The organism is Glycomyces arizonensis DSM 44726, assembly GCF_000482705.1.
Lineage (GTDB): Bacteria > Actinomycetota > Actinomycetes > Mycobacteriales > Micromonosporaceae > Glycomyces > Glycomyces arizonensis.
In genome coordinates this window covers 57,672-172,440 of the sequence record NZ_AXWO01000007.1, presented here as the reverse complement: position 1 = coordinate 172,440, position 114,769 = coordinate 57,672, and the positions used below count along the sequence as shown (strand labels likewise).

102 protein-coding genes, 1 tRNA gene and 1 pseudogene are annotated in these 114,769 nt (G+C 69.5%); 51 read left to right on the top strand and 53 right to left on the bottom strand.

Annotated features, from left to right (window positions below):
* Positions 1 to 328 precede the first annotated feature (328 nt).
* On the top strand, positions 329 to 1,279 hold the full coding sequence (mshD, locus tag H613_RS25435) for a mycothiol synthase (protein WP_084546473.1): 951 nt from the start codon (positions 329 to 331) through the stop codon (positions 1,277 to 1,279).
* Positions 1,280 to 1,382: 103 nt separating this feature from the next.
* Here the strand turns inward: mshD and H613_RS29105 are convergent, their stop codons facing one another.
* The 5 genes from H613_RS29105 to H613_RS25425 all read right to left on the bottom strand — a co-directional run bounded on the left by H613_RS29105 (position 1,383) and on the right by H613_RS25425 (position 7,418).
* Positions 1,383 to 2,120 carry an NUDIX hydrolase gene (locus H613_RS29105; protein WP_026923498.1) on the bottom strand — a complete coding sequence of 246 codons (738 nt, stop codon included), beginning with the start codon at positions 2,118 to 2,120 and terminating at the stop codon, positions 1,383 to 1,385.
* A 73-nt stretch (positions 2,121 to 2,193) separates the two neighbouring features.
* Positions 2,194 to 3,219, bottom strand: a complete 1,026-nt coding sequence (locus tag H613_RS0108750) for an inorganic phosphate transporter (RefSeq protein WP_026923497.1) — start codon at positions 3,217 to 3,219, stop codon at positions 2,194 to 2,196.
* A 1-nt stretch (position 3,220) separates the two neighbouring features.
* Entirely contained in the window at positions 3,221 to 3,850 is a 630-nt protein-coding gene (locus H613_RS0108745) for a DUF47 domain-containing protein (protein WP_026923496.1), read from the bottom strand.
* Positions 3,851 to 4,125: 275 nt separating this feature from the next.
* Positions 4,126 to 6,084: an ATP-dependent DNA helicase gene (locus H613_RS0108740; RefSeq protein WP_051393127.1), complete on the bottom strand. Its 1,959-nt coding sequence runs from the start codon at positions 6,082 to 6,084 to the stop codon at positions 4,126 to 4,128.
* Positions 6,081 to 7,418: an AI-2E family transporter gene (locus H613_RS25425; RefSeq protein WP_051393126.1), complete on the bottom strand. Its 1,338-nt coding sequence runs from the start codon at positions 7,416 to 7,418 to the stop codon at positions 6,081 to 6,083. Before H613_RS25425 ends, H613_RS0108740 begins: the two co-directional genes overlap by 4 nt.
* A gap of 221 nt (positions 7,419 to 7,639) precedes the next feature.
* On the opposite strand from H613_RS25425, the gene H613_RS0108730 reads away from it, so the two are divergent.
* The 4 genes from H613_RS0108730 to H613_RS29100 all read left to right on the top strand — a co-directional run bounded on the left by H613_RS0108730 (position 7,640) and on the right by H613_RS29100 (position 14,387).
* Positions 7,640 to 7,978 carry a GroES family chaperonin gene (locus H613_RS0108730; protein WP_026923494.1) on the top strand — a complete coding sequence of 113 codons (339 nt, stop codon included), beginning with the start codon at positions 7,640 to 7,642 and terminating at the stop codon, positions 7,976 to 7,978.
* Positions 7,978 to 8,922, top strand: a complete 945-nt coding sequence (locus H613_RS0108725; protein ID WP_026923493.1) for a prephenate dehydrogenase — start codon at positions 7,978 to 7,980, stop codon at positions 8,920 to 8,922. The genes H613_RS0108730 and H613_RS0108725 overlap by 1 nt, the downstream gene beginning before the upstream one ends.
* Positions 8,919 to 10,607 (top strand): DUF885 domain-containing protein, encoded by a 1,689-nt coding sequence (locus H613_RS0108720; RefSeq protein WP_026923492.1) that lies wholly within the window; start codon positions 8,919 to 8,921, stop codon positions 10,605 to 10,607. The genes H613_RS0108725 and H613_RS0108720 overlap by 4 nt, the downstream gene beginning before the upstream one ends.
* A gap of 165 nt (positions 10,608 to 10,772) precedes the next feature.
* Entirely contained in the window at positions 10,773 to 14,387 is a 3,615-nt protein-coding gene (locus H613_RS29100; RefSeq protein WP_051393125.1) for an FG-GAP repeat domain-containing protein, read from the top strand.
* Positions 14,388 to 14,448: 61 nt separating this feature from the next.
* Here the strand turns inward: H613_RS29100 and H613_RS0108710 are convergent, their stop codons facing one another.
* Positions 14,449 to 15,576 carry a winged helix DNA-binding domain-containing protein gene (locus tag H613_RS0108710; RefSeq protein ID WP_026923491.1) on the bottom strand — a complete coding sequence of 376 codons (1,128 nt, stop codon included), beginning with the start codon at positions 15,574 to 15,576 and terminating at the stop codon, positions 14,449 to 14,451.
* 94 nt (positions 15,577 to 15,670) lie between these two features.
* On the opposite strand from H613_RS0108710, the gene H613_RS0108705 reads away from it, so the two are divergent.
* Entirely contained in the window at positions 15,671 to 16,360 is a 690-nt protein-coding gene (locus H613_RS0108705; protein WP_026923490.1) for a hypothetical protein, read from the top strand.
* A gap of 10 nt (positions 16,361 to 16,370) precedes the next feature.
* Here the strand turns inward: H613_RS0108705 and H613_RS0108700 are convergent, their stop codons facing one another.
* On the bottom strand, positions 16,371 to 17,177 hold the full coding sequence (locus tag H613_RS0108700; RefSeq protein WP_026923489.1) for a TrmH family RNA methyltransferase: 807 nt from the start codon (positions 17,175 to 17,177) through the stop codon (positions 16,371 to 16,373).
* A gap of 162 nt (positions 17,178 to 17,339) precedes the next feature.
* Here H613_RS0108700 and H613_RS0108695 point away from each other — a divergent pair.
* The 6 genes from H613_RS0108695 (at position 17,340) to H613_RS0108665 (ending at position 25,320) form a co-directional block, all read left to right on the top strand.
* A tRNA-Arg gene (locus tag H613_RS0108695) sits at positions 17,340 to 17,415 on the top strand.
* Between the two features lie 142 nt (positions 17,416 to 17,557).
* Positions 17,558 to 17,899: a DUF952 domain-containing protein gene (locus H613_RS0108690; protein ID WP_026923488.1), complete on the top strand. Its 342-nt coding sequence runs from the start codon at positions 17,558 to 17,560 to the stop codon at positions 17,897 to 17,899.
* Between the two features lie 293 nt (positions 17,900 to 18,192).
* Positions 18,193 to 22,188 carry a PDDEXK-like endonuclease domain-containing protein gene (locus tag H613_RS25415; protein ID WP_169731971.1) on the top strand — a complete coding sequence of 1,332 codons (3,996 nt, stop codon included), beginning with the start codon at positions 18,193 to 18,195 and terminating at the stop codon, positions 22,186 to 22,188.
* A 333-nt stretch (positions 22,189 to 22,521) separates the two neighbouring features.
* On the top strand, positions 22,522 to 22,887 hold the full coding sequence (locus tag H613_RS0108675) for a hypothetical protein (RefSeq protein ID WP_026923486.1): 366 nt from the start codon (positions 22,522 to 22,524) through the stop codon (positions 22,885 to 22,887).
* 108 nt (positions 22,888 to 22,995) lie between these two features.
* Positions 22,996 to 24,597, top strand: a complete 1,602-nt coding sequence (locus H613_RS0108670) for an SWIM zinc finger family protein (RefSeq protein WP_026923485.1) — start codon at positions 22,996 to 22,998, stop codon at positions 24,595 to 24,597.
* A gap of 132 nt (positions 24,598 to 24,729) precedes the next feature.
* Entirely contained in the window at positions 24,730 to 25,320 is a 591-nt protein-coding gene (locus H613_RS0108665; protein ID WP_156925914.1) for a hypothetical protein, read from the top strand.
* A 31-nt stretch (positions 25,321 to 25,351) separates the two neighbouring features.
* Here the strand turns inward: H613_RS0108665 and H613_RS0108660 are convergent, their stop codons facing one another.
* The 7 genes from H613_RS0108660 to H613_RS0108630 form a co-directional block, all read right to left on the bottom strand.
* Positions 25,352 to 26,533, bottom strand: a complete 1,182-nt coding sequence (locus H613_RS0108660; RefSeq protein ID WP_035737098.1) for a TIGR02679 family protein — start codon at positions 26,531 to 26,533, stop codon at positions 25,352 to 25,354.
* Positions 26,530 to 30,510, bottom strand: coding sequence for a TIGR02680 family protein (locus tag H613_RS25410; RefSeq protein ID WP_051393123.1), 3,981 nt, complete (start codon positions 30,508 to 30,510; stop codon positions 26,530 to 26,532). Before H613_RS25410 ends, H613_RS0108660 begins: the two co-directional genes overlap by 4 nt.
* A complete protein-coding gene (locus H613_RS0108650) occupies positions 30,507 to 31,706 on the bottom strand; it encodes a TIGR02678 family protein (protein ID WP_026923482.1) in 1,200 nt (399 codons plus the stop codon). Before H613_RS0108650 ends, H613_RS25410 begins: the two co-directional genes overlap by 4 nt.
* Positions 31,699 to 33,204: a TIGR02677 family protein gene (locus tag H613_RS0108645; protein WP_051393122.1), complete on the bottom strand. Its 1,506-nt coding sequence runs from the start codon at positions 33,202 to 33,204 to the stop codon at positions 31,699 to 31,701. The genes H613_RS0108650 and H613_RS0108645 overlap by 8 nt, the downstream gene beginning before the upstream one ends.
* Positions 33,205 to 33,307: 103 nt before the next feature.
* Entirely contained in the window at positions 33,308 to 35,314 is a 2,007-nt protein-coding gene (locus H613_RS25405; RefSeq protein WP_156925913.1) for a hypothetical protein, read from the bottom strand.
* On the bottom strand, positions 35,311 to 36,465 hold the full coding sequence (locus H613_RS0108635) for a 5'-methylthioadenosine/S-adenosylhomocysteine nucleosidase family protein (RefSeq protein WP_026923480.1): 1,155 nt from the start codon (positions 36,463 to 36,465) through the stop codon (positions 35,311 to 35,313). The genes H613_RS25405 and H613_RS0108635 overlap by 4 nt, the downstream gene beginning before the upstream one ends.
* Positions 36,462 to 37,202: an NUDIX hydrolase gene (locus tag H613_RS0108630; protein WP_211234756.1), complete on the bottom strand. Its 741-nt coding sequence runs from the start codon at positions 37,200 to 37,202 to the stop codon at positions 36,462 to 36,464. The genes H613_RS0108635 and H613_RS0108630 overlap by 4 nt, the downstream gene beginning before the upstream one ends.
* Positions 37,203 to 37,430: 228 nt before the next feature.
* Between H613_RS0108630 and H613_RS29955 the strand changes: the two genes are divergently transcribed.
* Positions 37,431 to 38,027, top strand: coding sequence for a 3'-5' exonuclease (locus H613_RS29955; RefSeq protein WP_169731970.1), 597 nt, complete (start codon positions 37,431 to 37,433; stop codon positions 38,025 to 38,027).
* A 33-nt stretch (positions 38,028 to 38,060) separates the two neighbouring features.
* Here the strand turns inward: H613_RS29955 and H613_RS0108620 are convergent, their stop codons facing one another.
* From H613_RS0108620 to H613_RS0108600, 6 genes are all read right to left on the bottom strand, one after another.
* Entirely contained in the window at positions 38,061 to 38,939 is an 879-nt protein-coding gene (locus tag H613_RS0108620; protein ID WP_084546471.1) for a nuclease-related domain-containing protein, read from the bottom strand.
* Positions 38,940 to 39,408: 469 nt separating this feature from the next.
* On the bottom strand, positions 39,409 to 39,534 hold the full coding sequence (locus H613_RS32350) for a hypothetical protein (RefSeq protein WP_281171181.1): 126 nt from the start codon (positions 39,532 to 39,534) through the stop codon (positions 39,409 to 39,411).
* Positions 39,521 to 39,892 carry a hypothetical protein gene (locus tag H613_RS31345; RefSeq protein ID WP_169731966.1) on the bottom strand — a complete coding sequence of 124 codons (372 nt, stop codon included), beginning with the start codon at positions 39,890 to 39,892 and terminating at the stop codon, positions 39,521 to 39,523. Before H613_RS31345 ends, H613_RS32350 begins: the two co-directional genes overlap by 14 nt.
* Positions 39,885 to 40,202: a hypothetical protein gene (locus H613_RS0108610; protein ID WP_169731969.1), complete on the bottom strand. Its 318-nt coding sequence runs from the start codon at positions 40,200 to 40,202 to the stop codon at positions 39,885 to 39,887. The genes H613_RS31345 and H613_RS0108610 overlap by 8 nt, the downstream gene beginning before the upstream one ends.
* Positions 40,203 to 40,332: 130 nt before the next feature.
* Positions 40,333 to 41,229 carry a LysR family transcriptional regulator gene (locus H613_RS0108605; protein WP_026923476.1) on the bottom strand — a complete coding sequence of 299 codons (897 nt, stop codon included), beginning with the start codon at positions 41,227 to 41,229 and terminating at the stop codon, positions 40,333 to 40,335.
* 117 nt (positions 41,230 to 41,346) lie between these two features.
* Positions 41,347 to 42,012: a type 1 glutamine amidotransferase domain-containing protein gene (locus H613_RS0108600; RefSeq protein ID WP_026923475.1), complete on the bottom strand. Its 666-nt coding sequence runs from the start codon at positions 42,010 to 42,012 to the stop codon at positions 41,347 to 41,349.
* Between the two features lie 266 nt (positions 42,013 to 42,278).
* Here H613_RS0108600 and ybiA point away from each other — a divergent pair.
* Positions 42,279 to 42,836, top strand: a pseudogene (gene ybiA / locus H613_RS32575) (riboflavin biosynthesis intermediates N-glycosidase); the annotation flags it as partial.
* On the top strand, positions 42,813 to 43,277 hold the full coding sequence (locus tag H613_RS32570; RefSeq protein ID WP_342673011.1) for a GNAT family N-acetyltransferase: 465 nt from the start codon (positions 42,813 to 42,815) through the stop codon (positions 43,275 to 43,277). The pseudogene ybiA and the gene H613_RS32570, both read left to right, overlap by 24 nt.
* A gap of 18 nt (positions 43,278 to 43,295) precedes the next feature.
* On the opposite strand, the gene H613_RS25385 is transcribed toward H613_RS32570, so the two are convergent.
* Entirely contained in the window at positions 43,296 to 44,639 is a 1,344-nt protein-coding gene (locus H613_RS25385) for an MFS transporter (RefSeq protein ID WP_051393120.1), read from the bottom strand.
* 84 nt (positions 44,640 to 44,723) lie between these two features.
* Between H613_RS25385 and H613_RS0108585 the strand changes: the two genes are divergently transcribed.
* Both H613_RS0108585 and H613_RS29095 read left to right on the top strand, forming a co-directional pair.
* Entirely contained in the window at positions 44,724 to 45,239 is a 516-nt protein-coding gene (locus H613_RS0108585) for a winged helix-turn-helix transcriptional regulator (RefSeq protein ID WP_026923474.1), read from the top strand.
* A 359-nt stretch (positions 45,240 to 45,598) separates the two neighbouring features.
* On the top strand, positions 45,599 to 46,534 hold the full coding sequence (locus H613_RS29095) for a DUF6528 family protein (protein ID WP_026923473.1): 936 nt from the start codon (positions 45,599 to 45,601) through the stop codon (positions 46,532 to 46,534).
* 198 nt (positions 46,535 to 46,732) lie between these two features.
* Here the strand turns inward: H613_RS29095 and H613_RS0108575 are convergent, their stop codons facing one another.
* The 9 genes from H613_RS0108575 to H613_RS25370 all read right to left on the bottom strand — a co-directional run bounded on the left by H613_RS0108575 (position 46,733) and on the right by H613_RS25370 (position 64,457).
* Positions 46,733 to 48,517, bottom strand: a complete 1,785-nt coding sequence (locus tag H613_RS0108575) for a WD40 repeat domain-containing protein (RefSeq protein WP_026923472.1) — start codon at positions 48,515 to 48,517, stop codon at positions 46,733 to 46,735.
* Positions 48,518 to 48,529: 12 nt separating this feature from the next.
* Positions 48,530 to 49,561, bottom strand: coding sequence for a hypothetical protein (locus H613_RS0108570; protein WP_026923471.1), 1,032 nt, complete (start codon positions 49,559 to 49,561; stop codon positions 48,530 to 48,532).
* Between the two features lie 301 nt (positions 49,562 to 49,862).
* Positions 49,863 to 52,466, bottom strand: coding sequence for an ATP-dependent chaperone ClpB (gene clpB / locus H613_RS0108565; protein ID WP_026923470.1), 2,604 nt, complete (start codon positions 52,464 to 52,466; stop codon positions 49,863 to 49,865).
* A 288-nt stretch (positions 52,467 to 52,754) separates the two neighbouring features.
* Positions 52,755 to 53,993 carry a hypothetical protein gene (locus tag H613_RS0108560; RefSeq protein ID WP_026923469.1) on the bottom strand — a complete coding sequence of 413 codons (1,239 nt, stop codon included), beginning with the start codon at positions 53,991 to 53,993 and terminating at the stop codon, positions 52,755 to 52,757.
* The gene (locus H613_RS0108555; RefSeq protein ID WP_026923468.1) at positions 53,993 to 55,219 is read right to left on the bottom strand and encodes a hypothetical protein; all 1,227 of its coding nucleotides are present in this window, start codon (positions 55,217 to 55,219) and stop codon (positions 53,993 to 53,995) included. The genes H613_RS0108560 and H613_RS0108555 overlap by 1 nt, the downstream gene beginning before the upstream one ends.
* 261 nt (positions 55,220 to 55,480) lie before the next feature.
* Positions 55,481 to 56,146, bottom strand: a complete 666-nt coding sequence (locus tag H613_RS29090) for a hypothetical protein (protein ID WP_051393119.1) — start codon at positions 56,144 to 56,146, stop codon at positions 55,481 to 55,483.
* 125 nt (positions 56,147 to 56,271) lie between these two features.
* Positions 56,272 to 61,215 (bottom strand): DNA repair ATPase, encoded by a 4,944-nt coding sequence (locus tag H613_RS0108545; protein WP_026923467.1) that lies wholly within the window; start codon positions 61,213 to 61,215, stop codon positions 56,272 to 56,274.
* 187 nt (positions 61,216 to 61,402) lie between these two features.
* Positions 61,403 to 63,469 (bottom strand): SPFH domain-containing protein, encoded by a 2,067-nt coding sequence (locus H613_RS0108540; RefSeq protein ID WP_026923466.1) that lies wholly within the window; start codon positions 63,467 to 63,469, stop codon positions 61,403 to 61,405.
* A 349-nt stretch (positions 63,470 to 63,818) separates the two neighbouring features.
* Positions 63,819 to 64,457 carry an OB-fold-containig protein gene (locus tag H613_RS25370; protein ID WP_051393118.1) on the bottom strand — a complete coding sequence of 213 codons (639 nt, stop codon included), beginning with the start codon at positions 64,455 to 64,457 and terminating at the stop codon, positions 63,819 to 63,821.
* A 205-nt stretch (positions 64,458 to 64,662) separates the two neighbouring features.
* On the opposite strand from H613_RS25370, the gene H613_RS25365 reads away from it, so the two are divergent.
* The 4 genes from H613_RS25365 (at position 64,663) to H613_RS29085 (ending at position 69,347) form a co-directional block, all read left to right on the top strand.
* Positions 64,663 to 67,086, top strand: coding sequence for an FtsK/SpoIIIE domain-containing protein (locus tag H613_RS25365; protein ID WP_051393117.1), 2,424 nt, complete (start codon positions 64,663 to 64,665; stop codon positions 67,084 to 67,086).
* A complete protein-coding gene (locus H613_RS0108525) occupies positions 67,083 to 67,709 on the top strand; it encodes a hypothetical protein (RefSeq protein WP_026923465.1) in 627 nt (208 codons plus the stop codon). The genes H613_RS25365 and H613_RS0108525 overlap by 4 nt, the downstream gene beginning before the upstream one ends.
* 90 nt (positions 67,710 to 67,799) lie before the next feature.
* On the top strand, positions 67,800 to 68,699 hold the full coding sequence (locus H613_RS0108520) for a hypothetical protein (protein ID WP_156925912.1): 900 nt from the start codon (positions 67,800 to 67,802) through the stop codon (positions 68,697 to 68,699).
* A 3-nt stretch (positions 68,700 to 68,702) separates the two neighbouring features.
* Complete coding sequence (locus tag H613_RS29085) at positions 68,703 to 69,347, top strand: hypothetical protein (protein ID WP_026923463.1); 645 nt, start codon at positions 68,703 to 68,705, stop codon at positions 69,345 to 69,347.
* On the opposite strand, the gene H613_RS0108510 is transcribed toward H613_RS29085, so the two are convergent.
* Positions 69,344 to 69,766, bottom strand: a complete 423-nt coding sequence (locus tag H613_RS0108510; RefSeq protein ID WP_026923462.1) for a hypothetical protein — start codon at positions 69,764 to 69,766, stop codon at positions 69,344 to 69,346. The genes H613_RS29085 and H613_RS0108510 overlap by 4 nt on opposite strands.
* Entirely contained in the window at positions 69,753 to 70,124 is a 372-nt protein-coding gene (locus tag H613_RS25360) for a hypothetical protein (RefSeq protein WP_035737087.1), read from the bottom strand. Before H613_RS25360 ends, H613_RS0108510 begins: the two co-directional genes overlap by 14 nt.
* Before the next feature lie 139 nt (positions 70,125 to 70,263).
* Here H613_RS25360 and moaC point away from each other — a divergent pair, with 139 nt between their 5' ends.
* Genes moaC through H613_RS0108485 form a run of 4 tightly spaced genes read left to right on the top strand, consistent with a single transcriptional unit; the run spans position 70,264 to position 72,783 of the window.
* A complete protein-coding gene (gene moaC, locus H613_RS0108500) occupies positions 70,264 to 70,731 on the top strand; it encodes a cyclic pyranopterin monophosphate synthase MoaC (RefSeq protein WP_026923461.1) in 468 nt (155 codons plus the stop codon).
* Positions 70,719 to 71,210: a MogA/MoaB family molybdenum cofactor biosynthesis protein gene (locus H613_RS0108495; protein WP_026923460.1), complete on the top strand. Its 492-nt coding sequence runs from the start codon at positions 70,719 to 70,721 to the stop codon at positions 71,208 to 71,210. The genes moaC and H613_RS0108495 overlap by 13 nt, the downstream gene beginning before the upstream one ends.
* Positions 71,210 to 72,373: a molybdopterin molybdotransferase MoeA gene (locus tag H613_RS25355; protein ID WP_035737084.1), complete on the top strand. Its 1,164-nt coding sequence runs from the start codon at positions 71,210 to 71,212 to the stop codon at positions 72,371 to 72,373. The genes H613_RS0108495 and H613_RS25355 overlap by 1 nt, the downstream gene beginning before the upstream one ends.
* Positions 72,370 to 72,783 (top strand): molybdenum cofactor biosynthesis protein MoaE, encoded by a 414-nt coding sequence (locus H613_RS0108485; RefSeq protein WP_026923459.1) that lies wholly within the window; start codon positions 72,370 to 72,372, stop codon positions 72,781 to 72,783. Before H613_RS25355 ends, H613_RS0108485 begins: the two co-directional genes overlap by 4 nt.
* On the opposite strand, the gene H613_RS25350 is transcribed toward H613_RS0108485, so the two are convergent.
* Entirely contained in the window at positions 72,770 to 73,399 is a 630-nt protein-coding gene (locus tag H613_RS25350) for a copper resistance CopC family protein (RefSeq protein ID WP_051393115.1), read from the bottom strand. The two genes, H613_RS0108485 and H613_RS25350, sit on opposite strands and share 14 nt — an antisense overlap.
* A 180-nt stretch (positions 73,400 to 73,579) precedes the next feature.
* Between H613_RS25350 and H613_RS0108475 the strand changes: the two genes are divergently transcribed.
* Positions 73,580 to 74,572: a Gfo/Idh/MocA family protein gene (locus H613_RS0108475; protein WP_026923458.1), complete on the top strand. Its 993-nt coding sequence runs from the start codon at positions 73,580 to 73,582 to the stop codon at positions 74,570 to 74,572.
* A 19-nt stretch (positions 74,573 to 74,591) separates the two neighbouring features.
* Here the strand turns inward: H613_RS0108475 and H613_RS0108470 are convergent, their stop codons facing one another.
* The 9 genes from H613_RS0108470 to H613_RS0108430 form a co-directional block, all read right to left on the bottom strand.
* A complete protein-coding gene (locus tag H613_RS0108470; protein WP_156925911.1) occupies positions 74,592 to 75,242 on the bottom strand; it encodes a hypothetical protein in 651 nt (216 codons plus the stop codon).
* Positions 75,243 to 75,301: 59 nt separating this feature from the next.
* Positions 75,302 to 76,183 carry a hypothetical protein gene (locus H613_RS0108465; protein ID WP_156925910.1) on the bottom strand — a complete coding sequence of 294 codons (882 nt, stop codon included), beginning with the start codon at positions 76,181 to 76,183 and terminating at the stop codon, positions 75,302 to 75,304.
* A 55-nt stretch (positions 76,184 to 76,238) separates the two neighbouring features.
* The gene (locus H613_RS0108460; RefSeq protein ID WP_026923455.1) at positions 76,239 to 76,640 is read right to left on the bottom strand and encodes a YbaB/EbfC family nucleoid-associated protein; all 402 of its coding nucleotides are present in this window, start codon (positions 76,638 to 76,640) and stop codon (positions 76,239 to 76,241) included.
* Positions 76,640 to 76,963 carry a YbaB/EbfC family nucleoid-associated protein gene (locus H613_RS0108455; RefSeq protein ID WP_084546469.1) on the bottom strand — a complete coding sequence of 108 codons (324 nt, stop codon included), beginning with the start codon at positions 76,961 to 76,963 and terminating at the stop codon, positions 76,640 to 76,642. Before H613_RS0108455 ends, H613_RS0108460 begins: the two co-directional genes overlap by 1 nt.
* 43 nt (positions 76,964 to 77,006) lie before the next feature.
* The gene (locus tag H613_RS0108450) at positions 77,007 to 77,642 is read right to left on the bottom strand and encodes a hypothetical protein (protein ID WP_026923453.1); all 636 of its coding nucleotides are present in this window, start codon (positions 77,640 to 77,642) and stop codon (positions 77,007 to 77,009) included.
* A 1-nt stretch (position 77,643) separates the two neighbouring features.
* Positions 77,644 to 78,942: a WXG100 family type VII secretion target gene (locus H613_RS0108445; RefSeq protein ID WP_026923452.1), complete on the bottom strand. Its 1,299-nt coding sequence runs from the start codon at positions 78,940 to 78,942 to the stop codon at positions 77,644 to 77,646.
* Between the two features lie 117 nt (positions 78,943 to 79,059).
* Complete coding sequence (locus H613_RS29945; RefSeq protein ID WP_084546468.1) at positions 79,060 to 80,742, bottom strand: hypothetical protein; 1,683 nt, start codon at positions 80,740 to 80,742, stop codon at positions 79,060 to 79,062.
* A gap of 5 nt (positions 80,743 to 80,747) precedes the next feature.
* Positions 80,748 to 81,464, bottom strand: coding sequence for a hypothetical protein (locus H613_RS0108435; RefSeq protein WP_026923451.1), 717 nt, complete (start codon positions 81,462 to 81,464; stop codon positions 80,748 to 80,750).
* Positions 81,465 to 81,543: 79 nt separating this feature from the next.
* Positions 81,544 to 81,876, bottom strand: a complete 333-nt coding sequence (locus tag H613_RS0108430) for a hypothetical protein (RefSeq protein ID WP_026923450.1) — start codon at positions 81,874 to 81,876, stop codon at positions 81,544 to 81,546.
* Positions 81,877 to 82,155: 279 nt separating this feature from the next.
* Between H613_RS0108430 and H613_RS0108425 the strand changes: the two genes are divergently transcribed.
* Positions 82,156 to 83,418 (top strand): hypothetical protein, encoded by a 1,263-nt coding sequence (locus H613_RS0108425; RefSeq protein ID WP_026923449.1) that lies wholly within the window; start codon positions 82,156 to 82,158, stop codon positions 83,416 to 83,418.
* A gap of 17 nt (positions 83,419 to 83,435) precedes the next feature.
* Here H613_RS0108425 and H613_RS0108420 read toward each other — a convergent pair whose 3' ends face one another.
* The 7 genes from H613_RS0108420 to H613_RS0108390 all read right to left on the bottom strand — a co-directional run bounded on the left by H613_RS0108420 (position 83,436) and on the right by H613_RS0108390 (position 89,692).
* Entirely contained in the window at positions 83,436 to 83,780 is a 345-nt protein-coding gene (locus H613_RS0108420) for a hypothetical protein (RefSeq protein WP_026923448.1), read from the bottom strand.
* Positions 83,781 to 83,795: 15 nt separating this feature from the next.
* Entirely contained in the window at positions 83,796 to 85,346 is a 1,551-nt protein-coding gene (locus H613_RS0108415) for a hypothetical protein (RefSeq protein WP_026923447.1), read from the bottom strand.
* Positions 85,347 to 85,436: 90 nt separating this feature from the next.
* Positions 85,437 to 86,795, bottom strand: a complete 1,359-nt coding sequence (locus H613_RS0108410) for a YML083C domain-containing protein (RefSeq protein ID WP_156925909.1) — start codon at positions 86,793 to 86,795, stop codon at positions 85,437 to 85,439.
* 7 nt (positions 86,796 to 86,802) lie between these two features.
* A complete protein-coding gene (locus tag H613_RS0108405) occupies positions 86,803 to 87,750 on the bottom strand; it encodes a hypothetical protein (protein WP_026923445.1) in 948 nt (315 codons plus the stop codon).
* A gap of 13 nt (positions 87,751 to 87,763) precedes the next feature.
* Positions 87,764 to 88,066, bottom strand: a complete 303-nt coding sequence (locus H613_RS0108400; RefSeq protein ID WP_026923444.1) for a hypothetical protein — start codon at positions 88,064 to 88,066, stop codon at positions 87,764 to 87,766.
* A complete protein-coding gene (locus H613_RS0108395) occupies positions 88,063 to 88,758 on the bottom strand; it encodes a hypothetical protein (protein WP_026923443.1) in 696 nt (231 codons plus the stop codon). Before H613_RS0108395 ends, H613_RS0108400 begins: the two co-directional genes overlap by 4 nt.
* A gap of 127 nt (positions 88,759 to 88,885) precedes the next feature.
* A complete protein-coding gene (locus tag H613_RS0108390; protein WP_026923442.1) occupies positions 88,886 to 89,692 on the bottom strand; it encodes a hypothetical protein in 807 nt (268 codons plus the stop codon).
* Positions 89,693 to 90,122: 430 nt separating this feature from the next.
* On the opposite strand from H613_RS0108390, the gene H613_RS0108385 reads away from it, so the two are divergent.
* Genes H613_RS0108385 through H613_RS32345 form a run of 6 tightly spaced genes read left to right on the top strand, consistent with a single transcriptional unit; the run spans position 90,123 to position 97,519 of the window.
* The gene (locus tag H613_RS0108385) at positions 90,123 to 90,407 is read left to right on the top strand and encodes a hypothetical protein (protein ID WP_156925908.1); all 285 of its coding nucleotides are present in this window, start codon (positions 90,123 to 90,125) and stop codon (positions 90,405 to 90,407) included.
* Positions 90,408 to 90,455: 48 nt separating this feature from the next.
* Positions 90,456 to 90,845 (top strand): hypothetical protein, encoded by a 390-nt coding sequence (locus H613_RS0108380; protein WP_026923576.1) that lies wholly within the window; start codon positions 90,456 to 90,458, stop codon positions 90,843 to 90,845.
* Positions 90,842 to 93,964: an ATP-binding protein gene (locus H613_RS25340; protein ID WP_084546467.1), complete on the top strand. Its 3,123-nt coding sequence runs from the start codon at positions 90,842 to 90,844 to the stop codon at positions 93,962 to 93,964. Before H613_RS0108380 ends, H613_RS25340 begins: the two co-directional genes overlap by 4 nt.
* A complete protein-coding gene (locus tag H613_RS25335; protein WP_051393114.1) occupies positions 93,964 to 95,823 on the top strand; it encodes a hypothetical protein in 1,860 nt (619 codons plus the stop codon). The genes H613_RS25340 and H613_RS25335 overlap by 1 nt, the downstream gene beginning before the upstream one ends.
* A gap of 2 nt (positions 95,824 to 95,825) precedes the next feature.
* Complete coding sequence (locus tag H613_RS0108365; protein ID WP_026923440.1) at positions 95,826 to 96,392, top strand: hypothetical protein; 567 nt, start codon at positions 95,826 to 95,828, stop codon at positions 96,390 to 96,392.
* Positions 96,389 to 97,519, top strand: coding sequence for a M23 family metallopeptidase (locus H613_RS32345; RefSeq protein WP_035737078.1), 1,131 nt, complete (start codon positions 96,389 to 96,391; stop codon positions 97,517 to 97,519). The genes H613_RS0108365 and H613_RS32345 overlap by 4 nt, the downstream gene beginning before the upstream one ends.
* Positions 97,520 to 97,524: 5 nt before the next feature.
* On the opposite strand, the gene H613_RS0108355 is transcribed toward H613_RS32345, so the two are convergent.
* Positions 97,525 to 98,454: a hypothetical protein gene (locus tag H613_RS0108355; RefSeq protein ID WP_026923438.1), complete on the bottom strand. Its 930-nt coding sequence runs from the start codon at positions 98,452 to 98,454 to the stop codon at positions 97,525 to 97,527.
* Between the two features lie 178 nt (positions 98,455 to 98,632).
* On the opposite strand from H613_RS0108355, the gene H613_RS0108350 reads away from it, so the two are divergent.
* From H613_RS0108350 to H613_RS0108285, 15 genes are all read left to right on the top strand, one after another.
* Entirely contained in the window at positions 98,633 to 99,031 is a 399-nt protein-coding gene (locus H613_RS0108350; RefSeq protein ID WP_026923437.1) for a YbaB/EbfC family nucleoid-associated protein, read from the top strand.
* Between the two features lies 1 nt (position 99,032).
* Entirely contained in the window at positions 99,033 to 99,347 is a 315-nt protein-coding gene (locus H613_RS25330; RefSeq protein WP_051393113.1) for a type VII secretion target, read from the top strand.
* Positions 99,348 to 99,364: 17 nt separating this feature from the next.
* Entirely contained in the window at positions 99,365 to 100,075 is a 711-nt protein-coding gene (locus tag H613_RS0108340; RefSeq protein ID WP_026923436.1) for a hypothetical protein, read from the top strand.
* Between the two features lie 11 nt (positions 100,076 to 100,086).
* A complete protein-coding gene (locus tag H613_RS30760; protein ID WP_156925907.1) occupies positions 100,087 to 100,764 on the top strand; it encodes a hypothetical protein in 678 nt (225 codons plus the stop codon).
* Between the two features lie 14 nt (positions 100,765 to 100,778).
* Entirely contained in the window at positions 100,779 to 101,264 is a 486-nt protein-coding gene (locus tag H613_RS0108335) for a hypothetical protein (RefSeq protein ID WP_026923435.1), read from the top strand.
* A gap of 153 nt (positions 101,265 to 101,417) precedes the next feature.
* Entirely contained in the window at positions 101,418 to 102,092 is a 675-nt protein-coding gene (locus H613_RS0108330; protein ID WP_156925906.1) for a hypothetical protein, read from the top strand.
* 153 nt (positions 102,093 to 102,245) lie between these two features.
* Positions 102,246 to 102,398, top strand: a complete 153-nt coding sequence (locus tag H613_RS31340; protein WP_169731968.1) for a hypothetical protein — start codon at positions 102,246 to 102,248, stop codon at positions 102,396 to 102,398.
* Positions 102,379 to 102,696: a hypothetical protein gene (locus H613_RS0108325; RefSeq protein WP_026923433.1), complete on the top strand. Its 318-nt coding sequence runs from the start codon at positions 102,379 to 102,381 to the stop codon at positions 102,694 to 102,696. The genes H613_RS31340 and H613_RS0108325 overlap by 20 nt, the downstream gene beginning before the upstream one ends.
* Positions 102,693 to 103,022: a YbbN family protein gene (locus tag H613_RS0108320; protein WP_026923432.1), complete on the top strand. Its 330-nt coding sequence runs from the start codon at positions 102,693 to 102,695 to the stop codon at positions 103,020 to 103,022. The genes H613_RS0108325 and H613_RS0108320 overlap by 4 nt, the downstream gene beginning before the upstream one ends.
* A 135-nt stretch (positions 103,023 to 103,157) precedes the next feature.
* Complete coding sequence (locus H613_RS0108315) at positions 103,158 to 103,655, top strand: hypothetical protein (RefSeq protein WP_026923431.1); 498 nt, start codon at positions 103,158 to 103,160, stop codon at positions 103,653 to 103,655.
* A gap of 319 nt (positions 103,656 to 103,974) precedes the next feature.
* Positions 103,975 to 104,517, top strand: a complete 543-nt coding sequence (locus tag H613_RS0108305; protein WP_026923429.1) for a hypothetical protein — start codon at positions 103,975 to 103,977, stop codon at positions 104,515 to 104,517.
* Between the two features lie 528 nt (positions 104,518 to 105,045).
* Positions 105,046 to 105,909 carry a chromosomal replication initiator protein DnaA gene (locus H613_RS0108300; RefSeq protein WP_026923428.1) on the top strand — a complete coding sequence of 288 codons (864 nt, stop codon included), beginning with the start codon at positions 105,046 to 105,048 and terminating at the stop codon, positions 105,907 to 105,909.
* On the top strand, positions 105,906 to 106,277 hold the full coding sequence (locus H613_RS0108295) for a hypothetical protein (RefSeq protein ID WP_026923427.1): 372 nt from the start codon (positions 105,906 to 105,908) through the stop codon (positions 106,275 to 106,277). The genes H613_RS0108300 and H613_RS0108295 overlap by 4 nt, the downstream gene beginning before the upstream one ends.
* 438 nt (positions 106,278 to 106,715) lie before the next feature.
* Entirely contained in the window at positions 106,716 to 107,309 is a 594-nt protein-coding gene (locus tag H613_RS0108290; RefSeq protein WP_026923426.1) for a hypothetical protein, read from the top strand.
* A 334-nt stretch (positions 107,310 to 107,643) separates the two neighbouring features.
* Positions 107,644 to 108,165, top strand: coding sequence for a hypothetical protein (locus tag H613_RS0108285; RefSeq protein ID WP_026923425.1), 522 nt, complete (start codon positions 107,644 to 107,646; stop codon positions 108,163 to 108,165).
* A gap of 10 nt (positions 108,166 to 108,175) precedes the next feature.
* On the opposite strand, the gene H613_RS0108280 is transcribed toward H613_RS0108285, so the two are convergent.
* Positions 108,176 to 109,108: a UbiA family prenyltransferase gene (locus H613_RS0108280; protein ID WP_084546466.1), complete on the bottom strand. Its 933-nt coding sequence runs from the start codon at positions 109,106 to 109,108 to the stop codon at positions 108,176 to 108,178.
* Positions 109,109 to 109,547: 439 nt separating this feature from the next.
* Here H613_RS0108280 and H613_RS25325 point away from each other — a divergent pair, with 439 nt between their 5' ends.
* Positions 109,548 to 110,273, top strand: a complete 726-nt coding sequence (locus H613_RS25325; RefSeq protein ID WP_051393111.1) for a sensor domain-containing protein — start codon at positions 109,548 to 109,550, stop codon at positions 110,271 to 110,273.
* A 152-nt stretch (positions 110,274 to 110,425) separates the two neighbouring features.
* Here the strand turns inward: H613_RS25325 and H613_RS30755 are convergent, their stop codons facing one another.
* Complete coding sequence (locus tag H613_RS30755; protein ID WP_156925905.1) at positions 110,426 to 110,572, bottom strand: hypothetical protein; 147 nt, start codon at positions 110,570 to 110,572, stop codon at positions 110,426 to 110,428.
* A gap of 131 nt (positions 110,573 to 110,703) precedes the next feature.
* Positions 110,704 to 111,798 (bottom strand): HEAT repeat domain-containing protein, encoded by a 1,095-nt coding sequence (locus H613_RS0108260; RefSeq protein WP_156925904.1) that lies wholly within the window; start codon positions 111,796 to 111,798, stop codon positions 110,704 to 110,706.
* 714 nt (positions 111,799 to 112,512) lie between these two features.
* On the opposite strand from H613_RS0108260, the gene H613_RS0108255 reads away from it, so the two are divergent.
* Together H613_RS0108255 and H613_RS25320 are read left to right on the top strand one after the other, a co-directional pair.
* Positions 112,513 to 113,400: a hypothetical protein gene (locus H613_RS0108255; protein ID WP_156925903.1), complete on the top strand. Its 888-nt coding sequence runs from the start codon at positions 112,513 to 112,515 to the stop codon at positions 113,398 to 113,400.
* Positions 113,401 to 113,574: 174 nt separating this feature from the next.
* On the top strand, positions 113,575 to 114,399 hold the full coding sequence (locus H613_RS25320; RefSeq protein WP_156925902.1) for a putative endonuclease domain-containing protein: 825 nt from the start codon (positions 113,575 to 113,577) through the stop codon (positions 114,397 to 114,399).
* Positions 114,400 to 114,769: the final 370 nt, after the last annotated feature.

Below are 114,769 nucleotides of genomic sequence, written 5' to 3'. Positions count from 1 at the left end.
GGTTCTGCCGGGTCGATTCCCTCCACCATCCCGCTGCATCCGGGCGCACTCAGCGATGCCGATCTGGCGGGCGCCGCCGAGGAGTGCCTCGATGAGCCGATGACGATCCGCTGGAGTGAGTCGTCTGCGCAGAGGGGGCGGTTTCCGCCCGTCCTGCTTTCATCGCGCTGGGGATCTTCACGCAGCGCGGCTACCTGCGCAGAAGCGTTCGGATGCTCCTTCAGCAGGCCCGCGGCCCGATGACGCTCGCGAGCCGTGACCCGTTCGGGAACGAAAGAGGACTCAGCACCCCGGCACGGTGCTGAGTCCCAGCACCTAGAGTAGCTGAATGCCGCAACATGCTTCGCTCTCGGGTCGGGATATTCACAAGATCGTTACCCTTGCACACCGGTGCACCCAGGCCGACGACATCGAGCCGTTCAACGAGCAGACGATGCTCTCGCTCTCCAGACCCCCCTTGTCATACCGTATGCATTTCGTTGTGCCCCATGGCAAAACGATCATCGGCTACGCCCAAGTGGAGGTCGTGGGGGACGGCGCGGAAGCCGAGCTGGCGGTCGATCCGGACCAGCGGCGGCGCGGCGTGGGCCGCGCGCTGCTACGGGAGGTGATCACCTCGCTTGAGGCGGAGATCACGAAACTGAAGGTGTGGGCGCACGGCGACCTGCCCGCCGCGGCGGCTTTGGCCACTTCGGAGGGATTCGAGCGGGATCGCGTGCTGTTCAAGCTCAGCCGGGATCTGGAGGGCTTCGAATGGCCCTCGGCGTGGCCCGCCGGGGCGCCGGACGACTGGCCGAGAGGCGAGGGGCCGGCGGTGAGTCTGCCGGAAGGAGTGTCATTGCGGCCCTTCGTGGCCGGCGAGGACGACGAGGAGTGGCTCCGCGTCAACGCGGCGGCCTTCGCCGATCACGCCGAGCAGGGCCGCTGGACGGCCGCGGACCTCCAGGACCGCCAGAACGAGCCGTGGTTCGACCCTGAGGGCTTCATCGTCGCCGAGGGCGCCGAGGGAATGCTCGGCTTCCACTGGACGAAGGTCGAGGACGGCATCGGCGAGATCTACGTCCTCGGCATCGACCCGCGCGCACAGGGCACCGGCCTGGGCAAGGCCCTGACACTGTCCGGCCTGGCGCACCTGGCCGCGCACGGCATCCGCCAGGTCGACCTCTACGCCGACGAGTCCAACCCCCGCGCGGTCAGCCTGTATCGATCGCAGGGCTTCGACATCGTCCGCTCCGACGTCCAATGGGCCAAGCAGCTGAATCAGGTCGAAGATTTATAACCTATACTCTATAGCCTCCATATTTTATAGGATATACTCTATAAGGCATGGAGGCTATAGAGTATAGGGTGACATAGAGGTTATAGGTTATAACCTGTTCGGGTCAAGCGTGTGAGAGTGCTGCCGCCGGGTAGCCGTCCTCTCCCGGGAGGATGAGGCGGGGGTGGTCGTCGTTCGTGTTCAGGCGCGGGAGGATCGGCGACATGTCGCGCTGCTCGGCGGCGGCGAACACCTCGCCGACGGTCGAGTAGCGGGCCAGCTCCGCCAGCGTCGTCGCCTCCTGCATCGACATCTGCCCGCCGTACTGGCACACGGCCTGCTCGGGTCCGATCCACGTCGCGTACTCCGGCTCGCGCACCCGAATGCGCGGCTGGAAGCCCTCGGCGAGGGTCGCCACGTAGATCCACGCGTCGAAGCGGACCGGCTCGTACTCGGGCGTGATCCAGCGCGACCAGGCCCGCTGGAGCGCCACCATCGCGCCGGTCTCCTCCTCGACCTCGCGCACCCCGGTCATCGCCACGTCGGCGTCGTCGGGCTTGTGCCGCCCGCCGGGGAAGCCGTAGCGGCCGGTCCGCACGCGCCGGTCGCCGTCGTTCTCGAGGCCGGCCGCCCAGCGCTCGCGCACCGTCTCCAGCGGCCCGCGCGCGGCCGCGCCGAACGGCTCCTTGGCCGTGTGCCGCAGCAGGAAGACGCGCAGCGGCGCCTCACGCAGCAGCACGACGGCCGCGGCGCGCTCGGGCTCCGCCGGTGCGCCCTGCTCCCTGAGGCGGGCCCGGGCCCGTCCCGCCGAGGCGTGGTCGACCGCCCTGAAGTCCCATTTCCCGTAGCGCTGGATGGACATAAGCCCCACGCTAGCCGAAGCGTGGGGCCGGTCCGAGTGAATGGGAGAAAGAGTCGCGCTATCCGGGGCTGCGCTATCCCAAGAAATGAATCGGCAGATAGAACAGCGCGCCCACCAACGCCGCGATCGGGAAGGTGATGATCCAGGCGATGACGATGGACCGGGCCACGCCCCACCGGACGGCGCGCTTGCCGCCGGTCGAGCCGACGCCCATGATCGCGGAAGTGATGGTGTGGGTCGTCGAGATCGGGGCGCCGAGCAGCCACGTGTTGGCGTACAGCACCGAGCTGGCGACGGTCTCGGCGGCGAAGCCCTGCGGGGGGCCGAGGTCGATGATGCGGCGCCCCATCGTCTTGATGATGCGCCACCCGCCCGCGTACGTGCCCGCGGCCATGACGGCGGCGCTGGCGAGGTAGACCCATTCGGGGATGTGCGTGGCGCTGTCCTGGTAGCCGCCGACGTACAGGGCGAGCACGATGACGCCCATGACCTTGGCGGCGTCCTGCATGCCGTGACCGAGGGCCATCGCGGCGGCCGAGACGGTCTGGGCGTGCCGGAAGCCCCGGTTGAGCTTGGAGGGGTTGCCGCGCCGGAAGAGCCAGTAGACGGCGAGCATGACCAGGAAGCCGAGCGCGAAGCCGACGAGCGGGGAGACCAGCGTGGGCAGGACGATCTTCTCGAGGATGCCGTCCCACAGCACCCAGTCGTTGGCGTTGCCGATGATGATCGCGCCGCCGGCCATGGTCGCGCCGACGATGCCGCCGAACAGGGAGTGCGACGAGGACGTCGGCAGGCCGAAGTACCAGGTGGTGAAGTTCCACGCGATGGCGCCGAGAAGTCCGGCCAGGACGATGAGGAGGCCGTCCATGCTGATGGGCAGGTCGACGACGCCTTTGGCGACGGTGGAGGCCACCTTCGCGCCGAGGTGCGCGCCCACGAAGTTGCCGAGCGCGGCCATGGCGAGCGCCACGCGGGGTTTGAGGGCCCGGGTGGAGATGGAGGTGGCGATGGCGTTTGCCGAGTCGTGGAATCCGTTGGTGTAGCCGAAGAGCAGCGCCGCGGCGATGACTCCGAATACGGCTATGAGGTTGGCGTCCAAGTCAGGATTCCTTGACGTAGACGGCTTCGATCACGTTGCTGATGTGCTCGAAGGAGTCGCAGGCGGCTTCGAGCTCGTCGGCGACCTCTTTGAGCTTCATGACGGTGAGCGCCTCGTACTCGCCGGAGTACAGGCGCACCAGGAGCATCCGGTAGGCGCGGTCGCCGTCGTTCTCGAGCCGGTTGCACTCGACCCAGTACTCGGTCATGGACTTGCTGAGGCCCTTGAGCTTCGGCATGTACTCGGTGAGCAGGACGGCCTGGGCGTCGATGACGGTGATCTGCTCGACCATCTCGCGCGGGAGGTTGGGGAGCTCGGAGAGCCCGTAGAGGTAGACGAGGTTGGCGGCGGCCTCGATGTGGTCGAGGACGTCGTCGAGCTTGCCCGCCAGCTGGTGCATGTCGGTGCGGTCCATCGGGGTGACGAACGTCGTGTTGATCTTGTTGAAGATCCGGTGGGTGAGCTGGTCGTTGTCGTGTTCGACGTCGACGAGGCGTTCGGAGATCGATTGGAAGTCGGGCTTGTCGTCGCCCAATTCGGCGAGGATCGCGACGCCGCGCTGGATGTTCTCGGCGGCCTCGGAGAAGAAGGCGTAGAACACGTCGTCTTGAGGTTTCAGCGAGAAACGCACTGGGCACCTCGGTCTTTCTCGTCGGGCTGTCCTCACTGTACCGATTGGGACGTGGGACCGCGGGAAATAGTCCAGCCGAAAGTAACACCTGGGTGAACACCTTCCAATAGGTCGAAGACAGCTGTGTGCAGGTACACGTAACCGCTCTAAGCTGCGGTTACACATGAATTCACTATGAGTTCACCACATGTTCACCTTGAGGGCGGCGAACGCGCGACATAGGCGGCGATATCGGCCCCGATCGATCTCCGACGCAATATGCGGACGCGGCGCCGTCAGTCGCTCTCGGCGAGCCGGCCCAGCGCGCCGACGACGGAGTCGGACTTCGTCGTGTACCACATGGGCGGCAGCGAGTCCCGCAGGAAGCGGCCGTAGGACCGGCTGGTCTCCAGACGCGAGTCGAGGATCGCCACCACGCCCCGGTCGGTGGTGCGCCGGATGAGCCGCCCGGCGCCCTGGGCGAGCCGGATCGCCGCGGCGGGCACCGAGACCTCGGTGAAGCCCGAACGCCCGGCCTTGTCGGCGGCCTCGGAGCGCGCGGCGGTCAGCGGCTCGGTGGGCCGCGGGAACGGGATCCGGTCGACCACCACCAGGCGGCACGTCATGCCGGGCACGTCGACGCCCTGCCACAGGCTCATGACGCCGAGCAGGCACGTCGACTCCTCCTCCTTGAAGCGCTTGACGAGGCTCCCGAGGGTCTCCTCGCCCTGGAGGAGGACGTCGTAGTCGATGTGCGCGCGCAGGAGTTCGGCGGCGGACTCGGCGGCGCGCTTGGAGGAGAACAGGCCGAGCGTCGCGCCGCGGCTGGCCTCGACCAGGCGCAGCAGCTCCTTGCCGGCCTCCTCGGACAGCCCCGAGGCGGTCGGCCGCGGCAGGCTCGAAGCGACGTAGAGGATGCCCTGCTTGCGGTAGTCGAACGGCGAGCCGACATCGAGCGAGGACCAGTCTTCACCGTCGGCGTCGGGAGCGAGGCCGAGGCCGCGGGCGACGGTGTCGAACTTCCCGCCGAGCGTGAGCGTCGCCGAGGTGGCGATGACGGTGCGCTCCTCGTACAGCATCGCCGAGAGCAGCCCGCCCACCGACAGCGGCGCGGCCACCAACTGCGGGCCTTTCGGCTCGGCCCAGATCACGTCGTCGGGCGAGGGCGCGGCGCAGCGCCCGGCCGTCTCCACGGTCTCGACGAGCCCGGCCTTGAGCTGCTGGGCGCTCAGCTGCTTCTTCGTCTCGGCGTCGAGCGTGCCCATGAGCGTCGTCGCCTTGACGCACGCCGAGTTGATCAGGTGCAGCGCCTCGGTCAGCGGCGCGGGCAGCTCGCCGGAGAAGCGCCGCTCCCCGGCCATGTTCAGGGCGTTCTCCAGCGAGTCGGCGGCCTCGCGGATCTGGTCGGCCGCGTCGGCGTCGATCAGGCGCCGTCCGCGCTGCGCGAGCCAGCGCAGTCGGGCCGGGGTGAGCTCGGCGCGCGCCGCCGAGGTCACGCGGTCGACCAGTTCGTGCGCCTCGTCGACGATGAGGACGGTGTGCTCGGGCAGCACGCCCCGCTCCTTCATCATGTCGATCGACAGCAGCGCGTGGTTGGTGACGATGATGTCGGCCTCGCGGGCGCGGGCGCGCGCGGCCTCGGCGAAGCAGTCGGGGCCCTGCGCGCAGTCCTTCGCGCCGACGCACTCGGCGGACGTCGTGGACGCCTGCTTCCAGGCGCGGTCGCTCACGCCCGGGTCGAGGTCGTCCCGGTCGCCGGTGTCGGTGTCGTTCGCCCAGTCGTACAGCCGCTGCACCTGCTTGGCGAAAGACCGCTGCCGCCCGGCCCACTTGAGCTCCTCGGTGCCCTCCAAGGCACCGTCATCCTCTTCTTCCTCACCGGCCATCTTGCGCTTGCAGATGTAGTTGTGGCGGCCCTTGAGCAGCGCGAAGGTGGGCGTGCGGCCCAGGACGGGCGCGACGGCGTCCACCAGGCGCGGCAGGTCGACGGCGACGAGCTGGTGCTGGAGCGCCAGCGTCGCGGTCGAGACGACGACGGTCTCGCCCGCGGCGAGCGCGGCGCACAGGTAGGCCAGCGACTTGCCCGTGCCGGTGCCGGCCTGGACGAGCAGGTGGCGGCCGGACTCGACGGCCTCGGCCACCGCTTCGGCCATGCGCCGCTGGCCTTCGCGGGTGCTGCCGCCGGGCGTGGCGGCGATCGCCGCGTCGAGGACGGCGAGCGCTCCTTCGGCGCTTGCGGAGATGCTGTCGGTCATCGCTGCTCCACCGTCTCCTCGCCGTCCTTCGATGGGGCGCCGCCGCTGTCTTCGGCCGTCTCTTCGGCCTCGATCTCGCGCTGCCTGAGGCGGTAGTGGTGGAGCGCGCGCATGGTGCCGTTGACGATCGCCAGCAGCGGGACGGCGACGAGCGCGCCGATGATGCCGAACGTGAATCCGCCTCCCGTCACGGCCAGTACGATCGCGAGCGGGTGGAGCTTGACGGCCCGGCTCATCAGGACCGGCTGGAGCAGGTTCGACTCCAGCTGCTGCACGAGGAGCACGATGCCGAGCACGATCAGGGCGTTGACCAAGCCGTTGTCGGTGCCCACCAGGGCGACGACGACGGCGACGATGCCCGAGACCGTGGCACCGACGATCGGGACGAACGCGCCGAGGAAGATCAGCGTCGTCAGCGGCAGCCACAGCGGGATGTCCAGCAGCCACAGGCCGAAGCCGATGGCGATCGCGTCGACGGCGGCCACGATGATCATCGTGCGCATGTACTGCACGAGCGTCGACCAGCCCGCACTGCCCGCGTACCGCATGGGCCCGCGGCCCGCGGCGGGGATCATGCCGGTCAGGAACTGCCAGATCTTGCGCCCGTCGCGCATGAAGAAGTAGGTGGTGAACAGGACCAGGAACAGGCCGGTGAAGAAGTTGCCCAGGCCCGAGGCCGTGGATCCGGCTATGGAGAGGCCGTTCTGGACGAGCATCTCCTGGTTGTTCTGGAGCCAGTCGACGATGTTGCCCTCGGCGTCGTCGAGGGCGTTGGCCACGAACTGGTCGTCGAGGCCGAGCGGGCCGGTCTCCAGCCAGTCGCGGGCGTCGGACAGGCCCTGCGTGACCTGGTCGGAGAAGTCGGGGATGCCCGCGATGAACTGCACCACCACGAAGTAGACGACGGCGACGACGACGCCGAGCCCGCCGATGAGCACCAGCAGCGAGGCGAGGGACTTGTTCCAGCCGTGGCGGATGAGCCACGCCGAGACGGGCTGGAACATCGCGGCGAGCAGGAACGAGATCGCGACGGGGATGACCACGACGGTGACCTGGCTGAGGGCCCAGAACACGGCGACGACGGCGGCGGCGATGACCAGCAGCCGCCAGGACCAGGACGCGCCGACGGTCAGCGAGAGGGGGACGTAGCGGTGCTCGGGCGGGCCGTCGTCGATGTCGTCGTCTTCGGGCGGCAGGTCGTCGGCGTCTTCGGCATCGCGGTCGCCGGGGGCGTCGTCGCCTCGCAGGGCCCGGGCGCGCCCCGCCTGTGGGTTGAGGCGCAGTCCGATCCACAGTTGTCTGGCACGTGCGGTGGTGCGGCGGAATCGGCTCACGATGGCTCCAAACGGCATTGATTCGGCTCCGCAAGCGTCGCCGAGGACGCGGGTGTGACGTCACCAGTACGGTACCGGTTCAGTGCGAGCGCGGAAAGGCTGACGGGGCCCGGCACACCGTGATCGGCGCCGCTCGGAGGCGTGCGCCGAGGCTGTGGGCGGCGCGACGGGGAGGCCGCGTCGTGCGGCCGGCGCGGACGGTGGCGGTAGGCTCGTCCGCTGTGACCGATACTCCGCTGGACGCACACACCGGGCTGCCGATCCGCCTGCTGCACGACCGGCTCCTGGTGCGCCAGGACCCCGACTCCGAGCGCCGCTCCTCGGGCGGCATCGTCATCCCCGCCACCGCCGTGATGGGGCGGCGGCTGGCGTGGGCCGAGGCCGTCGCCGTCGGCCCGATCGTCCGCTCGGTCGAGGCCGGGGACCGCGTCCTGTTCGACCCCGACGACAAGGCCGAGGTCGAGTTGCAGGGCCGCGCCTACATCCTCCTGCGCGAGCGCGACATCCACGCCGTCGCGGCGGGGCGCGTCGACGAGGACGGCACGGGGCTGTACCTCTGATGCGCGTGGCGGTCTTCGGGCTCGGGCTCATCGGCGGCTCGGCCGCGCTCGCGCTGGCCGAGGCCGGGCACGACGTGGTCGGCTACGACATCGACGAGCGAGTCAGGGCCGATGCGGCCGAGCGGATCGGCGTCGCAGGCGCCCCTGAGGGCCTCCTGGACGCCGACGCGGCCGTCCTGGCGGTCCCGGTGGTGGCGATGGGCGACGCGGCGCCGCTGTTCGCCCCCGAGCGGTTCGGCGGCGTCCTCACCGACGTCGCCTCGGTCAAGGGCCGCGTGCGGGCGCAGCTGCGCGGCCACGGCCGCTTCATCGGCGGGCATCCCATGGCGGGCAAGGCGACCGCCGGGTTCGGCGCGGCCGATCCGGACCTGTTCCGCGGCCGCACCTGGGTGCTGTGCCTCGAAGCGGAGAGCGACCTGGGCGACTGGGCGTCCCTGGCGCGGCTGTGGACGTCGATCGGCGCCCGCGTGGTGCCGACGACCGCCGCCGCCCACGACCGCGCCGCCGCGCGGATCTCGCACGTGGAGCACCTCGTGGCCGCCGCGCTGACGCTCATCGCCGACGACCCGCTCTCGCGCTCGCTCGCGGCCGGGTCCTTTCGGGACGGCACGCGCGTCGCGTCGAGCCCGACGCGGCTGTTCGAGGGCATGGTCGAGGGCAACCGCGCCGCGCTGGCCGAGGCGCTCGACCACTTCGGCGCCGAGATCGAGGACGCGCGGATCGGCCTGGGCTCCTTCGGCGAGCATCCCGAGCGGATCACCGGCTGGTTCGACCGCGCCAGGCGCTCGCGCGCGTCGTGGCCGCCCGAGCCGGGCGATCCCGAGCCGCTGGAGCTCACCCGCGAGGGCCTGCTGGCGCTCGGCGAGGCGGGCGGCTGGGTCGAGTCGATCGAGGGCATTGAGGTCGCGACGGTGCGTCGCCCTCGCGTAAAGTCCACTCCATGAGAAAAATCGATCAGATCGCCGATCAGTACGTCGAGGACGTGCTGGCGCTCAGCCCCATGTCGGCCACTTACATGGGTGTGCCCGGCTCCGACCACCTGCTCGACGACCTCTCCCCTGAAGGCAACGACAAGCAGGCCGAACTCGCCCGCAAGGCGATCGCCGACGTCGAGGCGGCCGAGCCGGTGGACGAGCGCGAGCGCGTCGCCAAGGAGGCCATGCTCGAACGCCTGCGGCTGCAGGTCGAGCGCCACGACGAGGGCGACGCCTACCTGAGTTTGAACGTGCTGACCTCCGGCGTCCACGACGTGCGGCAGATCTTCGACCTCATGCCGCACGAGGGCGAGGAGGCCGCGGCGAACATCGCGGCGCGGCTCGCGGCCGTCCCCGAGGCGTTCAAGCAGTACACCGAGACGCTCCGCGCCGAGGCCGCGGCCGGGCGGGTGGCCGCCAAGCGGCAGGTCCTGGAGGTCGCGAAGCACTGCGACAACTGGAACGGGGCCAACGGCGACGATTTCTGGTCGGGCCTGGTCAGCCGCATCACGGTCGACGGCGAGCCGGTCACCCGCGGCAAGTTGAAGATCGACCTGAGCAACGGCGCCTCCTGGGCGCGCTGGGCGACGACGAAGTTCGCGGCCTTCCTGCGGGACGAGTTGGCGCCGCAGGCCCGTGAGAAGGACGCTGTGGGGCGCGAGCGGTATTCGCGGGCGTCGCGCTACTTCATCGGCGCCGAGATCGACCTCGCCGAGACGTACGAGTGGGGCTGGAACGAGCTGGCGCGCATCGAGGGCGAGATGGCGGCCGTCGCCGACGCGATCAAGCCGGGCGCGAACCTGGACGAGGCGATCGCGTTCCTCGACGCCGACGCGGAGCAGAACCTCACCGACAAGCACGAGTTCCGCGACTGGATGCAGGACCTGGCCGACCGGACCATCGCCGAACTGGCGGACGAGCACTTCGACATCCCCGAGCAGATCCGGCGCATCGAGTGCATGATCGCGCCGACCGAGGACGGGGCGATCTACTACACCGGGCCGAGCGAGGACTTCTCGCGTCCGGGCCGGATGTGGTGGTCGGTGCCGAGCGGTCAGGAGACGTTCGCGAAGTGGCGCGAGGTCAGCACCGTCTACCACGAGGGCGTGCCGGGCCACCATCTCCAAATCGGACAGACGCAGGCCCGCTCGGAGCTGCTCAACCGCTTCCAGCGCACCATGATCTTCTCCTCTGGCCACGCCGAGGGCTGGGCGCTGTACTCCGAGCGCCTCATGGACGAGCTGGGCTACTACGACTCGGACCCGGCAGGCAGGCTCGGCATGCTCGACGCGCAGGCGTTCCGGGCCGCGCGCGTGGTCGTCGACATCGGACTCCACTGCGAGTTCACGATCCCCGAGGACAACCCGTTCGGCTGGCGGCCGGGCGAGGAGTGGGACGCGGACAAGATGTTCGAGTTCATGCGGGCCCACTGCCGCATCGAGGACGACATGCTCCAGTTCGAGTGCAACCGCTACCTCGGCTGGGCGGGCCAGGCCCCGTCGTACAAGGTGGGCGAGCGCCTGTGGATGGCCGCCCGCAACGACTACCAGGCCCGCAAGGGCGACGCGTTCAGCCTCAAGCAGTTCCACACCGACGCTCTGAACCTCGGCTCGATGGGCCTCGCCCCGTTCGCCGAGTCCCTCAAGCGCCTCTGATCCGGCGCCGCCGCTCGCGCGGCGGACACAACTGAATGAGCGAGGGCGGCGGGCAATCCCGCCGCCCTCTCTCATGTGGACCAGTACTGGCCCCCACCCGCGCATCGCTATGATGGGACGCCACACCTCTCGCCACGCAACCCCGGACACCTCTAGGACATCTGAATGAACAGCACCCCGCCGCCGAAGCGCGGTCTCCTTCCCCTGAGACGAACCGCCGCGGCCACCGCGGCGGCCGTAGGCGCCGCGCTCCTGATCGCGCCGGTCACCGCTAACGCCCAAGAAGCGGTCGACTGCGCCGAACTCGGCGACAACCCGATGACCGAAGGCATCGAGGCGGCACTCGACGCCGCCGCCGCCTGCGACGTCGAAGTCCGCGTCTTCGAATTCTCCCAGCCGTACATGACCGTGTCCGCAACGCCGGAAGGCCGGCTGCACCTCGTCTCCACCGCGGAGCCGGTGCAGGACCTCATGGAGCTGGGGCAGCTCAGTCCGACCCTCGTGGAGTGGAACGGCTACCTGACGCAGGACTTCGCGCAGTGGCCCGTCTGGTTCGACTACGAGGAATCTTCCACGTTCCTGGTGGAAAGCGACTACACGTCGCTCAGCTGGTCGGCGCCGACGTCCCGGCCGAGCCATTCGGGCACCACCGCCGTCTACGACGACCTCGCCGCGGGCCTCGACCTCGCCGTCGACGTGGACGTCACGTCGATGGACCTGCGGTTCGCTGTCGCCGACGAGGCGGCGTGGGCGGCGCTGGCGTCCCGCCTCTCCGTCGATGCGGACTACCACGAGACCAGCGTCTCGGGCGGAGCGCTCCATTTCGACGTGGAGGAGACGCCCTACCCGGAGGGCGGCGCGGAGTGGACGACACCGTTCACGGTCCGCGACGCCGACGGTGCCGTCACACCGGTGGAGCTCGCGCTCGACGGCGGACGGCTCGACCTGAGCCTGCCCGAGGGCGCGCTCGAAGCGGCCGCCTTCCCGCTGGAGGTCTCCACGCAGTGGGTGTTCCGCTACCCGTATCGCAACGAGTGGGGCGCGGTGACCTCGGCGGCCCCCGAGCTCGCGCTCTTCGGCGGTGAGGGCGGCCTCGACGCGCCCTACTTCGAAGCCGCCGGTGAGCAGGGGGACGCGATCGTCGGCGCCTACTGCGACGACCTGGCCGATCCCGAATGCGCGGCCCCGGCGCAGGCCTCGGCGTACTGGAACTTCAACCAGACCCCACTGGAGAGCCTGTCGCCGTCGGCCGCGGTGAACCTCAGCTACCCCATGGTGTCCGCGTCCTTCACCGTCGACGCCGCCGAAGGGACCACGTGCGTCGCTCCGGACCTGCGTCTCACCGAGGAGTACACCCCGGCCACCGTGTGGGCCGGTCTCCCCGCCGCGGCCGGTAGCGCGGGAACCGGCAGCTGCCAGGACGGCACGGCCGTCTACGACGTCACCGAGGCGCTCGACGACGCCTGGAAGGACCACGCCTCGGCCTCCACCATCACGTTCGGGATGACCGACAGCGCCCAGACCGCCCGCTTCGACGGCGGCTCCGGCCGCCTCGACGTCTACTACGACGTCACCGGTTTCCGCTACACGGAGGCCGCATCGGACGTGTGCAGCCCCGGCCTCTACTCCAGGCCGCCCGCCTACAGCTCGGACCCGACCCCCGCCTACGGCGGGTTCACGGTCGAGCCTTGGAGGTCCGGCGAGCTCGACGGTCTCACCTGGACCGCGACCTTCTACGACGACGCCACGGACGCGACGGTGCTGACCACCGAGCCGCGAGCGGTCGACGCCGGTGCGGTCCCGCTGTACAGCGTGGACAATGCTTTGGACGACGGCCGCTACCGAGTGGTGTACGAGTTCGCCTACCCCAGCGGCGATCTCATCCGGACCGACGACTGCTACATCGGCGTCGACACCTCGACCCCCGAGTTCGTGAGCATCACGATCGAGGGCGGCACGCACCACGTCGGCGATGACATAGCCGTCGACATCGAAGTGTCCGATGCGGACTTTCCCGACGGATGGAACACGTTGATCGTCAACTGCCTCCGCGAGATCGACTGCGGGTCGTCAGGCGAAATGTACGCCCTCACCCGAGGCACCACCGTCGAGCTCTCATGGCGCCTGTTCGATGCCGGCAACTCCGGCCGACTGTCGCTTCAAGACAAGGCGGGGAACACGACGCCCGTCGAGACGTTCAACATCCTGGCCACCTACGACCACCGCGATTACAACGGCGACGGACTCCAGGACATGCTCTCGGTCCGCAAGGCCGACGGCGCCCTGATGTTCTACGCGGGGCAAGGCGACGGGACGTTCGCCAGCGGTATCTCCAATGGACATGGCTGGGACGAGATGGACATCGCCATGTCGGGCGACCTCACCGGCGACGGCATCCCCGACCTCCTGGCGCGGCGCGGGTCGAACGGGTACCTCTACACCTATCCCGGTGACGGCGAGGGCGCGTTCCTGTACGACGACCGCATCGCCGTCGGTCCCGGCTGGAACTCGATGAGCGCCATCACCTCCGCGGGCGACTTCGACGAAGACGGGACGATCGACCTCCTCGCGGTCAGGAAGTCCGACGGGAAGCTCTACTTCTACCCCGGCCGCGGGGACGGCACCTTCGGCGGCCGCTCCGCGGTCGGCACGGGCTGGAACGTCATGGACACCGTCACCACCATCGGCGACATCGACCGCGACGGGCATTACGACCTGCTCGCCCACGACAGCCGGGGCGGCGAGTACCGCATGTACTTCGGGGACGGCGACGCGGGATTCGACGGCCGGGTGGACCTTCCCTCCTCCCTCGACGGCTCCTCCACCAGGGACTACAGCCAGGTCGCCGCGGTCGGCGACATCGACGGGGACGACTACGAGGACGTCGTCGCGGTCGACTCGCGGACCGGTGAGCTGGTCCTGCACTCGTTCGCCGAGGACGCCTCGCCGCTGCACGACGGGCAGGTCATCGGCACCGGTTGGGGCGCCGTCCGGCTGCCGACGGCCGGGGCCGACCGCACCTACGACTACAACGGCGACGGCGCCGCCGACGTGATCGCCCTCAGGGAATCCGACGGGAACCTGTACTTCTACCCGGGCAACGGCGAAGGCAACCTGGGCGGGCGTTCCTCCATGGGCTCGGGCTGGAACTCGATGGACCTGGTCACGACCGCCGGCGACTTCGACAGCGACGGATTCGCCGACCTCTTCGCACGGGACGCCTCGTCCGGCCGCCTGTACCTCTACCCCGGCGACGGCCGAGGCGGCTACGGCGACCGCATCGACATCGGCTCGGGCTGGGACGCCATGAGCGCGATCGTCGGCGGCCACGACTACGACGGCGACGGCAAGGCCGACATCATCGCGCGCCAGGCGTCGACCGGTCACCTCTACCTCTATCCGGGCGACGGCAGCGGTGGGCTCGGGGACCGCATCGACATCGGCTGGGGCTGGAACGCGATGCGGGAGATCACCGCCGTCGGCGACCTCGACCACGACGGCCACGGCGACCTGCTCGCGGTGAGGGAGTCGGACGGCTGCCTGTTCTTCTACGGCGGCCACGGCGACGGCACCTTCTCCAAGGCCGAGATCGGCTGCGGGTGGAACGCGATGGACGCCCTCGCCGGCGTCGGCGACTTCAACGGGGACGGCCACGTCGACTGGCTCGCCCGCAAGATCACCACCGGGGACCTGTACTTCTACCCGGGCGACGGCGACGGGGACCACGGCTCCCGCGGCTACATCGGCTGGGGCTGGAACTCGATGAGTGCCATAGCCTGAGTGGAGCACGAAGGGCCGCGACCGGTGTCCCGGTCGCGGCCCTTCGCCGTCTCACCCAAGGTCAACCGTGGTCGAGGCCGAGTTCCATCTCGTCCTTGCCGTACCAGGCGCGGAGGCGGTCGGCGCCGCGGCGCATCGCGGCGATCTCGGCGGCGGTGAAGCCGCGGTGGCGGTAGGAGTCGATGACGACCTTCTCGGCCTTCACCGTCGCCTTCCAGTGGCCGACGAGCTGGCCGTCCAGCAGGATCGCCGAGGTGAAGCGCGGCCGCTCCCCGGCCTTGGCGAGCGGCAGCGTGTGGTGCAGCACCCAGTCCTTGGTGTCGGTGTAGGAGCACAGCATCTCGTCGTAGCCCTGCACGAAGTCCACCACGGGCCCGCCTTCCTTCGGCTCGGGCGGCTCGCCCGCGAAGTAGCAGGTGCGCCCGCCGAGGTCGACCGACTGCAGATCGAGGTCGGCGATCGCGGCCTTCGCGTCGGCGACCTTCAGGCTCGACCAGCGCGTGAAGTCCTTCAGCGTCGCCGGTCCGCGCGAGGTGTAGAAGCGGCGCGCCAGTTCCCTGACGGCGTCCTCGCGGTCGATCGCCCCGGCCGGGACGCGCTCGTCGAAGTTGGCGTAGGTCTGCTGCCTGCCTTTCGGCGTGCCCGAGCAGATCGCCTGGGTGAGCTCGGCGTGCATGAGGACGTGGATGAGCCGCCTGCCGGTCGGGTCGCTGATCCCGGCCTCGGCCAGCGCCGCGGAGGCCTCGTCGCGCGTCAGGTGGCGCCCGCCGGCGGTGGCGTCGGCGAGGAGGTCGTCGCAGCGCGACATCGTGGCCTCGTCGAGGTCCAGCCCGCGGGTGATCGAGGCGTGGGTCTGGAGGACGCGGTCGGCGGTGGCGGCGAGCATCATGCGCAGGTCGACGGCGGGCACGGTGTGCCAGGTGGTGCGCAGGACGTGGGTGCGCAGGACCGTGCCGTCCTCGATCAGGGCGTCGACCGCCTTGACGGGGGCGGCGGCGTCGGACGAGCCCGCGCGCATCGCAGGGGTGAGCTTATAGGATATAACCTCTTGTGATTGCACGGCGCCGAGGTGCGCGAACGCCTCCAGCGGCGTGGCGTGCTTCTCACCCCACAACCGCTGGGAGTGGGCGCGCCAGGCGGCGACTTCGCCGGGCTCGGGTTCGCGGGTCCGGTCGGTGGGTGCGCTCATGGGGCCATGCTATCCACGGCGGGCGACATGAGGCTTCGACGGAATCCTGCCGATCCGGTGGACAAACGTTGCAAAGAGCGGCCACACTGGTGGCATGTCGCTTCCCCAAGCGGTCTTGACGATCTCGACCGACGTGCTCGCCGATATCAACGCCGACGAGCGGCTGGCGTTCGCCTACGCTCACGGCCCGGCCCTGTCCGGGTTCGGCGACGACGCCGAGCTGGTGTGCGTCTGGGAGACCGACGCGGTGCCCGAGGGCGTCGACGGCGAGGCGGTGCACCTGACCGTCGCCGAGTTCGAGGGTCTGCTGGACTCGCTCATGCTGGGCGAGGGCTGGGAGGAGCCGGACGCCGAGGCGCTGCACGTCATCGCCCGGTTCGCCGAGGGCACGCTGCTGGCCGACGACTCCGAGCTCGGCTCGAAGGCGCGCGCCGAGGTCACCGAGTTCCCGCAGGCGCTCGCCGACGCGTCGCGGACGGCCGTGGAGCGCGACTCCGAGGCGATCGCGAAGCGCCTGGGCCAGGCCGAGGACCCGTGGGAGCTGGCCGAGGTGCTCACTCACGGACTGCACCGGGCGTACGTGGCGCTGTTCGCGGCGGCGGGGCACTTCTTCCCCGGCCGTGAGCACCGCAGGGAGTTCGTCGAGCGCTACCTGCTGGGCGACGAGGTGCCGGAGGCCGAGGCGGCCGTGTGGGCGGCGGCCGAGCTGCCCAGAGCCGAGCGTGCCGAGGCGCTTCCGGAGGCGTGGCGTTCACTCACCCGGGTGGTCCTGGCCAACTGCTAGCGGCTGCTTGTCAGCGGCGCTGCCTGGCGGCCTCGTAGAGCGCGATGGACCCGGCCGCGGCGGCGTTGAGCGACGAGGCGGCCCCGCCGATCGGGATGCGCACCGTGGTGTCCACGGTCTCCTGCCAGGCGCGCGACATGCCGTCGGCCTCCCGTCCGATGACGAGCAGCGTCGGACCGGTCAGGTCCTCATCGGCGAGATCACGCTCGCCGTGCTCGTCGGTGCCGACCATCCGCACGGGCGCATTTTGCCCCGCAATCCACTCAACGACATCGCCGGGCCGGTCGGCGTGAGCGACAGACGTGGAGAACAAAGACCCAGTAGAGGCGCGCACCGTGCGCGGGTCGAAGAGGTCGGCCCCGTGCCCGGCGGTGACGACCAGGTCGGCGCCGAGCGCGTCGGCGGACCGGATGAGCGACCCGAGGTTTCCGGGGCTCCCGGGCCGGTCGAAGACGACGCCGAGGAAGTCCGGCCCGGCCTCGACCCGCTTCAGGGACACGTCCGGCAGCGCGACGACGGCGAGCAGCTCGGGCGCGTCGGCGTCCTTCTCGCCGAGCTCGGCCATGAGCTCGCGCGAGACGGCGTACGCGTCCCCTCCACTCTCCTCCAGCACGTTACGGGCCCACTCCGACAGCCGCCGGTCGGCGTCGAACAGCACGTCCCGGAACGCCCAACCGTGCTCCAGGGCCAGATCGATGGGCCGCACGCCCTGGACGAGGAACCCGCCCACCTGGTTGCGCTTCTTCCGGTTGCCCAGGAGCGCCTCCCACTCCTGGAACCTGGCGTTCCTGGTGGTCACCCGCAGCTGCTTGCCCATCCATCCCCCTTCACGGCGCCGAACGCCCATTCTACGAAGCGGCCCGCTTCACACCCTTGGAGCGACCGCGAATGACCTAGCGCACAACCGCATACCCGCTTGCAGGGCGGAAGAGCTTACGGGTAAGCTCGTGTCCGGCCTGGTAAAACAGGTCGGGCAAATGCGCCCCTAGCTCAACGGATAGAGCATCTGACTACGGATCAGAAGGTTGGGGGTTCGAATCCCTCGGGGCGCGCCAATATCGCAGATAGGCCGGTCGCAGACCGGCCTTTTTGCTTGCCCGCCGACGCCTGCCCCAGCGCTCGTAGCACCACCAGTAGCAACCCCGGAGAGCGGCTTCATCGAGGCGATGGAGCCGCGCACCCGTATAGGTTGGGGGCATGACCGAGCTGCTGCATCTGACCGAACGGGCGCTCTGGGAGGCGGCCCGCGCCTCCGGCTCATACGAGGGGTCGACGCGCGGACGAACACTGGCGCAGGAAGGCTTCATCCACTGCTCGCTGCCCGATCAGCTCGGTGCCGTCGCCGAGGCGGTGTACGGCGACCATCCAGGTAACCTGGTCGTGCTGGTCATCGACGACGCCCTCGTGAACGCGCCGATCCGCTACGAGTCCCCCGCGCCGGGAGCCGAGCGGTACCCGCACCTCTACGGCCCGCTGCCGGTGAACGCGGTGACAGAGGTCCGCGAGTGGACCGGAGACCATCAGTCCGACAATGGCTAGCGAATACCGGCGCCGATCCCAGGCGGGGCAGATGCACCGGTATGGCTTCGATCGCGCCGGTGATCACGATGGCGCCTTCATCGAGCCTGTCGCTGTCGAGGACGATCTCGCCGTGGCTGCCGTCGGCGGCGACCAGCGTCGAGCGGTAGTCCTCGGCAGATGCATGAACTGAGGGATGCACCGGTTCCCCCGGTCCTGATAGCATCATCACTCCCTGTCGGCGGGTGCCTTCGATACGCATGCCCAACTGGCAGTCTCTTCACAGGCTTCTTCACCCCTTGGAGCGCTCAGCCTTGACGCCGCCCGATCACCCCCACGACACTGACGTCCCCCTTGCCGTCCAGAGCGCCATGAAAACCTGGTCCGATCAGCTCTACGACTTGGGCGGTCACAACAACCTGCTCAAGGCCCGCGAGCTCGCGGCCGGGACGCTGAGCCTCGACGCCGCCGAGGCCGCCGCGAGGAATCGCCTGCTGGCGGGGAAGTCCGTCACGCTCGCTTCCCTGTTCCCCGACGAGGAGGAGTTCCGGCGAGCGTCGAAGCGCGCCAAGACCGTCTTCAAGAAGGTCAAGGAGTTCCAGGAGGAGCGCGGCATCGACGTCGGCTATCTCGCGGTCGGAACCGTCGCGTGGCCCGTCTCGAAAGGCACGCCCCCGAACGCGCCGCTGCTGCTGCGCGAGCTGGACTTCGTCGATCCGCCCACGCGGAACGGCGACTGCAAGCTGCGGCTGGCCGAGTTCAGTGCCATCAACCCCGCATTGCTGCGGGCACTCAACGCCGAGCACGGGCTGGCGCTGGACGACGAGGCGTTCGCAGATCTCCTCGACAGCGGCGGCGAAGCGCCGTTCGAGCGGGTCGCCGACCGGCTCCAGACCCTGTGCGGCAGTGCGGTGGCACTGGAGATCGGGCCGCGCCTTCTGGTGGGCACCTTCAGCTTCGCGAAGCTGCCGATGGTGCGGGACATCGAGAGCGCGGGCGAGCTCCTCGCGGAGAACACCATGGTCCGCGCCATCTGCGGCGACGCCGACGCGCAGCGCGCGGTCCGCGGCGAAGTCACCGAACCGAGGCTGTACCAGGTGCCGCGTCCGTCCGATGAGTTCCTCGTGTTCGACTCGGATTCTTCGCAGTCCCGCGCGATCGACGCGATCGTGGACGGCACGAACCTGGTCGTCGACGGGCCTCCCGGCACCGGCAAGAGCCAGACCATCGCGAACCTCATCGCCACGCTCACTGCGCGAGGGCGAAAGGTGCTGTTCGTCGCCGAGAAGCGCGCCGCGATCGACGCGGTCCTCTCCCGCATCGGCCGGGTCGGCCTTTCGGGACTGGTCATGGACATCCACGGAGGCGCCGGCAACCGGCGTGCCGTGGCCGCCGAACTCGCCTCGGCGCTCGCGAGCGCGAAGCAGACGCCGGCGGTGAACGCCGAGCGGCTCCATCGAGGCCTCGCCGATGACCGCGCCGCCCTCGACGCGCACGCCGCCGCGATGCACCGCCGCCGCTCGCCTTGGGACGTGAGCCTGTTCGAGGTGCAGGCCCGGCTCATCGAGCTCGCGGACAGTGAGACCGCGAACCGGTTCGGCAACGACGCGCTGGACATCCTTGCCGGGGATCGCCTCGACCGAACTCGCGGCGCACTGCGCCGGTATGCGGATCTGGGCGGGCTCGACCAAGCCGGGCAAGGCAAGTGGCTCGGGGCGGCCGTCTACACGAGCGATGAGCTGGGCCGAGCCCTCGACCTCGTCCATTCACTGCACACCGAGCTGCTGCCCCGCGCGAGCGAGGCGATGGACAAGGTCCGGTATCAGGCCGACTTCCGCGGCCCGGTGGACCTGGAGGACTGGGCGAGGGCGCTCAAGCTCTTCGCCGAGGCGAAACGAAGCCTTGAAACCCTGCGTCCAGAGGCGTACCAAGCCGATGCGCGGCGGCTCGCCGCCGCTTGCGCGACCCGCCGGTGGCGCAAGAAGCACGAGGTCGACCTGTCTGCCGGTGAGCGTCGAGCGCTGGTGAAGCAGTCCAAGTCGCTCACCCGGGAGAAGCTGTCGAACGGCGAACGCCATGCCGCGTTCGTCGAAGCCGCTGCGCTGCAAGCTGATTGGCACGCATGGCAGAACGAGCCCTCACCGCTGGAGCTCCCCGAGGGGCTCGCCGAAGCGGCGGACGCGTTCGCCGCGCTCAAGCAGGCCGTCGACGAACTCGACCGCTTCATCACGTCGATGTCGCTGACGCGGTCGCGGATCGATCTGCTGCGGGAAGCGGTCGCGGCACTGTCCGCGGACACTGAGACGCCGTACCGGCTCGTCGAATTGCACGGCCTCCGCCGCGAACTGGAGGCCGCGGGCTGCGCTGGACTGCTCGGCGACCTCGCCGACCAGGGCATGGACAGCGGGCAGGTGCTCCGCGTCTTCGACTACGCCTGGCATGCGAGCCTGCTCGACCGCGTCAGGCGCACGGATTCGGTGTTCGGCGCCTTCAGCGGCACGGCGATGGACTCGACCGTCGAGGACTTCCGCGAGCACGACGTCGAACACATCCGCTCGAACGCGAAGCGCGTGCAACGGCGCCACGCCGAACGCCTCTACCGGGCCATGTCGGCGAAGGGCATGGCCGCTCAGGAGACCCTCATCAAGGGCCAGGCCACTCGCAAGCGCGGGCACAAGCCGGTGCGCGAGCTGCTGGCCGAGGCCGGGGAGCTGCTCCTCGAACTCAAGCCGGTGTGGGCGATGTCCCCATTGGTGGTCAGCCAACTGCTGCCGCAGCGGCGCATGTTCGACGTGGTGATCTTCGACGAGGCGAGCCAGATTCCCACCGCCGACGCCATACCGTCGATCATGCGGGCCGAGCAGACCGTGGTCGCCGGGGACCCCCGCCAGCTTCCGCCCACGAACTTCTTCAGCCAGATGGAGCGCGACGAGAGCGAATCCGACGACGCGCTGTCGATGGCGTCCGGGTACGAATCCATTCTCGACGCCCTGCAGCCCCTGCTTCCCCGCTGCTCGCTGACCTGGCACTACCGCAGCCGCAACGAGCGGCTCATCGCCTTCTCGAACACGTGGATCTACGACCGGTCGCTGACGACCTTCCCGGGGGCCACCGAATCGGAGGCGATCACCCACGTGCTCGCCGACGGCCCCGCCGTGCCCGGCGACGACCAGTCGTCCACCGCGGAAGTGCGGCGGGTCGTCGCGTTGGTCGCCGCCCACGCCGCCGCCAGGCCGCAGGAGTCGCTGGGCGTGATCACCATGGGCATCAAGCACGCCGACCGGATCGAGGCCGCGCTCAACAGCGCCCGCTACCAGGACCCCGTGCTCGACGGCTTCCTCGGCAAGGACGGCGACGAACCGTTCTTCGTCAAGAACCTGGAACGCGTGCAGGGCGACGAGCGGGACGCGATCATCCTCTCGATCGGGTACTGCAAGGGCGCGAACGGCCGCATGAGCCACAGTTTCGGCCCCATCAACCGCGACGGCGGCGAACGCCGCCTCAACGTGGCGGTCACTCGGGCGAAGCAGCGCATGACGGTCGTGAGCGCCTTCAGCCACCGTGACCTTGACCCGAACAAGCTCACCAAGGCAGGGCCGCAGCAGCTCAGGGCGTACCTGGAATTCGCCGAATCGGGCGGCGTCATGCCCGGTTCGGTGCTCGACGACCACCCGGAGCTGAACCCCTTCGAGCTCGACGTCCGGAACCGCCTCGAAGCGGCCGGAATCCCGCTGGTGGCCCAGTACGGCGCCGCCGGATTCCGGATCGACTTCGCCGCGGCGCATCCGGATCGACCGGGCGAGATGGTGCTCGCGATCGAAGCCGACGGAGCGACGTACCACTCCAGCGTCTCGGCCAGGGACCGCGACCGGCTGCGGCAGCAGCAACTCGAGAACCTCGGCTGGACCTTCCACCGCATCTGGTCGACCGACTGGTTCCGCGACCCGGAGCGGCAGGTGCAGCGCGCGCGGGAGGCCTACAACCGCGCGGTGCGCCGAGCCGACGAGCGGCGCGACGCCGCAGGCGAGCTCAATCCGGAAGCATCGGTCCCGGAAGCGCCGACGGCCCCGGCCCCCGCCGAAGAGGCCCCGTCCAAGAGCCTGCCACGACCGGTCATCGTCCCCGGCGCCCCCATCACCGACTACAGCGCGGGCGAACTTGTGAAGATCGTCCGCTGGATCCTCAGCGACACCCTGCTCCGCACCGACGAGGAACTGCTCCGCGAGACCGCGAAAGCGATGGGCTACCGGAAGGTGGGATCGAGAATCCGCACCGCACTGGAGGCCGCGATACGGAGAGCTCGCCGCTGAGGTCGGCGGTTGCCGATGAGTGAGAGTTTCGATACCTTCGGTGAATGTAGCAACCCCTCCGCGTCCGTCAGCTCGCTCATGCCTTGCAGCAGAAGGTGGTCGGCCTTCTCGATCTCTCAGACCCGCACGTGCTCGGAGCTCGATCGGACGAGCCGAAGGTGTTGACCCGGGCGCTCGCGGCGGTGACGATCTGGGACCAGGTCGGGTGCTCGCTCGAAGAGGCGGCGGCTTCGGTGGTCGACGGCGGCAACGACGACGGCATCGACGCCATCCACCTGCAGACGCTGCGACCGGCTCGCACTCGCAGCGCTGTACGCGCTCGAATCCAATGCGATGCCGTCTGTGCCTTGCATACCCGCGTCCCTCCTGTTCGTCGGCATGGGCCTGCCCTGCATCGGTGTCGAGGATCTCCTGGTAGACGGCCTCGGCTCCGCGGAGCAGATGGCAGTCTCACCGACAGCCGCCGGGCGGGCACTCCAGCTCGTCGGCATCCAGGGATGCAGGAGGTACAACCGTTCGACCGCGGGCTGCTACTGCGCCAGGGACGTCGTTCGCCACGAGGGCGAGGAGCATCTGAGGAGGCTGTTGGAGTACGGAGCCGCCGACTGGTCCGCCCTGGGCAACTCGGTCTCGCGCCCTGAGCGCATGTCGCCGCTCAGAGGGCTCCGGCACTCTCGCCGTGGAAGGGCTGTCCCTTGACGGCGCTCGGGCCCACTCCGGACTCGAGAGTGGCCGACGGCTCGCATTCCCTCATGATGCGTCGGCGGACTACGCCCGGCACCGACGTCGGCCGTAAACTGCGAGCCGATGACGGATTTCACGCTTGACGACCTCGCCGAGCTGGCCGGGGAGAAGTCCTACCGGCGCGGCCTCGGCTACATCGACGCGGTGCGGCGCCTCTCGGCCGACGACGCCGAGATCCATGCGCAGGTGATCGGGACCGGCCGCTACCGCGTCCGGCTCTGGATCGACGGCGAGGGCGTCACCGGCTCGTGCGACTGCCCGTGGGGCGAAGAGGGCAACTTCTGCAAGCACTGCGTCGCGGTCGGCGTGGTCTACCTCTACGAACGCGAGCACGGCGAAGAGATCGCCGCACCGGTCGACCTCCGGTCGCATCTGGAGTCGCTCGACCATGCGGCGCTGGTCGATCTGCTGCTGGAAGCGGCCGAGCGCGACGAGCGCCTGTTCGAGCGGCTCGACCTCGGCGCCGGGTTCTCCCGCGCCAGAGGCGGATCGGTCGACAAGCTGACGGCGGCCGTCGACGACGCGCTGGTCCTGAACGCCAACTACTATCTCGACTTCGACGACCACCAGGTGTACGCCGACACCGTCGCCGGTTTCGCCTCGCAGGCCCTGGCACTGGTCGCCGACGGCCGAGCCGCGGACGCGGTCGCACTGTCGGCCCATGCCATCGACCGGGTCCGGCAGAACTGGGAGCGGGCCGAGCACGAGTACCAGGTCGGCGAGGCCGCCGCCGAGCTGGCCGCGGCCCACCGCGACGCCTGCACCGCGGCAAGGCCCGACCCGATCGCACTCGCCGAGTGGCTCATCGCCCACCAGCTCGACGACAACACCGTCCCCGAGCTGCTCATCGGCGACTACGCGCCCGTGCTCGGCGAGGCCGGGCTCCGGCGCTACGGTGCGCTGTTGGACGCCCGGAAGGGCGACTCCTGGACCTACCGGTTCCTCAAGACCGAGTACGCCCGCGCGAGCGGCGACGACGAGCAATTGCTCGTCGCGCTGGCCGAGGGAGGCGACGGCTGGCAGGTGATCGAGCAACTCGACCGCATGGACCGGCGCGGCGAGGCCGTCGAACGGGCCGAGGCCTCGCTCATGCCAGGTCGCATCGACCAGCGAGTGGTCGACTTCCTCGATGAGCACCACCGCATCGAAGACGACCGGGCGGCCCTCATCGCGCTCCACCGCAAGCGGTTCGAATGCGACCCCGGCCGCCACTCCTACGAGGCGCTCGCGGCCCTCGACGAGCCGGGACTGCTCGCCTGGGCCGTCGACAGCGTCCGCGGCGACCTCGAAGGCGGCACACGCCACTGGGGGCTGGCCGATCTGATGGCCTGGATGCTGCTCGACCAGGACCGCGTCGCCGAGGCGTGGGCGGCCGCGAACCGGTACCGCGCGCTGCCCGAGGTCCGCATCGAAGTCGCGAAGCACCATCGCCACACGGACCCCGAGGCGTGCGGCGAGCTCTTCATGACGCGGGCGGACGCCCTGATCGAGCAGCGGAACAAGCACTCCTATGAGGACGCCGCCGCGTTGGTCGCGCTCGCCGCCGAGTGCCTGGACGAATCCGGTGGCCCGGGTACCGGCGAGACCTATGTGGCCGAACTGCGCGCGGCGCACCGCCGCAAGCGCAACCTGATGGCCGCCCTGGACGCCCACGGCCTGCGCTGATGTCAGAGCCGCGGCCTGGACGTTTCGCACTGCGGCTCTTGACACCACTGTCGGAACATGTTGTGATCGAACGGCGACTTCGCGTCGTCATCTGGTGAGGTGCAAGGTCTCTTCGGCGTATGGGAGCTGCCCATGGTCCGTCCCACCGTCCACACCGGCCCCCGAGCGGCCGCGCGCCTCAACGAGTTCGGCCTGCGGTTCGAAGACTTCGAGGCCTCCTTCAAGTACGGACTCGACGAGGCCGCCACCTGCACCGACAAGGACGTGAGCTTCTGCAAGGGGACGCTGCTGTACTCCCGGATCGGGCGCAGGCTCCAAGAAATCCTCGAACCGGCCGACTGGCAGGACTCCAGGCCGCACAACCAGAAGAGCGTGCTGCATTTCGGGTTCGGCATCCGGGTCCTCCACTTGACCGGCAACGGAGAGACCGGCAACGCCGATCCTCGCGCGGTCGTGGCGCCCGCTCGCCCGGGAGGCCAGGCGCGGCGTGACCTCATCGCGAAGAACACCGAACCGACCGTGCTGGGAAAGTTCGACCCCTCCACCTGGTTCCTGCTGTACAAGCTCGGCTCGGCCACGCTGCGCTCGGAGTTGTCCTACACCGAGACTCCTCCCGACGACGAGGACGAATACCACTGGATCGAGCGGATCGTCCTGCCGGAGGTCGAGCTCCCTCCCGGTCTCCGTGCGGGCGACGAGGACCTGGTGATGCCGCCGAACTGAGGCCGATCGCCGAAGCGGCGCGGCGTCGCCTTCACAGATCGGCGAGGAGGTCGCCGAGGACCGCCTCCTCGTATACGGCGACGGCCTCTCGGCGCATCGACCGGCACAGGTCCTCGTCCCAGGGAGTTTCGGGGACCGCTTTCGGGTCGATCGCCGGGCCCGGCCCGAGCGCGGCGAGGTAGTCGGCCTCACCCATGCGCCAAGGCCGCGCCCCGAAGCTGTCGATCACGTCGGCGGCGATGCCGACGCCTGCGGGGTCGAAGTCGCCGTGGTAGCGCAGTTCGGCGCCGGTCTCGGCCAGTGACCGCAGCAGTGTCCGGGCGGCGACGTGCAGACGCCCCGAGACGCACACCAGCGGTGGCACCGCGGCCCCGAAGCGGTCGAGCGCGGCCTGCATGATCGCCGGGTTCTCCACGATGGAGACCGTGCTCCCGGTGGGGGCGAAGGCGTCCGGGCCTCGCTTGAGGTGGGCGAGGGTGATCGGGACGGCCTCGCCGCATTCGCGAGCCGCTCGCAGGACCCTGGCGAGGAACGTGTCGCCTTCGGGGGCGAGTCCTGCCACGAGCACCGTCGATGACAGGTCGTCGCGGACCACTCCTGCGGTCTCCCAGACGCGGCGCCTCGCTTCGGCGTCGGCCGGTTCGGGCAGGCCCGCTTCGTGCGCGAGCGCGCGGAGCACGAGGTTCGGCAGGCGGCCCTCGTCGAGGGCGTGCGGGTTGCCGAGGCACCGCTGCGCCAGGACCGGCAGCGGCAGTCGATCGGCGGGGAGTGCTTCGAGGACGGTCATGGTGTCTTGGAGCAGGTGCTTCGCCGTGGCCGCTGCGACCGGTTCGGACCGGAGCCCGCGCGCCCACGTGCGGAGCGCGGGGCGTTCGGTCAGGAGCGGGTGCGCTTCGAGCCGGTCCCAGAGGGCGCGTCGTTCATCGGCCGCCCGCTGCTGCGCGAGCCGGGCGTTGCCGACCGGGCCCACCAGTTCGGTGAGGACCGCTTCGAGGTCGAGCGGTTCGAGCGCTTCGCGCAAGCGGGGCAGCGGTATCCGGGTGTCGGCGGACGGCAGCCGGTCGGAGCCGAGCAGTTCGGCCAGGGCGTGGCGCTGGTCGTCGGTGAGGCCCCGCAGACTGATCGAGGATACGGCGGAGCCTCGGGAGAGCCGCCGGTGCGCCTCGGTCCACAAGGGTTTGAGCTCGGGTGAGCGGAGGTAGGCGGGGATCATGTCTGCGGCTCCTGGACGTCCTCTTGGACGCGGGCGGTGCCGTCCCAGACGTAGCGGACGGTGGTGACGGTGTCGTCCCCGGCGGCCGGGGTGAGGACCTGGTGGATGGCGATGCCGTCGAGTTCGGCGTAGTCGCCCCACTCGTGCTCGCTGGTGAGCACCGCGTCGAGTCCGAGGGAGCGGACCAGTTCGAAGACCTGCCCTCGGTTGGCGCGGTCGACGCCCACGAGGACCTCGTCGAGCAGCAGCAGCCGCGGCGAGGTCGGCGAGGTCTCGTAGTGGGAGGCGAGCGCGGCGAACAGCGGCAGGTGGAGGGAGACGGCCTTCTCCCCGCCGGAGAGGTTCGAGTGCTGCCTCCTGGTGAGCTGCCGCCACCCTTCGCCCTTGTCGAACTCGACCTGGAACTCGTGCCAGGCGGTGTAGTCGAAGACGTCCTTGAGCTGCTCGGACCAGGGCCTGGGGTCCTCGGACTCGCGGAGGGCGTCGACGCGCTGGGCGAGGAAGTCCCTGAGCACGTCCCGCTCGTCGCCGCTGAGCTTTTCGGGGCGTTTGAGCAGGAGTTCGCGCGCCGCCTTGGAGCGGGCGTCGAGGTTCTCGTGGGGCCTCCAGCGCAGCCGCACGGACATCCCCGAGGAGGTGCGGACCCGCTGGAGCCTGGTGTTCATGCCCGCGACGAGCTCGTCGGCCTCGCGGATGCGCCTGGCGAGGGAGGCGCGGATCTGCCCGGTGAGGATCTCGCCGAACAACTGCTGTTCCTCATCGGTCAGTTCGGCGCGGGCGCGGTCGTGTTCGAATGCGAGCCGGTCGGCCAAGGTGCGGGGGCCGATCCGCTCGCCGCCGATCTGGGCGACCAGGAGCTCGCCGCCCTCATCGCCCTCGAAGGCGAGTTCGGCGTAGTCGGCCAGATGGCCGCGGTGCTCGTGGTATTTGTCGCGCAGGGTGTTGCGGGCCCTGGCGACGGCCCGGTCGCCGCTGCGGGTCTTCTCCAGGATCGCCGCGACGCGGCGGGCGGCTTCGAGGGTGGCCTTGACGTTCTCGCCGCGCTCGTACCGGTAGTCGATGCGGGCGTCGGAGAGGACCTGGCCGCCGAGCAGTTCGCGGAGCGCCGTGAAGGCCCGGTCCCGCGTGGTCGTCGCCGCTTCGAGTTCGCCCCGGGCGGTTGCGGATTCGCGTTCAAGCCCGGCTTCGCGGGCCGCCAGCCGACGCAGGTCCTCCTCGGCTTCGTTCTGCTGCCGCTCAAGCTGTTCGAGGCGTTCGTCGCAGGCGTCGCGTTCGGCTCGCAGCTCTCGCAGATCGGCGCCCACGGTCTGGTCGAGCGTCTCGACGACGGCGCGCTGCTCCTCTACGCGGGCCTCGGCCTCGGCCTGGGCTTCGCGTTCCTCTGCGGCGGTCTCCCGGGCCTCCTCGGCGCGGACGGCGAGGTCTCCGGCGGTCGTCTCGGCGCGTTCGTGGTCGAGGCGGGCCTGGCTCCACTGGTTCACCGCGGTGTCGAAGTCGTCGAGCAGGCGCGATCGCCGGTCGAGTTCGACGGTCGTCCGGGGGAGCCGGTGGGAATCGGCGAGGCGCTCCAGGTCGAGGCGGGCCCGCGTCGCCGCGCCTTCGGCCTCATGGAGTTCGGTCTCGGCGTCGCCGACCTGTTCGGCCAGGATGCCCAACCGCTCCTCGGCCCTGTCGAGGGCCTGGAGCGCGGCCTCGATGCCTTTCCAAAGCGGGAAGGAACCGTGTTCCTCGCGCAGTCGGTCGCGCCTTGCCTTCAGCTCTTCGGCCGCCGCCGCCGCTTCGGCCGCGGCCCGCTCGCATTCGGTGACGCGCTCGCGGGCCTCGGCGATGAGCCGTTCGCGGTGACGCCTGCGGGAGGAGGCGCCGATGAACTCGGCCGCGGGTTTGGACCAGCGTCCGGCGAGCCCGGCCAGGCGCCAAGTGCCGTCGGCGCCGACGGCGGCGGACCCGGGTGCGGCCGAGGCCGTGGGGGCGAAGCCGATGCGGTCCAGCAGCGCGGCCACGGTCGCCTCCGGTACGGGCCCTTCCGGTTCGGGTCGCAGGACGGCCGCGAGCGGCCGGTCCACCGGATCAGCGTGCGCGCTGAGGACGGTGTCCTCGGCGTCGAGTTCGACCGCGCCGTCCGGCATCACCCAGGCGTCGAGCAGCCCCGATGCCTCCAGGGCCGCTTCGAGTGCCGGGTCCGGCTCGGCGGCGAAGTCGACCAGTTGCCACAGCGGCGCTCCCGGCCGCCCGGTGCGGTCCGCCGTGCGGGTGCGGGGCGGTCGCGGCTCGACCTGCTTGCGGCCTTCCAGTGCCGCGAGGTACTGCGAAGCTTCCCGCAAGGCCGATTCGGCGCGCTTCAGCTCCTCGCCCGCCGCGGCCGAGGCCGCCGACAGGGTTTCGTCGCGGGCGCTGTAGGCGCGCTGGAGCACCGGTGCGGCCGAAGACGGTTCCTCGGCGGCAGCGAGGATCCGTTCGGTCTCGGCTTCGCCGAGCCGCATCTCGGTCGCCTCGGCCGACCACCGCTCGACAGCGGCGGTCCAGTCCTCAGTGGCCCGGTCGAGCGTTTCGCGGGCGCGGGCGACCGCGGCCTCTTGGTCTTCGTAGCGTCCGCGCTGGGCTTCGCGCCGTCGCTCGGCGTCGACTCGACGTCGCTCTGCCGCATCGAGCGTGCGCGCCGCCTCGCCGACCTCCTTGAGGGCCTCGCGCCGGTCGCGGATCGCCGACCGCAGCAGTGCCGTCTCCTCCCCCGGCGCTTCGGCGGCCGCGGTCGAGAACACCGCGAGCAGTCCCGTCGACTCGGCGAGTCCGGCCGCCGTCTCGCGGCGCTCGCGGGCGGTCTCGGCCCGCTCCTGTGCGTTGCGGGCTGCCGTGTCGGCCTCCCCGGCCAGGCGCGCGGCGTTCGATTCGGCCTTGGAGGCGCGCTTGACGGCGTCGGTGAGGAGCTTCTCGTAGTCGCGGAGCTTGCCCTTCTCGCTGTCGAGGCGGCGGCCCTGATCGAAGCGGGGGTCGCCCGCGAGCTGTTCGCGCCCTGCGGCCACGGTGCGGCTCTCTCGCCTGGCGGCCTCCTTGCGTCCCTCTGCTTCGGCCTGGGCCTTCGCGCATTCGTCGACGCCGCGTTGCAGCTCGGCGGCCGTGGATCCGGCGCGGTCGCGGGCCGCCTCGGCGCCGGTCGCGGCGTCGGCGGCCGTGCGCAGCAGGATCCGGGCGAGGCGCCGCTGGCTCGCGTCGAGGTCGGTGGCCGCCTCGCGCTGGGCGGCGAGGCGTTCGAGGCGCGCCCGGTGGCGGTCGAGCCGCTCGAAACCGTCGGCGATGCCTTCGAGCTGCGTCTCGTCCATCGGCGGCAGCGCCTGGGAGAGCATGGTGGAGAGCGTCTTGGGGTCGAGCAGCTCGGACAGCTTGGGCGTGCGCAGTTGCAGCATCGCGCGGATGAGGGCCTCGTAGCGCTGTTCGCTGAGACCGGGGTAGAGGGTCTTGCGGATGCGTTCGCGGTAGTCGTCCCGGTCGAGGACTCCTCCGGTGCCCGCGAGCGCGGTCTTCAGTTCGGCCGTGCGCAGCGGCTGCCTGGCGTCGTTGACCAGGGACAGGTCCACGCCGATCCGGGCGGTGGTGGTGAAGTAGTCCTGATTGACCTTGGTGTTGTGCTTCGAGGCGGACAGGCGCACGCCGCAGGTGAAGGTCTCGCCCGAGTCGCCTCGGGTGAACTCGAGCCACAGGTAGCCGACGCGGGTGGCGCCCGTGGCGCCCTCACCCATGAGGTTCCAGTGCATGTTGCGGTGCGAGCCGGTGCCGAACGTGGACAGGCGGTGTGCTCGGGTGTCGGCGTCGAGCAGGTACGGCAGGAGCAGTTCGAGCGCCTTGGACTTGCCCGAGCCGTTCGGGCCGCGCAGCAGGAGCCTGCCGTTGTGGAAGGCGAAGGTCTCGTCGTAGTAGCGCCAGAGGTTCAGGATTCCGGCCCTGGTGGGGACCCAGCGCGCGGCGCGCGGTTCGGTCACTGGCGCTCACTCCCGGAGGTCTTGGGTTCGGTGATGCGGTAGCGGTCGGCCGCGGGGCGGGCCTCGACGCGGGCCCCGTCGCGCCGGGCGAGGCCGAAGTCGGCCAGGATGGCGAGGGCCTCGTCGACCAGGCGGGCGGCACCGCCGGGGGCGCGGTACTCCTTCGCCCATTTCGGACTGCCGTCCAGGTGGCGGCGGAGTCGCTCCTCGAGCTCGATCGGGGCGGCGGCGCGCACCTCTTGCAGGTGGTGCAGGACCAGCAGGGCGGCCTGCTTGGCGGTGCCTCCCGGGCCGGGGAAGTCGTAGTCGGTGGCGATCCGGTCGGGGTCGATCCACATGATGCCGTCGGTGCGCCATTCGCAGACCATGCCGGCCTGCTTCGCGGCCTGCTCGACCTGGCGGCCGCCGGTGAGCGACCCGAGGTAGGCGAGTTCGTCGTCGTCCAGCTCGTCGAAGTGGACCACGGCGGTGTCGGCCAGGCGGCGCATGATGCGCTGGCGCAGCACGATGTTGTACCTGGTGCGGCCGGACTCGGAGTCGGCGTCCTCGATGTGGTGCTTCGGGTCGGACGCCAGCGATGCGACGTCGCGGCCCTCGGCGCGCGAGGGCGGCTGCGGCGAGGCCAGGAGGCTCATCAGGACGGCCGGGTTCGCCCGCAGCAGCACGGCCTGGTGCTCGTCGGACTGCCAGGTGTGAGCGGAGCCGTCGATGATCTCGACCGCGCCGCCGGATTCGAGGAACAGGACGGCGTCGACCAGTTCGGTGCGGTGCGGGCCGTGACCCGGCCGGTACTCGGGCAGTGCGGGGTCGTCGCCGCAGACGTGGGCGATCGCCTCGGACAGCTCGGTGAGCAGGATGGCCGGGCTGCCGAGCAGCTCGGCCGCGGCCAGGCAGAGCAGGGCGTAGCGGCGCCGGTCGAACGGCGCCCGGGCTCCCCGGGGCCGCTTGAGCGGGTGCCGTGTGTCGGGTTCGACGAGCTTGTACAGCCGGATCGAGGCGGACCTGTGGTCGGACTCGAGTTTCCAGCCGCAGAAGTAGGAGAACCACTTGGCCGCCTCGGACCGGTGCCGGTGGACGGCCTCGTACTCCTCGGGTCTGGCCGCGTGCGTGATGAGCGGGTGCCGCAGCGCGGTGCGGACGGCCCGGCCGACGCCGCGCGCCTCTTCGGCGGCGAGCAGGTTCTTGACGTTAGCCACGGCCGCCTCCCGACGCCTTGATGTGCACTTCGCAGTCGGGTCCGGTCAGAGTGCCTCGGTCGGTGCGCAGGCGGCAGGTGCCGCCGGTCGGCCGCAGTTCGATCACGGTGGCGCCGTCCGATGAGGAGGCCGCGCGGACGCCGCCGGGGCCCGGCTCCGCCTGCCAGGCGGAGGCCAGCAGCTCCAGGAGCCGGTCGAAGCGCTCGGGCGGGAGCTCGGCGAAGTCGGAGAGCAGGACGGTCCCGTCGGTGTGCAGCAGCGTCCACGCCTCGGCCAGCTGCGCGGTCTGCGCACGGGCGGCGGCGCGGGCGCGGGCCTGCTGCTCGGCCACGTTCGGCACCTTCCCGGTGCGGCCTGTGGCGGTCTCGCGGCCCGCGGTGCGCAGCAGCGGGGAGACCGTCACCCGCGCGGCCGCCCACGGGTGGTTCGGGCCGGCGGTCTCGGGATCGTCGAGCGCCAGGTGGGCGTGCCGGGCCGAGCCCAGAGCGAAGGCGGCGTGGGCGAGCCGGTGCGCCTCGGCCTCGGAGTCGACGGCGGTGAACCAGCGCGCCAGCGCCGTGAAGTCGCCCGCGGCCGAGGCCGCGCGCCGACGTTCGCGGTCGAGCCGTTCGAGCGCCCGCAGCAGGGTGCGGATCGCCTCGCGCGCGAGCCGGTCCAGCCGCGAGACGCGCGCTTCCGTACCGCAGAACCACGACCGCAGGCCCGACCAGCGCAGGCGGCGCTGCTCGGTCCACTGCTCGCGGCGTTCGTCGCCGGTGCCCGGCGGCAGGTTCGCGCCGATGAGGGCCCGCTTGTGCAGCACCTCGATGCCGTCGGCCTCGACCCGTTCGACGGCGGCGGCGATCCTGCGGGTCTTCTGCGGCAGGTCGGCGCAGAACTCCTCCAGGTAGGTGACGGTGGCGAGCTTGACCTCGGTGAAGGTCGCGGCGTCGACCTGCGTCGGTCCGATCAGCCGCTGGAGGCTGCCGTTGAAGCCGGTGACGTTGTCAGCCAGGGACTTGAGGTGGCGTTCGAGTTCCTCGACGGTGGTGTGCACGGCGGTGTCGGCACTCGATGGCGAGGAGGCGAGCCGGTGGAGTTCATCGAGCTTGTCGGCGATGGCGTCGAGCACCGAGGTCTGGAGCGCGCCGACGGCGTTGAGCGCCTCCCAGGCCGCTTCGATCCCCGCCAGGGCCGCCTCACCCTTCTGGGTGAGCGAGTAGGTCAGGTGGTTGCGCTCGTAGTCGGCGGCACTGGTGTAGGAGCCGGAGCGGTCCTGTACCGACTCGACCAGGCCCCAAGCGTGCTCGAACTGCTCAAGGCGGGCGTCCAGTTCGGCGTCGCCGATCTCGTCGTGCCAGCCGACCTCCGGGAGGCGGCTGCGGATCGCCTGCCGGCTCAACCCCGCCTCAAGGGCGGCCGCGGCTCGGCCGAAGACCTGCAGCAGCGCGGTGTGCAGCTCACCGTGCGGCTCAGAGACGGTGAGCGCGAACAGGTTCCGCGGCAGCCGCAGACGCAAGGGCACCTCCGAGGATGGGATGTGAGCGATCGTTCATCGACGGTAACTCAGGCGCCCGACAACGCGGTACCCGCACGTCAAGGTAGTGGCGCCTTCCAGCGGGTCAGCCAGGAGTGCGACGAGCGAAGTCGTCGCGGTCGATCCAACCTTTGCCTTCGGCGGCGATGCCTTCAAGGATCCGCAACGCATGCTCGAACCCGGCGGCGCTGAGGCTCATCTCGAGGAAGTTCTCAGGCAAGTCGTCGACATCGGACTGCATCGCCTCCTCCTGCTGGGGCTCCATGGCACTGACGTCAGTGACGTTGATGTTCCTGGCCGGGCCGTTGGTCAGGGTCAGCTTGAGAACGTGGCCGGCAGCGGCCTTATCCGCCACGTGGACCGAGGACAGCGCGTCGAATCGATAGTTGTTGCGCTCTTGACCGTCGAAAACCGCCTCCTCGAAGTGCAGTACAGAGCTCACTTCACGTACCCCGTCCGCGGTGATCAGGAACAACCGAAGGTCGTACTTGGAGTATCGCCACGGTCCGCCTTTGGCCCGTCCGGCCTTCGCCCTGGCTCCATGTCCATGAAGAACGGCATGAGCGAGGACGTCACTCCATGACACCCGATACTGGCGCAGCGCTTTGTCGATCAGGATCGTCTTGTCGCAGTTGAGCCAAGCCTCCATCTCGCTCTCGCTCGGTCGTATCGAGTCCAGCTTGTTCTTCCAGCGAAGATAGGCGTCGTCCCTCTCTCGCTTACGCTGTTCGGCGTCCGCTTTGTCGTCTTCGTAGCGGCGCTCCTCGCTGAGGATGTGCTTCCACTGCCTGAGGGCGTACAGCCCGCTCAAGCAGACGCCGACCACCACGGCCGACCCTGCCAGCGGTGCGACCGGTACGGCCGCGACGACGACGTCGAAAGCGGTGATCAGCGTGATCGTCAATGCCAGCACGCACTTGCCCTGCATCGCAAGGGGCACACGGAAGCGCTCCCGATACTCGTAGAGCGTGCCCGCCGATGACCGCCGCCTGACGTCTTTGGCGAGGTAGCCGATCAGCCACCGCACTCGGCCGATGGGGATTCGCCGTTCACGGTAGATCTCGGCGACCTCTTCGCGGAGGCGGCCGCGGACACCGGCGGTCTCGGACAGCCACACGGTGTAGTCCATCCCGTAAGGCCGGTACTTGGCGAAGTAATATTCGAAGTCGCGGCCCACCTTCTTTGCAAAACCGTTCCCGCGCAGGTCGCCTGCTGCGGGGCGGGAGAAGTTGCGGCGGTCTTCGAGCTTGATCCGGTCAGTGCGGTATCGCCATTCGAAAGCTTCGCGAACGCCTACGCAGCCGGCGGCGATGGCGACCGGGTACGCGAGCATCGCCACCACGTCACCACTGGCCAGGAGCAGCCAGCCGAGGTATCCGACGGCGAGTGCGAACAGCAGCGAGGCGGTGGCCGCGTACGGCTTGTCCAACGGCGAGACCCACGGGGCCTCGACTCTGCCCACGCGAGCCGGGATCGGTTCGGGGTGGAAGTAGGCCCACACGCGTCCCAAGCGATCGCCTTCGGTGCGGCCGCCCTCCGCTCGCCGTCTCGCTTCCTCCCAGAGTTTGTCCTGGGTAGCGCCTGAAAGCACATTTTGAAGATGGCGTTGGACCAAGGCGAGCAAGTCCGGTTCCAAGGCCAGGATCTTCTTCTCCGCGGCGTTGACGCTGCCGCCGTTGCCGCCCAAATACGAGATCAGTTCACTGATTGCCTCCAAGGCGCTGCGGTGCTTTCCCTCGGGATAGGCGCAGATGTTCTCGGCGAGCTTGTCGAGACGACCGCGTTCGAAGCGGTCGAGGTCCCTGTAGGAACGCTTGCTGAACAAGGCCAGCACCCAGTGGAATCGGACCTCGGCGTCGTCGAGTCCGGCTGCCATCGCGTCATTGATCAGCCTTTCGGCCTTGAACGGGACGCCGTCGTTCAAGAACCGCAGACCGTACTCGTACTTCTGCCGCGGGGTGGCGTCCGCAGGCACTTGGTAGACGGTGACGTTGTGGATCACCCGCCCCTGGACGCCGACCATGGCCCCCGATTCGGCGACGTTATGAGTCGTGTCGTGCGGTGTCGATTCCGGAGGGGTGTGCGGCGTCATGACAATCCACCCACCGCCGCTATCACCAGGGCGATCTTCGCTCCGAGGCTGGTCGTGTCGGCCGCGAGCCCGCTGAGCCGTTTGAGGGCCAGCACCGCCTTCTTCCTGTTCTTGCGGCCGGGCTCGCGCAGGGCGGTCTCGGCGGACGCGAGTTCGTCCTGAGCCGCCTCGTAGGTGTCGTCGTCGACTTCGCCGTTGGCCCGGTCGCGATCGAGCCGGGCACGGAGGTCGGCCACCGCCGCGACAAGGTCGTCGATCCTCTCACCGGTGGGCGCGGTGCCCATCCACACCGTAGCGTCGGAGACGTTCGCGGCCTGGATTCCCACCGATCCCGAGGCCACGTTGTAGACGGTGTTGCCCGCCGGTGCAGGGGATTCGGATGCGTTCGCCGCCATGGCGATCTCCTCTCGCTCGTTGATGAGTTCCTCCGCCAGGCAGACGGCGAAGGCGGCGGCGCCCGCCGCGGCGCGTGGCTGCCACTCGATGTCGCCATCGTCGTTCTTCGTGCCGTCGGCCATGTCGCTGATGCCGCGCACGATCCCGACCGCGGCGCTGTTGAGGTGGCCGGCATGGGCTACCCCGGCGGCCTCCATCTCGATGGCGATCGCGTCGTTGTAGTGATCGCGAATCCACTTCGCCTCGCGCGAGATCGTGGAGTTCTGCACGACCTCGCCGGCCGCGATCGCGCCGAAGCGGACCTGCGGCGAACCGGATTCTGCGGGCAGCCGATCCCTCCAGTCTCCGGAGCGTTCAAGGTGGTGGGCGATCTGGCTGACGGCGTGCGGCGCCTCCCAGGCCCGAGGGCGCGCTTTGAGGCCGTCGTCCTCGCTGGTGCCGCCGTGATAGGCGTACACGCGCTCGGCCACGACCACATCGCCGCGGCCCGGCTTGGGCCAGAGCGAACCTGCGACGCCTACGAACAGCACCGCGAGCGGTGCGAACTCCTGGATCGCGCGCTCGGCGATCACGGCCGAGGACTGGTTGCCCACCCCGGTGAGTCCGAGCGTGATCCGGCACGACGTACCGCGGACGGTGCCGCTCTCGTATCGCGTTCCCGCCTCGTGGCGGTGCGTCTCGATATCGTCCAGGTGCGCTCGGACCGCCTTGTACTCGAGATCGAGCGCGGTCAAGACGACTACGGTGCCGGTCATCGTTCCTCCTCGGTTTCGCTTTGCGGCTCAGGGCGGGCCAGTGGGGGATGCAGGGCCTTGGCCGACCCCGCGCGGAACATCCTGGCGGGCCGCCCCTTTCCCGCCTGGCGATCGGTTCCCGCGGGTTCGATGAAGCCGGGAACGCGTTGGACTTTGCGGTAGAAGTTGCGCTCGTCGAGTTCGGTTCCCCAGACGGTCTCGTAGACCCGCCGCAGTTCCGCGATCGTGAACGTCTCGCCGCAGAACGCCGTCGCCAGCGGCGTATGCTCCAGTTTGGATCGGGCGCTCTCGACTGCACCCGAGACGATCTGCCAGTGGTCGAAGGCGAGTGGCACTTGACCTGAGAGCACCCGCTCGACCGGTGTCCACGCCGCTCCGGAAGCGTCGGTACCGGCGACCGGCTCGGGAAGCCCCGGTGCGATCGCCAAGTACGCCACCGATATCACCCGTCCCCGCGGGTCGCGCTCGGGCGTGCCGTAGGCGCCGAGCTGCTCGATGTGCAGTCGAGTGCCGTCGAGGTCGGCTTCCTCATGAAGCTCCCGCAGGGCGGCTTCGAAGATGTCCTCTCCCGCGTTGTTGAGGAACCCGCCCGGGAGCGCCCACGATCCCTTGAAAGGCTCGATCCCGCGTTCGACCAGCAGCACATGGAATGTCGAGGCGCGCAGCGTCAGGATCACGAGGTCGACCGCCACCAGCACGAGCGGCGGCTCCCAGGACTCTTCTTCTATCTCCGGCATCGCCCATCCCCATTGACTGTCATAGTGACAGTAATTGTAGGGCACACGAGGCACCAAAGCAACACGGAAGGTGAGTCCGTGGGAGACTGTCGCTTCGGGGAGCCCGCTTGCGCCGCCGGGAGTGCCTTCGGCGCCGATGACGCCGGCCGTCCGGGGAGGTCTCAAGCGACCCGTACCGCAGTCGATCGGATCGGCCCCGGCTGCTTCTGCTCAGGTGATTTGGAGACCATGATGGACTCATGGGTGGCGATCGACTTCGAGACCGCGAACGGGAGCCGCGCCAGCGCCTGCTCGGTGGCGCTCGTCCGCGTCAGCGGCGGCGAGGAGAAGGAGACCTTCGCGACGCTCATCCGGCCTCCTGAAGGCCACGACCGCTTCGAGGCCCGCAACACCGCCGTGCACGGCATCCGCGAATCCGACGTGCGGCGCGCCCCGACGTGGCGGCAGGTGTGGTCGCGGATGGCCGACTTCATCGGGGACTCGCCGCTCATCGCCCACAACGCGGCCTTCGACACCTCCGTCATCCGAGGCGCCAACGGCGCCACCGGCATCCCGAACCCGACGCTGCGGTACGCCTGCACGCTCGTGCTCGCCCGCCAGACCTGGGACCTGGGGTCCTACACGCTCCCGCGCGTGGCCCGCGCGGCGGGGATCGCCTTCGGCGACCACCACCGGGCCGAGGCCGACGCCCGCGCCGCGGCCGGGGTCCTCCTGGCCCAGCAGCGCACGCACGGCGTCGACACGGTCGACGATCTGCTGCGGTCCGCGAGCGTCAGCTGGGGCCGGATCCACTCGCGCGGCTTCGACGGCTGCCGCAGGTGCTGAGGACCCAGACGTGCGCACCCCCGCTCACGGGCCTCAAACGCCGCCGACACGGGTTCCCCCGGTTTCTCCGGCTTCCCCACTGGCGGCTCGGCGCCGGGAGCGGCGCTCCTCGTGGCGCCGATGGTCCATCCGGACGAGTTCCGCGATCGCGTCGCGTTCAGTCTCTGACAGCTCACCGCCGTCGAAGCGTCTGCTGTGGACGACCTCGAACGGATCGCAGGTGACGAGGTCGACCTGCTGGTTCCGTATGCCGCCCAGGCTCGCTTGGGGGTTGGTCAGGACGACGGCGGTGCGGACCCGGAGCGGGAACCCGTTGCGGCCGAGCCATGATTCGAGCTTGCGGGCCGGGTCGGAGGCCTGGCGGCCCCAGTTGTGCCCCCGGCCGTTGACCGCGGGCCTCGTCTCCACCACGTCGCCGTCCCGGTCGTGCTTCTCGAACCACCATTCGTCGCCGTCCACGTGCAGCCGCGCGCGGCGGAACTTCACCTCCACCGCCCAGACGCTCCGCGGGCCGATGAGGATCGCGTCGACCTCCCCCACCCTGTTCTGGTACCCCGCCAGGTACGTCCACTCGTCGGACAGGCGCGACAGCCGCGAGCGGAACCGTTCCTCTCCTTCGAGGCCGCCCGCGATCTGCATGCGGCGCTTGCGGAGGTCCTGATGGCGTTGCCGAGCCCGGGCGATCGAGTCGTCGAGCTCCTCGACGATCCGCTGGGCGCGGCGCTCGGCGGCGGAGTGGACGCGGAAGAGCCGCCGCAGCGGGCCCCTGCGCCGACGAGCCGCGTCCAGATCGGCCGTGGCCTGTTCGAGCCGCTCGTGGTGCTTCGCGAGCCGCAGAGCGTTGTCGTCGAGCTCGCTCGTGAGCCGCTCGTGCTGCGCGCCGACGTGGTCGGACAGCACCTCTATTCTCATGTCGGGTTCCCAACCTCGGCGAAGACTTCGGCCTTCAGGTTAGGGCCGAACAGCCTGACGAGCACTCGTCGGCGCCGCACGGCGTTTCCGACACATACCACGCAACAAGGCGATAGCCGGGCGGTGCGGGCGCGGCGCCAGTCCGGCCCGAGCGGCCAGAGTGATGCCCGAGCAGTGCGAGGGGTGGTGCGAGCCTCGCGGGGCACGACTTCAGTCCGCCCCAGACGGTCTAACGGCCACCGTGATGCCGAGCAGTGCAGGGCGCGGCGCCAGTCTGTCTCGCGCGGCCTGACGACCACCGCGATCCCCGGACGGCGCAGGCGCAGACCGGCAGAGGCGCGAGACCGCCCACGCGGCGCTCCAGCATGCGGGAACGCGGAACACCTGATCGCCGAAGCCACGCGGCACGGCCGATGCGGCTGAACCGCGGTCGGCGGCGGCCCTCCCGCCGGGCTCGGCACGGCGGGGCTCAGCCGAACAGCCGGGCGTCCGTCTGCGCGGCCAGGTACTCCTGGATGACCCGGTGCCGGAACTGGCAAGCCCCGCCGACCTGCCGGAGCACGTGACGCTTCCGGGCGTCTTCAAGGGTGCGCATAAGGGGCGAACTCCAGGGCAGCGCTCCCTTCAGGCGCGCCCGCATCACGACGGCGTCGAGACGGGGCGTCGCCACGGCTTTCATCGTTCACCAATGCCCGCAACAGGTTCACGAGCACCGAGGTCTTCCCCGAACCGGGCTCACCGAGCAGGAGGAACCGCCGAAGGGAGGAACCGCGCCACTCGGCGGCCAGGCCTTGGATCGTCACCCTGCGATCATCAGGATCAGTGATCCGCGGCGCGATGTCCTCGACCGTATCGACTCGTGCCTCGGCGGCGCCGGTCCCGAAGAGCCGACCGAACAATGTGGTGAACCCGCGTCTGGAACGCGGTTCACCGGCCCTGCCGGGTTCAGTCACCGCCGCAGAGCGTGGAGGCACTTCGGCTCCCGCCGAAGCGGCACGCAGTTCGGCTCGGATCGTCGATCAATCCGCGATCGGCGGCCTCGGTGTTCCAGAACCTGCGGACATCCGGCTCCAGGCGGCGCAGCGCCCAGTCGAGCTGGTCCTGCAGGAGGCCACGGCCTTTCGGCAGGGGTTGAAGGACCACCGTCGCGACCAAGGTCATCAGGGTGATGAGCGCGGCGGCCACGGCGATCGTATTGGGTCGATCCGACATGAACGCGATGACCATCGCAACGATGGAGGCGAGGAGGGTACCGATGATCACGATGCGGGCGAGTGTCCTCAAGAAGAACTCCGGGAGGGATGTTGGAACTCTCCGTCACTGTAACTTGAACTGCCCCTGCGCCTTGGCACTGGAGACGCCCTATTCCGCCTCAGATCGGATCGGCCTGCGTTCACCAGGCGCGAGCCGCCTCGACCACGGCGCTCCGCACTCTCCCCACGGCACTGTCGGCGCTGGAGGAGCGGCGTTCCACCAGATAGATCGTGTTGAACGGAGTCGACTCGGGCCGGTGCACGACCTCGATCTCGCGTCGGTCCAGTTCTGCCGCACAGAGATACGTGGGCAGCACCGAGATTCCCAGACCCGCTTTCACCGCGTTGAGCACCGACCGCAGATCGGGGACGATCAATGCCCCGGTCATGTCGGGCATCCGGCCGTACGCGGTGCGCCAGTAGCGCCGGACCACCGGCAGGTCGGGAGCGTAGGCGATCATCCGGCAGTCCGGCGGGAAGTCGCCCGCGGCCCTGTCGCGCTCGGACAGGTCGGCGAGCGGTCCGTAGTCCGGCGGCGCGACGAGGACGAACCGCTCGTCGAACAGCGGCGTGCCGCGCAGGTCGTCGCGGCCCGGCTTCGTGGTGGAGACGACGAGGTCGTACTCCCCGGCGCCGAGGCCCTTGAGGAGGCCATCGGGCAGGCCGTGGACGGCGTGGACGCGGATGCCCGCGGCCAGGCATTCGCTCAGCGCGGGGATCACGGCGACGCCGAGGAGCTCGGCTGGGCCGCCGATGTAGACGGTCGGCTCGGTCGGCTCCAGTTCGTCGACGTGCCTGCCCCAGAGGGTCTCCAGCGAATCGAGGTGGGCGGCGACGTCCTTGGCGAGCGCGTGGGCCCGGGGCAGGGGCACGGCGCCCTGGGAGGTCCGATCGAACAGCGGGAAGCCGAGGCGGCGTTCGAGGTTCTGGATCTGCGCGGTGACGCCCGGCTGCGACAGTCCGAGGTGGACCGCCGATCTGGAGAACGAGCCGGTCCGGTAGACGGCCATGAAACTCCGCAGCAGGTCCAGGTGCATGTCGGCCTTTCGACGGTCGCCGGAAACGAGTGCTCCGTGGCGATCGTAGCCGTGCGCCTCCGCGTTGCGAGGGCGCGATGCCCGGTCCTCGGCGGGGCCGGGCACCGCGTTGGGGCGCTAAGCGAGCGCCTCGACGACCAGGCGGGCGGTCTTCTCAGCCGAGGCGGGGTTCTGGCCGGTCACCAGGCGGTCGTCCGCGACGGCGTACTCGGTGAACTTCTCGCCGCCCTCCCATTTCGCGCCGCGCTCTTGGAGGCGGCGTTGCAGGAGGAACGGCACGACGCCGTCGAGGCCCACGGCGGCCTCCTCCTCGTCGGTGAAGGAGCTGACCCGCTTCCCGGCCACGAGATAGGAGCCGTCGGAGAGCTTGACGTTCACCAGGCCGGCCGGACCGTGGCAGACTGCGGCGACGACGCCGCCGCGCTCGTAGATCTCGGCCGCGAGCCGGGCCAGCTCCCGGGAGTCGGGCAGGTCCCACATGGTGCCGTGCCCGCCGACGTAGAAGACCGCGTCGTATTCGCGCGCGTCGACCTCGCCCGCGCTGGGCGTGGACTTCAGCCGTTCGCCCTCGGCGTCGAGGAACTCCCGCTGGACCGGGTCGTCGTCCTTCAGGCCGTCCTGCGGCGGCGCGCCGCCCTTGACCGAGACGAAGTCGACCGCGAACCCGGCGTCGCGGAACACCCGGTACGGGTGCGCGGCCTCCGGCACGTAGAAGCCGGTCTTGCGGCCGGTGTCGCCGAGGTCGGCATTGCTGGTCAGGGCCAGCAGGATCTTCTTGCTCATGGGTTCGTCCCCTTCGTGTGTCGCCGTAGCGGGTGTGCTCGGGCTCCGGTGTCCCCATTGCAGCAAGGCGCGCCCGGCATTGTCCAATAGCGATTCCTTCAGGCGGCGGCAGCGATCGCCATACGGGCTGGACTCGGGGCGCGTCGAGGGGCCGGGTCCGTGGCCTTGATTCGGGTCACAGTCGCGTTCGGTCTCGGACGCAACGGCGTCGGCACTGTGCCCGCAATCGCGTTGCCGGGCGATCGGCGGTGTGGCATGGTGATGCGATGTTCGCACCAAGTGGGCTTCCCGTCAGCGTGGACGAGGCCGTCGCCGCCGAGCGGGCGGGACGGCGGCTGCGGTTCGTCCATTTCTGGGGCCACGCGCCCGGCCCGGACGGCGTGGGGGCCGGGTGCCTCAGCCAGTGGTGGCCATGCGAGTTCAGCGACGGCGGGCGCGTCTTCGCCTCGGCCGAGCACTACATGATGGCGCACAAGGCGTGGCTGTTCGGCGACGAGGACGCCGCCGAGAAGATCCTGGAGGCCGGGCACCCCGGCGAGGCGCAGCGGCTCGGGCGCGAGGTGCGCGGCTTCGACGGCGCGGTGTGGGAGGCGCACCGGTCGGCGATCGTGACGCGCGGGAACGTCGCCAAGTTCGGGCAGCACCCCGAGCTGCGGCGATTCCTGGCCGGGACGCGGAACAGGGTCCTGGTGGAGGCCAGCCCGAGGGACCGGATCTGGGGGATCGGGCTCAGTGCCGACGATCCGCGCGCGAACTCGCCCGCGGCGTGGCGGGGCCTGAACCTGCTCGGGTTCGCGCTCATGGCCGCGCGCGACCGGCTCGCCGGGCCGGTGCTGCGGCAAGCCGAGGGTGCGGACGCGGCGAGGATCGGGGACGTGTTCCTCGCCGCTCGCGCGGGCATGGGCTACCTGCCGCGGCTGCACTCGGACGAGGAGACGCGGGCGTGGATCGAGCACGTGGTGCTCGCCGAGTGCAGCGTGCGCGTGGCGGAGATCGGCGGCCGGGTCGTCGGGTTCGCGGCACTGCGCGGCTCGTGGCTGGACCACCTGTACGTCGACCCCGAGTACCAAGGTTCGGGCGTCGGCACCGAGCTGCTCGAGTCGGCGATGCGGGCCCGCGGGCGCGGGCTCGACCTGCGGGTGTTCGAGCGGAACGAGGCGGCCGTGCGTTTCTATGAGCGGCACGGCTTCTCGGTCGTCGAGCGCGGCGACGGGAGCGACAACGAGGAGCGCTTGCCCGACGTCCACTATCGATGGAGCGCCTGAGCAGGCGGACCCGTGCCGTCAGCGGCGGGACAGGAGCGCGAACCAGGCCGCGGCCGCGACCAGGAGGCCCACGCAGACCCACAGGGCCGCGACCATCCCGGCCGAGCCCTGGATCGCCACGAGGATCGGCAGACCCAGCGCCGCGCCCAGGTAGCGGGCGGCGTTGTTCGCTCCGGCGCCCATGCTTCCCCTGTCGGCGGGCACGCTGACGATCGCCAAGCGCGCCAACGCCGTGTTGATGAATCCATATGCGATACCGATGCCCAGCATCGAGATCCAGGCCATCGTCCACGACCACGTCGCGGACGTCGTCATCAGGAGAACCGTGCCCACCGCCTCGAGTCCGAAGCCCGCCATCAGCAGCCGGTCCGGCTCCAGCGGCAGGTTCCTCACCAGCAGTGACACCACGAAGGCCGTTCCGCTGCTGAAGGCGAACAGCCACGTCGCCTCCGCCGTCGTGATCGCGAACCGCTGCTGCCAGAACGAGGGCGAGACGTTCACGACCGCGATCACCGCGAGGCCGAGCACGAGAGCGCCCACTGTGGCCACGACGAACATCGGCCTGCCGAACAGGCGGAGGTCGATCATCGGCTCGCGCGAGCGCAGTTCCACGGCCACGAAGACGCCGCCGAGGACCGCTCCGGCGGCGATGAGGGCGATGACGAGCGGGTCCGTCCAGCCTTGCTGGCCGCGGATGAGGCCCGCCATCAGCGCGGCCATGCCCGCGCCGAGGGACAGGGTGCCCGCGACGTCGACGCGGCGCGGGTGCTCCGCCTTCGATTCGGGGAGCACGGCTTTGGCGCCGATCGCGATCAAGGCGGCGACCACCGCGAAGGCCCAGTAGGGGGCGTTCCAGCCCCACAGCGCGTCGAGTCCGGCGGCGGCCAGGACGCCGACCGCCATGCCCGCGCCGGCCATCGCGCCGTAGACGCTGGTGGCCTTGCGTTTCTCCTTCGGGTCGGGGAAGGCCACGTTCAGGATGCCGAGGCTGGTGGTGAGCAGGGCGGCGCCCGCCATGCCCTGCACGATGCGGGCCGCCACGAACACGGCCGTGTTGGGTGCGAGCGCGGCGAGGAGTGAGGCCGCGGCGAGGGTCCAGGCGCCGATCGTGAAGACGCGCCTGCGTCCGAGGTTGTCGGCGAGGCTGCCGAGGGCGAGCATCGGGGCGGCCATGCCGATGGTGACCGCGTTGAGGATCCAGACGTGGGCGGTGGCGGCGGTGCCGAGGGCCGCGGCGGTCTGGGGCAGGAGGATCAGGGGGGCGGCGAAGTTGGTGATGGCCAGCAGGGGTGCGGCGCTGGCGACGATGAGGACGAGATCGCCTCGGGTGCGGGCTCGGGGTGGAGCCAGGGTGGTGTCCATCGGGATCCTTTCAAGGTTCAATGAATGAACTCGATGAACATAGCACAGGTTGGTTCGGTGAATGAACCTTGTTAGGATAAGGGCATGGCACTCGGCAGGGACTACCACGGCCAGGACTGCGGCATGGGCAGGGCCCTGGAGGTGGTCGGGGAGCGCTGGACGCTCTTGATCGTCCAGAACGCCATGTTCGGCGTGCGCCGGTTCAACGACTTCCTGACGCGGCTCGACATCCCCAAGGCCGTGCTCGCCGAGCGGTTGAAGCACCTGGTCGACTACGGGGTCATGGAGAAGCGCAATTACCAGGGCTCGCCGCCGCGCTATGAGTACGAGCTGACGGAGCGCGGGCGGGAGCTGTGGCTGCCGGTCTACATCCTGACGGGGTGGGGGCAGCGGATCACCGACAAGGAGGCGCCGCGGACGTTCCACCACGCGGAGTGCGGCGCGCAGCTCGACGAGGCCGGGGCGTGCCCGAACTGCGGGAGCGTCCCGATCGAGAAGGTCGAGATGCGGCCGGGACCGGGCCCGAAGCGCACCGACCCGGTCAGCCGGGCCATGAACCGCCCGAGGCGGCTGCTGGAACCGATAGTGCGGGAGCAGTAGCGGCCGGGCGCACCCCGCACCCCGGAAATTATTCGGGCGCGAAGCGCCCCACCGTCAGCGCCGCACCCGCGGACGCAAACGGCGGCGCCGGGACCGATCCGGTCACCGACGCCGCCTCTGGGCACTCCCCCACACCATCGACCATTCCCACCGTCGCCATTGGTCCGACACGCCCGAATCCCTCCCACCCCACCTCCAACTCGACACCGCCGCGACCGATCCGCCCGGCCTACGGGCACCGTCGCCGGTCTCCCCTCCCCAACCCCGCGACTGGTTCGCATATCGCAATATGGGCTCAGTTAGCGTCCATAACGGTCGCAACCCGCTCTTCCCCCACGAAGACGAAGGAGCACAACGAAATGAAGAGGCGCAACCTCTTGCGTGCCGCCGCAGTCACGGCGCCGCTGGCCACGGTCGGAGTCGTCGGCGGCATCGCACTCGCCGACACCGCCAACTTCAGAGTCATCGTCACCGAGCAGACCAAGAACAAGATCATGGTCTTCGACAAGAACAAGTCCTTCTCGGACGCGAACGTCTACAAGACCTTCAGCCCGGGCACCGGCGGCTGGTACAACCTCTCCGACGCCCGCATCCGCAACACCGCGCAGTTCGGGGCCATCGGCCTCGCCGCCGCCTCCGGCGGCAAGGTCGGCATCTGGAACATCACCACCGAACTCCACCAAGAACTCAACGACGTCCTCTGGAGCGCCTCCCCCGGCGGCAACCCCCACGCGCTCGAGCGCATCCCGAACATCGGCGCCTTCGTCGCCGCCAGCTCCGACGGCTACCTCACCGTCTACGGCCCCACCGCCATCTCGCGGCCCGAGACGCTCGCCAAAGTCCAGACCGTCTCCCTCTCCGGAGCGCACGGTGTCCTGTGGGACCCGCAGAACGAGCTGCTCTGGGCCTGCGGCAGGAAAATCGTCAAGGCCTACTCGGTCACGGGCACCTACCGCAACGTGCGACTCAAGGCCACCAGCAGATCGGTCGCCCTCTCCGGACTCGGGCACGACCTCCAGCCCGATTACTCCGACTCCGGGCGCATCCTCGTCACGGACACCTACGGCGTCTACGCGATCAACAAGTCCACACTGGCCAAGACGCGGCTCCACGAGAACACCCGCATCAAGTCCTACTTCATGATGAGCACCGGCGAGTACGTCTGGGTCAGGGGCGACAACGCCGGCTCGCGCGACTGGGGCAGCCCCACGGTCCGCTTCTCTCAATCCCCCGACCGAACCCGCTCCGGAGCCGAGTTCTACAAGGCCCGCTACTACGCCACGCGCTACAACTGACCAGACACAGACCTAAGCAGGTTATAGCCTGTAACCCTCTTTAAGGCCATAGGCTATAACCTGATATTTCAACCTATAGCCTATAACTTACCGAGGAACTTATATCATATATTGCACACCTCGCGAGAATGGCGCTGAAGATATTATAAGCTATAACGAGACATCGTTCTATAACCTATAACTTGCTTAGCGCGCCGATTATGGAGCTTCTTCGAAGTAGAACAGGTTCGGCGAATCCTTCAGTTCGGATGGCAGCTCCGCTTCCCACAGGGTTTCGCCGCCATAGTCAATGAAGCGCGCGGTCGTTCCCTCCCGCGCCAGGTAGCCGTCCATCGTCAGCGACTCGCAGCTCTCGCCCCGCTTCCCGGCCGCCTTCCCGGTGGCGAGGTCGATGACCTTGCTTCCGATCTGCGGACGAATCACGAAGCCGCCCTCATAGCCCCCCTGCGAGTGATAACCGTCCGCCAGGCACACGTACCTGCCGCTCGGGTCGACCGCCACAAGCCCCGTCACCTCCGCATCCACGCCGCTCAAGGAGTCGATCGGAATCGTCTTGAAGCGCTTGCCGGACTCGTCCACCCTGTACAGTTCGGTCACTTCGAGGTCGTGGTAGATCCCCTCGGTCGCGCCCTCGGCGTCACGGCCCGCCGAGTACCACCGCAACCTGCATCCCTCGTCGAGATCCGTCTCGGTCTCCAGCTCCTCGCCCTGCGGCGAGAACCACTCGGTGGGACCGAACGCCTCGATCGGCGCGCCGGTCTCGTCCCACACCTTCGCGCGGTGCGCCAGCACCGCGGAGCCGTCCGGCGCCCACACCGGATCGAGGCAGACGTGGTCGACGGGATAGGGCACGCTTCCGGTCACCTCGCCGGTGCTCAGGTCGGCGATCCGCAGGTCGCTGTCCGGCGTGCCGCCCGAGACCCACGACGCGTGCCGCTGGTCCGGGGCGATGCTCAGCGTCGACTGGAAGACCAGGCCCACGTCCCCCGAGCGGTCCCAGACGCCCCCGAGGTCCAGCACCGCTTCGGTCTCGTCGGTGCTCACATCCCAGCGCCACAGCCGGTGGTCGTCGCCGACGCCGTACAGCACGCCCGGTTCGGCGTCGTCCGCCGAGCTGCCGTCGCACCCGGCCAGGCCCGCTGCCATCAGCATGCCGCTCACGACGATGCCCATGATGCGTCTGCGATCGGCCATGTCGCCCCCTAACTCCAATGTGTAGGCACCGGCGTCCTTGTCGGCCATGGCGTGCCTGGCGATCAGGTCCAGCCAGGCTCGGCCCTTGACCGAGGAGTCGGTCGGGTCGACCGAATCGCTCTTGAACCGGCCCCTCAGCAGCTGGTAGCCCGAGCGCGTCTGCGGCCCCCAGATGCCGTCGATGACCATCTCGGACATCCCGGCCAGGTCCCTGGCCGCCCACTGGATGATCGTGACGTCGGTGCCGAAGTCCCAGTCGAACGCGACGACCTGCCGCCCCCGGTCGGCGTGGATGTGGTTCCAGTGGGAGCCGTCGGGGTCGTTGTTGACGTGCAGGACGGTCCCGAAGTACTTGCGGCACATCGCCACGACGGCCAAGTACCGGCGCCGCAGCCGGAGCCGGTCGTCCTTGCCGTGGACGGCGAGGTCGACGAAGCGATCCGGCCCCCAGGCGACCTTCGTGAAGTCGATCGCCGCCCCGTAGCGGTGATAGCCCGGCTTGCAGACCTTCGCGCCCGCCAGGCCCACCCACGCCAGCGACCACGGGGTGCCGTGCGGCGGGTAGTTCCGGCCGAGGTCGTCGAGCGCGTACGCGAGCCTTCCCGACCGGTCGTGGACCTCCTCGTGCATCGTGAAGGAGGTGACCGACGGGTGGACGCCGTAGCCGCTGCCGTTGAACGCCGTGCGGTACCGCAGCTCCCATTCGCGTTTGCCGATCCAGTTGCGGGTGATGTCGGGCATCTCGCACTTCGACGACGAGAAGGCCTCACTGCTGCTCGGGAATCCCATGGCGACTCCTCGTCAGAGCCCTCGGGCGCGCACGGTGTCGGCGTCGAGTTCGAGCCAGGCGCCGGTGCGGCCGCGGATCGCGACGACCTCGCCCGCGCAGCCGCACTCGGTGCCAGGTGACTCGTTCACGCGGCCACTGTGCCCGAAGCGGGATTCGCTCACCTTCCCGTCGCGGTCGCTGAAGACGCTGACCTCGCCGTCGGCGGTGGGGACCGCCGCCATGGGGCGTCCGGCGCCGTCCTCGGTGGCGACGAGTTCGAGACCGCTGCGGAGGATGCTGCCGCTGCGCATGGTCTGGGTGCCGGTGCCGTCGGCGGTGACGGCGACGAGCCGGTCGCCGGTGGCGGCGAGCACGGTGCCGTAGCCCTCGCCGAGTCCCTCCGCGAGCGGGACGTGGCGCCAGGTGCGGCCGTCGTCGGCGCTGAAGGCGAGGTGGCTTCGCGTGATCATGGCGAGGTCGGCGTCCGGGCAGCCTTCGATGGCGACGGCGAGGCCGCGCCGTCCCGGCAGCGCCACGGCCGTCGCGGCGCCGGACCGGATCTGCGCCGGGACCGAGAGTTCGGCGAACGCGGACCGGTCGCCTTGGAGGCGCAGCAGGGCCGGGCGGGCGCGGTAGACGTCGATGTCGACGACGCCGTCGGGGAGCGCCGGGTCGGCCTCGCCCGGGTCGGTCGAGGCGCCGAACTCGGAGAGTGGATCGCTGCGGTTGTCGACGGTGACGGTCTTGACCAGTTCGTCGACCGCGCCGGTGACCCACAGCGCCTCGCCGCGCGCGGCCATCGAGTGCGGGTGGAAGCCCGCGGGCAGATCGACCGGGAGACGCTCGCCGAGGCTGACGCACCCGTCGTCCTCGACGGTGAAGCGCCGGATCGCGTACGGCTCGGCGGCCTCCCCGTCGGCGGTGAGCGCCAGGAGTTCGCCCCCGCGGGCGGCGGCGGAGCGGATCGACGGCGCCGCGCCGCTCGCGCCCGCCCGCCCGGGTGCGGCGGTGATCCCGGCGGCAAGCAGGGCCGCCGCTCCGGTCAGCACGGTCCGTCGCGTCAACGGCGAACCCTCGATAGCGGCCATGGCGGTACTCCGGTTCAGTGGACGAGTCGGGAACCCGACTCGGAAGTAACTCCATATTGGCCAATGATGCGGCGCGGATCAGGCGAATCGAACACTTTCACGGAATTGAGGGGTTCGCGCCCCGATTTCGCCCGTTCCCGGGCATCGGCATCGGATGTTCGCTATAGTCTCGACGGTCACTCGACAATCCGAGCGCCACTCGCAATGTCTGCAGTTGCGCGGTTCGCCTCGTGCGCGTCCGGGCCCGGCACGGCCGCGCCGGCCCCGGACGCTCGCCTCAGCCCCGGTCGACCGTCAGCTTGTCGCCCGCGTCGGTGGTGCCGACCTTCACCGTGTCGCCGTCGATGATCTTGCCCTCCAACAGCTCCCGCGAGAGCGGGTCGCCGATGGCGCTCTGGATCAATCGGCGCAGCGGCCTGGCCCCGTAGACCGGATCGAAGCCGCGATCGGCCAGCCACGACTTCGCCGCGTCGTCCACGGCGAGCTTGAGCCGCCGCGTGTCCATGCGCCGCTGCAACTGCCGCAGCTGCACGTCCACGATCGAGGTGAGGTCGTCGTGCTCCAGGGCGTGGAAGATGACGATGTCGTCGAGCCGGTTGAGGAACTCGGGCTTGAAGTGCCCCCGGATCGCGCCGAGCACCGATTCGCGCTTCGCCTCGCCCTCGAGCATCGGATCGGTCAGCGACTGCGAGCCGAGGTTCGAGGTCATGATCAAGATGGTGTTGCGGAAGTCGACCGTGCGGCCCTGCCCGTCGGTCAACCGCCCGTCGTCGAGGACCTGCAGGAGCGTGTCGAACACGCGCGGGTGCGCCTTCTCGACCTCGTCGAGCAGCACCACCGAATACGGGCGGCGGCGCACCGGCTCGGTGAGCTGCCCGCCCTCCTCGTAGCCGACGTAGCCGGGCGGGGCGCCGATGAGGCGCGCCACCGAGTGCTGCTCGGTGTACTCGCCCATGTCGATGCGGATCATCGCCCGGTCGTCGTCGAACATGAACTCGGCGAGGGCCTTCGCCAGCTCGGTCTTGCCGACGCCGGTGGGCCCGGCGAAGATGAACGAGCCGGTGGGCCGGTTCGGGTCGGACAGCCCGGCGCGGGCGCGCCGCAGCGCGTCGGCGACCACGGTCACCGCCTCCCGCTGGCCCACGACGCGCTCGCCCAGGATCCGCTCGGCGCCCAGCAGCTTCTGCGTCTCGGACTCCTGGAGGCGCCCGGCGGGAATGCCGGTCCAGGACGAGACGACGTCGGCGATCTCGTCGGCGTCGATCTCCTCCTTGAGCATCGGGGCCTCGGCGGCCGACTCGCCCGAGCGCTCGAGCTCGGTCTCGGCCTCCGCCAGGCGCTGCTCGAGCTCGGGGATCTTGCCGTAGCGCAGCTGCGCGGCCTTCTCCAAGTCGTATTCGCGTTCGGCGCGCTCGGCCTGCGTGCGCAGGTCGTCGAGCTGCTCCTTGAGCTCGGAGACCTTGGAGATGCGGTCCTTCTCCGAGGCCCACTGGCGGCTGAGGGCCGCGAGGCGCTCGCGTGCGTCGGCGAGCTCGCGCTGGAGGGCCCCGAGCCGCTCGGCCGAGGCCGGGTCGTCGGTCTCGTTCTGGAGCGCGGTCTCCTCGATCTCCAGGCGGCGCACGGCCCGCTCGACCTCGTCGATCTCCTCGGGGCGCGAGTCGATCTCGATGCGCAGGCGGCTGGCGGCCTCGTCGACCAGGTCGATGGCCTTGTCCGGGAGCTGGCGGTCGGTGATGTACCTGGCCGAGAGCTGCGAGGCGGCCACCAGCGCGGAGTCGGTGATGCGCACGCCGTGGTGGACCTCGTAGCGCTCCTTGAGGCCGCGCAGGATGGCGACGGTGTCCTCGACGGACGGCTCGCCCACGTAGACCTGCTGGAAGCGGCGCTCCAGGGCGGCGTCCTTCTCGATGTGCTCGCGGTACTCGTTCAGCGTGGTGGCGCCGATCATGTGGAGCTCGCCGCGGGCCAGGGCGGGCTTGAGCATGTTCCCGGCGTCCATCGAGCCCTCGGACTTGCCCGCGCCGACCATGGTGTGCAGCTCGTCCATGAACGGGATGATCTCGCCGTCAGAGGACTTGATCTCCTCCAGCACCGACTTGAACCGCTCCTCGAACTGGCCGCGGTACTGGGCTCCGGCGATCATGCTGGCGAGGTCGAGCAGGATGACGCGCCGGTCCCGCAGGGACTCGGGGACGTCCCCGGCGACGATGCGCTGCGCGAGGCCCTCGACGATGGCGGTCTTGCCGACGCCGGGCTCGCCGATGAGGACCGGGTTGTTCTTGGTGCGCCGCGACAGGACCTGGATGACGCGGCGGATCTCGGTGTCGCGGCCGATGACCGGGTCGACCTTGCCCGAGCGGGCGGTCTCGGTGAGGTCCACGCCGTACTTCTCGAGGGCCTTGTAGCCCTGCTCGGGGTCGGCGCTGGAGATCTTGCGGTCGCCGCCGCGCAGGGTGGGGAAGGCGCTCAGCAGCTTCTTCTCGGTGGCGCCCTGCTCGGCGAGGTAGGCGCCGAGCTCGCCGCCGGACTGGACGAGGCCGGTGAGGAGGTGCTCGGTGGAGACGTACTCGTCGCCGTAGTCGGTGGCGATCTTGTCGGCGGCGTTGATGGCGCGCAGCGACTCACGGGCCATGGACGGCTCGGAGACCGACGGCCCCGAGGCCGAGGGCATCTCGTCGAGGCGGCGCTCGGTCTCGGCCGAGACGGTGCCGGGCGTGACGCCGACGAGCTGGAGCAGGCCCGGCGCGGTGGAACCGTCGACGGTGAGCAGCGCGTCGAGCAGATGCCAGGGGTCGACGGCCGGATTCCCGCCCGCGGCGGCGGTGCGGGCGGCCTGGGAGATGACTTCGCGGCTCTTGGTGGTCAAGCGGTTGACGTCCACGTGTCTGCCTTCCTTGGCGCGAGTTCGGCTGGTCGATGGGGCGCGCCCGAAGTTGAGTCTATACGACTCAACTTTTAGCGGCCAGCTGGTTGACTCAGCTCACAGCCTAAAGCCCCGAGCTGCACGGACCCGGGGCTTTGCCCCGCGTCTTCGCACGCGGCGCGTCGACCGTCCCCGAGCCGCGCGGGTTCGGGCCGGAGGCGCGCTGGGTTTCAGACGCGGCGAGCACCGTCCTCGAAGTGGCGGCTCCACCTCGGCGGGCGCCACCGAGCCCGATGCGAGCCGTTCTCAGACCGTGGTGTCCCAGTAACCGATCCGCTTGGCCGGATCGTCCATCCAGTCCACATGGAACGCTTCGGGATCCATGAAGAGCGACCCCTCGTCGGCCAGGATCCGGCCCCCGTCGCCCGCTTCGCGGTGGACGAAGACGTGCCCCTCGGCGCGCAGGGCCGTCGCCTCACCGGCGCCCACCTCGATCGCGAGGCGCTCGCTGATCCGATCGGGCATCGCCCCGGCGTCCGACGGGTTCGCCCCGCGCGGGACGGCGTCGTAGGAGACCTCGATCTCGTGCGGCCCCGGCGGCAGCGGATACCACCAGTTGCCCCAGGTCGCGGGCTGCTCAAGTCCGTCGATCCGCACCCGCGGCGCCTCCACCATGAGGCTCGCCAGTTCGCTGTCGCGCACGCGGACGCCGTCGCCGTCCTTCCACAGGTGGCGGTGCGCCCGCAGCCGCAGCAGCAGCGCGCCGCGGCCGGGCGCGAACTCGGGGAGGCGTTCGGGGCGCTCGCCGAGGAGCTCCGGGCGATCGGGCGCGGCGGGCCCGTCCCACGGGTAGTGGACGATCTCCGAGAGACCCGGCCGCTCGCCTTCGAGCTTCAGCTCGGCCACCCGGGCGCGCTCGCGCTTTCTCCACGGGAGGAACACCAGCAGGATCGCGGCGATCGCCACGACCGAGACGACGGCCGCGACGCTCCCGGCTTCGTCGATGCTGAAGGCGTTCACCACCGCGACGGGCAGCCCGCACAGCACGACGACGACGGCCGCCCACTCGTAAAGGTACACAAGGGACTTCGGTATCGCGGTGGACGTCTCGCGCGGACCGAAGTGCCGGGTGTACCGGTCGGCCTCCTCCCGCCAGAACAGGGAGGCCGTCCGGCCCTCCTCGATCTCGGCCACGACCGGACTGCACGTGTCGCCGCACTGCACCTCGACCACGTGGCGCCCCGCCGGAAGGGCCACCAGGACGCGGCCGTCACCGACCGCGACCGGCTCCCCGTCCACCGCGGCCACCGGCATCGTCGCGGCCGAGTCGAGCACGAGTTCGAGCAGGCCCCCCCCGGGTTCGGCGATGAGCGGAGCGCCCGAGGAGGCCGCGAACCGCGACGGGATCACCTCGAGCGCCGAATCGCGGTGGAAGAGCGGCCTCGACCGGGTCGGCCTGCCGCGCAGGTCCACGTAATGGTCCCGGTTGTTCCGGTACGACAGGCGCAGATCGCGCGGGACGGCCTTGCGGTCGAGGCCGAACATCAGAGCTCGCCCCCGGACTTGTCCAGCTCCGCGGCCGACTCCTCGTCGGCCAGGCGGTAGTTCGACGCCACGTCGGTGAACCGCTGCGAGTTGCCCTCCAGAGCCGGGGAGATGAGCGCGACGTCCCCGGCGATCTCCGTCCGCTGCTCGTTGTAGCCGTCGACGAACCCCTGGCACGCCAGGCCCCAGGTCCAATAGTCGGTGTCGGTGTCGCCCTCGACCGCCTCGCGCAGTCGGTCCGCGTTGCCCTTGAGGCGCGAGAGCTCGCTCGCGCACACGTCGAACTCGGCGGGGTCCACGTCGATGTAGCCGGACATGCCGCCGGCCTGGTCCGACGAGCCGGTGGCCACGCCATTGCCCGGATCGCCGCTCGAAGCTATGCCGGAGACGGCCCCCGATACCGGTCCGCCGGCCCACATCAGCGCGTTCCTGCTCGACTGCATGACCGTCGACCGGAGGACGTCGGCGCCGATGAGCGCGAGGCGGCGGGCCAGCCCCTGCGCCAGCGCCACGCGCAGTGTCGCCACGGCCATGTCCATCGCGGTCTTGCGTGCCGTGAACATCAGGAACTTGGCGATGGAAGCGCCCGCCGACGGGTACGCCAGCGCGAGCGCGATGAGCCCGTGGATGATCAGCTGCTCGATCAGCGCCGAGAGCAGGGACTTGATGACCTCGTAGATCGTCTTCGACAGCATGTGGGCGTGGTTGAGGTGCTCACGGATCTGGGCGATCTCGAAGGCGCAGCCCTGGATGGCCGCGCCCATGCCGCCGACCTTGTCCCGGGCGGCGTCGGCGGTGGGCGACTGCGAGGTGGCCAGGCTCTGCGACCAGGCGTCGTCCACATCCTCGCGGAGGTTCACGAGCACCTCCTGGAACTGCCCCCAGCGGTCCTGGAGGGCCATCATCGCGTCGGGGTCGCCCGAGAGCCAGGTGAGGATCTTGTTGATGGGTTCGACGAAAGTGAGCACCATGTCCAGGCCCATGCCCACCAGGAGCCCCAGCGGGTTCGTCCAGCCGCCGACCGCCTCAAGGCCGAGGTTGGCGATGTCGGCGGCGACGGACACCGCGGCGGCTCCGGCCGAGACCTCGTCTTCCGTCCTCGCCTTGTCGATGGTCTCCGCCATGTGAAGGAACTGCTTGGCGCCGGGGGTCGCTTCGCCGGCCTTCTGCCAATTGGATTTCGTTTCGGGGGGATGGTCAGCGATGTTCGAGCTGTCGTCGGTCATCTGCTCTCCGCGTGGTCGTCGTTGACGGGCGAGTCTCGGCCGCAGTGCCGCGCGATCGGCGCACCTGCCGTCGAGTAGATCGCGGCCCTCTCGGGGGAGCGGGCCTGCACCGGTTCGGGGGGCGCCGACGAGCGCTGCACGCGGCTACGTCCGGGAAACCGGCTGCCCGACATGGTAGTGACCGGACACAAGCCGCGCAACGGGCGTTTGAACGGCGCGGGCCCCGGACGCGTGCGCGTCCGGGGCCCGTTCGGTTCGGGGTCAGCGGTCGGCGCCGGTCCTGCCGAAGATGGACTTGAGCTTGGCCATGAAGCCCGGCTTCGAGGAGGGCTTCGGGGGCTCCTCCCCATCGGCGTCGGTCTTCTCGGCGGTCGGCTCCTCGATGTGGTCGATCTCGGGCTCGCGCTCCGCCTTGGGCGCCTCGGCCTGGGCCGGGACGACCTTCTCGGACTCGGGCTCGGCAGCCGGTTCCCCGGCGGCCTCGGGCTCGGCTTCGGCGATCGGCTCCGGTGCCGGTTCGGGCTCCGGCTCGGCTTCCGCCGCGGGCTCGGGCTCCGGTTCCGGCTCGGGTGCGGCGGCGAGCTCGGGCTCGGCTTCGGCAGCCGCCTCGGCGGCCGGGGCCTCCTCCGGTTCGGCGGTGCCGGCAATGTCGGCGTCGGCAGCGTCGGCGTCGACGGTGGCGCCGTCGACGAGCAGTTCCTTCAGATCGGCGAGCTTGATGACGGGCACGCCGGTCTCCTCGGCCTTCTTCACGCGAGCCTCGGACGACTTCACCGTGTCGTCGACGAGCAAGTGCGTCACCGTCTTCGTGAATTTCGCGGCGATCGCGACATCTGCGTCGGCCGCGGCGATCTCGCGGGCCTCTTCGGCGTCCGGGCCTGTGCCCAGGACGATGATCCGGATCTTCGCTCCCGTCTTCGTCGGCACGGGGACCTCCCTTAATCGATGGATTGCGGCTACAGGGGCACAGCGGGTCTTAGTGTCGCGCTTCTTTGAAGCGTACCGGTCGCCCGGTCCGACTTCGCTGAGCGTAGACGGGCGAATCGCCGCTGCTACCGGGACCTTTGCTGCAATGCCGTTTCGATGCCGCCGACCCGGTCGGACAGCAAGGTGATCGCCCCGACCGCTCTCGACATAGGATCGTCGTCGCCGCCGCCGAGGGTCTGCTCGCGGCGGAACGCGGCTTTGACGGCCTCCCAACGGGCCTGCTGCTCGTCGGTCAGTCGGCCGCGCAGTTCGGCCAGTTTGAGCAGGTTCGCCTCGGCCCCGGAGGCGAGCGTCTGCGCCTCCCCCGCGTAGTGGTCGTCGATGAGCGATTCGAGCTCCTCGTCGTTCATGACCGGTACCACTCGCTCGGTGAGTCGGTTCATGTTCCGGTAGGAGCCCTGGAGCAGGAACGGCGGCTCGGTTCGGGCAGAGTCGTCCATGGCGGCAGAGGCGATGTACGCGAGATTGTTCCGCAATACGGTCCGTTGGACGCGGACGAGCTTGCGCATCACCGAGAGGATCTGGTCGAGCTCCCCCGCCGAGTAGGGGTGGCGCAGGCTGTCGGGCTTCGCCGTCGGGTCCCCGGCGGCCAGGCGGATGAGCAGCCGGACGTCGTCCCGCTCGCGCCCGGCCACCGGGGCGAGCACGGCGTTCGAGGTCAGGGCGTTCTCGATGTAGGACCGGGCGAAGACCTCGTCGCGCCCCGACAGGACGTCGCCGAGGTTCCACACGTCGGCGCGGTTGGCGAGCATGTCGGGGATGCGGAACCGCTGCCCGGCCTCGGTGTACGGGTTGCCGGCCATGCAGACGGCGAAGCGCTTCCCGCGCAGGTCGTAGGTGCGGGTGCGGCCGTTCCAGACGCCCTCCATGCGGCGCTGGGCGTCGCACAGCGAGATGAACTTCTGGAGCAGCTCGGGGTTGGTGTGCTGGATGTCGTCGAGGTAGAGCAGAACGTTGTTGCCGCATTCGAGGGCGAAGTTGATCTTCTCGACCTCTTGGCGGGCCGTGGCGTTCGGCGCGTCGGCCGGATCGACCGAGACGGTCTCGTAGCCGAGCGAGGGGCCGTTGACCTTGACCAGGAGCATCCCGAGCCGGTCGGCCACGTACTCCATGAGCGTGGTCTTGCCGTAGCCGGGCGGGGAGATGAGCATGAGCATGCCCGACTGGTCGGTGCGGCGCGCGTCGCCGGTACCCGCACCGATCTGCTTGGCGAGGTTGGAGCCGATGAGCGGCAGGTACACCTCGTCGATGAGCTGGTTGCGCACGAACCCGGCCATGACCTTCGGCTTGAACTCCTCGACGCGCAGCTCCCTCTTGTAGGCCTCGATGAGCTCGCCGCGGCGGCCCTGGTAGGCGCGGTAGCCGGGGGCGGTCACGGTGCGGAAGCGCGAGGTGCGGGCGAGGAACTCGTCGAGCCGCAGCGGCAGCGTGCGGCCCTCGATGCGCGCGTGGGTGCCGAGCAGGCCGGTGACGGCGCTGACGAGTTCGGCGGTGACGTCGTAGGAGTCGGCCTCGGCCAGCAGCATCGCGAGCGCCTCGGGCAGCTCGGCCTCGTCGAACCGCTCGCCGTCGCTGCCGCGCAGGAACGCGTCGAGCCAGTTCCAGGCCAGGCCCCACTGCGAGTACAGGTCGCCGTCGAGGGCGTTCAAGTCCGCCGTGAACGCGGCCTTCGCCGCCGGGCCGATCTGGCGCTCGAACGCGGCGAGGAGGTCGCGGGCGCGCCCGGACGCGGCGAACGCACCGGTGCCCGCGAGCTCCTCGGCGAGGTACTCGGCGGCGAGCTCGGTCTGCGGCCGGAGCTTGAAGCTGAAGTGGAGCGAGAGCCTGGAGCCGTCGAGGAACGGCGCGATCTCGCTCTCGAGCTCGGCGACGAGCCCGGCCATCGCGTCGGGCCGGCCGAACGTCTCGCGGACGCGCGCCAGCGACCGGGCCTGCGCCGCGAGGCGCTCCCGGTCCTCCTTGGGGACGCCGTGGACCCAGTACAGGCGCGCGGCCGCACGGCACGCGGACGTGTAGCGCAGCGTCCCGGCCTCGGCGTGGAGGCGCAGCACTTCGGCGAGGATCGCGGCGGCGTCGGCGTCGTGGACGCCGCGCTCGTACCCCTCGTCGTAGCGTTCGGCCGCTGCGGCGGCGACGAAGCGCGGCAGGTCCTCCTCGGCACTGAGTTCGGCGGCGCCGTGCTCGGCCAGCAGCGAGGCGGCCAGGTGCTCGGCGCGGTAGACCTCAGGATTCTCCGAGGCCAGGAACTGGGTCCAGTACGGCTTCGTGTCGGCGAAGGCCGGGTCGTCGACGACGTGGCGGTAGTCGGTGCCGGTGAGCGAGAACGCGAGCGCGTCTCCCGATGGCACCAGTGTGAGGTCGAGCGGCTGGGTGTTGACCGGGATGCGGTGCTCGCCGAAGCGGATCGCGTCGCCGTCGAACAGGTCGAGCTGGTCCTGGAGGGCGCGGCCCGCCTCCTGGCGGGTGGCCTGGATGCGGCCCTCGATCTCCTCGGCGCGGACGGTGTCGTCGAGGTCGCGCAGTTCGGTGATGACGCGGCGCAGCCGCTCGATCATCGGGTCGGTCGCGAAGTAGGTGTTGACCTCGTCCAGCGAGGACAGCGAGGCGCTGCGGCGGGCGACGGCCTCCAGGATGCGGTCGGCCGAGGCGGCGAGCCGCTCGGCGCGGCGGGCGGCCTCGTCGAGCAGGTTCTGCTTGCGCGAGGAGAACGCCTCGTAGACGTCGGTGCGCTTGTCGGCCAGCTGCGTGAGGAAGTCGCCTGAGTCGGCGAAGCGCGTCTCGAGGTTCTCGACGGTGAGCAGGAGGCGCCCGAGCTGCTCGTCGCAGTCGGCGGGCGTGTCCGCGGCGGCGAGCGCGGCGGTGACGGCCTGCCCGAGGAGGGCGTACTCGGCGGCGAACTCGGCTCTGCCCTCGCCGACGGACAGCTCGCGGCGGCGGGCGGCCAGGGCCGCGCGGGTGCGGTTGACGGCGGCCAGGACCTCGGAGACGCGCCCGAGGATGGCGGTGCGGACGGTCGCGTCGCCGATCTCGAGTGCGGAGACGACCTCGGTGAGGGTCTCCAGGCCGTGCTGGCGGGCGTCGAGGTCCTCGACCAGCGGGGCGGACTCGGCGACGGTCTCGATGCCCTCGGCCTTCTGCTCCATCTCGCCGATCTCGGCGAAGTAGGGCGCGAAGGCGTCCTCGCGTTCGAGGAAGGCGACGGCCCGCCTGCCGGTGCCGTCGAGGCATTCGGTCAGGTCGGCCTCCATGCGGTCGATGCGGCCGGTGTCGACGTAGCGGACGTCGCGGAGGGTGACCAGGCGGCCCTGGGCGCCGCGCAGGTCGGTCAGCAGGGCGACCCATTCCTCGGCGGACTTGGGGGCCTCGCCGCGGGCGCGGCGCAAGAGCTTGAGCGTGTCGGTCTCGGCCTGCCCCAGGGCCTTGCCGGCCTCGGCGGTCAGCTCGGCGACGGTGGCGTACTCGTCGAGGACGGCCTCGGCGGTCTCGCGGACGCTGCGGAGCGTCTCGTCAAGCGCGAACAGGCCCTCGTCGCGGAGCCACGGGTAGTCGTCGAGGCAGCGGGTGGCCGCGGCGATGAGCGCCTCGAACACGGCCTGGCCGGGCTGCATCTCGCGGACCATGCGCGCCACGGAGAGCGCGTCGGAGACGGCGCGGACGGCCTCGGCGTTGCCGATGCGGTGGATCGGGGTGTCGCCGGTCTCCTGGGCGGCGGCGTGGGCCTCGGAGACGAACGGGGTGGCCCACACCTGCATCGGGTGGACGCGGGTGGTCTCCTCGCCGGTGAAGCGGAAGGCGAGCAGGGTGCCGTCGTCGAAGAGCGAGTAGCCGTGGACGCTCATCGGCGCCGCGACTTCCTTGCGGATGACGTTGTACGGCAAGAGCAGCGAGCGGCCCTCGGCTTCGTGGTAGAAGATGAAGAGGACGTCTTCGCCGTTGGGGGAGCGGATCGTGCGCAGGAAGCGCAGGTCCGTGGTGTCGTGGTCGAAGGTCTTGAGCTTGCCCTCGTTGAGGTAGTAGCCGCCGGGGAAGATGATCCCGTGGTCCTCGGGCAGGCGGCGGCAGGCCGCGCCGATGGCGTCGGCGCGCTGGACGTCGCCGGTGCGGCCGTTGTAGATCAGGTAGCGGGTCTGGGTCTCCTTGTAGGGGAGGATCCGCAGCAGGATCAGCGGCCCGACGCGGGAGTAGGCGATCGAGGCGTCGGCCAGGGACTGGAGGGACTCGGCCACGGGCTCGGAGAAGACGCCCTCGCCGGTCTCGGTGTTGTCCTCGACCTTGACGGTGAGGGTGCCGCCGATGCATTCGACGAAGATCTCGTCCTCGATGGACACGTGCGGGTGGCGGCCGGTGACGTGGTGGTCCCGGGTGGTCTCGACCCATTCGAAGTCGTAGGGCTCGGGCCAGGCGTTGTCGGCCTCGCCGCGCGCGTCCATGTACTCGGCGGTGCCGTCGGGGTGCAGCTGCCAGCGCAGGACGCGCTGGTCGGCGAGGTTCTCGCCGATGCGGAAGACCGCGAGGAGCCGGGTCTCCACCTGGCGCACCTGGAGCAGCTCGGTCGAGCGGTAGTACCGATACATCTCGGTGAAGTCGGCGGTGAAGCGCGCGTCGTCGAGGACGTGCCCGGACTGCTCGACCTCGGTGAAGGAGAACTTGCCGTCTTCGTGGACGAAGTTGTGGAGGGCGAAGACGTCGCTCACGTCGGTGTGCGACTTGAGGCCCATGTGGACGTTGTAGCCGAAGAGCAGGTGTCCGCCCACCTGCACCATGTCGCGCGGGATGCAGTTGTTCGCGGTGCGGATGCGGGTGGTGCCCAGGAGCTTGAGCTCGGTCGATCCGAACGCCTCGGTGCGCGCGGCGTTGAGCGACTCGGCCCGGCCGGTCAGCTCGGTGGCGAAGTCGGCGAGGCGCGTCGACAGGACTTCGTAGGTGCCCGCGTCGAGGCCGCTGTCAGGGGCGCTCGCTGCGTCGCCGGTCCCGGCGGCATCGGATGCGGCAGTGTTCTCTTCGGCCATGGCTGTGTTCCCCAGAAAGCGATGGAAGCGGCGTCGAGACCGCCACAGCAGAGGTTATAACTTATAACAAGTAATGACTTATAGCCTATAATCCGCATTCTGTCATCCTATAGGATATAACATATAAGATGTACGGTATACAATTATAGGCTATAACCTCGACTGTGACGGTCTTCGGGACTCGGTCCTACTTGGCGGTCATCTCTACGGCCGGGCGTTCGGCGACGCCGAGCTCCTTGGCCTTGGCGAGCAGGCCGTTCAGCATGTCGTGGTCGCCGCCGCCCTGGATGAGCTTGAGCAGCGCGGCCGAGACCGTCAGGTTCTTGACTTCCTCGGAGCCGACCGTGGCCAGGACGCTCTTGAGGTCCTCGGAGAACGACGTGCTCCCGTTCGCCCACGTCGCGGCGATCGTGGAGGCCACATCGGAGTGCTCCACGAACCCGTCGACGGCCTTGCCGTAGCCGATCGCGCCGACCACCCGGTCGAAGAACTGGGTGTCGCCGCCGACCAGCGAGATGTCGGCCTTCGAGAGCCCCGCGGCGATGACGGAGGCCTGCTGCTCGGCGATCGACCGCCGCGCCTCGATCTCCAAGCCGCGCAGCTCCTTCTCCATCTCGAGCCGCAGGCGGTACTCCTCGTGCGCCTGGGAGGCCGCGGACAGCGCGTCCATCGCGGCGGCCTTCTCGGTCAGGCCCGCCGACTCGGCGAGGAGCCGCTCGCGCAGCGCGTCGGCCTCGGCCAGGCCCTTCGCGGCGGTGGCGTCGGCCTCGGCCTTCCCGATCGCGGCGTAGGCCTCGGCCTCGGCCAGGCCCTTCGCCTCGGCGGCCTTGGCCTCGGCCAGCCCGCCCTTCTCGATGGCGTCGGCCTCGGCCTCGCGGACCTCGACCTCGGCCAGGCCCGGCGCGGCGGCCAGGGCCTTGTCGCCCTCGGCCATGCGGATCTTGGCGGCGGCCTCCATCTCGGCGGCCTGCTGGGCGGCCTCGGCCTCGGTCAGGCGCTGGCGCGCCAGGTGCTTGGACGCGGCTTCGGCGGCCTCGGCGGCCTTGATGTCCTTGACCAGGTTCTCCTGGGCCTCGGCCTCGGCGAGGATGATGACCTTCTGGCGCTCGCGCTCGGCCTCCTCGGTGGCGCGCAGGCGCTTGATGCCCTCTTCCTGCTCGGCGACGGTCTTCTCGACGGCGATCCGCTCGCGGATGACGTCGGCGATGTCGCGCTTCTGGGCCTCGAGTTCCTTGTTCGCGGCGATGCGCGCCAGCTCCTCTTCGCGCTCGCGGGCGACGACTTCGAGGATGCGGTCCTTCTCGATGCGCTCGGACTCGACGGCGATGACGCGCTCGCGGTTCTTCTCGGCGACGGCGATCTCGCGCAGCCGGTTCTCGTGCTGGATCCCGGTGGCCTCTTCGGTCTTGATGCGCGCGGTCTCGGACTTGAGGCGCTCCTCGGACTGGACCTTCTGGATCTCGGCGCTCTCGCGGGCGCGGAGGGTCTCGATCTCGCGCTGCTGGCGGATCTCGGCCTCCTCCTGGCGGCGCTCGAGTTCGAGCACGGCCTCGCGGGCCTCGACGTCCTGGCGCTTGATCTCCTTCTCCTCGTGGCGCCGGTGCTCGTTCGTGGTGATCGACTCGCGGGCGGTCAGCTCGGTGATCTTGCGGATGCCCTGGGCGTCGAGGATGTTCTGCGGGTCGAGCACCTCCATCGGGGTCTGCTCGAGGTAGTCGATGGCGGCGTCCTCGAGCGAGTAGCCGTTGAGGTCGGTGCCGATGACGTTGATGATGCGGTCGCGGAACTCGTCGCGGTTGGTGTAGAGGTCGGTGAAGTCGAGCTGCTTGCCGACGGTCTTGAGCGCCTCGGAGAACTTGGCGTTGAACAGCTCCTGGAGCGTCTCCTGGTCGGAGGCGCGCTGGGAGGTGATCGACTGGGAGACGTTGAGGACGTCCTGGACGGTGGCGTTGACCCGCACGAAGAACGTGATCGAGATGTCGGCGCGGATGTTGTCCTGGCAGATCAGGCCGTCCTTGCCGCTCCTGTTGACCTCGATCGTCTTGACCGAGATGTCCATGTACTCGGCCCTGTGGATGATCGGCAGGACCAGTGCCGAGGTGAAGGACACCTTGCGGGTGCGCAGCTTGGTGACGACCAGGGCCTGACCGGGGGAGACCTTCCGGTAGAGGCGGATGATCATGAGCAGCACGCCCACGAAGATGACCGCTGCTACTACGAGAGTGACCAGCGTCGCCGAGTTGGCAGTGTCCATGGCGGTTCCTTATTCGAGACTTCAGGGGACGGGATTTCGGGCGTCTTCACACCCTACTGAGCGTTGTCAAACGGTGGGGTCCACCGCATTCACGGTGCCGAACGGCGGGCACCTGTCGGCGGGCGGCCGCGGCCGCTGCCGTTGGGGGCTTGAGCGGGCGAGCACGGCGGCGTCTGCGCAGCGCAGTGCGGCGCCGGCCGCCGAAAGGGAACGGTTCGACGCGAATGGAAAGGCGCGGGCGGAATGGCGCGAAAAAGCGTGCGGGATCGGAAAGGCATAGTTTGGAAAGGCACAGTCGGGAGAAGTCAGTCACTCGGGTATGGACAGGGGCAAGGATGGAGCGCCGGTCTCACATCTCGACCGGGATGACGAGGAAGACCTTGGCGCTCTCATCGTAGTCGAAGATGACCAGTTTCGAGTGACGCGAGAACAGCTCGTCATCGATGCCCTCGGGCTCGTGGACCGAGCGGCGCACGTTGATGAGGTGGACCGTGCCGTCCTCTTCGGCCAGTTCGGCCTGCCCCGAATCGGTGGTCACGGTGCCCGTCCTGACCACGCACGCCTTCCCGATCAGGTCGCGGTGGGACGTGGCCGGCGCGTCGGCGAAGATCCTCGACAGGGGCGCGGACAGCAGCTTCGCCCCCAGCATCCCGACCCCGATCCCGGCGACGAGCGTGGCCGCGCCGGTGACCGCCGCGGGGATGACCATGTCGGTGCTGCGCACCCACGTGGTGCCGAGCACGGTCACTATCCAGCCCAGCGTGATCCACAGTGAGAGCACCACCGTGATGGGCACCGCGCCGAACCCGAACGCCGACCAGAATGAGCCGCCCGCCTCCACTTCGGCGTCGCCGTCGGTCCCGAAGTCCACGATGTCGACGTCCAGTGCGCCCAGGATGACGACGATCCAGTACAGGAAGACCGCGATGAGACCGAAGGAGAAGACGATGGGGGGGAACGATAGGGCTACTTCCAGGAACTCGGTCATGGGTCTTCGGGTCCTTGTCTTCCACTCGCGCGGGCGCTTGAGCGAGCGGTGTACGACGGGCGGGCGGCACGGTCCGGTCAACAAGATTCGGGTCTGCATTCAGATTAATGCACGCGGGCACCCAGCGGTAGGCTGCTCTGAGCCGACTATCCTGTGACCGGGTGAACAGCCCTCGCAGGCCGACGGCGATCCAAGAGGAGGTCCGGTGCCCGGTTTCCGCTCCACACTGGCGAATGCGGCCGCGGGCTGCGACATCGCCGCGGCACGGCTCGCCTCGGCCCGCCGCGGGCTCGGCGAGGCCGCCTTCCGCACGCCGGTGGACCCGGCGCTGCTGGATGCCGAGCGTCGGATATCCGACGCGGCCGGCGCCTCCGCCGCGCAGCTGCGGGGCGACCCCGAGCTGCTGGCCGCCGGCCAGGTGGTCCTCCACGAAGGACGCCGCTTCCCGCTGCTGGTGCCGTTCGGCGCGCGCGGGCACCTGGCGACGAGCGTCGACGCCCGCGTCGACGGCGTCGCATCGCTGGTCAGGGGCGCGGTCCTGCATGCGCTGGCCCACCACGACCCCGGCAAGGTGCGCGTGGCGGGCATCGACACCGCCACGCTCGGGGCGACGTTCGCGCCGCTGCGGCCGCTGGCGGACGCCGGCGTCATCGAGGCCGTCGCCACCGACGCGCGATCGGCGGCCGACGTCGTCGCCGCGGCCGAGACCCAGGTGTCCGAGAGCATCGCCGGGCGCCGCACCGACCGGCTGCTGCTGGTGATCGCCTCCCTCGGCGAGGCGCCGAGGACGCTCGTCGAGCGCGTCCACGCGCTGGCGCGCTCGGGGCTCGCTCACGGCGTCACCGTCCTCGGCTGCGGACTGCCCGAGCTGCCGCAGGCGACGGTGATGCACCAGGTCGGAAGCCACGTCGAGGTGACCAATCCGCCCGCGGCGCCGGTCTCGCGCGGGGAGCGGCTGGCCGTGCCGGTCGCCTGGCCCGAAAGCGCCGACCCCTCGTATCTGGCGGGCGAGGCCGCGCGGCTGGCCGAGCGGGCCAAGGCGGCGGCGACGCTCACCTTCGACGACCTCATCCCCGACATCCCGCTCGGCGGCGACCCGTCGAGCGGCCTGGAGGTCCTCATCGGGCGCGACGCGGCCGGGGAGGTGCGGATGCGCTTCGACGACGCCACGCCGCACTGGCTCGTCGGCGGGCGCACCGGCGGCGGCAAGACGGTGTTCCTGCTCGACGTGCTCTACGGGCTGGCCTCGCGCTACTCCCCTTCCGACGTGGCGCTGTTCCTGCTCGACTTCAAGGAAGGCGTCTCGTTCACCGAGTTCATCCCCACCGAGCGCGACGACACCTACATCCCGCACGCGCGGGCCGTCGGCGTCGAGTCCGACCGCGAGTACGGGCTGGCGGTGCTGCGGGCGCTGAACGAGGAGATGACGGCCCGGTCGACGGTGATGAAGCGCTACGGCGTGGCCGGGTTCGCCGGGCTGCGGCGCCACGAGTCGTATCCGCGGATCGTGTGCGTCGCCGACGAGTTCCAGGTGCTCTTGGCCGGGAACGACAAGGTCGCCTCCGAGGCCGTGGCGCTGCTGGAGAACCTGGCGCGCAAGGGCCGGTCGTACGGAGTGCACCTGGTGCTGGCCTCGCAGACGATCTCGGGGATCGAGGCGCTGTGGGCGAAGAAGGACTCGATCTTCGGGCAGTTCCCGATGCGCGTGGCGCTGCCGGGGGCGCGGACGATCCTGGAGCCGAACAACGACGCGGCGTCCCGGATCTCGCTCGGGCAGGTGGTGATCAACACCGAGGGCGGCACTGCCGGCGCCGACCGTGTGGCGCGCTTCCCCGACACCGACGCCGAGGTGATGCTCCGGCTGCGCGAGCAACTGCGGGCCGCGCACTCGGACTTCGGGGCACCGCGCGTGTTCTACGGCTACCGTCCCGTCCACTTCGCTGAGACGCTGCCCGGCGAGCGCAGGCCCGGCCGGGTGCTGCTGGGCCGGGAGGTGTCGCTGCGGCTGGAGGTCGCGGGCGTCGACCTCGACGCGCGACCCGGGCGCCACTTGGCGGTCCTCGGCTCCGACCCGGTGGGCGGCGAGGTCTTGGAGGCCGCCGCCCAGAGCGTGGCCTACCACGCGCCACCGGAGCGGCAGATATGGAGCGTAGACTACATAGGAGATTATAACCTACAGAATATAGGATATAACCTCCCTATTGCGGAGTTCGCGAGCAGACTTCACGACGTCCCCGACAACACCGTGATCCTCGCGTGGGGCCTCGAAGCCGCATCGCTCGACCCGAAAGGCCAGCAGGCCCTTCGCGCGCTGCTGCGCACCGGGCCGGCGCGCGGCGTCCACCTGCTGGGCTGGTGGCGGATCTACCGCCGGTTCCTCGACAACATCGGCGGCAGCGCCGGGCGCGAGGACGTCGCCTGCTCGCTCATCCTCAACCTGCCCGGCGCCGAGCTCCTCGGCCACTTCGGGCCGCAGTTCCAGCACTGGAACCCCCGCCCGGGCCGGGCGCTCCTGATCGACCGCCACGCCGACACCGGATCGGGGCGGTTGATCGTGCCCTTCTCCCGCCCCTCTCGGGACGCCCGCATCGGAGCGGGCGCCGCGCCCATTGAAGGAGAACACGCGTGAGCGCCTTCGACGACTACCTCGCCCAGCTGCGACGCCTCGACGAGGCGCGGCGCGGCGCCGAGGAGGCCGCCGCCCGCACCGCCTCGATGACCGAGTCGCTCGGGCAGAAGACCGAGCGGCTCGCCGACCAGGCTGCCGCCCAGCGCGAGGCCGTCGACGAACTCGCCCGGGCCGCCCGCACCGAGCCGCCCCCGCGCGTCGCGGGCCAGCCGCTCGGCGGCGACCCGGCCGTCGAGATCGGCGCCGCCGAGGCCGACCTCAGAACGGCCGCCACCGAACTCGAAGAGGCCCGCTTCCTGGCCCACCGGCCGCCGTGGCTGCCGCGCTGGCGCACCGACGAGCGCAACGGCCTCGTCTACGGTCTGTTCGCGCTCGCCTCGCTCCTGGTGCAGCTGCTGGTGCTGCGGATCGTGAAGGCCGACGACCTGACCGGCGCGATCGTGCTCGCCGCCATCGTCATCGCCTGCCCGCTCTTGGGATTCGCCTTGGCCTGGTTGACCATCGGCGTCACCTCGCGCCCGCGCATCACCGACGAGGAGAAGAAGCTCGAACGCAACTTCCGCCTCGGCCTGGTGCTCTGCGGCTCAACGCTGATCGTCGCCTGCTTCGGCTTCTTCAGCTGAGCCGAACTGTCAAGAACCCGACAACTGCCGGGCAGCACCGGTGCGTGTCGCCGAGCCGGTGTTCGAACGAGCACTCGTATTGTCCAGTGCGTGCCAACCTACGAACACGAATTGCCGTTGCGGCTCTTGCAGGACAACCCGAAGTTCGCCGAGGAGCTGTACTGCGGACTGCTCGGACAACGGCTCCCCGAGCACACCTTCGTCAAGCCCGGTTCAGAGGCCATGACCCGCGGTGACAGTCCAGTGGAACGCAACTGCGACAACATCGCCGTCTACTACTCGGGCGACGATGCGGTCATGGCCGTGATTTTCGAGGTGCAGCGCTCCGAGGACAACCGCAAGCACTTTAGCTGGCTCGACTACCTCGCGTCGGCCCGAACGAAGCTCCAATGTCCGGCGGCACTGGTCGTCATCACCTTCGACGACAAGACTGCCGCCTGGGCTCGCCAACCGATCGTGACCGGCCATCCGGGTTTGACCTTCATTCCACTAGTCATCAGCCCACAGCAGATTCCGCTGATCACCGATGCCGCCGAAGGCCGGGAGAATCTCGCCCTCATGCTGCTCTCGCTCATCGCACACAGCGCGAGCGAGCACGGCCGCGCGGTCATGACCGCCTATTCCCAATCAATCCGACATCTCGACCGGGAAGAATGGTCGCGATACGCTGAGTACGCGCTCAACGCGCTGAAGGAGCAAGAGAGCATGCAGCTGGAGGAGATCATCTTGAGCGACTCGACTCTGCCGAACACCTACCGCAATGGCCTGCTCGGAGAGAAGTACCTTGAGGGCCGCAGCGAAGGCCGCAGCGAGGGCCGACTCGAAGGCGAACGGCAAATGCTGCTGCTCATCCTGGAGAGCCGAGGCTTCGACATCACGCCGGAGGTTCGGGAACTCGTCGAGTCCTGCGACGATGTGCGTCGACTCCAGGAATGCGCTCGCCGCGCCCTCGCGGCACGGCGCATCGAGATGGTCTTCGATCTCGACTGAGCCATGGAAACGCTCGCGCAGTTCCTCGCCGAGACGCTGTTCGGCGAGGCTTCGCGGAGCATTCGCCGACGCCGTGCCGCCCGCGTCGCCGCCTCGCTCGGGCTGCGATTCCACCCTGAGGGCCGCCCTGAGCATGCAGATCCTGATGCCGCGGCCTCACTGGATGAGCTGGAGGCATTGGGCCTGCACCTCCGCCAACCGGTCGCGAACACCTTCGCGGGCTCTTACCAGAGCAGGCGGATGGTCGGTTTCGCGAATCCGGCCGTGTGGAACCGGCGGCGACGCCGCCACGTCACCTACCGGTTCACGGCGGTGGCACTGACTCGACCGCTCCCCGACCTGCTGATCTCTTCCCACGCGGAGTCGTCCCTGGTCTGGCAGTGGTTCGATCCGGACTCCAGGTGCCTGCCCGTGCCGGTGCCGCAGAGCGCGAGCCGGACCGTGGCCGCCGCGGACCCGGCGTTCGCCGACTCCGTCCTCAAAGCACTGATGGAGGCCGGAGAGGAACCGTTGGAGCGGTCCTGGATGCTGCGTGCGAACTGGGTCGTCGGCTGGCACCGCGGCCATCTGCGGACCGGCGGCGGACGCGACGCCGAGGACTGGCTGCGGTTCCTCTCGGCCGCCGCCGACGCCTGCGAACGGTCCTAGGACGGCGCCTCGTCGGCCCGGCGCCGCTTGATGAGGTAGGCCAGGCCCGCCGCCGGGAGAACCAGTGGGACGAAGCCGTAGCCCGAGCCGAAGTGCGACCACACCGACGCCTCGGGGAACCAGTCCGGCACCGCGAGGCTGAGCGCGCCCACGCCCACCACGCCGACCAGTTCGACGCTCACCGCCGTCAGCGCGAGGGTGCCCGCGCCGCGCACGATCGCGACCGCGGCGACGAGGTAGATGAGCGCGGCGATCGCGCTGAGCGAGTAGCTGATCGGGGCCTGGTCGAACTTCGTCGCGATCTGGTAGCCGGCCCGCACCCCGGCCGAGACCGCGAAGACGACGTAGACGAGGACGATGAGCCGGCCGAAGCCGGAGGACAGGGGGCGCGCCGCGGGCGCGGCCTCAGGCGACGACATCGATCTGGTACTCCCAGATCTGGTGGATGCGCAGCATCAGCGCGGCCACGATCAGGCAGGAGGCGGCGACGGTGCCGATGCCCCAGCGGCTGCGGTCGATCGAGCCCCAGAAGGTCCCCGCGATCGGGATCAGCAGCGTGGTGACGAGGTAGGAGAAGAGCAGGGCCTTGCCGCTGCCCGCGGCGCCCGGCACCAGAACGATCGAGACGACCAGCTGGACGAGCAGCAGCGCCTCCAGGACGCCGACGCCCACGATGTTCGCGCGGTCGACCTCCTTGGATCGGGCGGTGTCGACGAAGAACCACGCGGCCAGCGCCAGCGCGGCGGCCTGCACCGTGAGGTAGAGCCATTCGATCACGCCACCGACGCTAGCGGAGGGGCGAAACGGCCCCGCAGGACGCCCTCGGGCCGGTGAGGTGCGGCGCGGGTGCCGGAGGCGCCGGGCGCGACCGATGGCGCTCGTCCTGGCCCACCCGACACCCCCTAAACTTCGCGGCATGACTGACCTCACGCACGTCGACTCCTCGGGCGCGGCCCGCATGGTCGACGTCTCGGAGAAGGACGTCTCGGCGCGCCTGGCGCGGGCGAGCGGGCGGCTGCGCACCACCCCGGAGGTGGTGGCGGCGCTGCGCGAGAACTCCCTGGCGAAGGGCGACGCGCTCGCCACGGCGCGCATCGCCGGGATCATGGCGGCCAAGCGGACGCCGGACCTGGTGCCGCTGTGCCACCCGATCGCGATCAGCGGCGTGAAGGTCGAGCTGACGGTGACCGACGAGGGCGTCGACATCGCCGCGCGCGTCAAGACCGCCGACCGCACCGGTGTCGAGATGGAAGCCCTCACGGCGGTGTCGGTGGCCGGGCTTACCTTGGTGGACATGGTCAAGGCACTGGACCCGGCCGCGCAGATCACCGACATCCAAGTCGAGGAGAAGCTCGGCGGAAAGACAGGCTCATGGCAGCGTTGAGCACCGTCGTCGTGGTGGCCTCCAACCGGGCCGCCGACGGCGTCTACGAGGACACCTCCGGACCGATCCTGGTCGAGGGATTCGCCGCCCACGGCTTCAACGTGGCCGGACCGGTCGTCGTCCACGACGGCGACGAGGTCGAGCAGGCGCTCCGCGACGCCGTCGACGACGGCTACGACCTCGTCGTCACCTCCGGCGGCACCGGCCTGACCTCCACCGACCTCACACCCGAGGCCACCAACCGCGTCATCGACTTCGAGATCCCCGGCATCGCCGAGGCCGTCCGCGCCGCCGGGCGAGCGGGGACTCCGCACGCGGCGCTCTCGCGCGGCATCTGCGGCGTCGCCCGCCGCACCCTCATCGTCAACGTCGCCGGGTCCACCGGCGCCGCCAAGGACGCCCTCGCCGTCCTCACACCGCGACTGCTCGAACACGCCGTCGCGCAGCTGCACGACGGCGACCACGAGAGGAACGACTGATGCCCCTGAGCTGGGCCGAGGCCCGCGAGACCGCTTGGCGGGCCGGGTACGAGGCCCGCGGCGCCGCCGCCGAGCTCCCGTTCGACGCGGCCGCCGGTTCGGCGCTGGCCGCCCCGCTCGCCGCCGCCTCCGACCTGCCCGCGTTCCCGACCTCGGCCGTCGACGCCTGGGCCGTCGCGGGCGAGGGCCCGTGGCGCATCACCGGCGCCGCGTCGCTGGCCGGGTCGGTCCCGGCGCCCATGGGGCCCGGCGAGGCCGTCAAGATCGCCACCGGCGCGCAGGTGCCCGAGGGCTGCGAGGGCCTCATCCGACTCGAGCACGCCGAGATCGACGGCGAGAGCGTCACCGGTCCGGCCGAGCGCGAATGGCGCGAGACCGGCGAGGAGGCGAAGGCGGGCGAGGAGCTGCTGCCGACCGGGACGCCGATCTCGGCGCCGGTCATCGGGCTCGCCGCCGCGGCCGGGCACGCGACGCTGCCCGCACACCCGCGCCCGTCCGCGCGCATGGTCGTCTTCGGCGACGAGCTGCTGACCAGCGGGGTCTCGCGAGAGGGACGCGTGCGCGACTCGCTGGGCCCGATGGTCCCCCACATGCTCGACGCGGCGGGCGCCCGCGTCGCCGCCGAGGTGCTCGGCCCGGTCGCCGACACGCTCGACGAGCACGTGGCGGCGCTGCGCACCGCCACCGCCGAGGCCGACCTCACGTGCACCACCGGCGGGACGATGGTCGGCCCGGTCGACCACCTCCACGCGGCCCTCAAGGCCGTCGGCGCCGACTACGTCGTCAACACCGTCTCGGTGCGGCCCGGCTTCCCGATGCTGCTGGCGCGCACCGCCGAAGGCCGCTTCATCGCCGGGCTCCCGGGCAACCCGCAGTCGGCGGTCATCGCCGTCGTGACGCTCGTCGTCCCGCTGCTGGCGGGCCTGCGCGGCCTGCCGCTGCCCGGCCTCCGCTCGATCACGCTCGCCGAGCACGTGCCGGGCCGCGGCCCGGCCACGCACCTGGCCCTGGTCGACGGGAACGGGAACCGGCTCGCCCACCACGGCTCGGCGATGCTCCGCGGCCTGGCGAACGCGGCCGGCTTCGCCGTCGTCGAACCCGAGAGCGAGGCGCACGCCGGCCGACGCGTCCCGCTCGCGACCGTCCCAGGGGTGGCGTCATGATCCGCGCGCAGATCGCCGAGGCGAGCATCGACGTGGCCGAGCACGAGCGGGCCGTCTCGCTCGACGCCACCGGCGCCGTGGTCACGTTCTCGGGGAACGTTCGCGACCACGACCACGGGCGCGGTGTCACCTCGCTCGCCTACGAGGGGCACCCGTCGGCCGAGCCGATCCTGCGCGAGATCGCCGAGGCGATCGCCGAGCGGCCCGGTGTCCACGGCGTCGCCGTGTCGCACCGGATCGGGGACCTCGCGATCGGCGACGCGGCGCTGGTCGCCGCCGTCTCGGCCGAGCACCGCAAGGAGGCGTTCGAGGCGTGCGCGGACCTGGTCGACGAGGTGAAGGCGCGGCTGCCGATCTGGAAGCACCAGTTCTTCAGCGACGGCGCCGACGAGTGGGTCAACTGTCCTTAGCGTCGCCGTTCTTGCGGCCCAGCAGCTTCACCAGGACCACGCCGCCGACCACGACGACGAGGGCCGCGATGAGGATCATGGCGAGGGTGGTGCCGGTGTTCGTCTCCTCTTCGGGGCTGGTGGTCGCCTCCTGCTCGGACTGGGCCGGATCGCTCGCCTCCGCGGTGGTCGCGGCCGCCGAGGGCGAGTCGGACGCCTCGGGCTCGGCGCCCTCGGCGAGCAGCTCGTCGGGGATGGTCTCGACGGTGAAGGTCACCGCGTCGTCGACGCGGTGGCCGTCCTCGGAGACCACGCGGAAGGCGAGGGTGTACTCGCCGGGCGTGGTGTAGACCATCGGCTGGGTGAAGGTGTCGCCGTCGAAGGACGGGTCGGCGACGTCGAGCGTCTCGCCTGATGGATCGGTGACCGCAATCTCAGTGGAGGGCGCGTCGAGGATCTCGGAGAACGTGGCCGAGACCGAGGCGGGGGCCGTGGCCACCGTCGCGCCGTCCTCCGGATCGGTGCCGACCAGGGCGGCGTGCGCGGAGGCGGCCGTGGCGGCCGCGGCGGCGAGGATGGCGCCGCAGCCTGCGGCGATGAGGAGTTTCAGCGCGTATTTGCGAGGACGTTGCAGCATGGCGCCATCGTGCCACAGCACGGCCGGTTCCCCGATGCGCGACGAGTCGCACGCCGTGGCAGGTCACAGGCACGTCGTCACTATGCGTGCGCGGCAGGTCAGGGAATTGCGCACTTGGTGCGGATCCTCCGCCTCACCCTCGTGTTGACGATCGCCGGAAGTTGTGATGTGCTTACGTCCATGGTTGAACCGATCCGATGGGGAATCCTGGCGACCGGCAACATTGCATCGACCTATGTAGAAGATCTCGCCCTACTCGACGACTGCCAAGTCACCGCTGTGGCCTCAAGGTCGTCCGATCGTGCTGCCGCCTTCGCCGAGAAATACGACATCCCCCACGCCTGGGACTCCGTCCAGGCCCTTGCCCAGGACGATGAAGTCGACATCGTCTACGTCGCCACCCCCCACTCCCACCACTACATACCGACCATCCAGCTGCTCGAGGCCGGGAAGCACGTCCTGTGCGAGAAGGCGTTTGCCTATAACGCCGGCCAGGTCAAGACGATGTTCAACGTCGCCCGCGAGCACCAGCGGTTCCTCATGGAGGCCATGTGGACCCGCTGCAACCCCGCCATCCGCGAGATGCGCCGCGCCATCAAGGAGGGCATGATCGGCGAGGTCATCGGCGTGCACGCGAACTTCGCGATCCACGGCGACTTCGGCCCCGAGCACCGCCTGCGCAACCCCGAACTCGCCGGCGGGGCCCTGCTCGACCTGGGCGTCTACCCGATCACCTTGGCGCACCTGGCGCTCGGCGTCCCCGACTCGATCCACGCCGAGGCGGTGATGACGCCCGAGGGCGTCGACGCGTACACGGCGCTGACCATGCGGTACCCGAACGGGATCGCCCAGCTGACGTGCTCGTTCCTCGGCGGGGCGGCGAACACCGCCACGATCTCCGGCACCGAGGGCCGCATCGAACTGGGCGACCTGGCCTACCGCCCGAGCGCGTACACCGTGGTCCGCTACGGCGAGGCGCCCCGCGAGTTCGAGGCGCCCTACGTCGGCCACGGCTACGTCCACGAGGCCCTCGAAGTCCACAGAGCACTGCGGCAGGGCCGGCTCGAGTCCACGCTCGTCCCGCCGTCGAGCACCATCGAGGTGATGGAGATCATGGACGAGGTGCGCAAGCAGATCGGCCTGCACTACCCCGGCGAGACGCGCCCGCTCTGACACCGGGCGGCGCGGGCCCTCACCGCCGGTCGCTCAGGAAGTCGAACCCCGAGCCGTCCAGGAGCGTGACGTTGTCGTACATGGCGCGCTTGGTCCTGAAGCCGCGCTTGAACTCGCGTTCAACGCCGCGGTGGCACCGGACCGAGGACGCGGGGACCTCGTATTCGAGCGCGCACTCGACCGGCTCCAGCGGAAGCGGGTGATCGCCCCTGCGGACCAGTTGCAGCCGCTCCGCCCCTTCGAGGACCGGATCCAGGCGGACCCTGGCGAACCTGCGATCGGTGAGGGCCCAGACGCCTTCGCCCGCCTTCGGCAACGGCGTGTACGGGTTGTACACCGACATGCAGTGCACCTCCGACCCGAACACGACCGCTCGCGGCGGCGTGCGCATCCGGAAACCCTGGTCGAATGACGGGTCGCCGTCCAACATGATCGCCATGAGGAAGACCACTGGACGGGCGATCCACTTCAACACGGTCTTCCGCGTCTCGGCCGGCTTGTCGAGGAAGGTCCCGTCCTGCTTCCGGCCCTCCATCAGGTATCCGTCGATCCCCTCGGCGGACATCCACTTCACGGACTCGCCCTGCTGAAGGACGTGCTCGCCGAGCAGTGCGGCCCCGTCGCGCTCGGCGTCCAACCTGCGGTATTTCCAGTCCGTCGTAAATCCCATATCAAGCGGGAACCCCTTCTTCGAGCGGTCGCGCCAGCCGCGTGGACCGTGACGTCGCTCTAGGACTCGAGCGCTCGGTCCTGTCCGCTCTTGTCGGGGTCGGGGTTCTCTTCGAGTGCCGCGCGCTTGGCGAGGATGGCCGCGTGCTTTTCGCGGAGCCATTCGGCTCGCTGCTGGGCGCTCTCGATCGACGTCGACGGGGCGGCCTCCACCACGGTGCCGCGCCGTTCGGCCTCGTCGCGGAAGATCTGGTCGAGGCTGGGCAGGAGCGCCATGACCGGACCGGTGAAGAAGCCGGTCTCGGCCTCCTTGGTGCGGATCCAGCCCTTGTACTCGATCTCGCAGACGACCTGGCGGCGCCCCGCCTCGGGGTCCTTGATGGCCAGCTCGGAGACCAGTGCCCACAGCGTGAAGACCGCCGAGGTGGCCTTCTCGGCGACCCAGCCGCGCCCCGGCACCGGCGGCAGCACCGTCTCGATGCTCTCGACGAAGCCGTCGGTGCTGAGCTTCTCGATGATGCCGTCGAGCGTGCGGGTCCGGACGGCCTTGACCTTGCCCCACTTGGCGGTGTCCCCGTCGAAGCCGACCTCCTCAGGGCCGATGTCGATGGTCCCGAACCGGTCGAGCTGGCGCAGCAGCAGGCCGGTGCCGGTGGGGGGCTTCTCGCCCGCGGTGATCAGCTTGGACAGGCTCCACTGCCACGGCTCGGCCACCGGAGCAGTCGGCAGCGGCAGGCGCTCCAGCAGCTCCTCGACGTCGCCGTCGCGCAGGGCGCCCTTGGCCTCACCGGCGAAGTCGACGGCCGCGTCGCGCTTGTCCCGCGCGTAACCGGTCACGGCGTCGCGCTTGTCGCGGGCGGCCTCGGCACCGACGTCGACGACCATCTTGCCCGCGTCCTGGGCGCGCTGCTTGATCTGGTCCAGGCGGTCTCTCATTCCCATGTGAGCAATCTACAAGTCCACCGCAAGCGAAGGGTGCCCGAGCGGTGGCGCCCTGTCAGCCGCGGCGGTCGAGGTTGCCCCTGGCGCGTTCGCGGAGATCGGCGGGAATGTTCTGGGTGACCAGCCCCATGACGTCCATCTTGTCGCCGAGCAGCGCCTGCGCCATGTCGGCCATCTTCAAGGCGTGCGTCGCGACCGCCTCGTCGATCACCGCGCGGATGGTCATGCCCAGCGTCTGCCGGCGCCGCATCGCCGTCTCGTCGATGCCGATCTCGGCGACCTGGCCCTCCGAGTCGAGCTTGACGCGGATGAGGCCGTCCTCGGAGTACGCCTCGACCGCGTCGGCGTCCATCTGGACGCGCAGCTCCTCGTACTTGCTGAGCGTCTCCTCGGCCTCGCGCTGCATGCGCTCGAGCCGGGCCAGCATCTCCTGGGGGTCGGTGGGGCGGTCGCTCATCACTGCTCCCTCTCGATCGGGTCGACACCGGGCACGCCGCCGCCGAGGTCGCCGGGCGTCATCTCCATGCCGGTCTCACGGCTGATGGTGACCGCCAACTCCCGCTCGACCTTGGTGTGGGCGGCCCTGAGAGTCTCCACGATCATCTCGCCGAGCTCGACGCCGCTCATCTGGAACGCGTTGGGGCGCAGGTCGAGCTCCTTGATCTGACCGCCCGGGCCCGCCAGGACGCGCACGGCCGAGTTCTCCGAGGTCGCCTCGGCCTCGGCCTCGGCGACCAATCGCTGAAGCGCCCCCGGGTCGGGGAAATTCTGCTGGTCCATGCTCTGTACGGTAACCGATGGCCACCAGCGCGGAGAAGTGCCGCTAGCGACGTTTACGGATGTCGATGCCCGAGCCGTCGGCGAACACGATCCGGTGGTACGGCCCGGCGGGCTTCACGCGCTTGAGGACGCGGGTCCGCCGCGTCCGCTCCACGATCCCCTCGTAGCGCCATTCCCCGACCGGGAACTCGGCGACGGTCTCCACCCGCACCGGCCGGTACTCCTCCGTCTCGGAGTCCGGCTCGGGGTTCGAGCTGAACAGCTTCGAGTAGGTGCGCCCGCGGATCCCGAGGAAGGCGACGCGGCGGTCCGTCAGCGCCCACACGCCGCGCCTGCGCAGCGCCGGCACGGCCAGGCTCCCCGCCCGCGTCCCGGGCCCTGAGCCCCAGACGACGACCGGCGGACCCTTGCGAGCCGAGCCGCCCGGCTCGCCCCCGCCCTCGCTCATGAGCATCGCGATGAAGAAGACGATCACCAGGTACAGCGGGATGCGAACGATGAACCGGCCGACGGCCGCCCACGCCTGGGCGGCCGTCGGCGGCGGCTTGGGAATGCCCTCGAAGCGCACGAGCCTCCAGGTGGGGACGTACTCGCGCAGCCACTCCCCCTCCTGGAGCCACTGCCGCTCCATCATCCGGCGGGAATCGCCCCTGAGATCGAAGACCGCCTGCCGCGCCATGTCAGTTCTCGAACTCCTGCAACAGCTTGTTGAGTTCGGCCGCGGCCTCTTCGTCGGCGGACTTGTAGTCCTCGGCGGTGCCGCGCAGCTTGACGGCGTTGCCGTTCAACGCGTCCTCGATGGCGGTGATCGCCTCCGCCAGGCCCCCGGCATTCTCGTCGTAGGCCGCTTCGAACCCGAACGCGCCCGGCAGGCCCCACGCCATGTCGGTCGCCGCGGCCTCCTGGGCGGTGTTCTGGATGGCCCCGGCGTTCCCGGCCAGGCCTTCGAGGCTCCCGGCCGTCGCATTGAGCTCGTCGAGGTCGACCACCACCGGGCCGCCACCGCCGCCGCCCGAGGACAGGTTGTACATCGCGCCCGACGCTGCGTTCGCAGCCCCGCCCGTCGCGGCGCCGATCGCGGCGCCCTTGCCTTGGAGCAGGCCGAGACCGCCCTTGGTGCCCGCGGTGGTCAGCACGCGCAGCCACAGCTTCCCGCCGGAGAGCTCGAAGCCGTTCTTCGGGTTGATGCCGCGGAACGGGTTCTTGCCGAGGAACTTCATCAGCACTTTCGTGATCTTCCCGAAGACCTTGACCGTCTTCTGGAACCACTTCATCGCCCGCATGAACATCGAGAAGCCCTTGGCGGCGGCGCCCAGCACGAACGTCGCCATGGAGGCGCCGAACGTCCAGGCGCTGTTGGCGAGGGCGACCAGGCCGCGGGTGATGAGCCAGGACACGAGCTCGGCGACGATCGAGCGGATGCAGCCGTAGATGGCCTCGGCGAGCGCCTGCGCCCAGCCCAGGAGGGTCTGGACGCTGCGCGCCTCGTGGGAGGCCGCCATGATCGCGGCCTCCATGGCGTTCAACTGCTCGTAGCCCGCCTGCGCGGCGGTGCCCGACCAGCAGGTGAGGTTGGAGCGGACGGCGTCGCCGCTCTCGCCGCTGAGCGCTTCGAGGGCCTCGCCGATCTGTCCCCAGATCTCGCCCTGCCTGGCCATCTCGTGCGAGTCGCCCGCGACGTTGTCCATGAGCTCCTGCAGCGGTTCGACCAGTTCGAGGACGATCCCGAGGCCCGCGTTGACGAGTGCGTAGATCGGGTCGCGCAGCGCGAGCATGGACTGCATGGCGATGCCCGCGATGTCGCCGGGGATGCCGGAGGCCGATGAGAGCCGGTCGTCTCCGGCGATGGCGCCGTAGATGTCCGTGGCCAGGTTGGTCGCGCCGCCGACCACCGGCGTGCCCTGCACCGCGCGCATACCGTCGCTCGGGGCCTCGGGGGTGGAGTACTGCGTGATGTCCGAGCCGTATTGATCTGACATGTTCCTGGTTTCCTCATATGTCAATGGCTTCCCGCCCGCGGGGTGTTGCGGGGGAAGCCGGGGTGGGGAGCACGCTCGGACGGGCCGCCGAGGTGGCCCGTCCGAGCGCTGAAGTCGCTACGCGTACGGGTCTTCGTCTTCGTTGCCGATGCCCCACACGTCGTCCTCCTCGGTGAGCCAGGTCTCCTTGCCGTCCTGGTCATCGGTGCCGCCCATGCCGCGGGCGCCACCGCCGCCCATCATGCCGCTCATGCCGCGGCCGCCTCGACCGGCTCCGGCACCGGCGCCTTTACCGGCGCCCATGCCGCCCGCACCCTTCATGCCGCCGCGACCGGCTCCGGCGCCACCGCCGCCGCGGCCCATGCCGCCCGCGCCCATCATGCCGCCGCCGATGCCGCCACCGGCACCACCGCCGCCGATGCCGCCGCCCGCACCGCCGCCGAGACCACCACCGAGGCCGCCGCCGGGTCCGCCGATGCCGCCGCCCAGGCCACTGCCGCCACCGGCCAGACCACCGGAGATGTCGTCGGGGTCGGTGGTCCCGGGCTCCCACGGGTTGTCGTCCAGGCCGGGGGAATCGAGATCCGGTGTGCTCGGGTTGTAATCCGAGATGTTGGGGTTGTCGGGGTCAAGGCCCGAACCGGGACCGGGCGTGCTGAAATCGCTGGGAGGCGAACCCGGCGGGTTCAGGCTGTCCATACCGCCCGGCGACGGCACCCCACCGCCGCCTGGCGTGTCCATCCCCGGAAGGTCGGACGTCGGAGCGTTCGGGTCCTCCAGAGTGGTCTCCTCGTTGGGGACCGACTCAGGCGTGATCTCCGAGACCGCCGTGCTGGTGGTATCGCGTCGGGAGATCACGTCCTGGTTGACGATGGACGCGCGCTCTTCGTAGTTCGACGCCGCGGCTTCGGAGTCCTGCTGCACCGTTTCGCTGGCATCGCCTTGGGCGAGTTGCTTCGCGTCATCCTCTTGGATGCCTTCGTCCTTGTACTTCTCCATGTAGTACTGGGTGCGGTCCTCGATGAAGTTGTGAATCTCGTCCGGGCGTTCCGTGTCGAAGCCGGCCATCTCCATGAACTTCTTGCCGCCGGCGTCGGGATCGCCGCAGCCGTCGCCGAAGGGGTCTTCCTGCTTCTCGCATTCGCCCTTGTCCCAGAACGGGGGACGGATGTGGATCTCGTTGACTCCCCAGACACCTCCGTCGTCCCACCACAGCTGCGGCGCGGGATACGGCACCTCGCCGCCGCTGCCTTGGAGGGCGTAGATCTCCTCCTGCTTCTGATTCAGCAGGCCCAGAGCGCCAGAGTTGTCCCCGATCGAACCGACATCCTCCAGCACCTGTTTGATGTTCTCGATGACGGTGTTGACCTGCTCTTCGAATCCATCGAAGTCGTCACCGGTCCACTCTTCCGAGAGCGCCGTAAGCGCATCTTTCAAAGTCGACTCGGAAGGCTTGAACTTCGACTGGAAGTCGTCCCAGCCCTCCTTGATCGTCTGGATGGCGTATCCGTTGGCATCCGCTGGGCGGATGTCGTTCACCACCTGCTGGACCGTCATGTCGTTCGGCATGGCCATGCTGTCCGAGCGCGCCTTGACGGTCTGATCCCTGACAGGAATGGCCGACATGAGATCCAGCCAGGCCTTCTCCGGCTCGGTGCCGACCTTCGTCGAGCACTTGTCGTTCGTGCACGGACTGGTCGACATGTAGCGCGACTGTGTCAGGTCCGCATCGAGACCGTCTGGAGTCGAAGTCGCGGTCTGATCGTACTCGCGCTCTTCATATTCTTCTTGATCGCTCATGCCTGTTACTCCTGAGGGATCCTTGAGCTGATGGACTCATGTGTTTGCGGAATGTACTCGTCGATAAGCCACTGCTGGAGTTCTTCAGGGGTGAACTCATAGGAGAGGTAGTCCTCGAGAGGGCCATCCAGTTTGTTCTCGTTGGCCTCGTAGTAAGTGATGGCATTATCGATATTGAAGTCGATCGAGACCCACAACAGCCATTCACCGTCTCGGATGTAGGCATCGTAGTAATGGCTTTGATCGTCTTGAGCGACGAACAGCTTGCCCTCGTCCCATTCGGATGAGGTCAGCTCTTCTTCCCCGGTGAACTCGAAACCTGCTCCGCCCTCAGCTCGGCGCTCCTGGTCGGGTCCGGTTCGCTCCTCGTAGCTGAGTTCCGCGTCCTCCACGGTGTCCCACGGAATGATCCCGACTGAGATCTCGCCCTCGTTGAACTTCGTCTCGTCGTAAATCGTCTCGAACTTCGAGGCGATGACCATGCCGAAACAGGTGAGCGCCTGAGCGTCGAGGCCTTCACCGTACATAGCGCTCGTGAGCTGTCCGTCAGACGAGTTGATCTCCGCGATGTGCATGAAGTCGACGATCGGCTGGAGGTTGTCCAGCACCTCGCAGGGATCCCAGGACTTGATCTCCGCGCTGACCGGCGAACCCTCTGCAGCGTCGCCGCCGCCATCGCTCGACTCACCGGTGAGGGCACTGCATCCGGTCAGGGCCAGCACTGCAACTCCAGCCGTGAGACCTCCAGTGACGCTTCGGGACATCATTCTTTCAGGCCTTTCTTTAGATTCACGCAACTGCTCAACTGAGTTCGTTCTCGTAACTGGTGGTCTCCGACACGTTCATGCTCTCGCCCTCTTCGTGGAGGTCGATCGAGTCCTGAAGGGTCTTGAGCATGCCGTAATACGCCGCCCGAATCGATTCGAGATTCGTCCAGGTGCCGGAATGGAAGGTGCTATACGCCTGCCGAGCCGTGTTGGAACCTTCCAGCTGCCCAAAGGCTGGTTCCTTGTTGAGGGAACCACCTTCCTGCATCAACGGCTCGAGCTCATCTTCAAGAGTCTTGAGCAGGTCCTCCCGGACAACGCGCATGAACTCTTCGAGCGCCTCGGGATCGAACTTGCGTTGAGTCACGGGTACCTCCGGGGGATATGACGAGCCTTGGTGTTGCGTCAAGTTCTCGATTCAGGTTAGCAGGGGCTCGCAACGCGTACCGGTCTGAAGGACGGCGCTCCGAACGACACCGAACCCGCAGGTCGCACGGCGTGTCCGAGGCCGGATGCGAGGGGACCCCGGGGGTGGTTGCGGCGCACTATGTTCAATGGGTCCCCGATCGCCCGACCCCTCCCGAGGTGAAGTCGTGTCCGAGTCCACCGGTACAACCGCGCAGCAGCTCTCCGGCAGGTCCGGCAAATGACGACGGAAGAGCGGGCACCGGCCGCAAAGCACGGTTTCCACGCGGCCGACGATGTCGACAACGCCCCCGAGTTCGCCTACCGGGACGAGGCGGGCCGCCGCTACCAGGCCGATCCGAACCTGGTGTTCGAGTTCGACTCCGTCGCCGATTACAAGGCGGGCCGCTCGACCGAGGCGCACGCGCGCGAGGGTCTTGGCCTGCTGGACGTGTTCGTCTGCACCGACGCGGCGGCCGCCGCGACCGGCGTCCTGCTCCTGGACGACCGCCCCGTCGCGGCCGGGGACGGCCGCTACCAGATCGAGGTCGCCCCCGGGCGCCATCGCATCGAGGTCCAGGGCGCCGACGCCTCCAGCGGCGAGTTCACCGTCGCGCCCGGCGAGCGCGTCTGCTACACCACCGGCCAGGGCGTGTCGGTCCGCCACCAGCCCGGCTACCGCACCCACCTGTACCGCGCGCGGGACGGCTCGGACCACCTGCCCGTCCTGACCGGCGCCGCGGCCAACGCCGGCAACCTGGGGTGCCTGTCGGCCGTGGCCGGGCTGGTCCTCATCGTCGCCTCGGCCGTGTGGATGTTCCTCGTGCAGGAGGGAGTCATGGTGGTCATAGCCGGGGTGCTCGTGTTCCTCGGCCTGGCCATGCTCGTCGGCGGCATGATCGTGGGGTTCGGGACGACGTCGCGGCTGCACCGCCGTGTCCGGGCGGCCCGCGTCGAGCCGGTGCACCGCTCGGCCGGGAGCGCGCTGGCCTTCCCGGCGCCCGAGGACCTGCGGCTGTCGCGCAAGGGCACCGACACGACCGGCGCCGCGATCATGTTCGACCTCTTCTTCTACCGCCTGACGAGGCGTCCGGACGGGACGGCGGTCTACTCGGGCCGCCAGGAGGCGCTGGCGCTCGCGCACGCCGCCCGCCCGCGCCTGTGGATCGACGGGGCCGAGGCCCCGTGCGACTGGGCGACCTGGTTCTATCCGCTCTCGCCCGGAGAGCACCGGTTCAGCGTCGAGTACGGCCCCGATCCGTTCGGCGGCGCCACGGTCCGGCACGAGTTCGCGTTCGCGGTGGCCGACCGCGGCGACGTCGCGGTCCTGCACGTCCCGGTCCGGGTGTTCCGCGTCTGGGACGAGCGGTCGCAGCGCCTGACGGGCCTGCCGCCGCAGCTCGGCCACCGCGTCTCCAAGCGGTCGCTGACGGCGGTCGCGCGCGCGGACGGGCAGGACGGGATCGGGGAGGCCTGGACGCCGTCCCGCGTCTGGGTGGACTGAGTTCCTCAGGCAGGGCCCTAGCTGTAGATCTCGTCCTCGGGCAGCCTCGGCATGTGCAGGGCCACCCAGTCGTCGACGGCGCCGCCGTTCTCGATGGCGGTCTGGAGCCCGGCGATCATGCCGTGCAGCGTCCCGCGCAGGTACTGGAGGTTGCGCCAGGTGGTGGCGTGGAAGTCGGCGTACTGCTGCGCCGCGTTCTCGTGGGCGCCGGGGACCGTCCCGAACGCGGGAGCCTTGTTGAGGGTGCCCTCGCGCAGCGACGGGATGATCTCCTGCTCCAGCTCGTCGAGCAGCTCGCCGAGGAACTGCTGGTAGCGCTCGAGCGCGGCGGGGTCGAACGTGCGGGTCCGCTGCGTTGCCATCTCGCGTTCCTCCTGCTAGGCGTAGGGGTCTTCGTCTTCGTTGACGTAGCCCCACATGTTCTCGTTCTCGACCAGGTCGACGTCGGCCTCGCGCTCCTGGTCGTCCGCGGGCATGCCGCGGCCGCCTCCGGCGCCGCCCATCATGCCGCTCATGCCGCCCCTGTTGGCACCGGTCGTCGCGGCGCCGCCCGCGGCCACGGCGCCCGCTCCGGCGCCGAGGCCGGTGGGGCTCGCGGCGCCCGTGGTCGCCGCCGCGGTGGTGGTTCCGGCGCCGCCGCCAGCGCCGCCGTACGCGCCGCCGCCGAAGCCGCCCCCGGTCGACGAGGGGCCGCTCGCGAGGCCGCCGGACTTTCCTTCGTCCTCTTCGGACTGATTCGGGTCGGTGGCGGGCGCCTCGCCCGACGGCGCCTCCAGGGACGGATCCTGGGTCGCCTCGGGCGCGGCCGTCCCGGTCGGCTGATGCATGGACGGCGGTTCGAGGCTCATGTACTTGCTGTCGGCGACCGCCGGGTAGTCCCGGTCGCCTGCGGCGGTGCGCATCGACTGCTGCTCGGCGTCGTTGTCGGCGTTGCGCTGGGTGATGTCCTCGTCGATGCCCTCGTGCCGCGAGTCGTAGTCGGACCAGTGCTGCTCGACGACGCCGCCGTAGGCCTCCACGGCGTCGGCGACGGCCAGTTGCTTGGCCTCGTCGATCGTGATGCCCTTGGGGTCGAGCCCGTCGCGCTCGATGTTGACCGGGCTCTCGTAGTAGTCGACGTAGTGCTCGACCTTCTCGTCGATGTAGTCGATGATCTCGGTGGCGAGCTCGGGGTCGGACCCGGCCAGGGCCATCACGTGCTCGGCGTCCTGGCAGGTGTACTCGATGCAGTCGCCGTGCCACCACGCGGGTCTGATGTGGACGGAGACCCAGCTGTGCCACTCGCCGTCGATCCAGAACTGCGGCGCGGGGTAGGGGATCTCGCCGGAGTCGCCGCCTTGGAGCGTGTAGAGGCTCTCCTCGGTGGACTGGAGCTGGGCCACGGTCGTGTCGATGTCGTCGAGGACGCCGTCGACGAGTTCGCGCGTCTGGGTGCAGATCCCTTCGAAGGTGTCGAAGTCGGTCCCCGACCAGCCTTCGGCCAGCTCGGGGAGAGCCGCCCTGATGCGCTCGGACCAGTCGGCGAGCTTCCCGGCGACCTCGTCGGTCCAGCCGGTGCGCAGCCGCGCCAGGGAGTGCTCGTCGGCGTGCTCGGGGCGCACGGCGGCCACCGCGGAGCGGAAGTCCTCCTCGGTGGGGTAGGACATGCCCTCGACGCGGGGACGCAGCCGGTAGAGCTGGTCTTCGACGGGCACGGCGGAGACGAGCTGCTGCCAGGCGGTCTCGGCGGGGTGCTCGGTGGGGTTGCCGCAGGCGGCGTTGGAGCAGCCGGGGCGGACGACGGGGAGGCAGCCGGTGTCCTCGGGGGCCTCGGCGTCGGGCCCGGTGGCCTCGGCGGAGGCGGGGGCGACGTCGCCGAACGCGGGCGCGGGCGCGGAAGGCGCGGCGGCCTGGAGACCTTGGTACTGCTCGATCTGCTGGTCACTCATGCGCGCGGCTCACCTCGACGGGCTGGGGGGCGGTCGTCGCCTCCACGGTAGCAATACCGCACCATCCGCATCGGTCCGCCGAAGTGCGGCTCAGCGGTCCGCGCGCTCCCACCATCGGCCGGTGGCGGCGCGGCGGAGGCCGCCGCGGACGTCGGCCTTCGGGGCGGCGGGGACCGGCCGCTCCAGCGCGGGCGCGAGCCGTTCGATGCGGCACTGCCATTGGTGGAGCAGCGGTTCGGTCGGGTCGGGGACGGCCTCGACGGCGATCGTCAGCTCCAGCGCGGCGGTCGCGCCTTCGGCCGCGTCGATCGCGACGTCGCCGATCTGGGGCGGCGCCTGCCCGGACGGGACGGGAAGCGGGGCTTCGGGGGTGCGGACGCGGACGCGGTGGCGCCCGGGCGCGGTCTCGATCCACATGCGGGTCCACGAGGCGGCGACGCGGACGCCGTCGATCTCGATCTCGGGCGGGGGCACGGCGCGGCGGTGGCGGATCGGCACGAGCTCGCCGACGCGGTCGAGGGCCTTGCGCTGCTCGCCGTTGATGCGCATCTGCCCTTGCGGCAGTTGCAGGGCGAGTTCCGGGGAGGTCAGGTCGTCCTTGAGGAAGCGGGCGTCGACGAGGACCGCCGCCGAGCCGGGACGCAGCGGCGGGGGCGTCCCAGCGGGATCGAGGACGACCGGCGCGGCCAGGCCGGGGCGTGTGAAGGCGCCGGTGCTCAGCGGCGCCGCGGGCCCGATCCGGTTGTAGCGCAGGAAGGTCCACAGGACGCGTGCGCCCCAGAACGCGAGGCCGAGCACCGGCAGCGCCATGGCGATGGGGATCGCGAGCGCCAACGGGACGCCGGTGAGTCCGGCCAGCCATGTCACGGGCGCGGCGGCGACGAGCAGGGCCACGAAGACCGCGAAGCTCAATCGCCCGCGCGCGAGCGCCGGGAGGTACTGCCAGTAGTGCAGCCTGCCGCGCGGGCCGAGCGCGTAGCCGCTGAGCAAGGCGGCCGCGCCGGTGACCGTGCCCTCGCCGTAGGAGCGGTGGCGGTCGCCGAGCATCCCGATGTAGTCGACCTTCGCGCTCTGCCCGGCCGCGATGTCGACGGCGTGCCAGGCCCGCGAGTGCTGGCTCTGCACCTCGACGAGGTGGCGTCCCGCGGCGAGGGGGATCCGCATCCGTCCCCACCCGGTCGCGACCGGCTCGCCGTCGACGACCACGACGGGCACCAGGCTCGAACGCAGGTCGCCCTTGGCGGCGACGGGGTCCCCGGCGCGCTCGCGGCGGTCGATCGCCTCGGCGGCCTCGGCGATGGTCTTCGACTGGACGCCCGCGCAGTAGCCGACGCGCAGGTCCAAGGCGCCCGCCTTCCCCGCGGGGGGCCGGAGGCCCGCGAGCGGGGCGATCCGCCAACCGGGGAGCGGGGGCTTGAAGCGGGGACTGGCGCCGCCGATCATTTCCACCGCACTGTCATTTCCACTGCACTTCGTCGGGGTTGGAGAACGTGTCGGGCAGGTTCTCGTCCATCCAGTTGAACGCGCTGTCGAGCGCGCCGAGGCCGGGGCCGCCGCCGTCGTAGTTGCCGCTCCACTCGCCGTCGCCCTTGTAGGTGGGGGCGATGGCCGAGCCGCCCTGGAGGGCGTGCATCCAGGAGCTGACGTTGGCGTGCCTGCCGCCGGGGGTCATCAGGAGCGCGTTGAGGCCGTAGACCGCCAGGCCCTGGAGGGCGTTGGTGAGTCCGGCCGCGGCGATGTCGACGGGGCTGACGGGGTTGCCCGCGCCCTTCTGGAACCCGAAGGTGAACGCGGTGACCCCCGCGGTGAGCGCCGCGCAGCCGGTCGAGATGGAGATGAGGACCGCTTCGAAGCTCTTCATGGTGGCCACCAGCGCCGTCGCCACGGTCAGGGCGCTGGCCCTGATCGCGGGCGCTCCGGGGGCGGAGACCACGCCCGCGAGGGCGCCGAGGTAGGCGACGAGGAAGGCGTCCATCACGACGGTGCAGGCGGTCAGGAAGATCCAGTAGACGGTGAGCATCGCCGAGAAGGCGACGAGCTGCGCGCCGATGAGGAAGGCCGCGATCGCGAGCTCCTGGAGCTGGAGCTTGACGCCGTCCGCCGAGTCCTTGAAGGCGTTGGCGTCGTCGCCGCACCAGTTGTCGTCGTTGACGGAGTCGACCTCGGTCTGGAGCGCCTCGACGGCCTCGAAGTTCTTCTCGGCGAGCGCCACCCAGGCCCCGCCCGCCTTGAGGATGTCGCCGGGGTTGCACTGGTTCATGTAGATGCTGGTCGCCATGGCCTGCACGGAGAGGCCGAAGACGATCGCGGGGGGCGCGATCGCTATCGCGCAGGACTTGATGACGCCGTTGTAGTAGGGCGACATCGCGTCGCCCGCGTCCATGAGGCTCTGTCCGGTGGACATGTCGGCCCTCCTGTCAGTTCTCGCCGAACGCCTTGGCGCACGCGTTGTCGGTGTCCTCCATGTCCTGGGCGCAGCCGTCGAGGGCCTCGCGCATCTCGCGGAAGCACTGGGCGGCCCCGGCCATGGACTCGGTCACGGTGGAAGTGGCCATCGAGTAGGCCACGGCCATCGGGAGGGTGACGGTCGTGTACAGGCCGCGGTCGACGGCGCTGAGCTCGGGGAGGAATTCGTTGGTCTCCTCCAGGACGGGGACGACGTTGGCGTCGATGTTCGCTCCGAGCTGGCGGACGAACGCGGCGTCGAAGACTCTGGTCATCTTCCTCCTGCCTTTCGCTGGATGTTCTCGTTGATCTGCGTGATGCGGTCGATCATCGCGGCGGTGGTGCGCCCGGCCCGCTCGGCGTCCTCGGGGGCGTTGTCGATGTGCGCGGCGATGTCGTCGGGGGTGTCCTCGCGGGCGCGCCGCTCCGCGAGGGCGCGCAGTTCGTCGCGGGCGCGGGCGATGAGCGTGGTGAGGGCCTCGCCGAGTCCTTCGACGCCGCGGCGGCGGGCATCGGGGCCGATCCACACCCCGGCGACGGCGCGCTCGGTGCTGGAGCTGACGGCGAGGTCGCCCTCGTCGCTTCGGACCTCGGCGGTGAGGACCTCCGGCGGCGGCTGGCTGCGGGCGTCGGCCGCCTCGCGCATGGTGTTGAGGATGCCGTCGAGGCGCCCGGCGATGGCCCGGTCGAGTTCGGGGTCGGGGCCGAGGGCGTCGGTGGGCGGTTCGATGCCGAGCCGCTGGCGCATGACCGCGGCGAAGCCCTCGTAGCCGCCGGTCGAGGCGGCCTGCTGGAGGCGGCCGAGCGCGTCGATGCCGGAGGCGAGGGCCGCGTCGTCCTCGGCGCCGGGGCGCGGCAGCTCGGCGGCGAGTTCGGTGATGAGGCGGGCGATCTCGCCGGGCGGCTGGCGGAACCCTGCGGCCGACACCTCGACGGCGATGGCGCCGTCGGTCGATCGCAGGGTCACATATTCGTCAATATCGGTAGATACGCTCTCGGAGGTGGGCTCCATGGTCGCTCATTTCGAGTGGAATGATCACCCGACCATAACGGAAGTGCGCCACGCTGCGCATCTGCCGCCGAGGGCGTCCCGATCAGCGGTCGGACGCGTCCCCTCCCGGCTCGGCGGTCTCGTGCGCGGGGTCGCCGTTCTCGAGCGGCCAGACGGTGGCCTCGACCGAGCCGACGAGTTCGAGCGGGCCCACCAGCGACGCGGTCCGGGCGACGGTGAAGTCGTCGAGCGCGAGGAGGCTGATGCCGCCGCGGCTCTGGGCGACGGCCGCGTAGTAGGCGCCGGTGCCGCGGTCCTGGAAGACCCACCCGGGCCGGGTGTCGGTGGGGATGGTGGGAACGCCGGTGCGCTGCGCGGCGGGCAGGCCGCCGGTGGCGGCGGTGTCGGGCGCGAACGGCGGCCTTCGCGGCTCGGGCGGGTGCATGGCGCCGCCCGCGTCGACGGGGACCTCGGCGACGTCGGGCATCTGGTAGCGGGTGGGGTCGCCCGAGACGGGGATCGGCGGCGGCGCGGCGGGCTGCTCGGGCACGGCGATGAGCGCGCGGACCTCGACCTTCCCGGCGAAGTGGTTGACGGCGACGACGCCGGCGGCGAGGGCGAGGAGGTCGACGCCGACGGCGAGCAGCACCCGCAGGTTCGGGTCGAGGCCGGTGCCGATGCGGGCGAGGGAGAACAGCCCGGCGGCGAGGGCGAAGACGACGAGGCCGAGCATGGCGCCGGTCAGGGCGACGGGCCGCCCGACGCGCGGGCGGGGCGCCGAGGGCCACTTCTCGGCGGCGCGCACGCTCCCCAGGGCCACCGCCGCGAGCGCGGCCAGGGCGAGGCCCGCGACGGCGAAGGCTACCGCCGCGACGGTGAGCCGTCCGGCGATGTCATCGAGGTTGTCCATGGTGGCTGCTCCGTGCCTCGGCGTGACTGTTCGTGCATTGGTCGTCGTTGCGCCCGGTCGTGACGCGGCGCCGGCACTGCATCATGGACGATGACGCAACGTTACGACACACGGGCGACACTGTGACCGAATCCCGGGCTCTATTCTGCTGTTCGGGGTCGGTATCGAGCGTAGGACACCGGGCGACCCCAGTTTAGTGTCGGATTACCGACACGGTGTGATCGTACGCGGAGCATTGAAACGGATGCGCGATCGCGGTTCACTGGTGAATGTCGGGCGTCGGGGTCGCGCATCGAGCCGACGATGGTGCGCTGCGTCAGGGGGCCGACATATGATGAACGCAGACCCCGCGAAGGGTTGGGAGACAAGATACATGAGGGAAAATTGCAAAACATGAGGTCAATGTGACCCGTGTGACGAGATGGGACTGATGATGATACGAGAGACACTCTGGACAGTGGCGGCGCAGGTCCAAGCGCAGGATGCCGAGATCAACACGCAGGGCATCATCAGCTTCTTCCTGAGCCGGATCGCCCCGATCCTGCTCGCGATCCTCGGCCTCATCTTCATCGCCCGCGCCAACAAGGGCGAGGTCAGCCGCGTGCTGACGTCGTCGACCATCGCCATCCTCGGCATCGCGTTCATCGCCGGAGCGGTGGTCCTCGTGGCCGTCGGCGGCGGCCTGGTCGACGTCCTCTTCAGCGAAGGCGAGTAGCCCGCTCCCCAAGCACCGCAACCGAGTCAGCCCGGATGGAGGACGCCCATGCGCTTGCGCACCGACGACGACATCTATCGTGCCCGGCTGCTCTACCTCGGCCCGCCCGGCTACACGCTCCCCGTCCACCTTCCTTACGCGCAGTACGGTGCCTTCGCCGCTCTCTTGGCGCTGTTCATGTTCATCCACTGGGTCGCCACCGGCGACGTCGAGCTGTTCCCCTCCATCGAGATCTCCCTCGCCCTCGTGGCCACCTCGCTGATCTTCCGGTACGTCGACGCCGATCGCCCCGCCGCGACGGTGGTCCGCACGCTGCTGACCGACTGGAAGCACACCCGGGATGCCGGCGCCGAGAAGCGCATTCCGGCGTATTCGACCCGATCGATCAGGCTCCGTCCCGCACTCGTGGACACCGCCCGACAAGAGGAGCGCCTATGAGCGGCGAGGATCGCCGACAGCCCGTCGCCAAGTTCTCCGCCCCGCGCCCGCCAGCCCCGGTGCGCGAGCGTGCGGCCGACCTCGACGACGACGCGACGGCACTGGCCGACGCCGTTTTCCGCGCGGAGCCCGCCCGGGAGCAGCACCGGACCGAACCGGTCCGCAGGCCCACCCCGCCGAGCGCCCGCCAGGCCCCTCCGGCGGCCCCGCCGACCCCTCCGGCGGATCCGGCCCGACACGCGCCGCCACCTGCGCCGACTGCCCCGCCGTCCACAGGTTCTCCACAGGGTTATCCACAGGAACCGCCGAGTTATCCACAGGGTCGTCCACAACGTTATCCACAGGCCCCGACCAGCGGGAATCCCCGGCCTCATCCACAGCGGGCAACCGGTTATCCACAGAGCGCTCCGAGTTATCCACAGGCCAGTGACCAGCGGCGCGGGAATGTTTCCACAGGTCAGTCCCGCGCGCCCAAAACGGGCTATCGGGACGGTCGGCGCGCGCCCTCCCAGGACCTCGTCCCCATCAAGCAGACCGCCACCGAAGCCGTTGTCACCTCGACCGAGGAACGGCCCACCCGCGTCCCCAAACCGGTCAAGAAGGACAAGGAGCGCCAGCCGCTTCGCGAGCTGTCCCTGACCGAGATCGCCGGGCACGCCACCTTCACGCCCACCACCGTCACCGCCTGGTACGCGCTGCCCGGCGTGCGCTGGTCCTTCCGCCCCGACCTGGAGCGCGAGGCCCTCATCACCGCCATCGCCGAGCAGTTCGCCGGCCTGGCCGGGATGCGGCTCCACATGCGGCGCACCACCAAGCCGTTCCCGGCCGACGAGTGGGCCCGCACCGTCGACCGGAACACCGCCCACCCGCTGCGCACCGTCCCCGGCGGCACCAGCTGGGCCGAGCACCTCGTCGCCGCCCAGCGCCACCTCCACTCCCTCTCCCACGCCGAGGGCGAGACCTACCTGGGCATCACCTTCACGCGCCGGTCCCTGTTCGACAGCCTGGGCGAACGCGTCGGCCGCGTGTTCGGACGCGGCACGAGGCTCTCCGAGCGCGAGCGCATCGAGAAGCGCAGCCTCCAGTTCGACGAGGTCCTCGGCTCCTTCGGCGTCAGGGCCCGCCGCGCCACGACCCCCGAGCTCGAATGGCTCGTCTACCGCTCGGTCGCTTTGGGCATGGAGCCGCCGCGCCTGCTCTCGGGCTCCGGCGGCGAATGGGAGGCCGGCGACGTCCTCGCGCTCTCGGAGTCCATCGAGCGCTACCGGAGTCCGTACGGCTCCACCGTCAAGCTCGTCAACCGGCTCACCGGCGAGGAGAAGCACACCGCCGTCCTCACCGTCGGGCGCATGGAGGAGCTGGAGATCCCCCAGCGCCACGAGCCGTGGCTGCACTTCCACGAGCGGTGCCCGTGGCCGGTCGAGCTCTCCAGCCGCGTCGACATCCTCGGCCCCGGCGAGGCCTTCCGGGACCTCGACCACCGGCTGCGGCTCATCCGCAGCCAGCAGCACGACTACGACGAGCACGCCCTCGACGCCCCGCCCGAGCTCCAGCGCCTCGCTGAAAGGGCGCTGAACGTCGGCGACGAGATGACCACCGGCCTGCCGATCGACGCCGCCCGCGTCCACGGCTGGCACCGCATCGCCGTCACCGCCGACACCAAGGAAGAGTGCCTGGAGCGCGCCCGCACGCTGATGCAGATGTACCAGCGGGAGATGCGCATCAGCCTCCAGCACCCGAAGAACCAGGACTGGCTCGCGCGCGAGTTCATCCCCGGCGAGCCCGTCGCCTCCACCGGGTACGTGCGGCGCATGCCCGTCAAGCTCTTCGCCGCGGCCCTCCCGCAGGCCGCGTCCACCGTGGGCGACCAGCGCGGCGACCTCATCGGACGCACCGCGGGCACCTGCCGCAGGCCCGTCTTCCTCGACCTGCACTTCGCCACCGAGGTCCGCGAACGGTCCGGCCTGAGCGTCTTCGTCGCCGAGCCCGGCGGCGGCAAGTCCACGCTCATGGGCGCCCTCGGCTACCTCGCGGCCAGGCGCGGCGTCCAGGTGACGCTCCTCGACCCGTCCGGGCCGCTCGCCCGGCTGTGCGAGATGCCCGAACTCAAGCCGCACTCGCGCGTGCTCAACCTGACCGGCTCGGAGTACGGCACGCTCGCGCCGTACGCGCTGATCCCCTCGCCGCGGCGCGAGCACTACGACGACTCGCCCGAGGGCCAGCGCGAATACGACATCGCCGTCTCCAACGCCCGCTCCGAAAGACGCATGCTCGTCCAGGACATCTGCGCGATGCTCCTGCCGCCGCAGGTGCAGCGCGAAGCGGCCACCGCACGCCTTTTGCGCCACGCGGCCCGCCACGTCCCGGCCGAGGAGTCCACCGCGCTGGAGGACATCGTCGAGAGCCTCCAGGACGCCGAGGACCACGTCACCGGCGACGGCGCCGAACTCGCCGCGCTGCTGCTCGACACCGCCGAGATGCCGCTCGCGAAGCTGTTCTTCGGCACCCCTGACAAGGGCGTGCTGGAGGACGACACGGCGCTGACCGTCATCACCATGTCCGGCCTGCGGCTGCCCGACCTGGGCATCGAGCGCGAGTACTGGAGCGCCGAGGAAGCGTTGGCACTGCCGATGCTCCACACGGCCCACCGCCTCGCCGTCCGCCGCGCCTACGGCGGCGACATGAACCGGCGCAAGCTCGTCGGCCTCGACGAGGCCCACTTCATGGAGGGCTGGAAGTCCGGGCGCAGCTTCCTGGTGCGCCTCGCGCGCGACTCCCGCAAGTGGAACCTCGCCGCGCTCGTCGCCAGCCAGAACCCGAAGGACATCCTCGGACTCGACGTCCAGAACCTGGTCAGCACCGTCTTCGTCGGCCGCATCGCCGAGGACGCCGACGTCGCCTCCGAGGCACTCAAGCTCCTCCGCGTGCCGACCGGCGTCGGCTACGAGAACGTGCTCGCCTCACTGAGCGAGGTGGACGCGGCGGAGACGAAACGATTGCCCTACCGCGAGTTCGTGATGCGCGACGTCGACGGCCGCGTGCAGCGCATCCGGGCCGACTTCGGCTGGGTGCGCGGCCTGCTCGACTACCTGAACACCACGCCCGGGGAGGACAAGTAGTGGACCACCCCTCCCCCGCGGGCCGGTGGGCCCGGTTCCTCCTGGTCCTGGTGGCGGCCTGCGGCGCGCTCGTCCTCACGCCGAGCGCCGCGGGGGCCCAAGATGCGAGCGACTGCTCGGACTGGGAGTGGCACAACGAATGGGAGCAGTGCCTCGACGAGGTCCCCGCTCCGGCCGAGGCCAACTGCGCCGAGGCGCCGACCCCGTCGAGCCCCGACTCGGGCATGGCCGGCTGGTTCGCCGAGCCGAGCCTGCCGGACAAGGGCGAGGGCATCGGTCAGTATTCGCGGTACGGCTACGCCGGATACCAGCTGCCGATGTACGCCTCGAAGGAGATGAGCGTCGGCGGGCAGTGCATCGACTCGCTGAGCCTGCCCGACGGGGCCGACACGGCGAACGCGCTGGCGAACATGGAGTTCAACACGTCGACGGCCGTCATCGGCGCCTCGAACTCGATGCGCCAGGCCGCTTGGGACCCGCAGCGGCTGTGGGGCTGGTCGAACGAGTTCATGGAGACCGGCAGCGAGGCGGTCTACAGCCAGGTCTTCACGATCTTCGGCGCGGTGACCGTCGGCGTCGTGGGCCTGTACCTGCTGTGGCGCAGCCGCCAGGCCGACATGAACAACGCGGTGACCACGGCGGCGTGGGCGGTCCTGATCCTGGTCCTGGTGACGGCGGTGGCCCGCTGGCCCGTCCAGGCGGCGAGCTGGGCCGACCAGGGCATGTCGGCGGGCTTGAACCTGAGCCAGGGACTCATCGAGGACGAGGCCGCGGAGGGCTGCATCAGCAAACCGGGAATAAGCAATTCCGAATATGAAGACCTCATTGAGGACAACCCCAGCCTCTGTGTCGACACCCGCAGCGCCGCTGTCAAGGCCTCGGACATGTCGACCGGTGATGTGATCTATCAGAACTGGCTCCGGGCCATGCTCGGCCAAGGCGAAGAGGTCTCGTACAGCAAGGACGACGGCGAGGTCGCCGAGGATGAAGAGGGCAACCCGGAGGTTCGCGAGTCCAACACCGCTTACAAGTACGGGCCTGCGTTGTACGCGGCTCAGGCGATGTCGTGGGTCGACGACGAGAAAGCCCAAGAGTCACCGGGAACCCGTGCCAGGACCATTGAAGAGAAGCAGGAGAACTGGCGCAAGCTGGCCACGCTGATCCAGCAGGAAGACCCCGAGGCCTATGAGCACCTGACGGGCGGCCGCGCCTGGGAGCGGACCGGCTCCGGCCTGCTCGCCCTCTTGACGTCGCTGTTCTTCTCTCTCTTCGACATCACGGCGTCGGTGCTGATCATCCTCGGTTTCATGATCGTCCGCTTCGCGGTGATCGCGCTGCCGATCATCGGCACGATCGCGATCTTGCGACCAGCGGGCGGGCCGTTCAAACGCCTGGTCAACATCGTTCTTGCCGCAGTCATCAACGTCATCGTCTTCGCGATCGCGGCGGTGATCTATCTGTTCGCCGCCGACCGAATACTCGGGGCAAGTCTGCCGAGTTGGATGCAGGTCATGCTCATCGGCCTGGTCGGCGTGGCGGCGTGGCTGCTGCTGCGGCCCTTCCGTCGGCTCGCCAGCTTCCAGGGCGCCGGAGGGCCGACCGATGCGCTCTTCGGACGCTCGGCCGACAAGGAGCGGCGCAAAGAGGTCGAGATCGAGCGGCGCCGGGAGACCATCCGACAGGGCGAAGCGCGCCCCGAGTCGCGATCCGAGGCCGGTCAAGGACGGCAGGAGCGCACCGAGAGCCGCACCGCGCCGCCGGACCAGCAGCCGGGGCAGCGGACGCCGAACAACAGCACCGCGGCGACCACCAGCGGGACCTCCAGCGGAGGCGTCTACACACCTCCTAGGAAGGACTAGTCATGCGCGCGGCGTTGCGGATCGTCTTCTCCCGTTACGGCATCGTCGTGATCATCCTGCTCTTGGTCGTCGGCGTGATCGCCTTGACGCAGGGGCGGGAGGATTTCCCGCTCGGCTCGGACGATGCCGAGGAAGGCTCGACCTCGTCCGACCCGTCGCAGGAGCTCACGGTCGATGACGGCATCACCGCTCCCGAGTGCGAGGGAGCGGAGTGCGAGGAGGACGGCTCGCCGCTCCACGATCCCTATGAGGAAGCCGAACTCCCCGAGGAGGCCGTGGAGAAGGCGCTCGCCTTCGCTGAGGCGTGGGTCGATACGGCGGGCAAGAACTCGAACACCTGGTTCCAGGGGATGCAGCCGTACATGACCGAGGAGGCCGCCGAGCTCATGCGCGGCGTGGACCCGATCTCGGTTCCCGCCACCGCGATCACCGGTGAGGCCGAGGTCGACGGCGGCGAGGTCCGGATTCCGATGGACACCGGCGTCCTGGTCCTTCCGATGAAGGAGGGCGGCAACGACTGGGCTGCGCAGGGATGGCTGGTGTCGGCGATCGATTGGGAGCCGGCATGACGACGCTCGACGCGCCGAAGCGCGCCAGTTGGCTGCGGCGATGGATCTGGGGCATCGCGCTGGTGTCGGTGTGCTGCATCGGAGCGGTCGGCATGGTGGTCCAGCTGCTGGTGGACCAGTCGGGCGACGACCTCGGCGATCAGCTGCTTCCCGCGGGCTGCGGCAACAGCAACCCGGTCGATCCGGACGCGGACCTGCCGTCGATCGCCGGGTACAACGAGGACCAGATCTACAACGCCGCGATCATCATCGCGGTGGGTCAGGACCTGGAGATGCCGCCGCGGGCGTGGATCATCGCCGTTGCGACGGCCATGCAGGAGTCGCGCTTGACGAACCTGGGCTATCTCGGCGACCGGAACGACCACGACTCGCTGGGGCTGTTCCAGCAGCGGCCGTCCTCGGGCTGGGGTACGCCGGAGCAGATTCAGGATCCGGTCTATGCGGCGACGAAGTTCTACGAGAAGCTCGACACCATCGAGGGATGGGAGCACATGTCGCTGACCGAGGCCGCGCAGAGCGTGCAGATCTCCGCGTATCCGTTCGCCTATGCGAAGCATGAGCCGGACGCGACCGAGATCGTGAACGCCCTGACAGGCGGGGGTGGACGGGCTTCGGCGGTCAGCGTCAGTCTCGGTGAATGCACTGCTCCAGGCGAGTTGTCGGCGGCGGGATGGATCATCCCGGCGGACGGACCGATCTGGTCCGGGTTCAGGACGTCGGAGCGGCCGACGCATCAGGGGGTCGACATCGGCGTGCCGAGGGGAACCGCCGTTGTCGCGGCATCGAGCGGCACGGTGATCACCGCGCAGTGCAACGCGTTCAATCCGGACGGCAGCCCGGCTTCGTGTGATGTGGACGGATCGCCGCAGATCGCGGGGTGCGGCTGGTATGTCAATATCCTGCATGCCGGTGACTACTTGACGCGCTATTGCCACTTTGGCTCTGCGCCATTGGTCAAGGAGGGTGATGTGGTCCAGGCGGGCCAGATCATCGGCTATTCGGGTTCGTCGGGACGGTCTTCTGGGCCGCACCTGCACTTCGAGGTGCACTTGAACGGCGATAGGTCCTCGGCGGGGGCGGTGGATCCGATCGCCTTCATGGCGAGCGTCGGCGCGCCGCTTGAGTGAAGCCACTAATTGCCACCGATAGGCAAGGGATCTTCGTCTTCGATCTGGACCAGAGACGAGACGCAGTTCTCGGGTGTCACCGTGACCTCGAAGAGGAAGCGAAAATCACCTTGGCCGCTAGGGTCGAGGACCACGTGGTACTGGTAGGTCAGGCTGCCGTCGGCGGCTGGGACGGGTTCCTCGCCGTGCCGGAGGATGTAGGAGGTGGCTTTGACGTTGCTCTCCTCCCAGCTTTGGATCGCTTCCAACAGCTCTTGCGGCTTCGGCCCCTCGTAGTCGTCTTTGCATATCAGTGAATCGGCGTGCTCCGGATCAGGATTCTTTTCCCGAACGATGGAATCGAGGTACTCTGCGGCGAGTTCGCGCCCGCCCGGTCCCTTGGCCTCGTCCGGGTCGTCTCCTGAACTTTCCCCGCTGACGCTTGCGACACAGTAGGTATCGCCGACCGCTTCGGTTACGACCTGGAACGCCTCGCTCGGGTTACGTTCTCCACCAATGAATGTCACCGTCACCTTGAGATGGGTCTGCCCCCCGGTCGAGCCAGTCTCCACGGGCAAGATCTCAACCGCGGGATATTCCTTGAGATACACCTCATATTCCGAGCGCAACTGACCCAATGCCTCTGGGGTGACTTCCGGCTCCGCCCCTTCGCACAACACCTCTCGTGCGGCGTCGAAATCGCTGCCAAACCCGTAGTCGAAGTAGCGATCGGAGGCATCAATCGGATCGGTTGGCGGCTGCTCGCTGGCAGGGAGGTCCTCGTCGCTGCCTCCGGAGGCAAAACCGGGGGCCATCCAAGCGCTACCGAGTAGAACCACGACCCACACACCGGCCATCGAAGCCACACGGCCCCAGTTCCTCGGCGGGTCGCCGAAGTCCGGCTCGTCCTCGTCGACCGGGACGACCTTGTATGCGCGCTTCGTGTCCTTGCCCACACCACCACCCTACCGGCACAACACAGCGACGGAACCTGTTCCCGACCAGACCGAAACCTCTTGCCCCACTTGTCTCATCAGCAACTTGTCGCTGGATCCGCAGACCCCGCAACTTGTTACGAAACAGTACAGTGTTCATTACGACACTCGATATCACCATGCACCAGGAGGCGTCGCAATGGACAACCCGCTGTCCAATATCAGCAGCCCTGACGACGCGCGGGCCGCACTGGCTGACTGGAAGGAACGCGCCGACCGTCTCGCGTCCGACTCGATCGCGGCGTCCGAGGCGGTGCAGACGCTCACCGCTATCGGCCAGGACGCCAACGGCGTCGTGACGATCACGCTCAACTCCAGCGGGGCGGTTAGCAATATCGCCTTCTCCTCCGACACGCGGCGGATGCAGCCGAACCACCTCGAACGGCAGTTCATGGAGGCGTACGCCAACGCGGGCCAGGCGCTGCTCGAAGCCGCCCGGGTCGCGGTCGAGGAGCGCCTCCCGCCGTCCTCGCCGACGGCGAAGGCACTCGTCGACAGCATCAAGATGCGGTTCCCCGAACGCGAAGGGGAGGACTGACATGAGCGACCAGTTCGACGTCGTCACCGACGACCTCAACACGCACGCGGCGAACATCGACGCCTTGCGCGAACGCTTCGGTGCCATCCAGTCAGCCATGGATTCGGTCGTCCAGGACAACGAGGCGTACGGCATCATCTGCCAGTTCCTTCCCCCGGTGCTCGCCGGTCGCCAGGCCGACCAGAAAGATCTCGTGACCATGGCACAGGAAAACCTCGAACTCCTCGCACAGGCGCTGCGCGACACTGCCGACAGCTACACGGCCGCAGACGAAGCAGCGGCCGAAGACCAGAACCGCCTCATGGACGAGCTGTAGCGGACGGAGTTAACCCCATGAGTGATCTTGTTGCCACCGAAGGCGATGTCGACCAGCCGGGTGCGGCGTTCACCGGTGCCGGGATCGTCGAGTCTTACGCAGGACTCGCTCAGGCCATCGACTCCGGTTCCTGGATCGATGCCTCGGTTGCCGGTCTCGGGGCCGCGCTGGAGACCGTCGGCGCCGCCATCGACCCGATCGGCACCCTCGCCGCCGCCGGAGTCGGCTGGCTCATCGAGCACGTCCAGCCGCTCCAAGACGCCCTCGACATGCTGGCCGGTAACCCCACCCTCGTCGAGGCTCATGCAATGACATGGGACAACGTCGCGAACGAGTGTTTCGCCATGTCCGAGCAGCTGGCGACGTTCATTGACGCTGACGTGGATTCGTGGGACGGCGAGGCCTCCGACGCCTACCGCGACAAGGCCGACGCCAACGCGGATGTACTCGGTTGCCTCGGCGGCACGGCCCTGTCATTGGGTACCGCTACACGCGGAGCGGGCCAACTGGTCAACATGGTCCGCGAGTTCGTCCGCGATTTCGTGGCCGAGTGCATCGGTTCGCTGATCGCCTGGGCCGCCGAAGTCGCCTTCACTGTAGGGGTCGGTGCGGCATGGGTGATTCCCAAGGCCGTCATCAAGATCACCGAGTGGGTGGGAAAGATCTTCGGTTGGATCACCGGCCTCATCGACTCGATCACGGCACTACGTGATCTTCTCTTCGGCTGAAGGTGACCGGCATGCGAAAACTAGGAAATGCACTCATTCCCTTTCTGCTCATCGTCGTAGGTTTGCACACCCGGAAGAGAAAGGATTCCACGTATCACCGGCTTACCGCCGATGGGCAAGTCAGCTCGCAAACCGAGACAAGGGATCGCATCGTCGCCGCCCGCGTCCACGTGCAGCGCGTCTCCCCTGATGACCCAAGAGGACAAGTCAATGTCACGGTCAACCCGACCAATAACATCCCCCACAAGACCGACCAGGAACTGCGGAGCGACGCAGAAGCGCTCGAAGCGGCGGCAGCGTCCCTTGACGACGAGTACCGGGGACAGATCACATTCGCGACCGTTCAGGACGCCAACGGGAACCTGTATTACACGATGAACAGTTCCGGAACACCTGACGCGAAGGTGCGTGCGCTGGCTGAAGATCTGGGGTACAACCGCATCCACGGCTCAGCGATCCGGGAGACCGGTTCGAACCATGCGGAGCAGCAGCTGCTGAACGCACTCGATAGGAAGCAGGAGGCGATCAACGATAAGGTCGGGGACGCCGAGCCGTATCGGAGCCTGCCGGTCGAACCGCTACGATTGTCTCCGAGCAAGCAACCCTGCGACGACAACCGCGCACCTGACGACCCCAAGAACCAGCACTGCCGGAGTCGCAGCGGCATCCGCCTCGTTGGCTGGCCTTAGAGAGGACGATGCACATGTCAACCGCACAGGAACGGCTCGCCCAGCTCGAAGCGGCGTATGCGCGCATACCGCCGTCGCAGAGGCTCGCCATGGTCGCCGAGCTGCTGGAGTGGACGGTCGCGAACTTCGCCACCCCGATCGCGGACGACACCGTTCGCGATCTCGTCGCCCGCGCTTCGGCAGCGGTTCGCTCAGCGGCGAACGCGCGACTGTCGGCCGTTCCTGCCGACCGGGCGCTGCTCGAACAGTTCAGGACCGCTACCGAAGACGATCAGGAACCCGGTGCGGTGGACCTGCTCGGCGCCTTCCGCTTGTGCTTCGACCACCTTGCGCCCGAGATCACGCCACCGCGTGTTCTTGCGATCTTCGACCGTTGCTATCAGGCAGACTACGTCCGCTACAGCGAACCTGAAATCGCTGTCGGCGAAGACGACGCTTCTGACCGTGGTCAGCGGATCCTTGAGTATCAGGCGGCGCTTCTCCAGCGTTACCTGGAATAGAGTTCGATCGAGTCGTCGATCTGCCGGTGGAACCGGTCGGTGGTCACCGGACAAGGCCCCCTGCGAGGACACGTCGGACGACAAAAGGCGCCAGAGCTGCCGTACCGACAGCAATGGCCGTGTCGTCGGCTGGCCTCAGGGAGGATTGGGTGTATGGCGACTCCATGGAAAGATCGCGTTGCGATCGAAGCGGCCTTCGGCCGCATGCCGGGTCCGCGCCGCCTGGCGATGGCCGGGGAGCTGCTGTGGTGGACAGTCACGAACTTCACCACCCCGATCGCCGACCCCACCACCCGTGAACTGGTCGACCGCGCCTCGTCGGCTGGTAGGAAGACCCACATGCCATTTCCACTCAACGAGATCGGTCGATTCGAAGCGATCTTCGAACGCATGTCGCCCCCGCACCGACTCGCTATCGCGGCGGAGCACCTGCAATGGACGGTCACGAACTTCGCCACGCCGATCGCCGACGACACCGTTCGCGATCTCGTCGCCAGGGCCGAAGCCGCCGTCAGCGCCGCGGTCCGCGCCGGGAGGTTGATCGCCCCGAACGACGCCGCCCTGCTCGAAGCGATGGACGAGGCGATCCAGAACTCCTCCGAACCTGGCTCGTCGGACCTGCTGATGAGCTACTACCTCTGCTTCGAGGAAGTCGGCCCCGAACTCACGTCCCAGCGCCTTGTCGTGATCTTCGACCACTGCGACCAGGCCGACTACACCCGATACTCCGAACCCGGCCTCGTGGTGGGTGAACCCACCGAGACCACAGCGCGCGAACGGGCGATTCTTGAATACCAACGCGATCTGCTCCAGCGCTACTCCGAGTAGGCGAATCACTCACCGACTCGGTCGAAGACGAAGCACGGCTCGAACAGCCAGAAGCTAACAGCCGAGACATCGCACCTGTAGGACCCGGCCGTCCCGGCAGCCGGATGAACCCGCCCAACGCCAACCGCCGATGCCGAGAACTTCCGTGGAGAGGTGCGCCGCATCGAATGGCAGAGCGGCTCTGCCGAGTTGGTGGACCCGGTCTCGGGAAACCGTGGGCGCTTCGAAGTCAAGAACACAGTCGAATTCGTGCGGCTGTTCCTGGTGGAGGGAATGAGTTTACATCATGATCCTGAAGCGGTATGACGGATCGAGCATCGAGAATCCCGATTGGGATGAGGTCGAGGCTTATCTCGACTCGCTGAAGCAGAACGGCCCGCTCTTCGCGATCCTGAAGAGGAAACGGATGTATTACCTTCAGGCTCACATCAACGATGAGGGCCTGTTCGAAATGGAGTTCCGTGAGGGTTCAGAGGACCGGCACTACCACGTCGATTTCGCCTGCACTCGTGAGGTCATGACCGATGCGTTCAGCAGTTACTTCAGCAACGACAATCGCTGGCGTACCTTGCTGGAATGGCGCCGGGAAACTGGTGCGGCATGATCGTCAACGTCACCGATGCGGACTACGGCCGACAGGCGCAAGGTGTCACAGGGCCGCTGGTAGTCGTCTTCGGAACCTTCGATGACCTCGGCAGCATGGTTCTGGACCCGGTGCTGGCTCGTGTCGACCAGAAACTGAACGGTCGGATTCCCATCGTCGTCGCGGATGTCGCCGCCTGCCCCAAGGCCGCGGCGGCATGGGGAGTCGGTGAAAACCTGCCCGTCATCCTGATACTCCGAAGCGGTGTCCTCGAACGGGTTCTGCACGGTGTCCGATCCGAACGCCGCCTTCTGGCCGACATCGACGAGGTGCTGCGAGAGCAGTGAACCCTGCACAGAGCGAGAGCGAGGTCCTTCCATGTGCCTCCGCACGAGCAGGCGACCCTCGACTATCAGCGCGACTTGATACAGCGCTACACCGATTGATCAGACAACAGCTGCTCCATTCGGGGAGGTTGGGCCGTGAGCTATTGGGACGATGAGATGACCGCCGAGGTCTCCCGGCTGGAGGCCCTGCCGTCTCGTTTGCGGCTGAAGGTCGCCACGAAGGTGTTGGCTTGGACGGTGCGGACCCTGGACCCACCTATCGGGCACCCGGCCGCCTCTTCATTCGTTGGCGACGGCCTGGAGCGCGCCGAATCCGCGGTAGCGCGCGGTCAGGGTGTCGTGGACGGCGTAGACGAGATGATGCCGCGGTTCAACGCCTTGTTCGAAGACATGGCGGAACCCAGAGGGGCTCAGTTCCTTTCGGCCGTGCTGCTCCTGTTCGCACAGTTCGGATCGGAGCTGCCCGCCAGAGTGGTCGTCAACCTGCTCTCGGACTCGTACGAAGGCGCGCTCTACAGGGCGACGAGCGCGGCCATCACCATCGAGATCGAACGCTCGACACCGCGCGCCATCGAGGTCATCGAGTACCAGAAGGATGCGATCGAAGCCGCGGTTCGCGAGGCTCAGGGGTAGGTCGCAATGGCTCGAGAACTTTCCGCACCAGGCGAAGAACCGAATCGCGAACGAGGCGCCTTGCCGTCTGCAACCCCGAACCGCCCCAGACCGTACCGACTACCGAGTGGTCCGCAAGCTGGTCCCTGACGGGTACTGGAGCATGACGGTGTCCATGCCCGACTCCTCGGCCAGGGAAGCGAACTCGAGCTTTCAGAGGTTGCGCCGGTACTCGTCGGAGCCGCCGGGGTCGGTCAACGAGACCATTCCGACCGTCCCCTGCCCGGACAAGGCCGGATACACTCTGCTCGATCGCAGCAGTATCAATCGGGATTGAACCATGGTGAGCAACCAATTGCAACAGCTGGCTCAGCTGGCCCGCATGCAGAAGAATCCGAGCCAACCTGACTGGGGTGCGGTGCGAGCCGCCATCGGATTCGCTCCTCCGGAGGACTACTGCGAGCTGATCGAGCACTACGGGGCTGGACTGTTCAACTGCTACATCCAGGTTCACGGTCCGGAGGCGAACCAGCGGGCATTCAACCTCAAGCAGGAGGGCCTCTACTGGGACGAGTTCTTCCGAAGCGAGTGGGAACGGCGTCCCGACACAGTTCCGTCACGTTTGCATGGGCGCACCTTCACCATAATCTGCTGGGGCGGCACCGAAGACGCGGTGGAGTTCTTTTGGATCGCCGAGCCCGATAAGCCGTCGAACCAGTGGGAGATCGCGTTTCAAACCATCTCAGGGAACGTGTGGGAGTTCTATCGGCAGTCAACGGTCGAGGTGCTCCTCGGCCTGGCGAGGGGAGATCTGAGCACTTCACTGATTCCTCCAGCGCTCCCAGACGAGCCGGTCGTTTACGCTCCGTATATCGACTTATAGGACCGCGCTGCCACTGGCCTTTCTTATGAGATCCGCTGTGGACCATGTGCTCCGCAGTAGGTGAGACGTGGCTGCCTTCGCCATGTTCGTGGCCATCCACGCCGCGATGCCGTCGAGGTCGCGGGTGTGTCCCGCGTCGTATCGCGGTGAGCGCCTGCGCCACAGAGACTCCGAACGAGGCGGTGAGCGCCGCCCCCATACGCGTCGGTACCAGGCCCGCTCGTCTCCTGCCGCAGGGGCACATTATCGGCGATCCGCCACCGACCGCCTGTGGACACGCACGGCAGAAATCCCGCGATTCATCGAATCCTTTGGCACTCAACCGCATACGACCGAGAGTGATCTAGGACTCTAGACGCTTTTGCACCGTTGGCGTGTCGCTGCTTGGATTTCGCCGCACTTGTGTGTAAGGATTTTCTGTGCGCGCATGAGACGTGCAGCAAACCGAATATGGAAGCGGCGGGCCGCCCTTCAAACGCCAATCTGTCCGGCGGCCCGCCTCACACAAACCTTGGAAGGAAACCCTCCATGGTCTCTGTCAGCCTACGTCAAAATCGGCCCGAGCCGGTAGAGCGAAACCCGCACGCCTACCCGCACCCGGACAACCCCGGCCTGATCGAACGGCCCGGCGGTTACTACGACTGGGCGGGCCGCCGCCTGTTCCTCCCCTCCGGCGAGCCCGACCCGGCCACACCCGGCGCCTACCGCTACCAGACCCGCCCTGACCTGTGCGACCTCGAAGCACCCGACTCCGACCCCGCCAGCCCGCGCTACGAACCGCCCCACCTGCGCCACCAGCCCGGCGACACCTGGGAGATCGGCGGCAAGCCCCACGATCCCGAAGACCCCGGCCCCTACGGCACGCCCGGCTGGTACCAAGACCGGCGCACCGGGCGCCACCGCCGCAACGAACTGCCCGACCCGATCCCGCCGTGGGAGACCGACGAACACGACCAGGTCGAGCCCGTCCCGTCCCACCAAGCCGAACCCGATCGGCCCTCGCCTTCACCGCACCGCCGCTACTGGAACGACACGGACGAACCTCACCGCTTCTCCCGGCTCCGCGAAGACGCCTGGGACCGCTGGCTCATCGACTCCGAACCCCTCGCCGAGGCCCACCACCACACCGGCACCGCCAAAGGCGGCCCGCTCGCCACCGCGCTCCTGCGCGCCTTCGGCTGGATCGTCGCCCTGCTCACCGGCGCCCGCGCCACGGAACACGAATCGGCCCGGCCCGTCGCACCCGAACCGACGGCGGACCCGCACCGCGCACCGGCCGACCCGCCATTGCCCCGACCACTGCCGGGGCCCCGGACCGGCAACGGCTACATCGGGTCTTGGGAGACCGCCTTCGACGCCCGCCACGCCGTTGTCGGCGGTGGTCTGGCATGAGCCGCTCCCGCCACGCGCCCGCGCGCATCCGCGCCCGCTACCTCCGCGCACTCAACGCGCTGCCGATCCCGACCCAGCTCACCAACCCGATCGAGCCCGACCAGCTCACCGTCCTCGGCACACACACCATCGCCGACCGCACCGTCGACTTCGGCACCATCGCCACCGCCCCGCGCCTGTGGGTCGCCTTCAGCAGCCACCAACCGGCCCTGATCGGCTACCTCACCGGCCTCATCATCGCCGAGCCCGACCTATGGCTTTGCGAACCGGCCCACCGCGAGTGGATCCTCGAAGACGACCACACCGCCCGCCTCAAAGAAGCCGCCGCCATCGTCTGGCACACCTGCCGGTACCACTGCGACGGCTGAGAGCACATCCGGAATGGGGTTATCGGCCTGCTTTGCAGGCATCTTGTAGCAGGTCATGGCGGCTCCGAAGGTGACGAACACGAGGAAGTGCGCGGCTTTGCGCTCATAGCGGATGGTCAAGGCGCGGAACCCTTCGAGCCAGGTGATCGTGCGTTGGACCTTCCAACGGTGAGGGCCGAGCCACTTGGAGGATTCGAGCGCATCGCTCATGCCAGTCGGCATCGAACAGGATAAAGAGCATGAAAATCCTCAATCATGCAACAACCCCATTCCGGACGTGGTCCAAGCGCCTCGGGAAGGGCAGGGTCCGTGGGCGAGGTTGTGGAGCCGGGCGATACCGCGCGTCGCGGTCGCTGCTCCTTCGCCGCATGAAACGCGGCTGACAGCCGGCGCACCGGTCCCTATCCTGAACGTCAACCAACGGGAAGGAGGGGAACCATGCCTTTCACCACGATGGACAACGGTGCTCCCGAGGGTCTTGTGACCGACGACTTCATCCTCCGGCCGATCGTGGCCGCCGATGCTGAGTTGGACTACGCCGCGGTCATGGAGAGCAGGGAATACCTGCGTGGATGGGAGCAGACGGGGTGGCCCGAGGACGACTTCACCGTCGAGGCCAATCGCGGCGACTTGGAGAAGATGGAGCGGTGGCATACCGACGGTGCCGGTTTCTCGTACACGGTGATGAATCCGACCGAGACGGAATGTCTCGGCTGCGTCTACCTCAGGGCGACCGACGCGCCCGCGTACACCGGAGCGCGCGTCACTCCGGTCGGCGACCATCGGTGGGAGGACTACGAAGCGACGGTCTCCTTCTGGGTTCGCAAGTCCCGGCTCGAAACGGCGACCGATCGCGCCTTGCTCGACGTGCTTCGAGCATGGCTGGCAAAGGACTGGAGCCTCAGGGGCCATCTCTTCACCACCAGCGAACTGTTCACCCAGCAGGTCGACATGATCGAGCACACCGACCTCCAACTGCGTTTCACGGTCGAAGAACCCGACAAACCGGGCCGATACCTCGCCTACGAATAGACGAACCGGTCGACGGCCGTCAAATTCTTCAGACGCCTCGCAACCACAATGACCACGAGCCACCCGCACCCGGGCCGCTCATCAGCGCCACTGCGACCGCTGAGGCCTTCTGACACCAGCTTTCCGGCACCGGGCGGGAGACCCTCACAAGTCCCCGCCCGCCCAGAAGGCGCTTGGTGCTCTGGGTCTTCACCATCACGGCACAACCTCAGGCCCCACCCCGACCGCCCTCGTCCGGGCCCCAGCGTCGAGCGTTTTCCAATATGATCACAGTGCGCAGTCACCCCGATCCCTGGAGCCCGAGCCCATGTACTACCCCCCGCCTCCTTACCCCATGCCCGAACCGGCGCCCACCTTCGGCAACATGCCCGGTCTGACCAAGGCCGCAGTGGTGCTGATGTGGATCCTGTTCGGATTCGGCGCCTGCGGCGCCGTCGCCTCCCTCATCGTCGTCGTCTTGTTCGCCACGCAGTTCGACGCGCTCTTCGCGTATGCCGACCTTCCCGGGATACCGCCCGCGCTCTGGGTCATCCTGATCCTGAACGTGGGGCAGCTGATCGTATGGACCATTCTCAGAGGCGTGTTCGCCGTTCGGATCTGCCGTCGGGACAGCAGGGCCCGCACCGGCGCGGTCGTCTTGGAGGCGGTCGGGCTCGGCCTGACGGTGCTGACCTGGATCATCACAGCGGCGATCGGCATGTCCTACCTGCGCGACATCGCCATGAGCTCTGACACGAACGTCTCGTACTCGACGGACTTCGGCGGCAACAGCGGCAGCTGCGTCGGCATCGTGCTGTCGATCCTCGTCATCGTCTTCCTGTCCATGCAGGACTCCAAGCGGTGGTGCGACCGCTGACCTCGGTCTCTCAAATGTGATCCACATAGGTAATAGCGAAGCCGATGCAGGGCACTAGATAAGCGCAGGCCACGACGGTGATCTCCGGGAACGTCGGGCGGTCCTTCAGCAACCGGCGGTACAGCACCAGCAGCACTGGCGCCGATGCCAGGTGCAGCGGGATGAGCGAGGCGTCGATGACCGTGTCCGCCAGCGCGAAGGCGAGGGCGAGCACCGCGCTGCCCGTCCACAGCGCGAAGCCGAGCTCGAACGTCGCCCGCCGCCCGAGGACCACCGCGATCGTCGGTATGCCCGCGCCCTCGTCCGCGTCGCGGTCGACCAATGTGGTCGGCAGGTACAGCGCGGCCGCGGCCATCACCCCGATGATCGCGATCGGCCACGGGAATCCCGCCGCCGTGCCGGAGACCGCCGTCCAGCCGCCGAGCGGCCCGAGCACGCCGATGACGGCGTTGGCCGTCAAATCGGCGCCGGGCCTGGCCTTCAACCGGATCGGCGGCGCGCTGTAGGCCCAGCCGAGGGCCACGACGAAAGCGGTGCCGAGCGCGAAGAGCCCACCGAGTGGCACGGCGGCGGCCACGGTCAGCGCGCTCGCCGCCGCGGCGACGGCGAGGGCGCCATGGACGGTCATGCGGCCCGCGACCAGGGGAGCGTCGGCCTTGCGGGGGTTGATGCGGTCGGTGGGCAGGTCGTACGCGTCGTTGACGGCGAGGACGGCGAGCCACAGCAGCGGGCCGGTGACGATGCATGCGAGCGCCAATGCCGCGATCTCCGGTCCACGAGGGACGATGTGGTGTGTCGCGAGGACGAAGCCGACCTCCATCATCACGACCGAGGCGATCCAGAACCGCGGCCTGGACATCGCCAGCACATCGCGCGCCCGCTGCCGCGGATCGGTGTGCGCCCCAGCCGATGCGGGGTGCTTGAGTGCTGGTGTGGTCCCCATGAGCCCAGTCTCGGGCGGGGCGGGGTCCCGAACCTCCCTCCGGGGAGCGAAGCGGCTCCCCCTCGCGAGGGAGGCCCGCGACCCATGAGTTCCAGGCCGACATGCGCCCCGGCAGGCGCTCGCTTGGCGGGAAAACTGCCGAGTCCACCGGCCTCGCCCCGAACTGGTCGAGGCTCCCCCTCGTGCGCGGAACCGCGGCCGTCCACGGGGTCGTCCGCACCCGCCGGTACGGCTCTCCTCGTGTGCGCGGGCCGCGGGTCAGCGTCGCTCCCGCGCCGTCCGGCATGCGGCGGCTTCCCTTCGCCCGGGGCTGCGGTCGCTCGCTCTGGCGCGGTCGGCGGCCCGCCTGCTCGCCCCCGCCACCGGTAGGGTCTGCCCTACCAATAAGACGCCTGGTCACAGGCTCGTATGCGGCCTCGGTTCTCTCTAGATTTGAGGCATGAACAAGACATTCAAGCAGGTGGGCATCGACACGACCTACCTCCTCTCGTCCTTCCCCATCGCTCTGCCCGCCTTCGTCATCGCCGTCACCGGGTTCTCCGTCGGCATCGGCACCGCCGTCATCTGGGTCGGTGTGCCGGTTCTGGCGGCGACGCTGCTGGCCATGCGGGGCCTGGCCGCCGCCGGTCGGGTGCAGTTGCCGGCCGTGCTCGGCCAGGAGGTCGCGACGCCGCGCTACAAGCGGGCTCCGGCCAACGCCACCGCGCTGCGCCGCTTCCTCACCGCGATCACTGACGGCCAGTCCTGGCTCAATCTGCTGTGGGGCGTGATCAACTTCCCGGTCGCCGTCGTCGGGTTCGCGCTGACGCTGGCCTGGTGGGCCGCGACGGTGTCCGCGCTCGCCTACCCGCTCTACGGCTGGATCATCCTCCGCGCCGTCGGCGAGGACGGCGGCAACGGGCTCGAGTACGCCACCAGGTGGCTGGGCTGGGGCGATTCGTACGGCGCGGTCGCGGCGCTGACGTTCCTCGGCGGTGCCGTCCTGGCGCTGCTCCTGCCGCTGATCCTGCGCGTCTGCGCCCTCATGCAGGCCGGCATCGGCCGCGGCCTGCTCGCCTCGCTCCCCGAGATCGAGGCTCCGGAGGGCCGCGATGACCTGGAACGCCGCCTCGGCACCCTCGACGAGGAACTCACCCGAGTTCGCGAACAATTCGCCAAGGCCTGAGGCTCATACAACTCGCTTCGGGGGGCGGTCGCGACATCGCGACCGCCCCCCGAAAGGTTATAGACTATAATAGACCTATAGCCTATAACTTCACTGAGAAGCGCCCGCTCCGCTCAGCTCCCGCCGGCACACCCACCAACCGGCCTATCCGATCAGTAGAAGTCGCGCGCTTCCGCGAGCGCGCCCGGCAGGCCGGCCTGGCGATCGAGACCGCCGTGGCCGAGGTCGACGAGTCCGGGCACCTCGCCGCCGTCGTCGATGCGCCCGCCGATCTCGTCTGGGCCAAAGGGATCGTCCACCACATCACCGACCAGCAGGCCGCCTTGACACGCCGGTGACACTGCTCGACACCGACGGCCCGCACTGGCTCGGCGCGCGACGCGACCTCCACCACCTGGAGATCCAGTCGTTCTACGTGGGCGCCAAGCGCTCAGTCGTCGGCCTCCAGCGTGCCGGTCTCGGCTTCGAGCTGGAAGAGCCGGTCGAGCGCCGCGAGCCCGTACACGTCGTCGAGGTCCTCGGCGCGGGCGAAGTCGCTGAGCAGGTCGAAGCCGTCGCGAACGCCGAGCTTCCCGAGCCGGTAGGCGGCCTCGATGCGGCCGAACCACGGGAAGCTCGTGTCGACCGCGAGCGCCGAGTAGGCCTCGATGCCGCTGTACGGGCAGATCCCGTGCAGCGATTCGGCGGCGTCGATGCCCAAATGGTAGTCCATGCTGGACTCGACACCTTTGATCAAGCGCCACAAGGCCTTCTCGGCATCGCCGGGGTTGTCGTCGGCGAGCTGCTCGGCGCAGATGATCCGCAGCCTGGAGGTGATCAGCGGCGCGGTGGCCAAGTGGCGGAACGCCATCGCCGCCGATCCGTGGCTGACGCGGCGCAGCATGTTGGCCGCGCTGTGGCGCACGTACTCCGAGACGGCGCCGTCGGTGACCAGCTGCATGAGCGCGGCCCCGGCAGCGCGGGTGGCGCAGTCGACGAGCGCGCTGGCCGCGTCCAGCCGATACCGGTCATCTACTGTGGAATCATTTGCGATCGTCTCGAGTGCGTGAGAGCCGTCCTCGGAGCTGTACCGCCCCATGTGCTCGGCCGCTTCGAGCCGCACCTCTATGTCTACTTCAGACGCCACGGCCACCGGCGTCAACCGCATCGCCATGTCGCGCCCGCCGAGGTCGACGAGGTCCTGGATCAGCTGGACCCGCAGGTCGGCCTCGATGCCCTCGTTCTTGATGCTGCCCACCAGGTTCTGCATCGCCCGATCGCGCCGCTCGGGCGATTGGACGGTCCCGCTGCGGCCGGCGGCGTCGAGCGTCTCGGAGATCGCGCCCATCGTGTCGGGCCAGAACGAACTGCGCGCCTCGATCTCCTTCGGAGGCTTCGCCGACGGATCATCGCGCATCTGCGCGAACTGCCTGCGCCGCTGCCACCGGCAGGTCACCAGGGTCACGGCCAGCGCGGGATAGAGCAGGCCGTAGCCCCAGAGCCGGTTCACGCCGAACAACTCGACGACGGGCACGGGAGCAAGCACAGTGGAGAATCGAATCGTCCACAATCCCATTGAATGGACAGTCGCCATACGTTGAACCTCGGGTAGAAGCTTGTCTTGTCGCTGCCTGAACTTCTCGGTACGGCGCCGCCGGTCTCCCAGGCGTGTCCGTATCGCGATCGCGTCGTATTGGGCCGGGAGAATGATGGTCGAGTGCCGGGGCCATAGATTTTAGACCCCGCGCCGGAACGGCCCGCGCACAGGGTGCGCGACTGAGGGTAACCCGCCCGAGTGCGGCCGCGGCGCCGGGCGGCGAAATCGCCCACCGGAGAGGGTCCGCACCGGGAAGTCGCTCCGGCACGACGGCCTCGCGGCACTGGGGCGAAATCCTCCGCCGGGGACGGTGCCACGGTGCGGGCGGACCGTGTGGGCCAGGGCGGAATCGCCCGCGGAGGGCAGTGCCCACCGCCCGGTGGCTCGCGCCGCGATTGTCGCGAGGGTCGCGCAAGCACCGGTGCGCGCCCACTGAGGCGGAGGCCGCGGGGCACCGCACCGCTGTGAAGCGACAGAACGGGAGCATCGGGGACGACCACGGCCGATCCGCCACGCCGCGGGGCGTGCGGCCGCGCCAAAGGTGCACTGAGCGGCGTCCGCGTGGTACCAAGGTGAGCGGGTACCGCTGTACGATCGATACACCCCGGTGAAGGCGTTCACCACGACTGAGAGCCCACAGAGCAGACGAGGCCATAGAGAGCGATGACTTATCCGCCGCCCCCAGGCGGCTACGACCCTCAGCAGTACCATGTGTCGAGCCAGCCGCCCCAGCCCAGCGATCCGTACGCACAGGGCTACAACGCTCCCCCGCCTCCTCCCCCGGGCTACAGCCCGCCTCCCGGCCAATATCCCGGCCAGTACCCGCCGCCTCCCAACGCCACGCCGCCCATCGGCGTGCAGCCGGGCTATCCGCCGGGGCCCTCCACCTCGCCGCTGCCGCCACAGATACCTCCGGCGAACCAGGGCTCGAACCTGGGAATCATCCTCGGTGTCATCGTCGGCCTCGTGGTGCTCCTCGGCGTGGCCGCGGTGCTCATCGTGCCAGGGATGCTGGAGGACGACGACGACGACGGCTCGAACGAGGCGGGGTCCGACACCACGAGCGAGGGCACGGAGGAGTCGCCTTCCACCGACGACGGGGCCTCGCCGTCCACCGGCGAGAGCGAGGGCACTGACGAGAGCGAGGGCACCGACGAGGAGGGCTCGGGCGGCGGCTTCGACGGCTGGGGCACGCCGGTCAACTCCAACGAGGTCGACCCGAACACGCCCGAGGGCGCGGCGATCGCGTGGGAGATCGCGGTCGACGACGGGGACATGGAGGCGCTGGAAGCGCTGATGTGCTCGAACCCCACCGAGGACATGACGTGGGAGCTCGACTACGAGAAGGAGTACAACACCGCCGAGAACTACGACTTCCTCATCTGGGGCATGGCCAAGGAGGAGCAGGACGGCCAGGTCGAGGTCTGGGCCGGCTGGACGTGGGACGACACCGCCCCGGCCAGCCAGCAGGACATCGACGAGGGCGGCGGCCAGTACTACACCGCCGTCGAGGAAGACGGCACGTGGAAGCTGTGCGACACCCAGTACTGACGGTTTGAGAGCGGCCGTGCCCGCGCCTCCGCTGGGAGGCGCGGGCACGGCCCTTTTGATGCGCGCAACGTTATCCACAGGCCATACGCTGCGATGACGCCGCATTGCCAGAAGTTATCCACAGGCCGAAAAACAATCCTTGACAGTGTGTATCCGTGTCGTGACACTCGATGCATGCTTCAGATACCCGCATACCGAACCACCGCAGCGACCACGTCCGGGACGACCGGCGCGGGGTTGCGCGAACGCTTCGAGGCCGCCTTCGAGTCCGATTGCACCGTCGTCGCCACCGGCCGCACCGCCGCGTGGATCCACGGCTTCGACGTCCTGCCGCCGGGCGTCGAGGAATGCGGATGGCCGCTCGAGTGCGCCTCCGACCTGCCCGAGGCCGACACCACCGTCGTCGACGGGCTCCCGGTCACGCACCGCTCCCGCACGCTCGTCGACTGCGCGGCCGATCTGCCGCGGCTCGAGGCCGTCGCGGCGGCCGACCAGTTCCTGCGGGCCGGGATCGACGCGCGCGGCCTGGCCGCCGTCCTCGAACGGGTCCACGGCGACCGGTTGCGCCGCGCGAACGCGACGCTGCTGGCGGCCGACCCGCGGGCCGAGTCGCCCATGGAGTCCTGGACGCGGTGCCTCGTCGCCGACTCGGGGCTGCCCGCTCCCGTGCCGCAGCTGCGCGTCAGGGCGCCGGGAGGGCACTCGATGTTCCTCGACCTCGGCTGGGAGGAGTGGAAGGTCGGCGTGGAGTACGACGGCATGGCGGCGCATGCGTGCCTCGGCGCCGAGACGGGAGACCGGCGCCGTCACCGGGCGCTGTGCAACCTCGGCTGGCAGGTGCTGGTGCTGACGGCGACCGATGTGATGGAGCACCCGCGCGCGTGGCTGGTGGGCCTGCGCGAGGCGCTGCTGGAACGGGGCTGGCGCCCGGAGCTGTCGGTGCTGCACGACATCGGCGCCCGCATCGACGCCGTCGACTCGGCGATGAGCCGCGCATGAGCGGGCGGACGCCGAGACCGCGCCCGGCGGACGCGGGAGGGCCGTAGCCGTCCTCCCGAGACCGCCGAAGGCTCGCGGGAGGCGAGCGACGGACCGCTCACAACGCGAAGGAGGCATCGCCGGCGGGCCGCCGTGGGGCACACGCGGAGGGCGGCCGCCAGGGCGGCACACGCGACCGCCGCGATCGTTCCCTGAAGGGCGGAAGGGCATCGCGGACCGATCGCGTACGGGGGTCGAGCCGCCGGTCCCGCTCACCGCCGGGAGGAGGTATCGCCTACAGGCCGTACAGGCGTCCGGACCGCCTCGACCGCTCACGAGAATCGCTGAGGCATCGCCGCCGACGTCTGCCAGGCGCTCTGGGCCCCCTGCC

Bases quoted from the DNA above. Each gene is read 5' to 3' on its own strand.
- H613_RS25355 (WP_035737084.1), top strand. From the start codon at position 71,210: ATGCCCCTGAGCTGGGCCGAGGCCCGCGAGACCGCTTGGCGGGCCGGG.
- H613_RS25350 (WP_051393115.1), bottom strand. From the start codon at position 73,399: ATGCTGCAACGTCCTCGCAAATACGCGCTGAAACTCCTCATCGCCGCA.
- H613_RS29100 (WP_051393125.1), top strand. From the start codon at position 10,773: ATGAACAGCACCCCGCCGCCGAAGCGCGGTCTCCTTCCCCTGAGACGA.
- H613_RS0108460 (WP_026923455.1), bottom strand. From the start codon at position 76,640: ATGAGCGACCGCCCCACCGACCCCCAGGAGATGCTGGCCCGGCTCGAG.
- H613_RS0108575 (WP_026923472.1), bottom strand. From the start codon at position 48,517: ATGGGATTCCCGAGCAGCAGTGAGGCCTTCTCGTCGTCGAAGTGCGAG.
- H613_RS0108290 (WP_026923426.1), top strand. From the start codon at position 106,716: ATGCCTTTCACCACGATGGACAACGGTGCTCCCGAGGGTCTTGTGACC.
- H613_RS25330 (WP_051393113.1), top strand. From the start codon at position 99,033: ATGAGCGACCAGTTCGACGTCGTCACCGACGACCTCAACACGCACGCG.
- H613_RS32570 (WP_342673011.1), top strand. From the start codon at position 42,813: ATGGCCGCGCGCGACCGGCTCGCCGGGCCGGTGCTGCGGCAAGCCGAG.
- H613_RS25370 (WP_051393118.1), bottom strand. From the start codon at position 64,457: ATGACCGAGTTCCTGGAAGTAGCCCTATCGTTCCCCCCCATCGTCTTC.
- H613_RS0108495 (WP_026923460.1), top strand. From the start codon at position 70,719: ATGGCAGCGTTGAGCACCGTCGTCGTGGTGGCCTCCAACCGGGCCGCC.
- H613_RS0108635 (WP_026923480.1), bottom strand. From the start codon at position 36,465: ATGACCGGCACCGTAGTCGTCTTGACCGCGCTCGATCTCGAGTACAAG.
- H613_RS0108465 (WP_156925910.1), bottom strand. From the start codon at position 76,183: ATGGGAATGAGAGACCGCCTGGACCAGATCAAGCAGCGCGCCCAGGAC.
- H613_RS0108660 (WP_035737098.1), bottom strand. From the start codon at position 26,533: ATGATCCCCGCCTACCTCCGCTCACCCGAGCTCAAACCCTTGTGGACC.
- H613_RS0108285 (WP_026923425.1), top strand. From the start codon at position 107,644: ATGCCCGAACCGGCGCCCACCTTCGGCAACATGCCCGGTCTGACCAAG.
- H613_RS32350 (WP_281171181.1), bottom strand. From the start codon at position 39,534: ATGCGCACCCTTGAAGACGCCCGGAAGCGTCACGTGCTCCGGCAGGTC.
- H613_RS0108725 (WP_026923493.1), top strand. From the start codon at position 7,978: ATGCGCGTGGCGGTCTTCGGGCTCGGGCTCATCGGCGGCTCGGCCGCG.
- H613_RS29095 (WP_026923473.1), top strand. From the start codon at position 45,599: ATGAAGAGGCGCAACCTCTTGCGTGCCGCCGCAGTCACGGCGCCGCTG.
- H613_RS0108385 (WP_156925908.1), top strand. From the start codon at position 90,123: ATGATGATACGAGAGACACTCTGGACAGTGGCGGCGCAGGTCCAAGCG.
- H613_RS0108475 (WP_026923458.1), top strand. From the start codon at position 73,580: ATGGTTGAACCGATCCGATGGGGAATCCTGGCGACCGGCAACATTGCA.
- H613_RS0108690 (WP_026923488.1), top strand. From the start codon at position 17,558: ATGACCGAGCTGCTGCATCTGACCGAACGGGCGCTCTGGGAGGCGGCC.
- H613_RS0108405 (WP_026923445.1), bottom strand. From the start codon at position 87,750: ATGTCCACCGGACAGAGCCTCATGGACGCGGGCGACGCGATGTCGCCC.
- H613_RS0108620 (WP_084546471.1), bottom strand. From the start codon at position 38,939: ATGAGAATAGAGGTGCTGTCCGACCACGTCGGCGCGCAGCACGAGCGG.
- H613_RS0108585 (WP_026923474.1), top strand. From the start codon at position 44,724: ATGGCACTCGGCAGGGACTACCACGGCCAGGACTGCGGCATGGGCAGG.
- H613_RS0108545 (WP_026923467.1), bottom strand. From the start codon at position 61,215: ATGGCCGAAGAGAACACTGCCGCATCCGATGCCGCCGGGACCGGCGAC.
- H613_RS0108255 (WP_156925903.1), top strand. From the start codon at position 112,513: ATGACTTATCCGCCGCCCCCAGGCGGCTACGACCCTCAGCAGTACCAT.
- H613_RS0108675 (WP_026923486.1), top strand. From the start codon at position 22,522: ATGCCGTCTGTGCCTTGCATACCCGCGTCCCTCCTGTTCGTCGGCATG.
- H613_RS0108665 (WP_156925914.1), top strand. From the start codon at position 24,730: ATGGTCCGTCCCACCGTCCACACCGGCCCCCGAGCGGCCGCGCGCCTC.
- H613_RS25320 (WP_156925902.1), top strand. From the start codon at position 113,575: ATGCTTCAGATACCCGCATACCGAACCACCGCAGCGACCACGTCCGGG.
- H613_RS0108455 (WP_084546469.1), bottom strand. From the start codon at position 76,963: ATGGACCAGCAGAATTTCCCCGACCCGGGGGCGCTTCAGCGATTGGTC.
- H613_RS0108400 (WP_026923444.1), bottom strand. From the start codon at position 88,066: ATGACCAGAGTCTTCGACGCCGCGTTCGTCCGCCAGCTCGGAGCGAAC.
- H613_RS0108450 (WP_026923453.1), bottom strand. From the start codon at position 77,642: ATGGCGCGGCAGGCGGTCTTCGATCTCAGGGGCGATTCCCGCCGGATG.
- H613_RS0108485 (WP_026923459.1), top strand. From the start codon at position 72,370: ATGATCCGCGCGCAGATCGCCGAGGCGAGCATCGACGTGGCCGAGCAC.
- H613_RS0108390 (WP_026923442.1), bottom strand. From the start codon at position 89,692: ATGGACAACCTCGATGACATCGCCGGACGGCTCACCGTCGCGGCGGTA.
- H613_RS0108330 (WP_156925906.1), top strand. From the start codon at position 101,418: ATGGCGACTCCATGGAAAGATCGCGTTGCGATCGAAGCGGCCTTCGGC.
- H613_RS0108340 (WP_026923436.1), top strand. From the start codon at position 99,365: ATGAGTGATCTTGTTGCCACCGAAGGCGATGTCGACCAGCCGGGTGCG.
- H613_RS0108670 (WP_026923485.1), top strand. From the start codon at position 22,996: ATGACGGATTTCACGCTTGACGACCTCGCCGAGCTGGCCGGGGAGAAG.
- H613_RS0108280 (WP_084546466.1), bottom strand. From the start codon at position 109,108: ATGGGGACCACACCAGCACTCAAGCACCCCGCATCGGCTGGGGCGCAC.
- H613_RS0108630 (WP_211234756.1), bottom strand. From the start codon at position 37,202: ATGCCGGAGATAGAAGAAGAGTCCTGGGAGCCGCCGCTCGTGCTGGTG.
- H613_RS0108325 (WP_026923433.1), top strand. From the start codon at position 102,379: ATGATCCTGAAGCGGTATGACGGATCGAGCATCGAGAATCCCGATTGG.
- H613_RS29105 (WP_026923498.1), bottom strand. From the start codon at position 2,120: ATGTCCATCCAGCGCTACGGGAAATGGGACTTCAGGGCGGTCGACCAC.
- H613_RS0108320 (WP_026923432.1), top strand. From the start codon at position 102,693: ATGATCGTCAACGTCACCGATGCGGACTACGGCCGACAGGCGCAAGGT.
- H613_RS25325 (WP_051393111.1), top strand. From the start codon at position 109,548: ATGAACAAGACATTCAAGCAGGTGGGCATCGACACGACCTACCTCCTC.
- H613_RS0108445 (WP_026923452.1), bottom strand. From the start codon at position 78,942: ATGTCAGATCAATACGGCTCGGACATCACGCAGTACTCCACCCCCGAG.
- H613_RS0108415 (WP_026923447.1), bottom strand. From the start codon at position 85,346: ATGAGTGACCAGCAGATCGAGCAGTACCAAGGTCTCCAGGCCGCCGCG.
- H613_RS0108700 (WP_026923489.1), bottom strand. From the start codon at position 17,177: ATGGGCAAGCAGCTGCGGGTGACCACCAGGAACGCCAGGTTCCAGGAG.
- H613_RS0108710 (WP_026923491.1), bottom strand. From the start codon at position 15,576: ATGAGCGCACCCACCGACCGGACCCGCGAACCCGAGCCCGGCGAAGTC.
- H613_RS0108470 (WP_156925911.1), bottom strand. From the start codon at position 75,242: ATGGGATTTACGACGGACTGGAAATACCGCAGGTTGGACGCCGAGCGC.
- H613_RS0108705 (WP_026923490.1), top strand. From the start codon at position 15,671: ATGTCGCTTCCCCAAGCGGTCTTGACGATCTCGACCGACGTGCTCGCC.
- H613_RS30760 (WP_156925907.1), top strand. From the start codon at position 100,087: ATGCGAAAACTAGGAAATGCACTCATTCCCTTTCTGCTCATCGTCGTA.
- H613_RS0108600 (WP_026923475.1), bottom strand. From the start codon at position 42,012: ATGAGCAAGAAGATCCTGCTGGCCCTGACCAGCAATGCCGACCTCGGC.
- H613_RS0108300 (WP_026923428.1), top strand. From the start codon at position 105,046: ATGGTCTCTGTCAGCCTACGTCAAAATCGGCCCGAGCCGGTAGAGCGA.
- H613_RS0108365 (WP_026923440.1), top strand. From the start codon at position 95,826: ATGCGCGCGGCGTTGCGGATCGTCTTCTCCCGTTACGGCATCGTCGTG.
- H613_RS25405 (WP_156925913.1), bottom strand. From the start codon at position 35,314: ATGACGCCGCACACCCCTCCGGAATCGACACCGCACGACACGACTCAT.
- H613_RS0108510 (WP_026923462.1), bottom strand. From the start codon at position 69,766: ATGTCGTCGCCTGAGGCCGCGCCCGCGGCGCGCCCCCTGTCCTCCGGC.
- H613_RS32345 (WP_035737078.1), top strand. From the start codon at position 96,389: ATGACGACGCTCGACGCGCCGAAGCGCGCCAGTTGGCTGCGGCGATGG.
- H613_RS29085 (WP_026923463.1), top strand. From the start codon at position 68,703: ATGGAAACGCTCGCGCAGTTCCTCGCCGAGACGCTGTTCGGCGAGGCT.
- H613_RS29955 (WP_169731970.1), top strand. From the start codon at position 37,431: ATGATGGACTCATGGGTGGCGATCGACTTCGAGACCGCGAACGGGAGC.
- H613_RS0108740 (WP_051393127.1), bottom strand. From the start codon at position 6,084: ATGACCGACAGCATCTCCGCAAGCGCCGAAGGAGCGCTCGCCGTCCTC.
- H613_RS29945 (WP_084546468.1), bottom strand. From the start codon at position 80,742: ATGAGCGATCAAGAAGAATATGAAGAGCGCGAGTACGATCAGACCGCG.
- H613_RS0108420 (WP_026923448.1), bottom strand. From the start codon at position 83,780: ATGGCAACGCAGCGGACCCGCACGTTCGACCCCGCCGCGCTCGAGCGC.
- H613_RS0108350 (WP_026923437.1), top strand. From the start codon at position 98,633: ATGGACAACCCGCTGTCCAATATCAGCAGCCCTGACGACGCGCGGGCC.
- H613_RS0108335 (WP_026923435.1), top strand. From the start codon at position 100,779: ATGTCAACCGCACAGGAACGGCTCGCCCAGCTCGAAGCGGCGTATGCG.
- H613_RS25340 (WP_084546467.1), top strand. From the start codon at position 90,842: ATGAGCGGCGAGGATCGCCGACAGCCCGTCGCCAAGTTCTCCGCCCCG.
- H613_RS0108560 (WP_026923469.1), bottom strand. From the start codon at position 53,993: ATGTTCGGCCTCGACCGCAAGGCCGTCCCGCGCGATCTGCGCCTGTCG.
- H613_RS0108720 (WP_026923492.1), top strand. From the start codon at position 8,919: ATGAGAAAAATCGATCAGATCGCCGATCAGTACGTCGAGGACGTGCTG.
- H613_RS0108605 (WP_026923476.1), bottom strand. From the start codon at position 41,229: ATGCACCTGGACCTGCTGCGGAGTTTCATGGCCGTCTACCGGACCGGC.
- H613_RS0108540 (WP_026923466.1), bottom strand. From the start codon at position 63,469: ATGGACACTGCCAACTCGGCGACGCTGGTCACTCTCGTAGTAGCAGCG.
- H613_RS0108425 (WP_026923449.1), top strand. From the start codon at position 82,156: ATGACGACGGAAGAGCGGGCACCGGCCGCAAAGCACGGTTTCCACGCG.
- mshD (WP_084546473.1), top strand. From the start codon at position 329: ATGCCGCAACATGCTTCGCTCTCGGGTCGGGATATTCACAAGATCGTT.
- H613_RS0108555 (WP_026923468.1), bottom strand. From the start codon at position 55,219: ATGACCGACGACAGCTCGAACATCGCTGACCATCCCCCCGAAACGAAA.
- H613_RS0108380 (WP_026923576.1), top strand. From the start codon at position 90,456: ATGCGCTTGCGCACCGACGACGACATCTATCGTGCCCGGCTGCTCTAC.
- H613_RS0108305 (WP_026923429.1), top strand. From the start codon at position 103,975: ATGGTGAGCAACCAATTGCAACAGCTGGCTCAGCTGGCCCGCATGCAG.
- H613_RS25385 (WP_051393120.1), bottom strand. From the start codon at position 44,639: ATGGACACCACCCTGGCTCCACCCCGAGCCCGCACCCGAGGCGATCTC.
- moaC (WP_026923461.1), top strand. From the start codon at position 70,264: ATGACTGACCTCACGCACGTCGACTCCTCGGGCGCGGCCCGCATGGTC.
- H613_RS0108295 (WP_026923427.1), top strand. From the start codon at position 105,906: ATGAGCCGCTCCCGCCACGCGCCCGCGCGCATCCGCGCCCGCTACCTC.